The sequence below is a fragment of the Streptomyces sp. NPDC003247 genome (assembly GCF_042888135.1).
GTDB lineage: Bacteria > Actinomycetota > Actinomycetes > Streptomycetales > Streptomycetaceae > Streptomyces.
In genome coordinates, this window is sequence record NZ_JBIAPF010000002.1 from 912,666 (window position 1) to 1,027,052 (window position 114,387).

Below are 114,387 nucleotides of genomic sequence, written 5' to 3' on the forward strand. Positions count from 1 at the left end.
GTGCGGTTGGCCGCCAGGTACGCGGCGAAGAACACGGCGAGCAGCACCTTCGCGAACTCGCCCGGCTGGATGGAGAAGCCCGCGACGCGGATCCAGATGCGGGCGCCGTTGACCGCCGGGAAGAGGATCGGCAGCGCCAGCAGGCCGAGCGCGCCGACCACGCTGACGTACGCGTACCGCTGGAGCAGCCGGTGGTCGCGCAGCGCGGCCACCACGAAGGCGAACAGGGACACGCCCAGCGCGGACCAGACCAGCTGGGTGGGCGCCGCCCGGTCGTCGGGGGTCTCCAGGTCCAGCCGGTAGATCAGCACCAGTCCGATCCCGTTGAGCAGCACCGCGATGGGCAGCAGCAGGGGGTCGGCGTACGGGGCGCGCAGCCGTACCGCCAGGTGCGCCAGGAGCGCGAGCACGCCGAGTCCGGCGCCGTAGCCGGCGGCCCCGGGCGGGACGGTGCCGCTCCGGGCGATCCCGACGGCGCAGTACCCGTACACCGACAGCAGGACGGCCAGGAGGATGAGGGAGAGTTCGATGCCGCGGCGCCGGGGGAGGCGCGCGGCGGGCGCCGGCGTCTCGACCGCCCTGGCGATGGCTTCGGCTCCGGCTCGCGTCATGTCCGGAACCTACCCAAATGAGGCTCCTTGTGAGCCTTGGTGTGGGTCTCGGTGTGAGTGTGCCGCGCGGCTCCCGGGTTCCGGGGGGTGGGCGGGCATGGCCGGGCGGGTGCGGGCGGCGGGCCCGGGCGCATGGTCACCTCCACGCGGGCGCACACGGAACCGATCTGACTGTTCGCCACGTTAGGTGCGACGCGTGCGGGGCGCCTGCCGCACTGGGCCATCGGGGGGCGTGCGGGGAGAAACGATTACTCGGTCAGCTCCTCCAGCAGCCGGGCCGTCGGCAGGCCCGCCCTCAGGTAGTCGACGAACAGCTCGTTGTGCAGGGCCCAGGGCGAGCGCCGCGACCGGATCAGCCGGATCGCCTCCTCCGCCGAGAGGCCCCGGCGGACCAGCGTGTGGGCGACGACCAGCCCCGAGCGGTTGTAGCCGTGCCAGCAGCGGACCAGGACCGTGCGCCCCTCGTCGAGCGCCTCGCCCGCCGCCTGGGCCAGCCGTATCACGCCCGCGAGCTGGGTGCCGTCCAGCGGCCCGTCGGGGATCGGCCACACCTGGTGCCGGACACCCCGGTCGGGCCCGTGCCCCGGCACCCGCAACAGGGTCTGGACCAGATCGAACTCGTCCCGGACGACGGCGAACTCCCGCTGCCCGGTGCGACCGCGGAACTCATGGCCGCCCATCCACAGACCGGGCGTGATCTCGTTCCACGGAGCGTCCGGAGCCGGTACGTCGGGTTGCTTCCTGCGGGTCCGCAACGGCGCCTCCCCCACCACGTCCCTGAGGCATTCCCAGCTCTCCCCCCGGGCAACCGCCTTCTTGCCCCTGGAGCGCCCCACCTGTTCCCATGGTCATAGGGGTGATGGTGCATGACCGGACTGCGCGTCGTACCGACCTGGCGCCACGGCCAGGAACGGCTCTACGTCTGCCTGACCGACGGCCGGAACATCGCCTGGTACGACCGGGAGGCCGGCCGGGTCAACGTCCTCGCCGACGACCGCAGGGCCGACGTCCTGGAAGCCCTCGGCCCCTTCCTGACCGGCCCCGTCACCGTCGGCCCGCCCCCGGTGCCCACCCCCGCGGAGCTGGCCCGCCTCGCCCTCCACCCGGACGACGACCTGGCCCCCAACCGCCCCGGCGAGGCCCTCCTGGTCGCCCTGGAGCGCGACCCCGGCCCCGCGCACCGGCTGCGCCCCGACCCGCGCCGCCGCGCGCTCGCGGCCGAGCAGGCCGTCGGCGAGGTCCTGGACCGGCTCGACGGCGCCGGCTGGCACACCCTGCACTCCCTCCCGCTGCCCGGCGGCGACCGCATCCACCACCTGGCCATCGGCCCCGGCGGCCTGTTCGCCGTCCACGCGCTGTACGCCCGCCGGCAGCGGGTCCTGGTGGCCGACCCGGAGGTCGCCCTGGGCCGCCACGACCCGTCCCCCCTGCTGCGCCGCGTCCGCGCCGACGCGGACCGCGCCTCCTACGTCCTGACCGCCGAGGTCCGTCCGGTCCTCGCCCTGGTGGCCCCGGCGGACGTCCGGATCACCGCGCCGCCGCGCGAGGTCCGCGTCCTGCGGGACACGGAGCTGGCCGCGCTGGCGCGCGCGGGCGGCGTACTGAAGCCGGCCGACGTGGAGGGTCTGCACGCCATGGCCCGCGACCGCGGGACGTGGAGCGCCGCCGGCTGACGGAGGTGCCGGGAACCGTGGCCGGTGTGATGGGCGGCTTGGCCGTGGGGATGGGACGGCTTCGCCGGTCTGCCGGTGTGATGGGCGGCTTGGCCGCTGGGATGGGAGGGCTTCTCCGGAGGGGTGGGCGGCTTCGCCGGTCTCCCGGTCCCTCGGTCGCCCGGTCTGCCGGTCTGCCGGTCTGGTGGGCGGCTTGGCCGCGGGGGTGGGGCGGCTTTTCCCGGGAGGGGTGGGCGGCGGCTTCGCCGGTGTGATGGCCGGCCTGGTCGCCGCCATGAGGGCGTGCCTCGCCGGTACCGGCCGGGGCCGCTGACCGGAACGCTCAGGGCACCTCGCCGGCTGCACTGTCGTCGAACAACTGGTCGAGCAGGTCTCCGTGGGCGTGGACGCGCGCGATCACGTCCTCCGCGCGGAACGCCAACCGCTCCGGCGCCCCGCACTCCTCGACCTCCTCCCAGGTCACGGGCGCCGACACCGTGGGCTCCGGCCGGGCCCGCAGGGTGTAGGGCGTGGCGGTGGTCTTGCGCGCCGCGTTCTGGCTCCAGTCGACGAAGACCTTGCCCGGGCGGAGGCTGCGTGTCATCCGGTGGACGACCAGGCGGGGCATGGTCCGCTCCGCCTCGACCGCGAGCCGTTTGGCGTAGTCCGTGACCCGTTCGGAGGACGCCCCGCGCACCGCCGCCAGCAGGTGCAGCCCCTTCGCCCCGGAGGTCTTGGCGTACGTGGTGATCCCGTCCGCCGCCAGCCGCTCCCGCAGCCACAGCGCGACCTCGCAGCACTCGACGACGGTCGCGGGCGCGCCGGGGTCGAGGTCGAGGACGAGCCGGTCGGCCTCCTCGGCGTTCCGGATCACCCACTGGGGCGTATGGAACTCGGTGACCAGGTTCGCCGCCCACATCAGGCTGGCCAGGTCCTGCACGAGCACCATCCGGGAGGGCCCGTCCGCCCGCGGCACCTCGGCGGTGGTCACCCACCCGGGCGTGCCGGGCGGCACGTTCTTGGCGAAGAAGAGCTGTCCGTCCGGCCCGTCCGGGTAGCGCAGGAAGGACAGCGGCCGGTCCCGCAGATGGGGCAGCAGGGCGTCCGCGACCGTCGCGTAGTAGTGCAGCGTCTCGCCCTTGGTGAAGCCGGTCGCCGGATACAGCACCTTCTCCAGATTGCTCAGCGCGAGCCGCCGCCCCTCCACCTCGGTAATCGGCGTCATACGATGAGAATCACACGAATCGCCGGAAATTTTCTCTCGTATCGCATTCGTCATCGAATGCCGAACGCCGAATGCCGAACGCCGAACGCCGAACGCCGAACGCCGAATGCCGGGAAAGGTGCCGCACGTGCGATCCATATGGAACGGTGCGATCTCCTTCGGCCTCGTCAGCATCCCGATCAAGCTGGTGAACGCCACCGAGAGCCACTCCATCTCCTTCCGCCAGATCCACACCGAGGACGGCGGCCGCATCCGCTACCGCAAGGTGTGCGAGCTGGAGGACCGCGAGGTGAGCCAGGCGGAGATCGGCAAGGGGTACGAGGACGCCGACGGCACGATCGTCCCGATCACCGACGAGGACCTGTCCCACCTGCCGTTGCCCACCGCGAAGACGATCGAGATCGTCGCCTTCGTGCCGGCCGACCGCATCGACCCGCTCCAGATGGACGCCGCGTACTACCTCCAGGCGGGGGGCGCCCCGGCGGCGAAGCCGTACACCCTGTTGCGGGAGGCGCTGAAGCGCAGCAACAAGGTCGCCATCGCCAAGTACGCGCTGCGTGGGCGGGAGCGGCTGGGCATGCTCCGCGTGGTCGGCGACGCGATCGCGATGCACGGCCTGCTCTGGCCGGACGAGGTGCGCGCCCCCGAGGGCGTCGCCCCGGACACCTCCGTCAGCGTCCGCGACAAGGAACTCGACCTCGCCGACGCCCTGATGGACACCCTCGGCGAGGTCGACCTCGACGACCTGCACGACGAGTACCGCGAGGCCGTGGAGGAGGTCGTCGCCGCGAAGGCGGCCGGCGAGACGCCCCCGGAGACCGCCGCGCCCGAGGCCGGCGGCAAGGTGCTGGACCTGATGGCGGCCCTGGAGAAGAGCGTGCGGGCGGCGAAGGAGTCGCGCGGCGAGGAGCCCGCGGCGCAACCGGAGCCGACGGCGGAACCGGAGCAGGCGGAGGTCAGACGCCTACCGCAGCGGCAGCCGGCCCGTACGGCACCGAAGGAGACGGGCGGCAAGAAGTCGACGTCGACCGCGAGGAAGACCGCCTCCTCCTCGACGAGGAAGTCGACGGCCGCCAAGAGCACCGCGAGCACGGCCAAGGGCGCGACGAAGAGCACCGCGAAGAGCACGGCGTCCGGCCGGGGCGCGGCCGCGAAGAAGACGACGGCGAAGACCACCGGGAAGAAGACGGCGGACAAGGCGGCGGACAAGACGGCGGCGGACAAGACGGCGGCGGCGAAGGCAGCGCCGGAGAAGGCTGCGGCGGGGAAGACGGCGGAGAAGAAGACGGCCGGCCGCAGGCGCTCGGCCTGACCTCGGCGCGTGGATGGTGTCAACTTGACCCGGTCCTCTTGACCCGGTCCTCCCGGACGAGACACCGGCCGGACCTTGCCCGACCGCGTGAGCGGGGGCAGGCCATGGCGTCGGCTGCCGGCCGAGTTCAGGCGGCTTCCTCCACCTGACGTCCGTCTCCAGGCCCCTCGGCCGCGGTTGCCCCACCCGCGTCCCCCGGAGAGGCCGGCGGGCCCCCGCCCGCCCGTCCCCCGAACAGCAGCAGCCCCGCCCCCACCGCCAGCCCCACCGCGGCCGCGACGGGAAACCGGCCGCCGTCGGTGAACCCGTGCCCGGCGAAGAACGCCAGCGCTCCCGCGCTCACCCCCACACCGGCCCACATCCGCCACGCCCGCGCTCCCCGCAGCCCGGCCTCGACCCTCACCCGCCCCGCCCATGCCGACAACGCCCGCTCCAGCGGCCGCAACGCCCGTACGACACCCACCAGGACGACCGCGAGCACCAGCAGCCACGGCACCCGCATCCCCCACCAGGCCGCCGACCCGTAGCCGGGCTCGGGGGCGAGGCCGGTCAGGTAGAAGGCCGCGGCGACCACGAGCACCGGCAGCATGTGCCACAGGTAGAGGGTCATGCTGACGGCCCCCAGACCCCGCACCGCGCGCCACACCCGCTCCCGCTCCAGCAGCCGCCGCACCGCGGGCGCCACGAGCAGACACGCCCCGACCTGCGCCACCGCCCACGCCAGCATGGCCGCCGACGGAGGGTCCGTGTTGCTGGGCTCCTGGCCGGTCACCAGGATCAGGCTGACCGGGTAGGGCCCGAATCCCACCAGCGCGGCGAACCCGGCCCCACCGCCCACCGCGAGGGCGAGCGGCAGCGACCGTCGCCCGCCCAGCCGGCCGTCCCGCCAGCAGAAGCCCAGCTGGTAGACCACGCCCCACACGAGCACGTAGTCGAGCGCCCCGATGTACGGCGCGTCCGCCGCCACGTCCAGGACGCCGACGAGGAGGGCGGCGGCGGCCATCCCCGCCGGGGCGCGCAGCCGCCACCGCCGGTGCAGGGCGTGCAGTGCCGGGGTCAGCGCGCTGAGCAGCAGGTAGACCGGCAGGAACCAGAACTGCATGGCCATCGCCCACCCCACCAGCGCCAGCGTGACCGGGTCCACGCCGAGCGCCGAGCACACCCCGACGGCCACCAGGACGAGCCCGCTGTAGACACCGGCCGGCAGCAGCAGCCGTACCGCCCGCCGCCCGACCCATCCGGCGGCGGTCCCCCCGCCGGCCCGCGCCCGCGCCCAGGACCCCGCCGCCGCGTGCCCTCCGGCGAGGAAGAACAGCGGCATGATCTGGAAGCCCAGCGTCAGCCACCGCGTCCACGGGACCGCCGCCAGCAGCTCCGGCGCGCCGATCGTCCCGTCCGGATGCCGCTCCAGCCCGGTGATCAGCCAGTGCCCGAGCACCACCAGCAGGATCGCCCACGCCCGCAGGAAGTCGACGTACCTCTCCCGTCCCATGCCCGGCATGCTTCCGCACCCCCGACTCTCCTACGCCACCGGTCACTTGTCGCAACCGATCCGTGGCCGTCACGACACCTGCCGATACCGCTCCCGGGTGGAGATTCCCCGCTTCACCGTCACGGAATGTGTCCGGTCGGTCCTGCCCCTGCGACAGGCGTGGGGATCCTCCGTACGGGCCGCCGCGCGACGTGGCGACCGGTCGGCCATGAATACGTGACGATCCGTCAGGCGCGCCGCCGCCCTTCGTTCGTTCCTTGCGCGGGAGATCTTGACGGCCCGAATGTTACCGGTAACATCGCCAAGCGTCGGAGTTCGTCATTGGCCGCCCACGCCGCCGTGGGCCTTCTCCTGGAGCCCGCGTGACCGACCGGACGACACAGCGTCGCGCCCCCGCCACCACCACCCCGGCCTTCACCCCCACCGCCGTCGTCGCGTCCTGTGCCGGCTTCGTCCTCATCGGCGCCCTCCAGGCCTTCTACGGTCCCGCGATCCCGACCCTGCGCGAGGAGTTCGGCCTCACGCCCTCGGCCGCCGGTCTCGCCCTGAGCGCCCACTTCATCGGCGGGGTCGTCGGCGTCCTGCTCTTCGACCGCCTGTACGGCCGGACCGGCAACCGCCGCATCCTCGGCGCCTCCTACCTGCTGATGGCGCTCGGCGCGGCGGGCTTCGCGCTCGCGCCCGCCTGGCCTCTCGCCCTCACCGCCGCCCTCCTCGCGGGCCTCGGCTTCGGCGGCATCGACTACGGCCTGAACCAGCTGTTCGCCGTCGGCTTCGGCCACCGGTCCGCCGCGCTGCTCAACATCCTCAACGCCCACTTCGGCGTCGGCGCGATCCTCGGCCCGGCCCTGATCGGCGCGGTCGGCGCCGACCGACACGAGGCGGTCTTCCTGGGCTTCGCCCTGGCCAACCTGCCCCTGCTGCTGTGCCTGAAGGGCGTACGCGACCGAGCCCCCCGACCGGGCGAGGCCGACGCCGACGCCGAGCCCGCGGCCACCCCCGGTTCCCCGGCACTGGCCCGCAGCCTGGCCTCCGTCCTGGCCGTCTTCGTCGCCCTCTACGTCCTGCACGTCGGCATCGAGGCCGGTGTCGGCGGCTGGGAACCCACCCACCTGGAAGCCGTCGGCTACGGCGCCGGCATCGCCGCCACCGCCACCTCCGTCTACTGGCTGATGATGACCGCCGGCCGCTTCCTGGTCGCCCCGCTGGCCCTGCGCTTCTCGGCGCCGGCCATCATCACCGTCTCCTGCGCCGGCATGACCGTCTGCCTCCTCCTGGCCGCCGTACCCGCCCTGGCGCCCTACGCCTACGCGGGTGTCGGCCTCTTCATCGCGCCGATCTTCCCCACCGGCCTCCCCTGGCTGCACCGGGCGGCCCCCCGGGCCCGCCGGGCCGGCGCCGTCGTCATCGCGGCGTCCATGGTGGGCGGCGTGGCGGCCGGCCCGGCCCTCGGCAAGGTCATCGAGTGGTCCGGCACCCAGGCCGTACCCCTCCTGCTCGCCACCCTCTCGGCCACCTGCCTGGCCGCCACACTGTGGCTGACCCGGGTGACCCGCTCGGCAGGCCCGTAGCGAGCCGCGGGTGCCCGACGCTCCCGCACCCCCGGCACCGGGTCGGGCAGTGAGCCCTGGCGCGTCCAGGTATCTCCGCACCTCCCTCCCCAGCCCCCAAGCCCCCGGACCCCACCCAGCAGGCAGCCCCCGAACCCACCCGCGAAGGAAAGGCCCGCCATGCCCGCCCTCACCACCACCCAGGACGGCTTCCTCCTCCACGGCCGGCCCCTGAGGATCATCTCCGGCGCCCTGCACTACTTCCGCGTCCACCCCGACCAGTGGCCCGACCGCCTGCGCAAGGCCCGCCTCATGGGCCTGAACACGGTGGAGACGTACATCCCCTGGAACCTCCACCAGCCCGAACCCGGCACCCTCGCCCTCGACGGCCTCCTCGACCTCCCCCGATTCCTCCGCCTGGCCGCCTCCGAGGGCCTGCACGTCCTGCTCCGCCCCGGCCCGTTCATCTGCGCCGAGTGGGACGGCGGCGGCCTGCCCCACTGGCTCACCGCGGACCCGGACATCCGCCTGCGCAGCAGCGACCCCCGCTTCACGGACGCGGTGGACCGCTACCTCGACCTCCTCCTCCCCCCGCTCCTGCCGCACATGGCCGCGTCCGGCGGCCCCGTGATCGCCGTACAGGTGGAGAACGAGTACGGCGCCTACGGCGACGACACCGCCTACCTCAAGCACCTGGAGGACGCCTTCCGCGCCCGCGGCGTGGAGGAACTCCTCTTCACCTGCGACCAGGCCGACCCGACGCACTTCGCCAAGGGCGGCCTCCCCGGCGTGCTCACCACGGCCACCTTCGGCAGCCGCGTCGACCGCTCCCTGGCGCGCCTGCGCGAGCACCAGCCCGAAGGCCCGCTGATGTGCGCCGAGTTCTGGATCGGCTGGTTCGACCACTGGGGCGGCCCGCACCACGGCCGGGACGCCGCCGACGCGGCCGCCGACCTGGACCGCCTGCTCGCCGCCGGCGCCTCCGTCAACGTCTACATGTTCCACGGCGGCACCAACTTCGGCTTCACCAACGGCGCCGACCACCACCACGCCTACGTGCCCACCGTCACGTCGTACGACTACGACGCCCCGCTCACCGAGAGCGGCGACCCGGGTCCGAAGTACCACGCCTTCCGGGAGGTGATCGCCCGCCACGCCCCGGTCCCGGACGAACCGGTGCCCGCCCCCTCCCCGAAGCTCCCGCCGACCACGGTGGAGCTGACCCGCCGCGCACCGCTCCTCCCGCCCCCCGACGGCCCGGCCGACGCCCCGTACCCCTTCCTCACCGAACACCCCACCCACGCCCCGGACCCCGTCTCCGCCGACGTCCTGGGACTTCGTGCCGGATACGTCCTCTACCGCACGACCGTTCCGGTGGAAGGGGCCGGTCTGCTGCACTTCACCGGCGGCGTGGGCGACCGCGCCCAGGTCTTCCTGGACGGCGCTCCCGCGGGCGTCGTCGAACGCGAGCGCCACGAGGAGACCCTCCCCGTCCGCAGCCCCCGCCCGGGTGCTGTCCTGGACGTCCTCGTCGAGAACATGGGCCGGGTCAACTACGGCCCCCGCATCGGCACCCACAAGGGCCTGTCGGGCCCGGTCACCTTCGACGGCACACCCCTGCACGGCTGGTCCTGCCACCCGCTCCCCCTGGACGACGCACCCGCCCCGGACACCCTCCCGCCCACCCCCACCCCGGCGTCCGCCCTCGCCGAACCCGCCTTCCACCACGGCACGTTCGACGTCACGACCCCCGCCGACACCTTCCTGTCCCTCCCCGGCTGGACCAAGGGCCAGGCGTGGATCAACGGCTTCCCCCTCGGCCGCTACTGGAACCGCGGCCCCCAGCGCACGCTCTACGTCCCCGCCCCCGTCCTGCGCCCCGGCACCAACGACCTGCTCCTCCTCGAACTCCACGCCACCACCGCCCCCCGAGCCCACCTCACGGACACCCCCGACCTCGGCCACCGGAAAGAGTGACCCCCCGGAGACGGCCGCCGCCCCCTCCGACCCCCGCCCCGCCCGCCCCACCCGGCCTATCCTGTGGTCTGCCGTAACCGGGGCGGCGCAGGGCCGGTCCCCTGCCGAAGAAGAACCGGCCCCCGCTGAAGAAGAAAGAGCCCTCGATGACCACCCCCGACGCCGACCCCGGCGCAATCGTCGCTGCGGTTGCGGCAGCGGCTGCGGCTGCGGCAGCTGCCGACGACGACGGTGGCGGCGGCCAAGCCGACAAGGGACAGGAACCCGGCAAGGGCAACGGCAAGGAACAGGGACAGGAACAGGGACAGGGACAGGAACAGGGACAGGAACAGGAACCCGGCAAGGGCGCGGGCAAGGGACAAGGCCCGGGACGCAGCCGGCGCAACTTCGCGGGCGCGCGTCCCGTGATGGGAGACGTGGCGAAGCTGGCCGGCGTCTCCAAGCAGACGGTCTCGCGGGTGCTGAACGACCACCCGGCCGTCCGGCCGGAGACCCGCGAGGCGGTCCTCACGGCGATGCGCACGCTCGGCTACCGCCCGAGCCGCAGCGCCCGCTCGCTGGCCAGCGGCCGCACCCGGATGCTCGGAGTGATCTCCTTCGACGCGGCCCGGTACGGCCCCGCCTCGACCCTGACGGCCGTCAACACGGCGGCGCAGGAGGCCGGTTACCTGGTCAGTTCGATCGCCCTGGACACGGCCGACCGCGACACGGTCGTCCGGGCGGCGGACCGGCTGTCGGCGGAGGGCGCGGACGGCGTGATCGCGATCGCGCCGCAGCTGTGGGTGGCGAGGGGGCTGGCCGAGGCCCGCCTGGACACCCCGCTCGTCGTCCTGGACAACGACCTCGGCGACGGCACTCCCGTGGTCACCTCGGACGCCGTCTCCGGCGCCCGCAAGGCGACCGGACACCTCCTCGCCCTCGGCCACGCCACGGTCTGGCACGTGGCGGGCCCGTCCGGCTGGACGTCGGCGGACCGCCGCGCGGACGGCTGGCGGGCCGTCCTGGAGGCGCACGGCGCCGAGGTCCCCGCCCCCCTCACCGGCGACTGGAGCGCCGACTCCGGCTACGAACGGGGACGCGAACTGGCGAAGAACCCCCAGGTCACCGCCGTATTCGTGTCGAACGACCAGATGGCCCTGGGGGTTCTGCGGGCCCTGCACGAGGCGGGCCGCAGCGTCCCCGGCGACGTCAGCGTGGTCGGCTACGACGACATCCCGGAGGCCGCCCACTTCCTGCCGCCCCTGACCACCGTCCGCACGGACTTCTCGGAGATCGGCACCCGCTCCCTGCGCGTCCTGCTGAACCGCATCGAGGCGCCGGAGACACCGCCGCCCCCGCTGACGGTCGTCCCGGTGGAGCTCCGCGTCCGCGCCAGCACGAGCGGGCGGGCACGCGGACCCCGCTGACGGCCGGGGCCACGTGGTCACGTGGCCGCCCGCTCGCCGTTCACTTCCGGTAGCCGAGGATGGTCATCATGCCGGACTCGGCGTGGTACTGGTTGTGGCAGTGGAGCATCCACAGTCCCGGGTTGTCGGCGTTGAAGTCGATGACGAGTTTGCGGTGCGGCAGCACCAGCGCGGTGTCCTTGCGGGCTCCGGCCGAGTCGATGCCGGCGAGGGCGAAGGTGTGGCCGTGCAGGTGCATCGGGTGCCACATGTCGGTGGCGTTGGCGAGGGTCACGCGGACCCGTTCCCCTTCCTCGATCGGGAAGCGCTGTTCGATGTCGTAGGGCCGGTGGTCGAAGGACCAGTCGAACTTCTCCATGCTGCCGGTCATCCGGAAGCGCAGTTCGCGGTCCGGGGCGCGGTCCTGGAAGGCCACGGACTCGTCGGGCACCATCCGTCTCGCCGGCACGAGCCGGCCGTCGAGTTCCCGGGGGCGCACGGAGGGCCCGGGCAGCTTCCCGCCGCTCGTCCGCAGGACCGCCAGGGCCCGGCCCTTCTTCCCCTCGGCGAGGGCGACCAGCGGGAACACACCGTCCTTGACGGTGACCAGGACGTCGTAACGTTCGCCCATGCCCAGGATCAGCGCGTCCGTCCAGGTGTGCTCGACGGGGTAGCCGTCGGTGTGGGTCACGGTCATCCGGTGACCGCCGAGCGCGACCCGGAAGGGCGTGTCGCCCCCGGCGTTGATCAGCCGGATCCGGATCCGGTCGCCGGGCCGCGCCCGGAACACCGAGGGCGCCCGCGGCAGCCGGCCGTTGGCCAGGTAGTACGGGTAGTCGACATGCCCGCCGTCGCTTCTCAGGATGCTGCTCCGCACCCCGTGCAGGATGCGGGAGGGGCCGGTGGCCTTTCCGCCTCCCGGCCGGCCGGTGCCGGAGGGCCCGCCGTGTCCGGACCCCGTGTGCAGGTCGTCCTCGCCCATGTCCATCGGCACGCGCCGGCCCTTGCTCAGCTGCGTGAGCACGCCGTCCGGAGTGGAGCCGTCGACACCGTCCACCCAGTCGTCCAGGACGACGACCCACTCCTTGTCGTACGACAGCGGCTCCTTGGGGTCCTCGACGATCAGCGGGGCGTAGAGGCCGCGGTCGAGCTGCATGCCCGAGTGGGAGTGCAGCCAGTACGTGCCCGGGTGCGCCACGGCGAAGCGGTAGGTGAAGTCCGCGCCGGGCCTGATCGAGTGCTGGGTGAGGCCGGGGACGCCGTCCATGTCGCAGCGCAGACGGATGCCGTGCGAGTGGAGCGTCGTCGCTTCCGGCAGGTGGTTGGCGAGCGTCATCTCGAGGATGTCGCCCGTCGACACCCGCACCTCCTTGCCGGGCAGCGAGTCGCCGTACGCCCATGATCTGACGGTCCGCCCGCCGAGGTCGAGGGAGGTCTCGGTGGCCGTCAGCCTGAACTTGCGCACGGGCCCCTTCCCGCGCGCCTCCTCGGCGGCGACGACCTCGGGGTCGGACGGGTTCACGTATCCCTCGGGTCCCTTGGGTACGAAGCCGCCACCGTCGTGACCGTCGGTCCTGCCCGCCGAGTGGGGGTGGAGCCCCGAAGGCGATCCGGACGCCGAGCGGGGGCCGGGCCCCGCACCCGGGCTCGTCCCGGACTCCGGCCGACGCTCGGCCCCCGGGCGCGAGCCGGAACCGGAACACGAGGTCAGGGCTCCCGATCCGACGGCCGCGATCGAGGCACCGAGCAGGCTACGCCGCGTATGAGTGTGCATAACCACATAACACCTGTCTTATGGGCGTATCCGGGCGAACCGGAACGGCGCGTCTCATGAATCCCGTGCCCCGCCCACCCGATCGATGGCCATGACCTCACGGAGCGAGGTGGTTCGGGGCGGGTGCCTCACCTGTTCCGGAGCCGTTCTGGAGCCTGTCCCGTATCCGTTCCGGAGCCTGTCCCGGACCCGCTCCGGAGCCCGTCCCGGAGCCCGTTTTTTTCCGGAGCCCGTTCCGGAGCGTGGAACTTTCCCGCCCCGACAGCGGCCGCCCTGTCGGAAATCGGGCGTCGACGGCTGCCGGCTCGCCTCGCGGGCCGGGGGCGCCGCATAGTTCCCAGGTCGTTCGACGGGCGTTCGTCGGTCGCTCGTCGGTCGCTCGACGGTCGTGCGCCGGTCGTGTGCCGGTCGTGCGTCGGTCGTTCGACCGAAGGTGTCCGCACGTGGTCGCGAAGGAGCCCGGAGTGAGTGCAGCAGTGATGGAGGAACGCCGCGACCGGCGTACGGCGACGCTGGTCATGGCCTGTCTGGGGGTGTTCGTCGGCTACTTCCCCGTGACGACGGTCGCGGTGAGCCTGCCGGTCATCCAGCAGGCGCTGGACGCGTCGACGGCCGACCTGTCCTGGGTGTCCGACGCGTTCGTCCTGCCGGTCGCCGCGCTGATCCTCACCGCCGGCGTGTTCGGCGACGTCCACGGACGCAAGAAGGTCTTCCAGACCGGCCTGGCCTTCTGCGCGCTGGGCGCCGCGGTCGGCCTGTCCGCGCAGTCGGTCGAGACGGTCTGGATCGGCCAGGCGCTGGCGGGCGTGGGCGCCGCCGCGCTGCTGCCGATGACGCTCGCACTGATCAGCCACGCCGTCCCGAACCCGCGGGAACGCGGCAAGTACATCGGCCTGTGGACGACGTCGATGATGGGTTCCCTGGCCGTCGGCCCGCTCGTCGCCGGCGTCATCGTCGAGCACGCCGCCTGGCGCTGGATCTACCTGCTGCCCCTTCCCCTGTCGTTGATCACCATGGTCGTCGCGGCCTTCGTCCTGACCGAGTCCCGCTCCCCGGTCGAGCGGAAGCTGGACTGGCCGGGCCAGATCACCGCCGCCCTGGCCATCGTCGCCCTGGTGTACGGCGTCATCGAGGGCGGCGCCACCTCGTTCACCGCGGCCCGGGTCGTCGCGGCCCTGGTGGTGGCGGTCTGCTCCGCCGTGGCGTTCGTCCTCGCCGAACGGCGCAGCCCGAGCCCGATGCTGGACCTGTCGCTGTTCCGCAGCCCCGCCTTCACCGGGTCGGCGCTGGTCGTGATGATCAGCTTCCTGGGACTGCTCGGCTTCTTCTTCGTCCTCAGCCTCTACCTGGGCATGGTCCAGCGGCTCAGCACCCTGGAGGCCGGCCTGCGGCTGCTGATGGCCACCGCGCCGCCCATGATCCTGGGCACCGCGGTCGGCCGGCTGATGCGCCACCTGTCACCGCGCACGCTGATCACGAGCGGACTCGCCCTCACCGCCGTGGCGCTGTTCTCCCTGATGAACGCCGGCACCGACACCTCCTTCGCCTCCCTGGCCTGGCGCCTGGCACTCCTCGGCCTGGGCCTGGGCCTGGCCTTCCCCTGCATCACCGCGACCGCCGTCTCCTCGGTGCCGCACCACCAGGCGGCCATGGCCGCGGCCGGCAACAACGCCTTCCGCCAGGTCGGCGGCGCCCTCGGCCCCGCGATCCTCGGCGCACTGCTGACCGGCAAGGCGGTCGCCGCCCTGCCCGGTCACCTCGCCGCGGCCGGCCTGACGGACGCGACCAGCCGCCGGATACGGGACGCCGTGGAAGCCGACGGCCTCGGAGCCGTCGCCGCCCTCCCCCTGGGCCGCGACACCGCCCCCGCCCTGCACGCCCTCTCCCGGTCCTTCCTGGACGGACTCCAGCTGTGCCTGCTCGTCTCCGGCGTCACCATGCTGTTCGGCGCCGCACTGGCAGCCTGGCTGCTCCGCCCCCGCCCCCGCACCGACACTCCTCCCACGGGCCGCATCACCGCCCAGCGCGACGAACACACCACCACGACCGCCAGGACCATGACCGCTACGACCACAACCGCCAGGACCATGACCGCCACGACCACGACCGCCACGACCACGACCGCCACGAACGCCACGACCACCAACGCGGCCACGGCGGCCGACTCCCGCTAGCGGCGGAACGGCCGCTAGTGGCGGAACGGCCGCAGCCCTGAAGCCGCGCACGCCACCGGACCGGAGACATGTCGCGGCGCCTGCGGCCCTCAGGCCGGGGCGGCCCCTGCGGCCAATAGGCCGGGGCGGCCCCCGGGGCTCTCAGGCCCGGGCGGCCGACGGCAGCTCCACCCGCCGCCCCACCCCCACTTCCTCGGCCCCCTCGTGGCTGACGACCGCGAACGCCCCGGCGGGAACCCCGGGCAGCAGCGCCACACGGGACGCCACCGCCAGCAGCTCCTCCTCGCCGGCCCCGGTGACGAAGAAGACGTAGGCGTCCTCGACCTGCTCCCCCTCGTCGTAGACCTCCGCATCACCTTGGTCCTCGACATCGACCAGGAAGTCCTCGACCTGGTCGATCCAGGAGGACTGGGACGGGGAGGCACCGTCCGGCGGGTTCGGGACCGACGACAACGGCACGTGGATCTCAACGATCATGGTGGACACCCGGCCATCCTTCCTCACGCGAGGCCCGAACGGCACAGGCGTCCGTCACCCGTGCGAGGGCCGCGAGAGCTAGGATCCGGGCCATGTCCCTGACCATGGACGACGTGGACCGCTTCGAGGCGTCGAGGCCCCGCCTGGAGGCCATCGCCTACCGCCTCCTCGGCTCCGCGAGCGAGGCCGAGGACGCCGTGCAGGACACGTTCCTGCGCTGGCAGGCCGCCGACGTCGACCACGTCGAGGTCCCCGAGGCCTGGCTGACGAAAGTCCTCACCAACCTGTGCCTCAACCAGCTCACCTCGGCCCGCGCGCGGCGCGAGACCTACGTGGGCCAATGGCTCCCCGAGCCGCTGCTCGCCGGAGACCCGATGCTGGGCCCGGCCGACACCGCCGAACAGCGCGAGTCGGTCTCGTACGCGGTCCTCGCCCTCCTGGAGCGCCTCTCGCCCAACGAGCGGGCGGTGTACGTGCTGCGGGAGGCCTTCGACTACCCGCACCGGGAGGTCGCCGAGATCCTGGGCATCACCGAGGCCGCCAGCCAGCAGATCTTCCACCGCGCCAAGAAGCACGTCGCCGACGGCAAGGCCCGCACCGAGACCGACGAGGCCACCACGCGCCGGATCGTCGAGGAGTTCCTCGCGGCCGCCACCAGCGGCCGGACCGAGCCCCTCGTGCAGCTGCTCACCCAGGACGCCATCTCGATGGGGGACGGCGGGGGGAAGGTCCCGGCCCGGGCCAAGGCGTTCGAGGGCGCTCTCGCGGTCGCGAAGTTCATGCGGGGCCTGTTCGCCCCCGGCAAGGCCAAGCGCGCCCTGGTCGGCGGCTCACCCGAGATGTACCCCACGACCGCCAACGGCGGCCCCGCCGTGGTGGCGGTCGTCGACGGCCGCGTCATCGGCGTCATGTGCCTGGAGATCACCGCCGAGGGCATCGCCGCGTTCCGCAACCAGGTCAACCCCGACAAGCTCGAACGCGCGACCCGGCGGTGGTCGGCCACCGACCACGGCGAACCCCTGCTGGTCACCTTCTGACCACGCGGTGAGGCACGTTGAGGCGCTGTGAGGCGCCGTGAAGTGCTGTGACGTGCTTCACACTCCACTCCTGTCAGGAAACGGGAGGCCACCCGGTTCAAGTGGCGAACCCGCCCCAGACAGCAGTCAGGAGTACGGACATGCAGCACCGCATCGTCGTCCTCGGAGCCGGATACACGGGAGCCATCACCGCCGGCCGCCTCGCCAAGCGGCTGCACCGCGACGACGTCGCCATCACCCTCGTCAACGCCGAGCCCGACTTCGTCGAACGCGTACGGATGCACCAGCTCGCGACCGGCCAGGACCTCAGGCCCCGGCCGTTCAGCGAGATGTTCGCGGGCACCGGCGTCGAACTGAGGCTCGCGAAGGTCACCGCCGTGGACGTCGACCGCAAGACCGTCGCCGTCCACACCGCGAACGGCGCCGAAGAGCTGACGTACGACACCCTCGTGTACGCCCTCGGCAGCGGCTGGACCGACCAGGGCGTCCCCGGCGCCGCCGAACACGCCCACGAGATCGCCGGTCGCCCCGGAGCGCTGCGGCTGCGCGAGCGCCTGGCCCGGCTGGACGCCGGACAGCCCGTGGTCGTGGTCGGCGGCGGACTCACCGGCCTGGAGGTCGCGACCGAGATCGCCGACGCCCGCCCGGACCTCGCCGTCGCCCTCGCCGCCCGGGGCGCCCTCGGCGACTGGCTCTCCGCCAAGGGCCGCCGGCACCTGCGGAAGGTCTTCGACCGGCTCGGCATCACCGTGCACGAGCACACCGCCGTCACCGCCGTCGGGGCCGACCACGTCACCACCGCCGACGGCACCCCCGTCCCGGCCGCCGTCACCGTCTGGACGACGGGCTTCGCGGCCCACCCGATCGCCCAGGCCACCACCCTGGAGACCACCGAAACAGGCCGGATCGTGGTCGACGACACCATGCGCTCGCTCTCACACCCCGACGTGTACGCCATCGGCGACGCGGCCCTGGCGACGGGCGCCGGCGACAAGCCCCTGCGTATGTCGTGTGCCTCGGGCGTCCCCACCGCCTGGCAGGCCGCCGACGCCATCGCGGCCCGCCTGACCGGCGGCAAGCTCCCGCACGTGCCGCTCCGCTACTTCAACCAGTGCATCTCCCTGGGCCGCAGGGAAGGCCTGATCCAGTACGTCACCGCCGACGACCGCGCCGTCGACGCGACCCTCACCGGCAGGCTCGCCGCCCTCTACAAGGAACTGATCTGCAAGGGCGCGGCCTGGGCCGTCGCCAACCCGACCCTCGCCCTCCCGACCCCACGCCGCCACGCCGTCCCGCAGCCGCCCCGCACGGACCCCGCCCCCAAGCCCCCGGCGGCAAGCGACCGGCGCGCCGCACAGGCCACCGATGGTGTGCTTTCCCGGCGGATCGCCGGACCGGGCCCGCGGGCGGACGTACGCTGACGGCCGTACAAGCAGAGCCGCAGTCCGGGTGGGGGAGTGTCGTGGACGGCCTTACGGAGGCGAACCTCAGGGCGCTGGCCGGTGCCCGTTCCTTCGAGCGCGGGCTCGGGTACCTCGATGCGGTGGCCGGGGTCGACGTCGGTGACGCCCGGGTCACCGCGACCGTCCACGGCACGGAACGGTACGAGGCGGAGCTGGCCCTGGACGAGCCCGGGGGCCTGGCCGGCGCGTGCGACTGCCCGTACGGCCTGGAGGGCAACTTCTGCAAGCACCTGGTCGCGCTCGGCCTGACCGTGCTCGCCCGGGGGGACAGCCTGCCGAGGCAACGGAAGGCGGCTCAGGATCGAGCACACGGCCTCGACGCCTGGCTGTCCGGCCTGTCGAAGGATGAACTGCTCGCCCTCCTACGGGACCAGATCGCCGAGGACCGGCAGCTGCGCCGCCGCCTGGAACTGCGGGCCGCGAACGCCCGGGGCGACCTGCCCGCGGTCCGGGCCCGCGTCCGTGAGCTGCTGGACATCGGCCCGTTCGCACGGTACGGGTACGTCGAGTACGCCGACGCCCGCGCCTACGCCGACCAGGCCGGGCAGGTCCTGTCCGCGCTCAGGGCGCTGACCGGCTCGGGCCGGGCCGCCGACGCGATGGTCCTGGCGCAGGAGGCGATGCTGCTGCTGGCCAAGGCGTTGGAGAGCGTCGACGACTCCGACGGACGGCTCATGCAGATCGGAGCCGACCTCGCCGACGCCCACCACGACGCATGCCGCGCCGCCCGCCCCGACCCGGAGGAACTCGCGCACTGGCTGGCCGGCCACGTCCTCGGCGAAGCCGACGACCTGACCGACATCGATCCGCTCGACTACGAGGACGTCCTCGGCGAACCGGGGATGACCGCCCTGCGGAGACTGGCGGTCGAGGCATGGCGGGGCAACCGCACCGGCTGGGCCGAGAAGTACCTGATGGAGCGCATGGCCAAGGCGGGAGGCGATGTCGACGCTGTGATCGCCGTGCACGCGGCCGACCTCGCCCCGAACGGCCACACCCACCTGCTCATCGCCCGTGAACTGGACGGCGCGGGGCGCCCCGACGAGGCCCTGCGCTGGGCGGAACGCGGCATCAGGCACACCGAGGACCTCGCCACCGCCGACACCGCCCTCATCGACTACCTCTCCGACCGCTACACGCGGGCGAACCGGCTCCCCGAAGCCGTAACCCTGCGCCGCGACCACTTCGCCGCCCGCCGCACCCTGCTCACCTACAGACAACTCCGCGCCGCCGCCCAGGCCGCCGACTGCTGGCAGACCGAGCGAGAGGAGGCACGTACCCTCCTCCGCACAGAAGCGAACCGGCGGCAGAACAGCCGATACGACGGCCCTGTCCTCATCGACGCGCTGCTCGACGACGGAGACGTCGACGTGGCCTGGCAAGCCGCCACCGAAACCGGCGCCCACGAGCGCCAATGGCGCACCCTCGCCGACCAGTCCCGCGCCGACCGCCCCGCCGACGCACTCGACGTCTACCTACGCCTGGCCGAGCCGCTCACCGGACAGACCGGCAACGCGGTCTACGAACAACTCGTCAGCCTGCTCCTGAACATCCGCGACTGCCACCACCACCTGAACACACCGCACGAGTTCACCACGTACATCACGGCCCTGCGCACAGCCCAGAGGCGCAAACGGAACCTGCTGCGACTGATGGACGAACGGGGCCTGTGACCCGGGCGGAGAGGGTGCTGCCCGGCAGCACCCTCACTCATCCCCCGGTGGAACTCCCCGCGCACTCGTGCAAGTCGGTGGTGGTGCTCACGATGTCAGGATGCCGATCAAGCTGCCAAGGGCGACGGGCAGACTGTGATCACAGTGACGCGTCCGCCGCACAGCGTGGCGAGCTCCTCGGGGCTTGTCTCCTCTTCGGTCCGGGCCGTCCGGGAAGCCACCTCTGGTGGCCTGGCCTCTGCCGGAAGAACCACGGCCCGGCCTTTATGAGCTGATACACCCTCACGCTCGTGTACCTGGGGACGCGGTGGTCGGGGATCGTGGCCCGGCCGGCGCGGGTCCGGGGGATACCGGGCTCAGGCGCTACCAGCCACCGATCGAAGCAGGACGTAGGGCGTCCAGGTACGGGACAATAGCGGCCGTGAATGACACCGTTGCGGTTGCCTTGGTCACTTCTTTGTCAACGCTGACCGCTGCAGCGCTGGCGGGCTCGATCTCGGCTTGGACGACCAGTAGGCAACTTCGGCATCAGGCTCTCCTGGCGGGGGAGGAACGCGCCGAGCAGCGCGCGAACGCCTACAGGGACATGCGGCGCGAGTCGTACGAGCGATTTCTATCTCAGGCTGATGCTGCCTACCGAGTGCTGGACAGCGGTTGGATGGCAAGGCCGTTCACCGAGCCACCGCATTGGGAAGCGGGATTCACCGCGCGGAGGGAACTTGACGAGGCTTACATCAGGGTTCGCCTGGTGGGACCGGAGCAGGTCGCAGAACTGGGAGCAGTGCTAGTACGGAGCATAGGCAAGGAATTTCGATTGCATGCACGTATCGTGGGCTCTCGTCCCGATGCGCCGGACTGCGCCGCTGAGCTCGATCCGTCCGCCCGAGCGCAAGCACTCAACGCTCGGTTTGCAACGAGCGGTGAATTCGTCGCCGCGGCGCGCGAGGCACTCGGCGCTGAACTCCTGCACATGCCTGGTGCGGTCAACACCGGGCGTAGCGATTCCGGGCGGTGAAAAGAGCCCGGGGAAGAGGAGCGCGCCGTCACGCGTCCAGTCACCTACTGGCTCGTGCGCACGAACATAATCGGCCACCCTCAACCGAGATGCGTACACGCCGATTTGCCCAGCAATCAGGGCCCGCGGTAGCTCGATGTCGAGCATGATGTGGAGAGTGGACGCCAGACTCTCAGCTCTGGAAGCTGCGATCGTCTGCGGCGCTTTTAACCGCTGAGCTGGGCGAACGCCTGCGCGCAGATCTGAACGTCTTCGGCCATGGGCTGGTCGAACTGGGCCGCGTGTCCCCCGACACGGCCGAGCGCCTCGGCGGAACTCCTGCGCCTCGCCTCGGCAAGCGGACTCGGCCGGGATCACTCCGTCGACGAACGCTTGCCGACCACGGTCGAAGAACACGAGGAAAGGACCTGACGCCATAACCGACCGGCGAGGAGTGGTGTCCAACGGCGCGGCGGCTGGAACGTCTCCGGCTAATGAGCGAGGCGTCGGCAGCCGACAGCCTGAACCGTTCCTCAGACGCTGGCTGGTCGCGGTGTGAGGTTGCTCCCTCGATCAGCTGGCCTGGCCGTACGGCATCGCCCCCTGCGCTGTCGTACGGGGCTCTTTGCTGCTGTCCCAGCGCACGTGGTGCGCAGCTTGGGTACACCAGTGCCGATAGTTGCACTTACCTGGGCGGAGCAGGCTGGGAACACGTCGGCCGCCGACGTGACGACCGATGTTCCCCGTGACTCCCCGTCGTGTCTGGCACGCCCGGTGGCCCCCCATGTGTTCTATCGGTCGGCTCCTGGTAGTACTCCGCTGCGGCACAGCAGAGGCGGACAGGACTTGCAATCATGTCGCCGTGGTCACCATTGATGTCGGCGGGGTAGCCGATGAGCGCATGTTGCATCTTCTGCTGAAGAGAGAGCTGCGCTTCCCAGACTTCTACGGCATGAACTGGGATGCCTTCTGGGACGCGATCACCGGTCTGGTAGAGATCCCGGACCACCTCCGATTTCTAGGCTGGGACCAGCTCATCAACGTCGTTCCCCGAGGAGCCACCAAGCTCGAAAACGCACTCGACCGTTACCGAGAGATGTACCGCCCCCAGTTCGTCGCCGAGTACGGGTAGTGCTAAGCAAAACCGTCGTGGCAGCGATGTCACCGTGGGTTCAAATCCCTCCGCCTCCCGTGCGATGAAGAGTAACAGCGGCCCCTGGCCAGGTCAGAAAGGATTGGGGGACATCGCGCTGGGTGACGCCCGTGCGCCGCAGTGGCTCCCTCGAGCGATTGGGCACGGATGGGCACGGACCTCTTCGTCCCGAAGCAGCTACGACGGGCGCTCTGCCTTGGGCCGATGTGGTCCTCACCTGCTGCGATGGTGCGCCGGTGTGCATAGTTGTCCGCTGCTGTGCGCGGGTGTTGTCACGCAGTAGGAGCTCCGCAGGAGTGTCGCGCGGGACTTGCGCCATTTGTTGCGGGTCGGCGTCGATGAGTGCAGCTCCAGATCAATCCCCATGTCCCATGATGCACACGCCGTGCCGTTGCACAGCCACAGCTGATCACGGACGGCCCCGTGACCTGCGGCTGCCTACACGATCAACGTTTTTTTCGCCCTCCTTGGCGGGTGTCTCTTTTGCCTCGGTTCTTGTCGGGGATCTTGGCGACCTGCGTTTTGCCACCTCAGGGGTGGTGGGTTCGTACTCGTGGTGGTCCTCGTTGGTCATCATTTGGCCACCGCTGAGCAGCCTCGGACGGCCCAGAGACTGCCTGGCCATGGCTCACATGAACGGCGTCAACCAGCGGAAGCAGCCCGCCATTGTGCGGTGATGCACCCCTCTTCGGTGTCCCACCACCCCTTGGCGACGCCCTGATTGAGCAGCCTTTGGACTTTGGCAAGGTCGGCGGTGGGCGGGACGTCCAGAGTGACCATGCTGAACCGCTCTATGCCCTCACCGCAGACTCCGAGTTCATGAAAAGCGTCGATCACGCTCTGCCGTGCGGCTCCCGAGCCGCCGTCACGGAGCACGATGAGGCGGATGGTGCAGTTCTCCGACCGCCGTACCACCTCGCCGGCCCACCACACGCCCTCCTCGTCGGGCTCGGTGGTCACGATGTCTCCGCAGGCAATGCCTCGGACGAACCAGGGGATGTTGTCGAGCCGCGCGGTGCCGTCGCCCTGGTCGACAGCCCACAGGCTCTCCACCGACGTCGGAGGCCAGTCGTCCTCGATCTCAAGCCGGAAATGCACCTTCACGTAAGGGCCTTCGGGGTTCGTCATGGTGTCCAGGATGTACAGTCCTGCCGCGCCGGCCGCGGGTGAGCTACCGGAGACGTCTGCTTCGAGTTGGACACGGGTTGGTCTATGCCTCAGCCGACGACAGCCAGCCACGATGGCGGGTGCGCCGACTGACCAGGCGCGCGTATGCCTCGCTGCACCCCACCGGCTTCCACCACGCTGCCGGTGCCGTCGACCAGAGCCCGGCCGCCTCGTAACGACGGTGTCTGTGCCCTCAGCTTGGGAAGCCGCGATCATTCGGGGCTGGTTCGGGCGCTGACCTGGTCGAATGGTCAAGGTGCGGCCTCGTCGGGCACGGCTGCCTTCACCGTGGTTCCCCGCTGTTCCCCGCCCGCTCTGGTGTGCTTGTGGTGCAACCGCGCTGTCAGTGGTTCCCCGTACGCTACTGAGCGTTGGGTCGGTCAGCTGTCTCGGTATGGCGAGAGCGCGGCCAAGGGGGGTGGCTCAGACTGGCGCTCGTCCCCGATCAGGTGTCCTCGCTCCTCGCCTTCCGGCCGTACGACCTCCGGCACGCGGGCGTCTCCCAGTGGCTCAACTCTGGAGTGCCCGCCCCGGAGGTTGACGCCCGCGCCGGCCACTCGGTGGACGTGCTCTTGAAGATCTACGCCAAGTGCATCGACGGCCATGAGCAGGAGATGAACGACCGGATCATGCGAGGACTCGCGGAGGAGTAGGTAGGAGCGTCAAACGTTTTGCGCAGCCCCGAGCGACTACTGCTCGGGGCTGTCGCGTGAGGCGGGGGATGCTGGGGACAAGCGTCGAACGTTTCGCGCTTCTACTCCATGGCGGCTGGCGAACACCGGGAAGCGGTCGCTGACCTGCGAAGAGCCGCCCAAGATCATCACGCTATTGCAATGTGATCACTGTCATCCGGCTGCGGAGCGCTGCACTTGATGGCACATACGCGAAGACCCCGTACCAGTCGTTTCCGCTGGTGACGGGGTCTGTAAAGCACTCACGCTTCTGCAATGCGAGTGCCCCCGGCAGGATTCGAACCTGCGCACACGGCTCCGGAGGCCGTTGCTCTATCCCCTGAGCTACGGGGGCGTGCCCCTGAACTTCAGGGGCTGTGTGGCGTTGAGCTGCTCGCTCGCGGCGACGGGTAGAACACTACCAGCTCTGTCGGGGTGGTCAGGAACGGGTTTCCGTGAGTCGGGGGAGCGCAGGTCCCGAGGTCGGCGCGCCGGAGTCGCAGGGTCCGTGGGCCCTGGGTCCCCCGCACGGGGTGGAAGTGGGGAAAACCCGGACGCGGTGGCCGGTCTCGACCTACTCTCGAGGTGTGTCAGGCGCGTCCGGCCGGGTGCTTGTTGTGGACGACAACAAGGTCATTCGGCAGCTGATCAGGGTCAATCTCGAGCTGGAGGGCCTCGAGGTCGTGACCGCGTCCGATGGTGCCGAGTGTCTGGATGTCGTTCATCAGGTTCGGCCCGATCTTGTGACCCTCGATGTCGTCATGCCCCGGTTGGACGGGCTCCGGACGGCGGCGCGGCTGCGTGCCGATCCGCTCACCCGTGATCTTCCTCTCGCGATCATCAGCGCCTGCACCCGGTACGAGGTCGAGGCCGGCCTCGACGCGGGCGTCGACGCCTTCCTTCCCAAGCCCTTCGAGCCCGCCGAACTCGTGGCCCTCGTACGCGGCCTGCTGGAAGGCAAGCGTGGGGAAGGCGGCGGGGGAGTGGAAGGCGTGGGGGCGAGGACGGGAACAGGGACGGGTACGGGGAGCGTGACGGGTAACCTGTCCGGCGCCGAGTAGAGCGGGCCCTCGGGCCACCGTCCACATCCCGGACCCTCCCCAAACCGGCTCGCCTACCCACCCCCCTCCTCCCCTACGCTTGTCCCGTGACCCCCGTCGAGCTGTCCCGTACCGTGCTGCACGCGGTGCGTCGTGCTGTCGATGCCGGGGAGCTGGGGGTGGCCGTGCCGTCGCGGGCCGTGGTCGGACCCCCCGGGCCCGGGGGGAGCGGGGACTACGCCACCAACATCGCCCTCCAGCTCGCGCGTCCCGCCGGGCAGCCGCCGTTGCGGGTCGCGGAGGTGCTGCGGGCCCATCTGGCGGGCGAGGCCGGCGTCACCGGGGTGGAGATCACCGGGCCGGGGTTCCTCAACATCAGGGTCGATCACACTGCCGCCGCCGTCGCGCTCGTCGAGCGGATACGGGAAGAGGGAGAGCGATACGGGCACGGCGACACCCTCGCCGGGCGCGTCTTCGAGCTGCGGGTGCCCTTCGACGTGCGCGCCGAGGTCCTCGCCGACGCGCTCGCGCGGATCGTCGGCTCGCAGGGCGGGCGCGTCGAGGTCAGGCACCGCGAGCCGGTCAACCTGAGGCCCGTCCCCGCCCCGGAGGACCCCGCTCCGCTCGGGCCCGACGCCGTTCAGTGGGCCCTGCTCCATCCCGCCCCGCACGACCGGCCCCGCGTCAGCGCCGACCATCTGGTCCAGCGGGAGGGAAATCCGCTCTTCCGCGTCCGGTACGCCCACGCCCGCACCCGCGCCCTCGGCCGCAACGCGGCAGATCTGGGGTTCACCGCCGAGCCCGGCGACCCCGACGGTCGCGATGGTCACGACGACATCGGTGCGGCGTCCGTCCGGGAACTCGTCGCCCTGCTCGCCGACCACCCCCGGATCCTCGCCACCGTCGCCGCCGTTCCGCACCCGGACGGCATCGCCACGCCCTCCCGCCTCACCCGGCACCTCGTCGCCCTCGCGGACGCCACCCTCGTCCTGCTGCCCACCGTCCTGCCCCGCGGTGAGGAGAAACCCTCGGCCGCCCACCGCGCCCGGCTCGCGCTCGCCGAAGCCGCCGGGACGGTGCTGGCCGGCGGCCTGACCCTGCTCGGCATCGACGCACCCGATCACCTCTGAAAGAGCACGTTCACGATGAGCCGTTCCGCACACCCCGCCGGGCCCCGTCACGCCGACGTCCTCCCCGAAGGGCACCACGCGGCCCCGCCCGCCGACCTCAACACCCTCGACCCCAAGGTGTGGGCGCAGACCGTCACCCGCACCGCCGACGGCGTCGTCACCGTCGGCGGGGTCGACGTCAAGACGCTCGCCGAGCAGCACGGCACGCCGGCGTACATCCTCGACGAGGCCGATTTCCGGGCGCGGGCACGGGCGTGGCGCGTCGCCTTCGGGGGCGACGCCGACGTCTTCTACGCCGGGAAGGCGTTCCTGTCCCGCGCCGTCGTGCGGTGGCTGCACGAGGAGGGGCTCAACCTCGACGTCTGCTCCGGCGGCGAGCTGGCCACCGCCCTCTCCGCCGGCATGCCCGCCGAGCGCATCGCCTTCCACGGCAACAACAAGTCGGTGGAGGAGATCCGCCGCGCCGTGGAGGCCGGTGTCGGGCGGATCGTGCTCGACTCCTTCCAGGAGATCGTGCGGGTGGCGCACATCGCGCAGTCGCTGGGCAGGCGGCAGCGCGTGCAGATCCGGATCACCGTCGGGGTGGAAGCCCACACCCACGAGTTCATCGCCACCGCCCACGAGGACCAGAAGTTCGGCATCCCGCTGGCCGGCGGGCAGGCCGCCGAGGCCGTACGGCGTGCTCTCCAGCTCGACGGTCTCGAGCTGATCGGCATCCACAGCCACATCGGGTCGCAGATCTTCGACATGTCCGGCTTCGAGGTCGCCGCCCACCGGGTCGTCGGCCTGCTGAAGGACGTCCGCGACGAGCACGGCGTGGAGCTGCCGGAGATCGACCTCGGCGGCGGCCTCGGGATCGCGTACACCAGCGACGACGACCCCCGCGAGCCGCACGAGATCGCCAAGGCGCTCACCGAGATCGTGACGCGCGAGTGCGAGGCCGCCCGCCTGCGCACACCGCGGATCTCCGTCGAACCGGGGCGCGCCATCGTCGGCCCGACCGCCTTCACGCTGTACGAGGTCGGCACCATCAAGCCCCTCGACGGGCTGCGCACCTACGTCTCCGTCGACGGCGGCATGTCGGACAACATCCGTACCGCGCTCTACGACGCCGAATACAGCGTCGCCCTGGTCTCCCGGACCTCCGACGCCGAGCCGATGCTGGTGCGCGTGGTCGGCAAGCACTGCGAGAGCGGGGACATCGTCGTGAAGGACGCGTTCCTGCCCGGGGACCTGGCACCGGGTGACCTGATCGCGGTGCCCGCCACGGGGGCGTACTGCCGGTCCATGGCGAGCAACTACAACCACGTCCTGCGTCCGCCCGTCGTCGCCGTGCACGACGGTGAGGCGCGGGTCGTCGTCCGGCGCGAGACCGAGGAGGACCTGCTGCGGCTCGACGTCGGATGAGGCGGGGGACGCCGGGGGAGCGGGAGAATTCCCGTGGACGCCGGGGCGGAAGATCTCCTGTCTGCCGCCCCTGTGGAAATGAAATCAATGTCTCACGATCCGGACCGAGGACAGAAACTGCGGTCCGGTGAGTGAGACTGGAGCAACCGTAGACGGTATGAGGAAACGAGGTCGGATGATGCGTACGCGTCCGCTGAAGGTGGCGCTGCTGGGCTGTGGAGTGGTCGGCTCAGAGGTGGCGCGCATCATGACGACGCACGCCGACGACCTCGCCGCGAGGATCGGCGCCCCCGTCGAGCTGGCGGGCGTCGCGGTGCGGCGGCCCTCCCGGGTCCGCGAGGGCATCGACCCGTCCCTGGTCACCACCGACGCCACCGCGCTCGTCAAGCGCGGCGACATCGACGTCGTCGTCGAGGTCATCGGAGGCATCGAGCCCGCCCGTACCCTCATCACCACCGCGTTCGAGTACGGCGCCTCCGTCGTCTCCGCGAACAAGGCGCTGCTCGCCCAGGACGGCGCCGCCCTGCACGCGGCCGCGGACGAGCACGGTGAGGACCTCTACTACGAGGCCGCCGTCGCCGGCGCCATCCCGCTGATCCGGCCGCTGCGCGAGTCCCTCGCCGGCGACAAGATCAACCGGGTGATGGGCATCGTCAACGGCACGACCAACTTCATCCTCGACAAGATGGACAGCACGGGGGCCGGGTACCAGGAGGCGCTGGACGAGGCCACCGCCCTCGGGTACGCGGAGGCCGATCCGACCGCCGACGTCGAGGGCTTCGACGCCGCCGCCAAGGCGGCCATCCTCGCCGGGATCGCCTTCCACACGCGCGTGCGCCTCGACGACGTCTACCGCGAGGGCATGACCGAGGTCACCGCGGCCGACTTCGTCTCCGCCCGGGAGATGGGCTGCACCATCAAGCTGCTCGCCCTCTGCGAGCGGGCGGCCGACGGGGGGTCCGTCACCGCGCGGGTGCACCCCGCCATGATTCCGCTGACCCACCCGCTCGCCTCCGTGCGCGGCGCGTACAACGCCGTGTTCGTGGAGTCGGACGCGGCGGGACAGCTGATGTTCTACGGCCCCGGCGCGGGCGGTGCGCCCACCGCCTCCGCCGTGCTCGGCGACCTCGTCGCCGTGTGCCGCAACCGGCTCAGCGGGGCGACGGGGCCCGGCGAGTCGGCGTACGCCGCCCTGCCCGTCTCGCCGATGGGGGATGTGGTCACCCGCTACCACATCAGCCTCGACGTGGCGGACAAACCGGGCGTTCTCGCCCAGGTGGCCACCGTGTTCGCCGAGCACGGCGTATCCATCGATACGGTGCGCCAGCAAGGACGACAGGACGGGGGCGACGACGCCTCCCTCGTCGTCGTCACCCACCGCGCGTCCGACGCCTCCCTGACCGGGACCGTCGAGGCGCTGCGCAAGCTCGACACCGTGCGGGGTGTCGCCAGCATCATGCGGGTTGAAGGAGAGTAACCAGCAATGACCCACCAGTGGCGCGGAATCATCGAGGAGTACCGGGACCGGCTGCCGGTATCCGACAGCACGCCCGTCGTGACGCTCCGCGAGGGCGGCACGCCCCTCGTGCCCGCGCAGGTGCTCTCCGAGCGCACCGGCTGCGAGGTCCACCTCAAGGTCGAGGGCGCGAACCCGACGGGGTCCTTCAAGGACCGCGGCATGACCATGGCCATCACCCGGGCCAAGGAGGAGGGCGCGAAGGCGGTCATCTGCGCCTCCACCGGCAACACCTCCGCCTCCGCCGCCGCGTACGCGGTGCGCGCCGGGATGGTCTCGGCCGTCCTGGTCCCGCAGGGCAAGATCGCCCTGGGCAAGATGGGGCAGGCCCTCGTGCACGGCGCGAAGATCCTCCAGGTCGACGGCAACTTCGACGACTGCCTCACGCTGGCCCGCGAACTGAGCGACAACTACCCCGTGGCGCTGGTCAATTCGGTCAACCCGGTGCGGATCGAGGGCCAGAAGACGGCCGCGTTCGAGATCGTGGACATGCTCGGCGACGCGCCCGACATCCATGTCCTGCCGGTCGGCAACGCCGGCAACATCACCGCGTACTGGAAGGGGTACCGGGAGTACGCCGCCGACGGCGTGGCCGCGAAGACCCCGCGGATGTGGGGCTTCCAGGCGTCCGGCAGCGCCCCGATCGTGCGCGGCGAGGTGGTCAAGGACCCGTCGACCATCGCCACCGCGATCCGGATCGGCAACCCCGCCTCCTGGCAGTACGCGCTGGCGGCGCGGGACGACTCCGGCGGCCTCATCGACGAGGTGACGGACCGTGAGATCCTGCGCGCCTACCGGCTGTTGGCCGCGCAGGAGGGCGTCTTCGTGGAGCCCGCGTCCGCCGCGTCCGTGGCCGGTCTGCTCAAGGCCGCCGAGCAGGGCAAGGTGGACCCGGGGCAGACGATCGTGTGCACTGTCACCGGCAACGGCCTGAAGGACCCCGACTGGGCCGTCGCCGGCGCCCCGCAGCCGGTCACCGTCCCCGTCGACGCGGTGACCGCGGCCGCGCGCCTCGGCCTCGCCTGACGAGTCCTGCCTGACGAGCCCCGCCCGGCCCGCCTCGCCTGGCGAGTCGGGCCTGGGGAGCCGGGTCGGGCGAGTCGGGCCGGGGGGAGCCGGGCACCCTTCGGGGGCACCCCCGCCGGGGTGTCCTCGTCAGGGGTGCACGGGGGGCTTGCGACACGCATCGTGCGCCGCCTGTGCGCCCTATGTCGCCACAGAACCTTCCTTCGATAGGCTGTACCGAACCCGCCCCGCATATGCCCGTGCATAGCGCGCGGCCGGTGACGGGGCCGCGCCGCCGCGAACGGCCCGTGGGTCCTCGTACGTCATCGAATGTCATTCGACCATCACGCAGCTCAAGGAGAGTCAACGAGCGATGGCCGGTCCAGCGTTCCGCGCCGCCGCCGTCCGGGTGCGCGTCCCCGCCACCAGCGCCAATCTCGGTCCGGGCTTCGACGCCCTGGGCCTCGCGCTGGGGCTCTACGACGACGTCGTCGTCCGGGTGGCCGACTCCGGGCTGCACATCGACATCGCGGGTGAGGGCAGCGAGACGCTGCCGCGCGACGAGAAGCACCTCCTCGTCCGCTCCCTGCGCACCGCCTTCGACGCCCTGGGCGGCCAGCCGCGCGGCCTGGAGATCGTCTGCGCCAACCGCATCCCGCACGGCCGCGGCCTCGGCTCCTCCTCCGCCGCCATCTGCGCCGGCATCGTCGCCGCCCGCGCCGTGACCATAGGCGGCGAGCCCAAGCTCGACGACACCGCCCTGCTGGAGCTCGCCACCGAGATCGAGGGCCACCCCGACAACGTCGCGGCCTGTCTGCTCGGCGGCTTCACCCTCTCCTGGATGGAGGCGGGCGCCGCGCGGGCCATCAGGATGGAGCCCTCCGATTCCATCGTTCCGGTGGTTTTCGTGCCCGGTAAGCCGGTTCTGACCGAGACCGCCCGCGGTCTGCTCCCGCGCACCGTGCCGCACGTCGACGCCGCCACCAACGCGGGCCGCGCCGCCCTGCTCGTCGAGGCCCTGACCCGGCGCCCCGAGCTGCTGCTGCCCGCCACCGAGGACCGCCTCCACCAGGAGTACCGCGCGCCCGCCATGCCGGAGAGCGCGGCGCTGGTGGAGCGGCTGCGCGCCGACGGGATCCCCGCGGTGATCTCCGGCGCCGGCCCCACCGTGATGGCGCTGGCCGACGCGGGCACGGCCGACAAGGTCGAAGCCCTGGCCGGCGAGGACTGGGCCGCCAACCGGCTGAGCCTGGACCTGCGGGGCGCGAGCGTGCTCCCGCTGGCGCCCTGACACACGGTTGCCGGATTTCGAGAGGGGGAATGTTTGTTGGATCCGGTAGTGTTAACCTCAAGTCTGCACCCGACCCCACCATGGCGAGGTGCTTCGTGTCCCCGTCCGGGACAGACATTCTTCCGGGAGCTCCCCAAGCCGCACTGTGTTCCGTACGTCGTACCTGGGCAGTACGCCGTACAGCGACGCTGAGCGGTCTGCCGGGCACGCTCCGGAATCGGTGCGACCGCGCCACGTGACACAAGGTGTCACGGCTCGTCGAGGAAGCGCCATCACCAGAAATCTCTTCCGCCGCTTTGGCGGACCACCGCCCCGGCTTCGCCACAGCAAGGACCGAAGTCGGACAGCACAACCGGTCGCCGAGCCAGACAGGCCGACGTCCGCTCCAGGGAAGGACCCTTCGTGAGCGACACCACCGATCTGATGGGCGCACGTGTCGAGGAGACCGCTGCCGCGCCCGCCACGGACGCCTCCGCGCCTGCCACCGGTGCCGGCTCCCGGCGGCGCCGCGGTACCGGCCTCGAGGGCATGGTGCTGGCCGAGCTGCAGCAGGTCGCATCCGGCCTCGGCATCAGGGGCACCGCGCGCATGCGCAAGAGCCAGCTGATCGAGGTCATCAAGGAGGCGCAGGCTTCCGGTGGCGCCCCGGCCGCGAAGGCCGAAGCCCCCGCCGAGACCAAGCCGAAGCGCCGCGCCACCTCCAAGGCGCGCACGGGCGAGGACGCCGCCGAGAAGAAGGCGGACGCCGCCCCGGCAGAGGCCCCCGCCGAGAAGGCCGTGGCCCAGCAGCAGATCGAGATCCCCGGCCAGCCGGCCGGGGGGAACGACGCCCCCACCGAGCGCCGCCGTCGCCGCGCCACCGCCGAGGCGGGCAGCCCCGAGACCGTCACGGCCGAGGCGAAGAGCGCCCCCAAGGCCGAGACCCCCGTCCAGACCGAGCAGGCCGACGGCAAGACCGACGCCGACGGCGCCGAGGGCCGCCGCCGCGACCGCCGTGAGCGCGGCCGCGACCGCGACCGCCGCGGCAAGGGCGACGACCAGCAGGGCCAGGGCGGTCAGCGCCAGCAGCAGAGCCAGCAGCAGGGCGGCGGCCGCCAGGACCGCAACGCCGGTCCGCAGGACGACGACGACTTCGAGGGCGGCCGTCGGGGCCGTCGCGGCCGTTACCGCGACCGCCGTGGCCGCCGTGGCCGCGACGAGATCGGCGCCGCCGAGCCGCAGATCGCCGACGACGACGTCCTGATCCCCGTCGCGGGCATCCTGGACATCCTCGACAACTACGCCTTCATCCGTACGTCGGGCTACCTGCCGGGCCCCAACGACGTCTACGTCTCCCTCGCCCAGGTCCGCAAGAACGGCCTGCGCAAGGGCGACCACCTCACCGGCGCGGTCCGTCAGCCGAAGGAAGGCGAGCGGCGCGAGAAGTTCAACGCGCTGGTGCGCCTGGACTCCGTCAACGGCATGGCGCCCGAACACGGCCGCGGCCGACCGGAGTTCAACAAGCTCACCCCGCTCTACCCGCAGGACCGCCTCCGCCTGGAGACGGACCCGGGTGTGCTGACGACCCGGATCATCGACCTCGTGTCGCCGATCGGCAAGGGCCAGCGCGGTCTGATCGTGGCCCCGCCGAAGACCGGCAAGACCATGATCATGCAGGCGATCGCCAACGCGATCACCCACAACAACCCCGAGTGCCACCTGATGGTCGTCCTGGTCGACGAGCGTCCGGAAGAGGTCACCGACATGCAGCGGTCGGTCAAGGGCGAGGTCATCTCCTCGACCTTCGACCGCCCCGCCGAGGACCACACCACGGTCGCCGAGCTCGCCATCGAGCGTGCCAAGCGCCTGGTGGAGCTGGGCCACGACGTGGTCGTGCTGCTCGACTCGATCACCCGCCTGGGCCGCGCCTACAACCTGGCCGCGCCCGCCTCCGGCCGCATCCTGTCCGGTGGTGTCGACTCGACGGCCCTGTACCCGCCGAAGCGCTTCTTCGGTGCCGCGCGCAACATCGAGGACGGCGGCTCGCTGACCATCCTCGCCACCGCGCTCGTCGACACCGGGTCCCGCATGGACGAGGTGATTTTCGAGGAGTTCAAGGGCACCGGCAACATGGAGCTCAAGCTCGACCGGAAGCTCGCCGACAAGCGCATCTTCCCGGCGGTGGACGTCGACGCGTCCGGCACCCGCAAGGAGGAGATCCTGCTCGGCGCCGAGGAGCTCGGCATCGTCTGGAAGCTGCGCCGGGTGCTGCACGCGCTCGACCAGCAGCAGGCGATCGAGCTGCTGCTCGACAAGATGAAGCAGACGAAGTCGAACGTCGAGTTCCTGATGCAGATCCAGAAGACGACGCCCACGCCGGGCAACGGCGACTAGTCGCTCCGCTCGGAGAGCCGGAGAACCTCGGTCGTCGGGCAGCCGCGGGCCCGCCTGTGGCCGGTCGCGCCCACGCGGCGGAGCCGCACAGGCGATGCAGTCCCGCGCCCCTTAGGGGCGCGTCAGGGCCGTCCCCCTCGGGGGGCGGCCCTTTCGCTGTTCAGCGGCACGGTACGATCACGCCCTTCGGTCATGTATTCGACCGTGTACTCCGTGAACATCTGATCCCGAGGGGGGACTTGTGGGTACACCCACGCCCGGGGGCGGCCGGCACAGACGCCGGATACGGATCGCCCTGCCCGTCGCCGCGGCCACGGTCGCCGCCGCCGTCGCCGGCGCGCTGTTCCTGTCGTCCGCCCAGGCGGCCGAGGCACCGCCGGCGCCCGAGTACGGCACGCCGCTGTCGTCCGAGGCGCTCCAGGAGCTCGCGGCCGTCGCCGTCGCCGGTGACGACACCCCCGGAGAGACCTCCAAGACGTCCTTGAGCGCCGACAGCAGCGCGAGCAGCACCGAAAGCAGCACCGAGAGCAGCAGCAGCGAGAGCAGCACCGAGAGCAGCAGCGCCGGCAGCGTCGACGCGAAGATCATCGGCGGCAGCACGACGACCCTCACCACCGCGCCGTGGATGGCCCAGCTCTGGTACGGCGACGACCGGGGCACCACCAGCACCAGCGACGACATCGGCTTCTTCTGCGGCGGCGCGGTCGTCGCCCCGACGAAGATCCTCACCGCCGCGCACTGCGTCAAGGGCTACGACTGGCACGCCAACGGCTTCGTCGTCACCGGCACCACGCAGCTGATCTCCGCGGACGGCGACCTGCACGGCGGCACCGCCATGGGCGTCTGGCGCCAGTGGAACCACCCGTCGTACAGCGCGACGACCATCGACAACGACGTCGCCGTCCTGACGCTGCCCGCCCCGGTCAAGGCCACGCCGATCCGGATGACGACCAACCTGGACTCCGCGTCCTACACGGCGGGCACCACGGCCACGGTCTACGGCTGGGGCCGCACCAGCTCCGCCACCCAGGACATCTCCGAGACCCTGAAGGCCGCCGAGCTGCCGATCCAGTCCAACGCCGCCTGCACGGCCTACTACGGCGCCGACTACATCAAGGGCCACATGGTGTGCGCGGGCACGCCCGCCACCGGCAGCGACACCGGCACCACCTCCGCCTGCAACGGCGACTCCGGCGGCCCGCTCGTCGTCGACGACCGGATCGTCGGCGTCGTCTCCTGGGGCGTGAAGGACTGCGTCGAGAGCGGCGCCTACAGCGTCTTCGCCAAGATGTCCACGTACGTCATCCCGGTCTATCCGCGCGTCGACGACACCAACCTCAGCGGCGACCACCTGGCCGACCTGTGGGTGCGCAACTCCTCCGACAAGACCGGGTACGAGATCGACTCCAAGGGCACCTCGCTGGCCGCCCGCGAGTCCTGGGGCACCTGGAGCGGCTACAACCTCGTCCTCCAGACCGACCTCGACCGGGACGGCTACCAGGACCTGCTGCTGCGCCGCGCCTCCGACGGCGACGTCTTCTGGAAGCACTACGTGCCCTCCAGCGGCACCTGGGCCACCAAGCTGATCGGCGACAACTGGAAGACCCGCCGGACGATCGTCACCCCCGGTGACGTCACCGGCGACTACCTGCCGGACATGCTCGCCGTCGACGCCTCGGGCATCCTGTGGATCTACCCCGGCAAGGGCAACGGCGCCTTCTCCGCGCCCGTTAAGGTCGGCAGCGGCTGGAGCCAGTACGACGTCGTGCGCGGCCACGGCGACTTCACCAACGACGGCAAGACCGACCTGATCGCCCGCAACTCCAGCACCGGCGCGGTGTACCTGTACCCGGGCACCGGCACCGCCGGCACCACCGCGTTCGGCGCGCGGATCAAGGTGACGACCTGGAGCAAGACGACGTACAACGCCTTCGACGCCGTCGGCGACGTCAGCGGCGACGGCATCGCCGACTTCCTGGCCCGGACCCCCGCCGGCACGCTCTACCTGTACAAGGGCACCGGCAAGGCGAGCACCGCGGCCTTCGCCGCGCGGATCTCGCTCGGTACGTCGTTCAAGCAGTACGACCTCTTCGCCTGAGGTCGCCCGAGATCGCCTGAGGTCGCCCGACGTCGCGCCTGACGTCGCTCGGCGTCTCCCGATGGCGTCGCCCGGTGAGCGGGGTGCGCCCCGTCCCGCCGTCCGACCACGCTCCGCGCCCGGCCCCTCCAGGCCGGGCGCGGTCCGTTGTGCGCCCCCTCCCGACTTTCGCCCCCCGGCGGGGTGGGGTGACGATGGTGAGCATGCCCGCCGAGAGCACGCCGGAGCCCGGCACACCGGGCGGGACCGGCGCAACCGACCGGTCCGGCGGCGGTGGTCCGCGCCGGGGCGCGCGAGGCCGCCGCAGGGCGCTGACGGCCGCGGCATGGACGGCGGCGGGCATCGTCGCCCTCGGCGGCACCGGGACGGGCTACCTCTACGTCCGGCTCAACGGCAACATCGCCAGCGTCGACATCGACCGCCTGCTGGGCGCCGACCGCCCCGCCAAGGCCGACAACGGCTCCGAGAACATCCTCGTCCTCGGCTCGGACACCCGTTCCGGTCCCAACGGCGAGCTCGGCGGCGGCGCCGACGACGGCAGCGCCCGCTCCGACACGGCGATGATCGTCCACGTGTACGAGGGCCGCACGGAGGCCGGCGTGGTCTCCCTCCCGCGCGACACCCTCGTCGACCGCCCGGAGTGCACCGACGCCGAGGGCGTCACCCACCCCGCGGCGACGGACGTAATGCTCAACTCGGCGTACACCACCGGCGGCGCGGCCTGCGCGGTGAAGACCGTCGAGTCGCTCAGCGGTCTGCGCATGGACCACTACCTGGAGGTCGACTTCGCCGGCTTCCGCACGCTCGTCGACGAGCTCGGCGGGGTCGAGGTCACCACCACCCAGGACATCCGGGACCCCGGCAGCCACCTGGACCTGAAGGCCGGCACGCACCGGCTGGACGGCGAACGGGCCCTCGCCCTGGTCCGCACCCGGCACGGCGTCGGCGACGGCTCCGACCTCGGCCGCATCCAGCTCCAGCAGGCCTTCCTCAAGGCCCTGGCCGAGCAGGTCGGGAAGATCGGCCTGTTCACCGGCGGCACCCGGCTCTACGACCTCGCCGACACCGCCACCAAGACCCTCACCACCGACTCCGGCCTGGGCTCCCTCAGCGCCCTGATGTCCTTCGCGAACGGCCTCCGTGACATCGACGCCTCCCGTATGACGACGGTCACCCTGCCCGTCCGGTACGACCCGGCCGACCCCAACCGGGTCGTCGTCCAGGAGCGGCAGGCCCGGCAGGTCTGGGCGGCCCTCCGGGACGACCGGCCCGTCCCCGGGACGGCCACGCGGGGCACGGCCACCGGCGAGGCGCAGGAGGTGATGGGCTCCCCGTGAGGGGAGCCGGGACGCCCCGGGAATACACGACGGCCGCCCCCGGTTTTGGGGGATGGCGCCAGTCCTGGCAGACTGGTACGTCGGCTCCGGTTCACGCTGTCGCACCCCGCGACCGCGACCCGGCGCCCTCCCGAAACCTAGGAGACACCTTGAAGCGCGACATCCACCCCGCGTACGTCGAGACGCAGGTCAGCTGCACCTGCGGCGCGTCGTTCACCACCCGTAGCACCATCGAGTCCGGCGCGATCCGGGCCGACGTCTGCTCCGAGTGCCACCCGTTCTACACGGGCAAGCAGAAGATCCTCGACACCGGTGGCCGTGTGGCCCGCTTCGAGGCCCGCTTCGGCAAGGCCGCCGGCTCCAAGAAGTAGCGAGCCCCTGGGGCCGAAAGGCCCTGTCGCCGGTCCACGGCCGCGCCCCGCCCGGGGAGCGCCGGGACCGGCGTTTTTGGTCGCCCGCCTTCCCTTCCGTACGCAGCACAGGAGCCAGAGATGTTCGAGGCCGTCGAGGAACTCGTCGGTGAGCACGCCGACCTGGAGAAGAAGCTCGCCGACCCGTCGGTCTTCGCCGACCAGGCCAACGCGCGCAGGCTGAACAAGCGCTACGCCGAGCTCACCCCGATCGTCGCCACGTACCGCTCCTGGAAGCAGACCGGCGACGACATCGACACCGCGCGCGAGTTCGCCGCCGACGACCCGGACTTCGCCGCCGAGGTCAAGGTGCTGGAGAAGCAGCGCGAGGAGCTGACGGAGAAGCTGCGCCTGCTGCTGGTGCCGAGGGACCCGAGCGACGACAAGGACGTCATCCTGGAGATCAAGGCGGGCGCCGGCGGCGACGAGTCCGCGCTCTTCGCGGGCGACCTGCTGCGCATGTACCTGCGCTACGCCGAGCGCGTCGGCTGGAAGACCGAGATCATCGACGCCACCGAGTCCGAGCTGGGCGGCTACAAGGACGTCCAGGTCGCCGTGAAGACCAAGGGCGGCCAGGGCGCCACCGAGCCCGGCCAGGGCGTCTGGGCCCGGCTGAAGTACGAGGGCGGGGTGCACCGGGTGCAGCGCGTCCCGGCGACCGAGTCCCAGGGCCGGATCCACACCTCCGCCGCCGGTGTGCTCGTCACGCCCGAGGCCGAGGAGGTCGACGTCGAGATCAACGCCAACGACCTGCGCATCGACGTCTACCGCTCCTCCGGGCCCGGCGGCCAGTCCGTCAACACCACCGACTCCGCCGTGCGCATCACGCACATTCCCACCGGAGTCGTCGCCTCCTGCCAGAACGAGAAGAGCCAGTTGCAGAACAAGGAGCAGGCGATGCGTATCCTGCGCTCCAGGCTCCTCGCGGCGGCACAGGAGGAAGCGGAGCGGGAGGCCGCCGACGCCCGGCGCAGCCAGGTCCGCACCGTCGACCGCTCCGAGAAGATCCGCACCTACAACTTCCCGGAGAACCGCATCTCCGACCACCGGGTCGGCTTCAAGGCCTACAACCTGGACCAGGTCCTGGACGGCGACCTCGACGCGGTGATCCAGGCCTGCGTCGACGCGGACTCGGCGGCGAAGCTCGCCGCCGCGTAAGGCGCACGTACGCACGACGAGTACGACACGGAGGACTTGCGTGAACCTGCTGCTCGCGGAGGTGGCCCAGGCCACCCAGCGGCTGGCCGACGCCGGCGTGCCCTCGCCGCGCAACGACGCGGAGGAGCTCGCCGCGTTCGTGCACGGTGTGAAGCGCGGTGAACTCCACTCCGTGAAGGACTCCGACTTCGACGCCCGGTACTGGGAGGTCATCGCCCGGCGCGAGCAGCGCGAGCCGCTCCAGCACATCACCGGGCGGGCCTACTTCCGCTATCTGGAGCTCCAGGTCGGGCCGGGTGTCTTCGTGCCGCGGCCGGAGACCGAGTCCGTGGTCGGCTGGGCCATAGACGCCGTCCGGGCCATGGACGTCGTCGAGCCCTGCATCGTCGACCTGTGCAGCGGCTCCGGCGCCATCGCGCTGGCCCTCGCCCAGGAGGTGCCGCGCTCGCGCGTGCACGCCGTGGAGCTGTCCGAGGACGCCCTGGTGTGGACCCGCAAGAACGTGGAGGGGTCCAGGGTCGACCTGCGCCAGGGCGACGCCCTGACGGCCTTCCCGGACCTCGACGGCCAGGTCGACCTGGTCATCTCCAACCCGCCGTACATCCCGCTCACCGAATGGGAGTACGTCGCCCCCGAGGCGCGGGACTACGACCCCGACATGGCCCTGTTCTCCGGCGAGGACGGCCTCGACCTCATCCGCGGTCTGGAACGGACCGCACACCGGCTCCTGCGCCCCGGTGGCGTCGTCGTGATCGAGCACGCCGACACCCAGGGCGGCCAGGTGCCGTGGATCTTCACCGAGGAGCGGGGCTGGGCCGACGCGGCCGACCACCCCGACCTCAACAACCGCCCGCGCTTCGCGACGGCCCGCAAGGCACTGCCGTGAGCGCCACCCCGCATTCCCACCCCCAGCAGTACGTGCACGAGGAGGCCCGCTAGACATGGCTCGGCGATACGACACCAATGACGCGACCGACCGCGTGACGGGTCTGCGCGAGGCCGCGTCCGCCGTCCGCCGCGGCGAGCTGGTGGTCCTCCCCACCGACACGGTCTACGGCATCGGCGCCGACGCGTTCTCCAAGGAGGCCGTGGGCGACCTGCTCGAGGCCAAGGGCCGGGGCCGCAACATGCCCACGCCCGTCCTGATCGGCTCCCCGAACACGCTCCACGGTCTCGTGACCGACTTCTCGGAGCTGGCCTGGGAGCTGGTCGACGCCTTCTGGCCGGGCGCGCTCACCCTCGTCGCCCGGCACCAGCCGTCCCTCCAGTGGGACCTGGGCGACACCCGGGGCACGGTGGCGGTGCGCATGCCGCTGCACCCGGTCGCCATCGAGCTGCTGACCGAGGTCGGCCCCATGGCCGTCTCCTCGGCGAACCTCACGGGCCACCCCGCGCCGGAGAACTGCGACTCGGCCCAGGGGATGCTCGGCGACTCCGTCTCCGTCTACCTCGACGGCGGTCCCACCCCCGGCAACGTCCCGTCCTCCATCGTCGACGTCAGCGGCGACGTGCCCCTGCTGCTGCGCGCGGGCGCCATCGGCGAGGACGAGCTGCGGAAGGTCGTACCCGACCTCGAGGTGGCGAATTGACAGCCCCTGACGCGGGGCGTGGCATAGGCAGCGGAGTACGCGCTGCGGAAGAGACGACGACGTTCGGGTTCCCGCGCGACACCTTCCGCATCCTCCACGTCAGCACCGGCAACGTCTGCCGCTCGCCGATCACCGAGCGGCTGACCCGGCATTTCGTGTCGCAGCGGCTCGGGATCCTGGGCGGCGGGCTGATCGTGGAGAGCGCGGGCACCTGGGGCCACGAGGGCGCGCCCATGGAGGCCAACGCGGAGACCGTGCTGGCCGACTTCGGCGCCGACGCCTCCGGCTTCACCGGTCGCGAGCTCCTCGACGACCACGTCATCCGGGCCGACCTCGTCCTGACCGCCACCCGCGACCACCGCGCCCAGGTCATCTCCATGGGGCACTCGGCGGGGCTGCGCACCTTCACCCTGAAGGAGTTCACCCGTCTGGTGGACGCGATCGACCCGGCCACGCTGCCCCCGCTGGAGGACGGCGTGGTGATGCGCGCCCGCGCCCTGGTGCGCGCGGCGGCGGCACTGCGCGGCTGGCTGCTGGCGCCGACGGCGGAGGCGGACGAGGTGTACGACCCGTACGGGGCGCCGCTGCCGTTCTTCCGGTCGATCGGCGACGAGATACACCAGGCGCTGGACCCCGTCGTCACGGCGCTCACCGGGGTGCCGGCGCGGATGTAACCCCACCCGCCCGGCACCACCTCCGAGCGGCGCCCGCCTCGCCCGGCGCCTGCCTCGCCCGGCCCTGCTTCCGGGCGGCGCCCGCCTCGCCCGGCACTGTTTCCGGGCGGTGTCTGCCTCGCCCGGCACCGAGTCACAGGGGTGCCTGCCTCGTCCGGCACCGACTTCGAGCGGTGCCTGCCTCGCCCGGCACCGATTCCGAGCGGTGCCGAGTCCCAGCGGTGCCTGCCTCGTACGGCGCCCGGTCCTCCGGGGCCCGTCCTGCCTGTTTCCGCCCTGCGCGGGGCCCCGGCTCCTCCGGTGTCTGTCCTCCGTGTGCCAGCCTCGCGCGGTGCTCGGTCCCTCCGGTACCTGTCCCGTGTGTGCTCGCTCGCACGGCGCCCGGTTCCTACGGCACCCGTCCTGTCGGCGTCCGTCCCGCCCGGGTCCCGGTCCTCCGGTGCTCGCCCGGCCGGCGCGGCGCCGGCCCCGCGCGGCGCCGCACCCGGGCCCGGTCCTGCGGTGTCCGCTCGCGCGGCGCGAGGGCCGTCGGTGTCCGTCCGCGCGGCGCGAGGGCCGTCGGTGTCCGTCCCGGCCGGGCCCGGTGCCCGGTCCTCCGGCGCCCGGCCCCGGTGGCGCCCCTTCCAGGTCGGCCCGTGCGCCACGAGTTTCTTCCGGTCGCCGACACCGGGCGTGCCCGGCCTCCCCGGCCTACATTGGACCTACGCCACCGTCGCCGCCCCGGAGTCCAGCGGAGTCCACCATGCCGGTCACCCATGCCCCAGAGGCCGACGTCCTGCAACGGCAGGACCCCGAGCTCGCCGGGATCCTGCTCGGGGAGCGGGAGCGGCAGGCGTCGTCGCTGCAACTGATCGCCGCCGAGAACTTCACCTCGCCGGCCGTGCTGGCGGCCCTCGGCTCCCCCCTGGCCAACAAGTACGCCGAGGGCTACCCGGGGGCCCGGCACCACGGGGGCTGCGAGATCGTCGACGTGGCCGAGCGCCTCGCCGTGGAGCGGGCCAGAACGCTGTTCCACGCCGACCACGCCAACGTACAGGCCCACTCCGGGTCGTCGGCGGTGCTGGCCGCCTACGCCGCGCTGCTGCGCCCCGGGGACACCGTCCTCGCCCTCGGGCTGCCCGACGGCGGCCACCTCACGCACGGGGCCCGCACCAACTTCTCCGGCCGCTGGTTCGACTTCGTGCCCTACGGGGTGGACGCCGAGACCGGGCTGATCGACCACGAGCAGGTGCGGACGCTGGCCCGCAGCCACCGGCCCAAGGCGATCGTGTGCGGGTCCATCTCCTACCCCCGCCACATCGACCACGCCTTCTTCCGGGAGGTCGCCGACGAGGTCGGCGCCTACCTCATCGCCGACGCCGCCCACCCGATCGGGCTCGTCGCCGGGGGAGCGGCCCCCTCCCCGGTGCCGTACGCGGACGTCGTCTGCGCCACCACGCACAAGGTGCTGCGCGGGCCGCGCGGCGGGATGATCCTGTGCGGCGCGGAACTGGCGGAGCGGGTGGACCGGGCGGTGTTCCCCTTCACCCAGGGCGGGGCGCAGATGCACACGATCGCCGCGAAGGCGGTCGCGTTCGGCGAGGCGGCAACACCGGCGTTCGCCGCGTACGCCCATCAGGTGGTCGCCAACGCGAGGGTTCTCGCGGCCGGGATGGCGGCCGAGGGGTTCGCCGTCACCACCGGGGGGACCGACACCCACCTCGTCACCGCCGACCCGGCGCCCCTCGGCGCCGACGGACGCACCGCGCGGGGCCGGCTGGCGGCGGCCGGGATGGTGCTGGACTGCTGCGCCCTGCCGCACGGCGCGGCCGTCGGGGGCGCGGCCGCCGCCCGCGGCCTGCGGCTGGGCACGGCCGCGGTGACCACGCAGGGCATGGGCGAGGAGGAGATGACCCGGATCGCCAAGCTGATGGCGGGGGTGCTGCGGGACGACGTCGAGGTGAGGGCGGTGCGCGAGGAGGTGCGGGAACTGGCCCGGGCCTTCCCGCCGTATCCCGGCTGAACCGGGGTAGGCGCGCATCCGTACAGCCACCCGTGCAACCATCGTGGCTACCCGGAAGTCCCCAACCATATGCGGCCGTCGCTAGGGTGTGGGGCTGAGATGGCCGGCGAGACCTGTGGGGAAGCCCGTGCGTGAATACCTGCTGACGCTCTGCATCACGGCCGCGGTGACGTATCTGCTGACAGGGCCGGTACGGAAATTCGCGATCGTGGCCGGGGCGATGCCGGAGATCAGGGCCCGTGACGTGCACCGGGAACCCACTCCGCGGCTCGGCGGGATCGCCATGTTCTTCGGGCTGTGCACGGGCCTGCTGGTCGCCGACCACCTCACCAACCTCAACCAGGTCTTCGAGACGTCGAACGAGCCGCGCGCCCTGCTCTCCGGGGCGGCGCTGATCTGGCTGATCGGCGTCCTGGACGACAAGTTCGACATCGACGCCCTGATCAAGCTGGGCGCGCAGATGATCGCCGCCGGCGTCATGGTCATGCAGGGTCTGACGATCCTGTGGCTGCCGATCCCCGGCGTCGGCACGGTCGCGCTGACCCAGTGGCAGGGCACCCTGCTGACGGTGGCGCTGGTCGTCATCACCATCAACGCGGTCAACTTCGTCGACGGCCTGGACGGCCTGGCCGCCGGCATGGTGTGCATCGCCTCGGCGGCGTTCTTCATGTACGCCTACCGCATCTGGTACTCGTACGGCATCGAGGCCGCCGCCCCCGCGACCCTGTTCGCGGCGATCCTGATGGGCATGTGCCTGGGCTTCCTGCCGCACAACATGCACCCGGCGCGGATCTTCATGGGCGACTCCGGCTCGATGCTGATCGGGCTGGTCCTGGCCGCGGGCGCGATCTCCGTCACCGGACAGGTCGACCCGGACGTGATGAACCTGTTCTCCGGCTCGGAGCGCAACACCGTGCACCAGACGGTGCCCGTCTACATCCCGCTGCTGCTGCCGCTGACGATCATCGCGATCCCCGCCGCCGACCTGATCCTGGCCATCGTGCGCCGCACCTGGCGCGGCCAGTCGCCGTTCGCGGCGGACCGCGGGCACCTGCACCACCGGCTGCTGGAGATCGGCCACTCGCACAGCCGCTCGGTGCTGATCATGTACTTCTGGTCGGCGCTGATCGCGTTCGGAGCGCTGACCTACTCGGTCAACTCGGCGTCCATGTGGATCGTCCTGGGCGTCGTGATCCTCAGCGCGATCGGACTGGTGCTGCTCCTGCTGCCGCGCTTCACACCGCGCGCCCCGCGCTGGGCCGAGGCCTTCGTGCCGCCGCGCTACCGGCGCCGCAAGGTCCTGCCCGAGACGGCGGCGCCCGAGACGGCGGCGGCGGTCGTGGCCGAGGGGAACGGCCCGGCGGAGGAGGAGCCGGCCGAGGAGTCGGCGGAGCCGCGTACACCGGTCGCCGTCGGCGTCTCCGGGGTCAACGGGGCGACCGCCGTGGGACCTCGTTCGCGTCCCGCCCCACGCACTACAAGGTAAGAATCTGACGAGAGCATTGCCAAGTCGTGGGGAAGCCGCGGGGCGGCAAAGCGCCCTAATACCAGACAAGAGGGCGCTGTATCTGCACAGACGCGCACTGTCACTCTCATGTGTGACAGCAAGCACACCATCCAGGTAAAGACCTCATCAAATAGTTTGTGATACGGTTCACGAGAACCCGGGATAGAGCCGAAGGACCGTAGTGCGACGGTCCAAAGGTGTGAGGTCTTCACCCCCTCGGACCGGGACTACGCTCGTCCATGACGACACCCCTGCCCCCTTTGAAAGCGGAGTTGCCGCCATGCCGTCCAACGACGTCCGGATCCTGGCCCAGGCCGCCGTGCCCACGGCTGCCGTCGGCGCGATTGCCGCCGTCGTCAGCGGTGTGGTCGCGGGCGGCAAGGGAGCCGTGGGCGCCGTCGTCGCGACGGTGGTGGTCATCCTGTTCATGGGGCTCGGCCTCTACGTCCTGCAGCGCACTGCCACATCGCTTCCGCACCTCTTCCAGGCCATGGGACTGATGCTGTACGCGGCGCAGATCCTGCTGCTCTTCATCTTCCTGGCCGCGTTCAAGAACACGACGCTGTTCCACCCCCGGGCCTTCGCCGTCTCGCTCGTCGCCGGCACCCTCGTGTGGATCGCCGCGCAGACGCGGGCCCACATGAAGGCCAAGATCCTCTACGTCGAGCCCGACTCGACCGCCTCCATGAAGGGCGACCGGCCCGAGAAGTCGGGGCGCTCGTCGTGAGGGGTAGGGCCGGGATAAAGACGTCTGAGAGATCCTGCTATCGTCCGGTGCCAACTGCGGCATCGCGGGCGCGGGCATCCGAGCTGACGCCTGCTCATACGCGAGGCGAGATGCCCCCACGCCGCCCCCACATCCGTAACACCAGTCCCGTGCCGAATCGCGGCCGCACGCCGCGCCGACACAACGAGGTTGCCGTACCTATGCGCCACGATGAAGGAGCCCGCGGTGAGTGCTGACCCGACGCAGGTGCTCGCCTTCGAGACCGACTGCCACCTGTTCGACGGTTGTGGCTTCCCGGCTCCGGGCCTGCACTCGTTCCTGTTCGAGCCGCTCTGGGGCGACGCGGACGGCAACGGCCTGTACTTCAACAAGCCGATGCTGCTGGCCCTGCTCGGCTCCATCATCGTCGTGGGCTTCTTCTGGGCTGCGTTCGCCAAGCCCAAGGTCGTGCCGGGCAAGCTCCAGATGATCGCCGAGACGGGCTACGACTTCGTCCGCCGCGGCATCGTCTACGAGACGATCGGCAAGAAGGAGGGCGAGAAGTACGTCCCGCTCGCCGTCTCCCTGTTCTTCTTCATCTGGATGATGAACCTCTGGTCGATCATCCCGGTCGCCGCCTTCCCGGTGACGTCGATCATCGCGTACCCGGCGATCCTGGCCCTGATCGTCTACGTCACCTGGGTCTCCCTGACGTTCAAGCGGCACGGCTTCGTCGGCGCCTTCAAGAACTTCACCGGCTACGACAAGTCGCTGGGCCCGGTGCTCCCGCTCGCCATGACCATCGAGTTCTTCTCGAACCTGCTGGTCCGCCCGTTCACGCACGCGGTGCGACTCTTCGCGAACATGTTCGCCGGCCACACCCTGCTGCTGCTGTTCACGATCGCCAGCTGGTACATGCTGAACGGCATCGGCATCGCCTACTCCGCCGTCTCGTTCGTGATGGTCATCGTGATGACGGCCTTCGAGCTCTTCATCCAGGCTGTTCAGGCGTACGTCTTCGTCCTCCTGACCTGCACCTTCATTCAGGGCGCGCTCGCCGAGCACCACTGAGCACCCCTGCTTCGAACCCCCCTAGTCGTCCGGTGGCCAACCCCCACCGGTCCGTAAAGAGAAGGAAGAATCGGCATGTCCAACCTTGCTGCTGTCACCGGTGACCTCGGTTCCGTCGGTTACGGTCTTGCGGCCATCGGCCCCGGCGTCGGCGTTGGCATCATCTTCGGCAACGGCACCCAGGCCCTCGCCCGCCAGCCCGAGGCGGCCGGTCTAATCCGCGCCAACCAGATCCTCGGCTTCGCCTTCTGTGAGGCGCTGGCCCTCATCGGTCTCGTCATGCCGTTCGTCTACTAAGACGAGCCCTGACGACCGACCCTTTCGACGAAAGGCACTGATGTGACATCCGCCCTGGTTTTCCTGGCGGCTGAGGGTGAGAAGGAGAACCCCCTCATCCCGCCGTGGCCGGAAGTTGTCATCGGCCTCATCGCTTTCGTCATCGTCTTCGGCTTCCTCGCCAAGAAGCTCCTTCCGACCATCAACAAGGTCCTGGAAGAGCGTCGCGAGGCCATCGAGGGCGGTATCGAGAAGGCCGAGGCCGCGCAGACCGAGGCCCAGAGCGTCCTCGAGCAGTACAAGGCCCAGCTCGCCGAGGCCCGGCACGAGGCCGCGCGTCTGCGCCAGGAGGCGCAGGAGCAGGGCGCCACGCTCATCGCCGAGATGCGCGCGGAAGGCCAGCGGCAGCGCGAGGAGATCGTCGCCGCCGGTCACGCCCAGATCGAGGCCGACCGCAAGGCCGCCGCCTCCGCGCTGCGCCAGGACGTCGGCAAGCTGGCCACCGAGCTGGCCGGCAAGCTGGTCGGCGAGTCCCTCGAGGACCACGCCCGCCAGAGCCGCGTCATCGACCGCTTCCTCGACGAGCTCGAGGAGAAGGCCGAGGCGTCGCGATGAACGGAGCGAGCCGCGAGGCCCTGGCAGCCGCACGCGAGCGTCTCGACGCGCTGACGGACTCCACGTCCGTGGACGCGGCGCAGCTCGCCGCCGAGCTGGCGGCCGTCACCGCGCTGCTCGACCGCGAGGTGTCGCTGCGTCGGGTCCTGACCGACCCGGCGCAGGACGGCGAGGCCAAGGCCGGGCTGGCCCAGCGCCTGCTCGGTGGCCAGGTGAGCGGGACCACCGCCGACCTGGTGGCCGGCCTGGTGCGCTCCCGCTGGTCGCAGTCGCGCGACCTGGTGGACGCGCTGGAGCAGCTGGCGGACATCGCCGACCTCACCGCCGCGCAGAAGGCCGGCACGCTCGACGACGTCGAGGACGAGCTGTTCCGCTTCGGGCGGATCGTCTCCTCGAACACCGAGCTGCGCGCCGCGCTGACGAACCGGAAGGCCACCGCCTCGGCCAAGGGCGAGCTGCTGCGCAGCCTGCTCGGAGGCCGGGCCGACGCGGCCACCGAGCGTCTGGTGACGCGCCTCGTGACCGCGCCGCGAGGCCGTAGCCTGGAAGCGGGACTCGAGTCCCTGTCCAAGCTCGCCGCCGAGCGCCGGGACCGCGTCGTGGCCGTCGTCACCTCCGCGGTGCCGCTGAGCGACGGGCAGAAGCAGCGCCTCGGCGCCGCCCTGGCCAAGCTCTACGGCCGCCAGATGCACCTCAACCTCGACGTGGACCCCGAGGTCCTCGGCGGGATCCGGGTGCAGGTCGGCGACGAGGTGATCAACGGCTCCCTCGCGGACCGCATCGAGGACGCCGCCCGCCGCATGGCGAGCTAGCAGCAACTCAACACGCAGTAGTGCTTACGGCCCTGGTTGGGCCGTGCAGAGGATTCCTGGGGGTCGCCCCCAGACCCCCAAAGAAACTTCGGGCCCAACAAGGAGAGCAGGGAACCCAGATGGCGGAGCTCACGATCCGGCCGGAGGAGATCCGGGACGCGCTGGAGAACTTCGTCCAGTCGTACAAGCCGGACGCGGCCTCGCGCGAGGAGGTCGGTACGGTCACCCTTGCCGGCGACGGCATCGCGAAGGTCGAGGGTCTTCCCTCGGCCATGGCCAACGAACTGCTGAAGTTCGAGGACGGCACCCTCGGCCTCGCCCTCAACCTCGAGGAGCGCGAGATCGGTGCCATCGTCCTCGGTGAGTTCAGCGGCATCGAGGAGGGGCAGCCGGTCACCCGCACCGGCGAGGTGCTCTCCGTGGCCGTCGGCGAGGGCTACCTCGGCCGCGTCGTCGACCCGCTCGGCAACCCGATCGACGGCCTCGGCGAGATCGAGACGTCCGGTCGCCGCGCCCTCGAGCTGCAGGCCCCCACAGTCATGCAGCGCAAGTCGGTGCACGAGCCGATGGAGACCGGCTACAAGGCCGTCGACGCGATGACCCCGATCGGCCGTGGTCAGCGTCAGCTGATCATCGGTGACCGCCAGACCGGCAAGACCGCCCTGGCCGTCGACACGATCATCAACCAGCGCGACAACTGGCGCTCGGGCGACGTGAACAAGCAGGTTCGCTGCATCTACGTCGCCATCGGCCAGAAGGGCTCGACCATCGCGTCGGTCCGCCGCGCGCTGGAGGAGAACGGCGCGCTGGAGTACACGACCATCGTCGCCGCCCCGGCCTCCGACCCGGCCGGCTTCAAGTACCTCGCCCCGTACACCGGCTCGGCCATCGGCCAGCAGTGGATGTACGAGGGCAAGCACGTCCTGATCATCTTCGACGACCTGTCGAAGCAGGCCGACGCCTACCGCGCCGTGTCGCTGCTGCTGCGCCGCCCGCCGGGCCGCGAGGCCTACCCGGGTGACGTCTTCTACCTGCACTCCCGTCTGCTGGAGCGCTGCGCCAAGCTCTCCGACGACATGGGTGCCGGCTCGATGACCGGTCTGCCGATCGTCGAGACCAAGGCCAACGACGTCTCGGCGTTCATCCCGACCAACGTCATCTCCATCACCGACGGCCAGTGCTTCCTGGAGTCGGACCTGTTCAACGCCGGTCAGCGCCCCGCGCTGAACGTGGGTATCTCCGTCTCCCGAGTCGGTGGTTCCGCGCAGCACAAGGCGATGAAGCAGGTCTCCGGCCGTCTGCGCGTCGACCTCGCCCAGTTCCGTGAGCTGGAGGCGTTCGCCGCCTTCGGTTCCGACCTGGACGCCGCGTCGAAGGCGCAGCTGGAGCGCGGTCAGCGCATGGTCGAGCTGCTGAAGCAGGCCCAGTACCAGCCGATGTCGACCGAGGACCAGGTCGTCTCCGTGTGGGCCGGCACCACCGGCAAGATGGACGACGTCCCGGTCGCCGACATCCGCCGCTTCGAGAAGGAGCTGCTGGAGTACCTGCACCGCAGCGAGCAGGGCCTCATGACCTCCATCCGTGAGGGCGGCAAGCTGTCCGACGACACGCTGACGGCCGTGGCCGACGCGATCGCCGACTTCAAGAAGCAGTTCGAGACCTCGGACGGCAGGCTGCTCGGCGAGGACGCCGCGTCCGTCGCCAAGTGACGTAAGGAAGGGACCTGACTCATGGGAGCCCAGCTCCGGGTCTACAAGCGTCGCATCCGATCCGTCACCGCGACCAAGAAGATCACGAAGGCGATGGAGATGATCGCCGCCTCGCGCGTCGTCAAGGCGCAGCGCAAGGTGGCGGCCTCCACGCCCTACGCGACCGAGCTCACCCGCGCGGTCACGGCGGTCGGAACCGGCTCGAACACGAAGCACCCGCTGACCACGCAGGCCGAGAAGGTCACGCGGTCCGCGGTGCTGCTCCTGACGAGCGACCGTGGTCTCGCCGGCGCCTTCAACTCCAACGCCATCAAGGCCGCGGAGCAGCTGACGGCGGGCCTCGAGGCCGAGGGCAAGCAGGTCGACACCTACATCGTCGGCCGGCGCGGTCTCGCCCACTACAACTTCCGTGAGCGCAAGGTCGCGGAGTCGTGGACGGGCTTCACCGACGAGCCGACCTACGCGGACGCCAAGAAGGTCGCGGCCCCCCTGATCGAGGCCATCGAGAAGGAGACGGCCGAGGGCGGCGTGGACGAGATCCACATCGTCTTCACCGAGTTCGTGTCGATGATGACGCAGACGGCGCTCGGCGACCGTCTGCTGCCGCTCAGCCTCGAAGCGGTGGCCGAGGAGTCGACGGCGAAGGGCGAGATCCTTCCGCTGTACGACTTCGAGCCCTCGGCGGAGGACGTCCTCGACGCCCTGCTGCCGCGCTACGTGGAGAGCCGCGTCTACAACGCACTGCTCCAGTCGGCCGCCTCCAAGCACGCCGCCACGCGGCGCGCGATGAAGTCGGCCACCGACAACGCCGGAGAGCTCATCGAGACGCTCTCCCGGCTTGCCAACGCGGCCCGCCAGGCCGAAATCACCCAGGAAATCAGCGAGATCGTCGGTGGCGCGAGCGCCCTGGCCGACGCGACCGCGGGGAGTGACCGCTAATGACCACCACTGTTGAGACCGCGACGGCCACGGGCCGCGTCGCCCGGGTCATCGGCCCGGTCGTCGACGTGGAGTTCCCCGTCGACGCGATGCCGGACATCTACAACGCCCTCCACGTCGAGGTCGCCGACCCGGCGAACGCGGGCGAGAAGAAGACGCTGACCCTGGAGGTCGCCCAGCACCTGGGTGACGGCCTGGTCCGCACCATCTCCATGCAGCCCACCGACGGCCTGGTCCGCCAGGCCGCCGTCACCGACACCGGCACGGGCATCACCGTCCCGGTCGGCGACTTCACCAAGGGCAAGGTGTTCAACACCCTCGGCGAGGTGCTGAACGTCGACGAGTCCTACGAGGGCGAGCGCTGGTCCATCCACCGCAAGGCCCCGAACTTCGACGAGCTCGAGTCGAAGACCGAGATGTTCGAGACCGGCGTCAAGGTCATCGACCTTCTCACCCCGTACGTCAAGGGTGGAAAGATCGGTCTGTTCGGTGGTGCCGGCGTCGGCAAGACGGTGCTCATCCAGGAGATGATCTACCGCGTCGCCAACAACCACGACGGTGTCTCCGTGTTCGCCGGTGTCGGTGAGCGCACCCGTGAGGGCAACGACCTCATCGAGGAGATGTCGGACTCGGGCGTCATCGACAAGACCGCGCTGGTCTTCGGTCAGATGGACGAGCCCCCGGGCACCCGTCTGCGCGTCGCGCTGGCCGGCCTGACCATGGCCGAGTACTTCCGTGACGTCCAGAAGCAGGACGTGCTGTTCTTCATCGACAACATCTTCCGCTTCACGCAGGCCGGTTCCGAGGTGTCGACCCTGCTCGGCCGTATGCCCTCCGCGGTGGGCTACCAGCCCAACCTGGCCGACGAGATGGGTCTCCTCCAGGAGCGCATCACCTCGACCCGTGGTCACTCGATCACCTCGATGCAGGCGATCTACGTCCCCGCGGACGACCTGACCGACCCGGCCCCGGCCACCACGTTCGCCCACCTCGACGCGACGACGGTTCTCTCCCGTCCGATCTCCGAGAAGGGCATCTACCCGGCCGTGGACCCGCTGGACTCCACGTCCCGCATCCTGGACCCGCGCTACATCGCGCAGGAGCACTACGACGCCGCCATGCGCGTCAAGACGATCCTGCAGAAGTACAAGGACCTCCAGGACATCATCGCGATCCTCGGTATCGACGAGCTCGGCGAGGAGGACAAGCTCGTCGTCCACCGTGCCCGTCGCGTGGAGCGCTTCCTGTCCCAGAACACCCACGTCGCCAAGCAGTTCACCGGCGTGGACGGTTCGGACGTGCCGCTGGACGAGTCGATCGCCGCGTTCAACGCGATCTGCGACGGCGAGTACGACCACTTCCCGGAGCAGGCGTTCTTCATGTGCGGTGGTCTTGAGGACCTCAAGAACAACGCCAAGGAGCTGGGCGTCTCCTGAGCCCCGTGCTCGGTAGAGGGGGCGGGCGCGTCCCGCCCCCTCTCTCACGCCCACTAGACTTGTAACCAACACCCGGCAGACCCGCCGGGTGGTGACCCGAGGAGCCACCTTGGCTGCTGAGCTGCACGTCGCGCTGGTCGCGGCCGACCGAGAGGTCTGGTCCGGCGAGGCCACCCTGGTCGTCGCGCGCACCACGTCCGGCGACATCGGCGTCATGCCCGGTCACCAGCCGCTGCTCGGTGTGCTGGAGTCGGGCCCGGTGACCATCCGTACGAGTGAGGGTGGAACGGTCGTCGCCGCGGTGCACGGCGGTTTCATCTCGTTCGCGGACAACAAGCTGTCGCTGCTGGCCGAGATCGCCGAGCTGTCGGACGAGATCGACGTCCAGCGCGCGGAGCGGGAGCTCGAGCGTGCGAAGGCGGAGGGCGATGCCACCGCCGAGCGGCGCGCGGACGTACGACTGCGCGCGGCGGCGGCGAGCTGACCCAGCCCGCCGTGTGATGTCCCTCAGCCGCGGCCGGCACCGGAGCGATCCGGAGCCGGCCGCGGCTGAGGCAGATCTGGATGTTTTTTCCGTTCCGTTACCTATTTCGGTACCTAGGAGACGAGGAGGTCGGTGTCGATGGTCCTCGCTCTGACTGTGTGCGGAATCGTCGTGGCCCTGGTGGTGCTGGGCCTGTTCGTCTTCGGTCTGCGGCGCAGGCTCATCCAGCGGTCCGGCGGCACCTTCGACTGCTCCCTGCGCTGGGACGTCCCCGAGAAACCGGACACCAGCGGCAAGGGCTGGAGCTACGGCGTCGCCCGCTACAACGGCGACCGCATCGAGTGGTACCGCGTCTTCTCCTACGCCTACCGTCCCCGCCGGGTCCTGGAGCGCGCCTCGATCGAGGTGGCCGGCCGCCGTCTCCCCGAGGGTGAGGAGGAGCTGGCGCTGCTGTCCGACGCGGTGATCCTCGCCTGTACGCACCAGGGGACGCGGCTCGAACTGGCGATGAGCGAAGACGCGCTGACCGGTTTTCTCGCGTGGCTGGAGGCAGCCCCGCCCGGACAGCGCGTCAACGTCGCTTAGGTGGCCTGATCGTCTACGACAGGCCGCTGTTGATGGCGCTCACCAGTTCGCCGCTGCTGGTGTCACCGCTGAACTCCCAGAAGAACGCGCCGCCCAGGCCCTGGTTCTTGGCCCAGGTCATCTTCCCGGCGATCGTCGACGGGGTGTCGTAGGACCACCACTGGGTGCCGCAGTAGGCGTAGGCGGTGCCCGCGACGGTGCCGGTGGCCGGGCAGGAGTTCTTGAGGACCTTGTAGTCCTCGATGCCCGCCTCGTAGGTGCCGGGTGCCGCGCCGGTCGCCGTGCCGCCGGGGGCGGACTGGGTGACGCCGGTCCAGCCGCGGCCGTAGAAGCCGATGCCGAGCAGCAGCTTGGCGGAGGGGACGCCCTTCGCCTTCAGCTTGGCGATCGCGTCGGCGGAGTCGAAGCCCGCGGTCGGGATGCCGGAGTACGACGTCAGCGGCGAGTGCGGGGCGGTCGGACCGGTGGTCGCCCAGGCGCCGAAGTAGTCGTACGTCATCACGTTGTACCAGTCGAGGTACTGGGCGGCGCCGCCGTAGTCGGCCGCGTCGATCTTGCCCCCGGACGAGCCGTCGCCCGTGATGGCGGCGGTGATCAGGTAGTTCGAGCCGAACTCGGTGCGCAGGGCGGACACCAGGTTCTTGAAGGCGGCCGTCCCGCTGGTGTCGCAGGTGAGGCCGCAGGCGTTCGGGTACTCCCAGTCGATGTCGATGCCGTCGAAGACGTCGGCCCAGCGCGGGTCCTCCACGACGGCCTTGCAGGAGGCGGCGAAGGCGGCCGGGTTGGCCGCGGCCTGCCCGAAGCCGCCCGAGTAGGTCCAGCCGCCGAACGAGTACAGCACCTTGATGTTCGGGTACTTGGCCTTCAGCTGGCGGAGCTGGTTGAAGTTGCCGCGCAGCGCCTGGTCCCAGGTGTCGGCGGTGCCGCTGACGGACTGGTCGGCGGTGTAGGTCTTCTCGTAGGCGGCGTAGGTGTCGTCGACGACGCACTGGCCGTTCTTGACGTTGCCGAACGCGTAGTTGATGTGGGTGATCTTCGAGGCGGAGCCGGAGGTCACCAGGTTCTTGACGTGGTAGTTGCGGCCGTAGACGCCCCACTCGGTGAAGTAGCCGAGCTTGACCTTGTCGCCGGTGGCCGGGGGCTGCGTGGTTCCGCCGGTGGTGCGCACGGCGACGGCGCCGCTGGCCGGGCCGGTCTGGTCGGCGGTGTCCCGGGCCTGGACGGTGTAGGAGTAGTCGGTCCCGGCGGTCAGACCGCTGTCCGTGTACGACGTGGTGGTCACCGTGGCGACCTTGGCGCCGTCGCGCAGGACGTCGTAGTTCTTGACGCCGTTGTCGTCGGTGGCGGCGGTCCACGCCAGGGTCGCCGAGGTGTCGGTGACGCCGGAGGCGGTGGGGGTGCCCGGCGCGGAGGGGGCCGCGTCGCCCGGGACGGAGGTGCCGTCGCAGCTGCCGCCGTTGAGCTTGCAGTTGGCGGGCGAGCCGGAGCCGGAGCCGTTGAAGCCGAAGGAGACGGACGCACCGGGGGCGAGGGTGCCGTTATAGGTCTTGTTCTTGGCGGTCCAGTGGGTGCCGGAGGAGGTGACGTCGGCGTCCCAGGCGGAGGTGACGGCGGTGCCGGAGGGGAAGTCCCACTCGACGGTCCAGGAGGTGAGGGTGGTGGTGCCGGTGTTCTTCACCGTCCACTTGCCCTCGAAGCCGGTGCCCCAGTCCTGGGGCTTGGAGTAGGTGGCGGTGGCGGAGGTCGCGGCCTCGGCGGGGCTCGCGAGGCCGACCAGGCCGGCGAAGGGGAGGAGCAGGGTCGCGAGTCCTGCGGCGACTCGGTGTCTGAAGCGCATGGTGCGCCTCCTCGGGGGGAGTCGGGGGGCATGACTGAGCCTTCACACCCACGGTGCCGCGAGAATAGAAAGGTCTGGACCACAGGTCAATAGGTCTGGACCACCAGGCGGGGCTCTGCTCTAGATCCCCAACTCCTGCGCAAGAACGGCCGCTTGGACCCGGCTGCGCAGCTCCAGCTTCGCCAGCAGACGGCTGACGTGCGTCTTCACCGTCGCCTCGGCCATGTCGAGACGCTCGGCGATCCCCGCGTTGGACAGGCCCTCGCCGAGACACGCCAGGACCTCGCGCTCACGCCGGGTCAGCGATTCCACGACCGCCGGGTCGGCCCTCGGCTCCCGGGCCGGCCGGGCCGCGAACTCGGCGATGAGACGCCGCGTGACGGCCGGCGCGACGACGCCCTCGCCCCGCGCGACGGTCCGCACCGCCGCGATGAGGTCCCGGGCCTCGGTGTTCTTCAGCAGGAACCCGGCGGCCCCGGCGCGCAGCGCCCCGAACACATAGGCGTCGAGGTCGAAGGTGGTCAGCACGAGCACGTCCGCGAGCCCCTCCCCGACCACCGCCCGGGTCGCCGCCACCCCGTCCAGACGCGGCATCTGCACGTCCATCAGCACCAGGTCCGGCCGCAGCTCCCGGGCCAGCGCCACCGCCCGCTCCCCGTCCGCCGCCTCGCCGACCACCTCGATGTCCGGCGCGCTGCGCAGGATGAGGACCAGCCCGGCCCGGACGGCGGACTGGTCCTCGGCGACCAGGACGCGGATCATGCGAGGTCTCCTTCGGTGAGGGGGAGTGCGGCGCGCACCGTCCACCGGGCGCCGTCGGGCCCGGCGGCGAAGCTGCCGCCGAGCAGCGCAGCCCGCTCCCGCATGCCGACCAGTCCGGCGCCGGAGCCGGGCGCGCGCGGGTCGTCCCGACGGCCGTAGGGGCTGGTCACGCGTACGTCGAGCACCCCGTCCCGCTGCGCGAGCGCGACGGCGACCGGGCCGGGGGCGGCGTGCTTGAGCGCGTTGGTCAGCGACTCCTGGACGATGCGGTAGGCGGCGAGGCCGACGGGGGCGGGGACGCGGACGGCGGGGGCGTCGAGGGTGACGTCGAGACCGTTGGCCCGGGCGCCCGCCACGAGCGCGCCGAGACCGTCCAGGGTGGGAGCGGGCGCCGGTTCCGGGTCGCCGCCGGTGTCGCGCAGGATGCCGATCAGCCGCCGCATCTCCGCCAGCCCGTCCACGCTGTTCTCCCGGATGACGCCGAGGGCCTGACGGGAGGTCTCCGGGTCGTCGAGGGAGAGCGCCGCCGTGGAGTGGATCGCGATCGCCGACAGGTGGTTGGCGACCATGTCGTGCAACTCCCTCGCCATCCGCGCCCGTTCGGCCACCACCGCCTGGGTGCGGTCCATCTCGGCGAGCAGCGCGGTCTGTTCGGCGCGCAGCCGGGCGGCCTCGGCCGTCTCCCGGTGGTTGCGGACGATCCAGCCGGTGGCGGCCGGCATCAGCGCCACCAGACCGGTGACCACCCCGGCCAGCAGGGCCTCCGGCACCCGCCAGACCGCGACGGGCACCACGGTGGCGGCCACCGTGAGCAGCCCCGTGATCCACGGGATGCGGCGGGCGGTGGCGGGCGGGCCGTACACCACGGCCGCGTACACCAGGTCGGTGAACATCACGACCGTGACCAGGTTGCCCCGGGTGAGGGTGTCCGCGGTCAGCGCGCCCACGCCCACCAGCAGCGCCGTACGCGGCCGGACGCGGCGCAGCGCCTCGCAGCCGGCCGTCACCGCGAGCGGCAGCAGGACCGGCCAGCGCCCGTCGAGGAGCACGATCGGATCGTCCGCCGGACGGGTGCCCAGACCGACGCCCCACAGCAGCAGCCCGCCGAGCAGCCCGGCCAGCGCGGCGCCCACGTCGAAGCGGTGCGGTCGGGGCAGTCGTACGGCCATGTCCCCATCCAACACGGCGGCCGCGTCGCCCGCCTGATGCCCGGGGAGGGTTCCGCACTGCATCCTTCGATGTACCGCGCATTCGTCACCGGCGACGACGACCACGGACGTTCCGCCCGGGAGCCTGGAGGGGTGACCGAGAGGAGCGAACCGTGATCGTCGCCCTGATCGCCGTGTGCGAGATCGGATTCTGGGTGCTGCTGGCCGCCGGCCTGGCCGCCTGCTACCTGCTGAGCATGCCCCGCACGGGCATCGCGCTGCTGCTGTGCGAGCCGCTCCTGGAAGTGGTCCTGCTGGTCGTCACCGCGCTGGACCTCAAGCACGGCGCCGAACCGAACTGGACGCACGGCCTGGCCGCGCTCTACATCGGCTACACGGTCGGCCACGGCCACCGCACCGTGAGGTGGCTCGACGGCCACGCCGCCCACCGGCTGGCCGGCGCGCCCCGGCCCGCCGGACCCCCGCGGTACGGCATGGCCCGGGCCCGGCACGAGGGCGGGATCTGGCTGGGCACGCTGACGGCCGCCGTCGTCGCGACCGTGCTGCTCCAGACCGCCGTCTGGTACGTGGGCGACCCCGGCCGCACCGGCCCGCTGGAGAGCTGGCGCTGGGTGGCCTGGCGGGCGGCGGGCATCCACGGCCTGATCGCACTGACGTACCTGATCCGGCCGAAGAGGGCGCCGGAGGGACCGCCGTCGGACCGGGCCCTCGGCGGCCGGGAGAAGGAGGAAGCCCGGCGATGAGACGGGCGCTCCGGGATCGCCCGGGGATCCGCCCCGGGGCCGCCCGGGGATCCGTCCCGGGCCCGCGCGGGGATCCGTCCGGGGATCGCGCGGGGATTCGTCCGGGGATCGCGCGGGGATTCGTCCGGGGATCGCGCGGGGATTCGTCCGGGGATCGCGCGGGGATTCGTCCGGGGATCGCGCGGGGATCCGTCCGGGGATCGCGCGGGGATCCGTCCAGGGATCGCCCGGGGATCCGTCAGCGGATCGCCCGGGGACCCGTCCCAGGGCCGCCTGGGGGTCCGTCCGGTGATCCGCCCCGGGACGGCCCGGGAATCCGCCCGGTGATCCGCCCCGGGATCGCCCGGGGATCCGCGCGGGGCCCCGCCCCGGAACCCGACCAGGGCCCCCGGGGCGGCGTCCGCCTAGGCGCGTTCCCCGCCGGGTACCCACAGGACGTCGCCCACGGTCCGGTTGGCCGTCCGGGCGAGGATGAACAGCAGGTCCGACAGCCGGTTGAGGTAGGTCGCCGTCAGCGGGTTCATCACCTCGCCGTGCACCTCCAGCGCCGCCCACGTCGAGCGCTCGGCCCGCCGGACCACCGTGCACGCCTGGTGCAGCAGCGCCGCGCCGGGCGTGCCGCCCGGGAGGATGAAGGACCGCAGCTTCTCCAGCTCGGCGTTGAAGCGGTCGCAGTCGGCCTCCAGCCGGTCGACGTAGGACTGCTCGACCCGCAGCGGCGGGAACTCCGGGTTCTCCACCACCGGGGTCGACAGGTCCGCGCCCACGTCGAACAGGTCGTTCTGGACGCGGGTGAGGACCGTGACGACCGGCTCGTCCAGACCGCCCAGCGCGAGCGCCGTGCCGATCACCGCGTTCGCCTCGTTCGCGTCCGCGTACGCGGCGATCCGCAGGTCGGTCTTCGCCACCCGGCTCATGTCGCCGAGGGCGGTGGTGCCCCGGTCGCCGGTCCTGGTGTAGATGCGCGTCAGATTGACCATGCGGCCAATCTAGACGGTCCTCGGGGATCCGTTCCGTTCCCTTCGTCACGGCTCCTCCGTACGGTGCCAATCGGTGCGAATCCGACAGGAATTGACGACGTGACCGGCGTCTCACGGCCTGAGACGTGAAACGCGTTACTAACCGGTCACACAGCCCCTCACGCCCGCTAGTGTCCGGCCGAGAGCCATGGGGAGGGCGACCGATACGCCGGATGGCTGATGCCGGTGAGATCGGCCGCACGAGTGGGCAGGGCTTCTCCAGGCACTGCTTCCGCACCGGCCCCAGGGGCCTCACCCTTGCGGGTGAATTCGGTATCGGTTCGCTCACAGACGGCAACCTCCGACCGCTTCGTGCAGTCAGAGGAGGCAACACCGGACACCACACCGCGGAGCACGAGACGCACGCTTAGGGGAGTGCTATGTACATCAGGGGCGACCACACCGAGCTGGTCGTCGGGGGCCGCCTCGACGTCCGCAGCGCGGCGGACGCCCGTACGGTCCTGCACACGGCGGTGGACGACGGCGCCGGAGACCTGGTGCTCGACCTGTCCGAGCTGGACTCCTGGGACGCCACCGGACTCGGCGTCATCATGGGCGTCCACCGCCGGGCCGGCCGCTGCGGCCGCCGTCTGGTCCTGCGCGACGTACCGCCCCAGATGCAGCGCCTGCTGGTGGCCACCCGCCTGCACCGCATCCTCGCCATCGAGGGCGGCATCGGCGTGGAGTCGCTCCCGCAGGTGTAGGACCCGGCAGCGGGGCACCCGGCACACCACGGCACCCGCGGGCGACGCCACGCGGCACGCGCCGGTGACACCCGTGGGCGACACCTCGTGGCGCCCACGGGCCGACCCGTGGCGAACCGTGCGACGCGCGCAATCCTCACGAGACCGTGACGTCTCGGGCGGCGCGGCACCCCGGGCTGTCGTGGATACTGTGCGAAGGTTTACGGTTCGTCTGCCCGCCGCCCGCAGCCCTCGAGCGGGCACCGGACCAGAAGCGACAGCGCAGTGTGCAGCAAGGCCGGGAGGGGCTACCGCCACACGACGCTTTTGGGGGGCTTTGACCTATGGACCCGACGCACCGGGGAACCGAGGAGTACGGCCACGACGGAGGCACCTCCCCGTCGAACGCGTTCGACGCGTTCGAGGCCGGGGGAGTCCCCGCTTCCCGCCCGCGGCCCGCCAGGGACCCGCTGGCGCCCGACCTCGGCCAGCACGCCCCGGCCCTCGCCCGCACCGTCCGCATCGTCTCGGGGGACCACCTCCTCACGGTCAACCCCGTCGACGGCAGCGAGATCGAGCTGTGCCCGCCCACCGAGCGGCCCCAGCGGCCCGCCCGGCGCACCCCCGAGGCGCGCGCCGAGGCCGACCGCGCGGCCAGGCCGCCCCTGCCGGCCGGCCCCGCCCAGACCCCGCAGCCGCTCCTGGGCCGCCAGGACGAGCGCGAGGAATTGGTCCGGCTGCTCGCCCGCGGCCGCTCCGTCCGCCTCACCGGCCCCGCCGGCTCCGGCCGCACCAGCCTGCTCGACCTCGTCGCCGAGGACTGCGCCGACCTCGCCCCCGACGGCGTCGTCCGCCTCACCGGCCACCGCCGCACCGCCCACGACCTGCTGCACGACCTCTTCCACGGCGTGTACGACGCCCCCCACCACCGCCCCGAGGACGACGAACTGCGCGCCCTCGTCGGCGAGATCGGCGCCGTCGTCCTGATCGACGACCTGGAGTTCGGCGGCGCCGCCCTCGACGAACTGCTGGACGCCACCCCCGAGTGCGCCTTCCTGCTCGCCACGGCCCCCGACACCCCCGCACCCTCCGCCGACTCCGCCGTCGAGGAGGTCGCCCTCAGCGGCCTGGGCCGTGCGGGGGGCGTCGAGGTGATCGAGCGTGCCGTCGGCCGCGTCCTCACCGAGGAGGAGGCCAACTGGGCCGGCGACCTCTGGTTCGAGTCCGAGGGACTGCCGCTGAGGTTCGTCCAGGCCGGGGCCCTGCTGCTCCAGCGGGACACGCTGCGCGCCACCGCCGGCGCCGTCGACGAGTTCGGCGTCTTCGAGGACGCCCGTCCGCTGGCCGACTCTGTGGACACCGACGCCGGCCGGGCCGAGCAGATACCCCTGCCCTCGCTGGGCGAGGCCGCCGCGCCCGCCCCGCTGCTCGCCGCGCGCCTGAGTTCCTCCGCCCGCGCCACCCTGCGCTTCGCCGTCGCCCTCGGCGGGGAGGTGCCGCACCAGGCCCACCTGCCCGCACTGGTCGGTGACACCCATGCCGACGCGGCCCTCGGCGAACTCGTCGCCTGCGGCCTCGTCTCCCCGGTCGGCACCCGCTACCGGCTCGCCGCCGGCGTCCAGGCCCAGTTGGAGGCCGCCGGATACGACGACGACGTCGCCGACCGCGCCCACACCGCCGCCCGGCACTACGCCTGGTGGGCCGGACACCCCTCGGTCACGCCCGAGCGGGTCTGCGCCGAGGCCGACGCCATCCTGGCCGCCCTCCTCGTCACCGTCCCCGCCACCGAGCCGCCCGGCGAGGACGAGGAGGCCACCGCCGTCCAGCTGGCCCGCGCCGCGGCACCCGCGTTCGCCGCCGGACTGCACTGGGGCGCCTGGGAACAGGCCCTGCACGAGGGCGCCGAGGCCGCGCGCCTGGCCGGACAGCCCGCCGACCGCGCCTACTTCCACCACGAACTGGGCGTCCTCGCGCTGTGCGCCGGACAGCTCGACCGGGCCCGCTCCGAGCTGGAGGCCTCCCTCGGCCTGCGCGGCGCCCTCACCGACAAGCGGGGCACCGTCGCCGGCCGCCGCGCCCTCGCCCTGGTCTCCGACCGCTCCGGCGACATCCCCGGCCTGATGGCGCCGGCGGTCGCCGAGGAGGAGCCCGGCGTGCGCCGCGAGGAGCCGGTGTCCCCGCCCCTCGGCTTCCCCGCCGTGCTCCCGTCGTCCCCGCCCACCGGCCCCACCCTGGTCTCCGCCCAGCCGTCCGCCCAGCCGTCCGCCCAGCCGTCCGCGCAGCCGTCCGCCCGGACGCCGGCCCCCGACCACCGCGGCCGGGGCGGCCTGCGCGGCCTCGCCCGGCGCAACCTCGTGGCGGCCGGCGCGGGCGCCCTGCTCGTCGCCGTGCTCGGCACGGTCGTCACGCTCGGCGCGACCTCCAGCAGCGACGCCACCGACCCCTCCGACCGCGTCGGCGTCAACCCCTCCGCCGACACCGGCACGGGCGACGGCGGCCTCGGCGAGGGCACCCCGGGCGAGGACACCGGCACCGGGTCCGGGGACACCGGGGAGGCGGCCGACGGGCCCGTGGACCCGGGGCCGGACGGAACGCCGGGAACCGCGGACGACCCCACGCCGACGGGATCGGCGGAGCCGGCGCCGGGGGCGAGCGGCTCGCAGGACGAGCAGGACCCGGACGACGACGGATCGTCGCCGGCGCCGAGCAGGTCCACGTCGTCGAGCCCCGAGTCCACGCCGTCGTCGTCCGCGTCGTCGTCGGCGGGGTCCTCCGAATCGCCGAGCACGTCGACGGACCCCGACCCGGAGGAGTCGCCGTCGGACCCGTCCGACACGCCGAGCACCCCGGCCACGGAGAGCAACACGGTCTCCTCCGCCCCCGTCAGCCCGTCCGGCGTGCTCCAGAGCAGCGCCGCGGGCACCCCGGCCGGGGATTCCTCGGCTTCGGTCATCTGACCCCGGCGGACACACCGAGGGCCGGGTCCGTCACACCGGACCCGGCCCTCGTCGTCGTACGGCCGTATCGCCGTCGCTCGTCGCTCAGAACAGCCGCAGCTTGTCGTCCTCGATGCCGCGCAGGGCGTCGTAGTCCAGCACCTGGCAGCCGATGCCGCGGTCGGTGGCCAGGACGCGGGCCTGGGGCTTGATCTCCTGGGCGGCGAAGACGCCGCGCACCGGTGCCAGCAGGGGGTCGCGGTTGAGCAGGTCCAGGTAGCGGGTGAGCTGTTCCACACCGTCGATCTCGCCGCGCCGCTTGATCTCGACCGCGACGGTCCGGCCCTCGGCGTCCCGGCAGAGGATGTCGACCGGGCCGATGGCGGTCATGTACTCGCGGCGGATGAGGGTGTAGCCGTCGCCGAGCGTCTCGATGCGGTCGGCGAGCAGTTCCTGGAGGTGCGCTTCCACGCCGTCCTTGATCAGGCCGGGATCGACACCGAGTTCGTGCGAGGAGTCGTGGAGGATCTCCTCCATCGTGATGATCAGCTTCTCGCCCGCCTTGTTGACGACGGTCCAGACGCCTTCCTCGTCGCCGGTGCCCTCCTTCAGCGTGCAGGGCGGCGACATCCAGTTCAGGGGCTTGTAGGCCCGGTCGTCCGCGTGGATGGAGACGCTGCCGTCCGCCTTCACCAGGATGAGACGGGGGGCGGAGGGGAGGTGGGCGGTGAGCCGGCCCGCGTAGTCCACGGAGCACCGGGCGATGACGAGACGCATGGTCGGCAACGCTACTCGAAGCCCCCCGGGCCACGCGATTCGCCCATCCCGCCGCCCGCCGCCACCACCTGCCACCGTGGTCCCGGGGGACGCACCTTTTCACCTGGAAAACGTGAGTTCCAGGGTGGCCGATACTGCGCCCAACCATCGCTTCCTATGTGCTCATTCTCCTGGTGCGGTCACGGTCGGTTGCCTACGGTAGAGAACGGGAGGTCGCGGTGCGTGTACTCAGCGTGCTCGATGTTGGCTGCATGGCGGACTCCCTTTCCCTGTCCGGCAACCCCTGCGCGCTTCGGGGGTGCGAGAGGAGAACCCATGTCGCTCGACGTCTCACCGGCCCTACTCGAACAGGCCGAGCGAGGCGAGGTCGACGAAGCAGAATTCGTCGACTGCGTCCGGACCTCCCTGCCCTACGCATGGGAGATGATCAGCTCCCTGGTGGCCCAGCTGAAGGTGGACGGCGGTCAGTTCGCCGACAACCAGACGCCCCCGCCGGACGAGCAGGCACGTGGGCAGTTGCTGCGCGCGCTGGCGAGTGACGCGATTCGCGGCGCGCTGCAACGGCACTTCGGCGTGCGGCTGGCCTTCCAGAACTGCCACCGGGTGGCGGTGTTCCCGGTGGACTCCTCGGTGGACGGGTCGCTGGCCCGTTTCACCTCGGTCCGCAGCCAGGTGCTTAACCAGTCCCCGGAGTTCCGGGACTGCTGAGGCCGTGTGTGCCCCGCTTGCCGCTCCCCGTGGGGGAGGTGCGTCACCGGAGCGGCAAGCTTCCCGGCCGGAAGGGCCGTTCACCGCAGGTGGGGGAGGACCTCCGCGCCCAGCCGCCGTACGTTCTCCTCGGTGGCCGCCAGGTCGCCGGAGCCCTCCACCAGCAGTACGAAGCGCGAGATGCCGGTGCGCTCACCGGTCGCCGTGAGGCGGTCGACGCAGAGCCGCGGGGTGCCCACCGGGTGGAGCCCGCAGAGCAGTTCGGTGTACGCCACCGGGTCCCGCATGCCGCGGGCGCGGCCGTCGACCGTCACATGGGCGTCGAGGCCCTGCTTCATCCAGCCCGGCATCGCCTTCACCAGCGTCTCGACGGCGTCGGTGCGCCGGTCCGCGATCTGGCAGACGCCCGCCGAGACATGGCCCGCGGCCCGGATCTCGTCCGCCGGCCGTCCGGCCGCGCGCGCGTGCTGCCGCCACAGGGCGACCATCTCGGCCTTCTCCTCGTCCCCGACGTGCATCCCGAGCAGCATCGGCAGTCCGCGCTCGGCGGCCAGCCGCACACTGGCGGGTGAGGTGCAGGCGACGACCACCTCCGGGCCCGCCGCGTCCGTCAGCGCCTCCGACGGCCTTGGGACGACGGGCACTTCGCGGAAGCGGTACCGTTCGCCGTCGGCCCCGACGGACGGTTCGCGCAGCCAGCGCACCAGCAGATCGAGTGATTCCGGGAACCCCTTCTCGTACGCCGTCAGGCCCGAGCCGAACACCTCCAGGTCGACCCAGGGGCCGCCGCGTCCCACGCCCAGCGTGAAGCGGCCGCCGCTGGTCAGGTGCAGCAGCGCGGTCTGTTCGCCGAGGGCGACGGGGTGGACGGTGGGCAGCACGCTGACCGCCGTGCCGACCCGGATGCGCCGGGTGCGGCCCAGCAGCAGGGCGGCCAGGGTGACGGCGGACGGACACGTGCCGTACGGCACGAAGTGGTGTTCGGCCAGCCAGACCGAGTCCAGGCCCGCCTCCTCGGCGACCTCGGCGGAGCGGACCGCGCGGTGCAGTGCCTCCCCGTGCCCCTGTCCCGGGAACTGGGCCGCCAACACGAAACTTCCAACACGCATGGGACTTTCCTGCTTCCTTGGCTCCGACACGGAGCTCCCCCGCCCGGCATAACCGTCTGACACGTGCCGAGGACACGGTGTGGCGGGGAGATTTGCGGATTGTCTGCAGAATCGGGCATTCCGGAGGGAGACTTGTGGGGGTTGGTGCCCTACGGGTACCCCCACGGCCTCCGCGTAGGCTGGACGCGAACCCTGCTTCCTGTAGAGCCCCGTGAGGTGTCCCGTGTCCCCGCGTCGCAACCGACCGAAGGGTGACGGCTCGTCCGGCCGGAGCGCCGAGGACGACCGGTCGAGCCGCTACGGCGGCTGGCAGTCCAGCGTGGACTGGCAGGGTGAGGAGTGGAGCGTACGGCATGTGGCCGGGGCGAGCGCGCAGGGCAAGTCGTACCGCTGCCCCGGCTGTGACCAGATGATCCCCGACGGGGTGCCGCACGTCGTCGCCTGGCCGGAGCACGCGGGTGTGGACGACCGCCGCCACTGGCACAAGGCCTGCTGGAACGCGCGGGACCGCCGCACCCCCGGGGTGCAGCGGTCCCGTAACGGCCCGAGGTTCTGACGACCTCCTCGGCGGTGCCTACACGTCCCGCTTCTGCAACAGCGCGACGGCGCCGGCGAACACGACGGCGGTGACGCCGAGCGCGATCCACAGCGGGTCCCAGCCGGACGGGCCGGTCTCGGTCAGCGAGGAGGAGTAGAAGACGCTGAGCTGGTTGGGGATCGAGTACTCGAACAGCGCCTCGCGCAGGTCCACCAGGGACTCCGAGAACATGAACAGCGCGATCACCAGCGGGGCCAGCACGAGGCCGATCATGAGGGTGATGGCGCCCGCCGAGTGCCGGATGACCGAGCCGGCGGCCAGCGACAGCAGTCCGAGCAGGGCGATGTAGAGGGACACCCCGAACGTGGCCTTCAGCCATTCGCCGCCCGACGGCTCACGGGCCTCGGGGAGCAGGGCCACGTCCACCATCGCGACGAGGACCGTCGACACCAGCGTCACCACGAACGCGACCAGGAAGAAGACGACCGCCTTCGCCACGAGCACCCGGCCGCGGGACGGGCAGGCCACCATCGTGGTCCGGATCATGCCGGTGCCGTAGTCCGAGGCGGTGGTCAGCACGCCGAGCGTGATGATGCACATGCTGCCCAGGAGCAGTCCGAAGAAGCCGAGCGACAGCGCGTTCTCGCCGGACAGGTCGCTGGAGCTGGCGGAGACGATGAACGCCGTCAGCAGACCGATGCCGACGACGAGCAGCACGAACACACCCAGCGTCCACATCGTGGAACGCACCGACCGGATCTTGGTCCACTCGGAGGCGACGGCGTGCCCGAGGTGGGCGCGCACGACCGGGATCGGCGAGGTGTAGGAGGGGTACGCGGACCCGGGCGCCGCCTGCCAGGCGGGCGCGGCCTGCGGGGTCGGGGGCTGCGGCGTGCTCATCGGGCGTCCTCGGTCGTGGTCGGGGCGGGGGCGGCGGGCCGCGCCTGCTCCGGCGGCGCGACGGCGGCCGGAGCGGCCGCGGGGGCTACAGGAGCCGCAGGGGCGCCCGGTGCCGCCGGGGGACGGTCCTGCGGTGCGGCGGCCGGTGCGGGGGCCGGAGCGGCGGACTGCGTCGGTGCGGGTGCGGGTGCGGGTGCCTGTGCCGGGGCGGGCGCCTGCGGCGGTACGGGTGCCTGCGGCGGCTGCGCGTACGGGTTGGCTCCCGCCGGTCCCACGGCTCCCGCGTGCCCTGCCGGGCCACCCGGAGCCCCCGGACCGCCGGGCACGCCCGGCATGCCGTACGGCGCCGGAGCGGGCCCCTGGGCGGGCTGCGGCGGCGCCCAGCCCTGCTGCGGGGGCGGCGGGGCGTACCAGCCCGGCTGGCCCTGGCCCGGCACCGGCACGGGCGGCAGCGCCCCCGGCGGCAGGGGCTGCTGGAGGCCGGCCTTCTGGTCGATGGTCGAGCGGTAGTCGACGGCCCCCTGCGTCATCCGCATGTACGCCTCCTCCAGCGAGGCCTGGTGCGGCGACAGCTCCCACAGCCGTACGCCGGCGTCGTGGGCGAGGTCGCTGATGCGGGGCAGCGGCAGACCGGTGACGCGCAGGGCGCCGTCCTGCTCCGGCAGCACGTGGCCGCCCGCCTCGGTGAGCGCGGCGGCCAGCTTCTCGCGCAGCTGCGGCTCGGTGAGCGGGGTGCGGACGCGCGCGAAGTCGGCGGAGTTGGCCGAGATGAAGTCCCTCACGCTCATGTCGGCGAGGAGCTGGCCGCGGCCGATGACGATCAGGTGTTCGGCGGTCAGCGCCATCTCGCTCATCAGGTGCGAGGAGACGAACACGGTCCGCCCCTCCGCCGCGAGGGACTTCATCAGGTTGCGCACCCACAGAATGCCCTCGGGGTCGAGGCCGTTGACCGGCTCGTCGAAGAGCAGCACCTGGGGGTCGCCGAGGAGCGCGGCGGCGATGCCCAGCCGCTGCCCCATGCCGAGCGAGAAGCCCTTGGAGCGCTTCCTCGACACGTCCTGGAGGCCGACCACGCCCAGCACCTCGTCCACCCGCCGGGCCGGGATGCCCGAGAGCTGGGCCAGGCAGAGCAGGTGGTTGCGGGCGCTGCGCCCGCCGTGCACGGCCTTGGCGTCCAGCAGCGCGCCGACCTGGCGGGGGGCGTTCGGCAGCTTGCGGTAGGGGTAGCCGCCGATCGTCACCGTCCCCGAGGTCGGGTTGTCGAGACCGAGGATCATCCGCATCGTCGTCGACTTGCCCGAGCCGTTCGGCCCGAGGAAGCCCGTGACGGTACCCGGTCGCACCTGGAAGGAAAGGTTGTACACAGCGGTCTTGTCGCCGTAGCGCTTGGTCAGGCCGACTGCTTCGATCATGCTCCGCACCCATCGACAGGTTCAGGACAGCGGGGCGCACGCCCCCCGTAAGGGTTAGGAGGATATCGAGGCGCTGACGGTTCCGCTCAAGAGCAAGCAAAGACCAAAGCTTCACGCATCGCGTCGGCGCAGCAGCAGGTACCCGCCCGCCAGAGCCGCCACCGTCCACACCGCCATGATCGCCAGCCCGCCCCAGGGGCCGTACGGCGTGTCGTCGCCGACCGGGGTGACCACCTGCATGACCTTGCTGCCGGCCTGGTCGGGCAGGTACCGGCCCACCTTCTGCGTCGCCTCGACGTTGCCGAGGATGGTGGAGATCAGGAAGAAGAACGGCATCAGGATGCCCAGCGAGAGCATCGGCGAGCGCAGCATCGCGGCCACGCCCATCGAGAACACCGCGATGAGCGTCATGTAGAGACCGCCGCCGATCACCGCCCGCAGCACGCCCTGGTCGCCGATCGACGCCCGGTGCTCGCCGAGCATGGCCTGCCCGAGGAAGAACGCGGCGAAGCTCGTGGCCGTCCCGACGACGAGGGCGAGCCCCGCGGCCACCGCGATCTTGCTGAACAGGAAGGTCCCGCGCTGCGGCACGGCCGCCAGCGAGGTGCGGATCATGCCGGTGCTGTACTCGTTCGACACGACCAGCACCCCGAACACGATCATCGCGAGCTGGCCGAGGCTCATGCCCGCGAAGCTGATGAACGTCGGGTCGAAGGAGCCCCGGGTGCCGCGGTCCATGCCGTCGAACTCGTTCCTCGACAGCGCGGAGATCAGCATGCCGAGGGCGATCGTGACCACCACGGCGAGGGAGAGCGTCCAGACGGTGGACGCGACCGAGCGGATCTTCGTCCACTCCGAACGGATGACCTGGGTCGCCGCCATGCTCAGCCCTTCCTCCAACCGTCGCCCCACGTCTGCGCGGGAGCCCGGCCGGTGTGCGCGTGGTACTCGACCGATCCCGCGGTCAGCCGCATGAACGCCTCCTCCAGGGAGGCCTGCTGGGGGCTCAGCTCGTGCAGCACGAGCTGGTGCCGGGCCGCCAGCTCCCCGATGACCTCGGCCTTGCCGCCGTCGACCTCCAGGGAGCCGTCGCCGGTCTCCACGACGGTGATCCCGGCACTGTGCAGCACGTCGAGCAGCCGCTCCCGCTGCGGGGTGCGGATCCGGACGTAGGCCCGTGAGTTGCGGGCGATGAAGTCGGCCATGGAGGTGTCGGCGAGCAGCCGCCCCTGGCCGATGACGACGAGGTGGTCGGCGGTCAGCGCCATCTCGCTCATCAGGTGCGAGGAGACGAACACGGTCCGCCCCTGCGCCGCCAGTGATTTCATCAGATTGCGGATCCAGTGGATGCCCTCGGGGTCGAGACCGTTGACCGGTTCGTCGAACATCAGGATCCGCGGATCACCGAGGAGCGCGGCGGCGATCCCCAGCCGCTGCCCCATGCCCAGCGAGAACCCCTTGGCCTTCTTCCTCGCCACGGCCGTCAGCCCCACCGTGTCCAGCACCTCGTGCACCCGCCGCCGGGGGATGCCGTTGCTCTGCGCCAGGCACAGCAGGTGGTGGTAGGCGCTGCGGCCCGGGTGTACGCCCTTGGCCTCCAGCAGGGCCCCGATGTACGTGAGCGGGTCCTTCAGCCGGTCGTAGTGCGTGCCGTCGATCCGGACGTCCCCGGCGGTGGGCCGGTCCAGCCCGAGGATCATCCGCATGGTGGTGGACTTGCCGGCGCCGTTGGGACCGAGGAAGCCCGTGACGATGCCCGGTCCGACGGTGAAGGTCAGGTGGTCGACCGCCACCTTCTCGCCGTACCGCTTGGTCAGCCCGTCGAGCTCGATCATGCGGTCACGCTATGACCCGGAAAGGGCGGATGCCACCCCGGCGTGACGAACGGAGGGCGACGCCGTGGCGACGGTCCGGGCACGGGGGACGGGACGGATGCCGACTCCCCGCGTCCGCTGACGCCCTCCACCCCGCCGCGTTATGCTCCAGCCGCCTTGATCACGGGGAGCGGCGCCGGGGGGCGCCGGAGAACTCGACACCCACGGGGGGAAGCATGGTTGCGGACAGCGGACCGCTCACGGGCGGGCGACTGGCGCGGGCCGGGCTGGCGGTCGTCGCGGCGGGCGCGGCGGCCGGGCTCGCGGCGGAGTTCCACCTGCTGGGCTGGACGTCCGTCCCGGGCAACGGATGCGGCGGCCGGTACAGCCCCTGCCCCGACGGCACCACGCCCACCCTCGTGCTGGCGTTCCTCCTCACCTTCGCCGGCTACATAGCGCTCCTGATCACCATCGGGAAGCTCACCGACCGCCGCCCCGGCAAGGTCCTGCCCGCCGTGCTGGCCACGACGGGCGTGGTGCTCGTGCTCTGGCCCGGCTGGCAGGCGTACCTGTGGATGCGCGGCCCGGTCCTCGACACCGTCTGGAAGGCCGGACACGACCGGCCCTCCACCGTCCTGGGGGAGGGGGTGTGGGTCGTCGGCACGGACGACCCGGCCGTGGTCCGGGTGCGCACCGACGCCCTGGTCGCCTACGACGCGCACGACGGCGGCCGCCGCTGGGCGCTGAAGGCCCCGACCCGCACCACCGTGTGCGGGATGAGCGACACCGTCGTCGACGGCATCGGCCTGGTCGCCTTCGGCCGCGACGGCAAGCCCTGCGACACGCTGTGGGGCGTCGACCCGTCCACCGGCCGCACGGTGTGGAAGCGCACCGTCGCCGAGGCGGTCCCGTACGCCGGCGGCGACGGCGGTCTGCTCGCGGCCGACGCAGGTGTGGCCGTCGCGCTGACCCAGGAGACCGTCCAGGGGTACGGGCTCACCGACGGCGTACCGCGCTGGACCGCCGAACTGACCGGGAAGGGCGGCGACGAGAGCTGTGCGCCCGACGTCGTCTCCGCGGCCGGCGGCACCACCCGGGTCGTGGTCACGTGCACGGAGGACGGGGCGACCGACGCGAAGCTGGTCGTCCTGGACACCGCCACCGGCAAGCAGCGCGACAGCCTGCCGCTGCCCGTGGAGAGCCCGCTCGACACCGCGACGGTCGTCTCCGCCGAGCCGTTCACCCTCCTGCTGGAGGAGAGCGACGAACGCGGGGTCGCGGCCGTGCTGTCCTACCCCGAGGACGGCGCCGACCCGGTGGAGATCCCGCTCACCGCCGACGAGGAGGACCTCGTCGTCGCCCCGGGGACCGGCGGAGAATTCGATGCGCGGCCGACACTGTGGGCCGCGGTCGAAGGGAACGTCCTCGTCGTCGCGGCCAGGAAGCCGGGCGCGAACTACCCGGCGCGGGTCTCCGGCTACTCGCTGCGCGACGGACGGCGCGTGTGGCACACGGACCTCGGGAGCGGCAACGACATCGCGGCGCTGGCCCCGGAGGGCTCCGACCGGGGCAGGGTGGCCGTGCTCGGGGACAGCGGCCGTCTGTTCACGCTCGACGCGGCCGACGGGAGCCGGGTCGGCGAGGACGACGGCATCGGCGTACGCGGACTCGACTTCAGCACCGTCTACGGCAGACAACTGGTGCGCGCGGGCGACACCTGGGTGCTGGTCAACGCCAACGGCGGCGGCTACCCGCCCGCCCTCGGCATCCGGTAGCCCATGCGAAAGGGGCGGCGGGCCCGAGCCCACCGCCCCTCACACGCACCGGTGACTACCGGGTCTGCTGGGCCGGAACCCCGCGGGAGATCGGCTCGTCGTCGGTCGACGTGCCGGCGGCGGCCACCGCGGCGCCGGTCAGCGTGGCGAGCATCTCGCGGACGTTCGTCAGCTGGGCGTTGATCGAGTCGCGGCGGTTGGTGAGGGCCGCGAGCTCGCGCTCGGATTCCGAACGGATCCGGTCGGCCTTGGCGTTGGCGTCGGCCACGATGTCCTCGGCCTGGCGCTGCGCCGTCTCGACGGTCTGGCGGGCGCGGCGCTCGGCGTCGGTGCGCAGCTTCTCCGCCTCCAGACGCAGCTGCTCCGCGCGGTGCTCGATCTCCGCGAGGCGCTTCTCCGCCTTCTGCTGACGGGACGCCAGGTCGCGCTCGGACTGCTCGCGGCGCTTGGCGAGGTTCGTCTCGAAGTCGGCGGCGGCCTGCGCGGCCTTGGCGCGGGTCTCCTCGAAGAGGGCGTCGGCCTCCTCACGCTTGGACTGCGCGTCCTTCTGGGCCTCGGAACGCAGCTGCGAGGCGTCGCTCTTGGCCTTCTCGACGATCCGGACGCCCTCGTCCTCCGCCTTGGCCTTGCGCTCCGCGGCGAACGACTCCGCGTCGCTGCGGACCTGCGCGGCCGCCGACTCGGCGAGTTCGCGGTGCTGCTCGGCCGCGCGTCGGGCCTCCTCACGCAGATCCGCGGCCTCCTCCTCCGCCAGACGGAGGATCTTCTCGACACGCGCGCCGAGACCGGCGTACGACGGCTCGGCGTCGCTGACGGCCGCCTGGGCGTTCTGCGTCTCGAGGTGGAGTTCCTCGATGCGCTTTTCCAGAGCGGTGATGCGGGCAAGAGCGCTGTCACGGTCGGAGACGAGCTTGGAGATCCGTTCGTCCACCTGAGCGCGGTCGTACCCACGCCGCACAAGCTCGAAGCCGTAGGGGGAAGTGTCGCTCATGGGGTTCCTGTCGAATGAGACCGGTGAGGTGATAGGTGGAATCCTAGGGGCCGAAGCGCTGTGTCATCGAGCGGATACGTGTTTGATCTGAGGAATGACACCCCTTTTGGGTGGCCGACCCCAGGACGGCTTGCCACAAACCTGCTCAAACACCTCAGATTTCAACGGAATTCTCACATTCCGCTAGCTATCTGACGACTTGCCACCCGAACGGGGGGCTCCGACCGTCGCGCCCGCCTTGACGCCACCGTCCTTGCCCGACGACGGCGCCTCGAACGACTCGAGCGCCTCCAGCACGTCCTGGACCCGCGAGATCTCCGCGTTGATGTCCTCGCGCCGGCGGACCAGCACCTCCAGCTCGCGCTTGCCCTCCTCGACCGAGCGCCGGGCCTCACGGATCGCCTCGGCCTTGAGCTCCTCGGCCTCCTTGACCAGCGTGGACTTCTTCTGCTCGGCCTCCTTGAGCAGCCCCTCGGCCTTCCTCACCGCGGCGATACGGACCTTGCCCGCCTCCGAGTTCGCCTCCGACACCAGCTCCTTGGCCTTGGCCTGAGCCTTGGCCAGCTGCTCCTCGGCGGCCTTGATGAGCGCGTCGCAGCGGTCGCCGGTCGACTTCATCGTCTCGGCGGCCTCACGGCGGGCCCGCTCGTGCAGCTCCTCGATCTCGGAGGTGATGCGGTCGCGCAGCTCCTCGGCCCGCTCCCTTATGGCGGTCGCGTCCCGGCGGGCGCCGACGAGCAGCTCGTCCGCGTCCGTACGGGCCTTCTCCACCCGCCCGTTGCCCTCGACCGTCGCCTCCGAGACGAGCCGCGCGGCCTCCTGGCGGGCCGCGCCGACCATCGTGTCGGCCTGCGCCTCCGCCTCCGCGGTGGTCTTCAGCGCCTGCTGCTGCGCCTCGGTGAGCAGCTTGTCCGCCTCGGCGGCGGTCTCCGTGATCAGCGTGTCGACCTGCTCGGCCGCCTCCGAACGCCGCTTGTTGGCCTCCTGGCGGGCCTCGTCCAGCGTCCGGTCGGCCTCGTCGCGCGCCACGCTCATCATCCGGTCGGCCTCCGCGGCCGCCTCCGCCTTGACGCGCTCGGACTCGACCCGGACCCGCTCGGCGTGCTGCCGCGCGGACCCGACCGTCGCGGCGGCCTCGGCGCGCAGCCGCTCCGCCTCGTCGGTGGCGTCCCCGACCAGCTTCTCCGCCCGGGCGACCGACTCGGTGCGCAGCCGCTCGGCCTCGTCGACCGCCTCGGTGCGTACCCGGTCGGCCTCGGCGGCCGTCTCGGTCGTCAGGCGCTCGGCCTCGGCGATGGTCTCCGTCTGGAGGCGCTCCGCCTCGGAACGGGCCTCCGTGATGAGGGTGTCCGCCTGCGTCGCCGCGTCCGAACGGATGCGGTTGGCGTCCTCGCGGGCGTCGGCCCGGGTGCGGGCCGCGGCCTGGTCGGCCTCCGCGAGGGCGTCCGACGCCTCCGTGCGCACCCGCTGGGCGTGCGCGGAGGCCTCCGAGCGCAGACGCTCCGCCTCCGCGATCGCCTCGCCGACGGTCCGCTCGGCCAGCGCCCGCGCCGCCTCCGACTCCTCGCTCGCCTCGCGCCGGACCCGGCCCGCGTCCTCGGCGGCCCGCTCCCGCTCGGCGTAGGCGTCGCCGCGGACCCGGTCCGCCTCCTCCTCGGCCTCCCGCCGCGTACGGTCCGCCGCGTGCTCGGCGGCACTGCGCAGCCCGGCGATCTCCTCCTGGGCCTGCTCGTGCAGCCCGGCCACGGAGTCCCGCACCTGCTGGGCGTGCTGCTCCGCCGCCGCGACCATCTCGCCGGCGCGCCGGTCGGCCTCCTCCACCAGGCGTACGGCCTCGGCCTGCGCGTCCTCCACGCGCTTGCGCGCCGACGCCAGCAGCTCCTCGCTCTGCTCGCGGGCCCGCGAACGCTCCTGGTCGGCCTCCTGGCGGGCCGCGCCGAGGAGTTCCTCGGCCTCGCGGCGGCGCCGGGCGGCCTCCTCCTGGGCGGCGGCCAGCGTCTCGGACGCCTCGGCCGCCAGCCGCTCGGCGGCGGCCTGCGCCTCCGCGCGCACCCGGTCCGCGGTGTCCTGCGCCTCCGACTTCAGCCGCTCCGCCTCGGCCGCGGCCTCCGACCGCAGCCGTACGGCGACGGCCTCGCCCTCGGCCCGCGAGGCGGACGCGTCGGCGGCGGCCTCGGTGCGCAGCCGGTCGGCCTCCTCGGCCGCCTGCCGCTGGAGCGCCCGGATCCGCTCCGCGGCCTCCGAGCGCAGCCGCTCGCTCTCCTCGGAGGCCTCGCGACGGATCCGCGCGGCCTCCTCCCGGGCGTCGTCCAGCGCCTGCTCGGCGGCGGCGAGCCGCTGCTCGGCCTCCGACTGGAGCCGGGTCAGCTCCTCGGCGGCCTCGGCCTGCCGGGCCTGAACGGCCCGTTCGGTCTCCTCGCGCAGTTCGCGCGCGGCCCGCTCGGCGTCCGCCGTGAGGGCCTCGGCCCGCTCGGTGGCCTCCTCGCGGAGCCGGTCGGCCTCCTGGCGGGTGCGCTGGAGGGTCTCCTCGGCCTGCCGGCGCAGCGTCGTCGCCCGCTCGATGGCCTCGGTGCGGACCTTCTCGCTGTCCGTGGTGGCCTTCTGGCGCAGCTCGTCCGCGTCTGCCTTCGCCTTGGACAGCAGTTCCTCGGCGGTCTTGGCCGCCTCCTCGATCTGCTGGACGGCCTCCTTGCGGGCCTCCGCGCGGATCTTCTCGCCCTCGGCGACCGCGTCGGCGCGCAGCTGCTCGGCCTCGCCGCGCAGCCGGCGGGCCTCCTCCTGGAGCTCGACCGTCTTGGCCCGGTACTCCTTGGTGTCGTCCTTCGCCGCGCCCTTGAGCTGCTCGGCGATGTCGTGCGCCTCGGCACGCAGCCGGTCCGCCTCGGCCTCGGCCTCCCGGCGGATGCGCTCGGCCTCCTCGGCGGCGGCCTTGGTGGTGCGCTGCGCGTCCTCCTGCGCCTTGTTGAGGACGTCCTCGGCGGTCTTGGCCGCCTTGGACAGCTGGGTCGCGCTCTCCTCGGCGGTGATCGTGCGGGCCTTCTCGGCCGCCTCGGCGAGGAGCTTCTCCGCCTCGGCGCGGGCGTCGGCGACGATCTGCTCGGCGTCCGTCCGGGTGGCCTCGGCCTCCTTGGTGGCCTCGCTGACCAGCCGGGCGACCTGCTCCTTCGCCGTACGGGTGCGCTGCTCGTTGGTCGACTCCGCGGTCTGGAGCGCCTTCTCGGCGGCCGCCTTGGCCTCGGCGACGAGCTTCTCCGCCTCCGTGCGGGCCTCGCGCAGCGCCGTGTCGGCCTCCGCGATGCGCTGCTCGGCGGTCCGGCTCAGCTCCTGGGCCTGCCGGCGGGCCGCGTCCGACTCGGACGCGGTGGACGAACGCAGCTGCTCGGCGTGGTCGGTGGCCTCCTGGGCCTGCGCCGACGCGGCGTTCAGCAGGCGCTCGGCGTCCGCGCGGGCGCGGCGCAGGAGCTGCTCGGCCTCCGCGCGGGCGCCCTCGGCCTCGCTCTGGAGCCGCTGGCGGGCCTCGGCGGTCAGCCGTTCGGCCTCGGCGCGCGCGGCCGCCATCGCCTGCTCGGCCTCGGCGCGCGACTCGTCGAGGAGGCGGCGGGCCTGGGACTCGGTGCGGGCGCGCAGCTGTTCGGCCCACGCCACGTTCTCGTTGACGTGCGACTCGACGGTCTGCCGGCGCTCCGCCAGCTCCTGGTCGAGCTGCTGCCGGCGGGCCACCGCCTCCGCGTGCAGCTCCGCCTGGAGCCGGGCCGCCTGCTCGGCGTGCTCCTGGAGGATGCGCTGGGTCTGCGCCCGCGCCTGGCTCAGCTCGCGCTCGGCGTCGGCGCGCAGCTGGTCGGCCTGCACCTGCGCGTTGCGCAGCAACTGTTCGGCCTGATAGCCGAGGTCACCGCCGTCGAAGGCGGGCCGGGACATGATGGTGCGCCGCGCCTCGTGCAACTTGGCGCGCAGCACCTCGACCTGGTAGCCGAGGTCCTCGGCATGCTGGATCGCCTTTTCCCGCTCAGTCTTCAGCCGTTTCATCTCGGCTTCGAACCGAGTGAGGTGGTCGACGTCAGCCGCCGGCTCCCGCTCCTGGCTCTCGTAGCCCCGCACTGCGCGGTCCCATCCGTCCCCTGGTCGCAAGCTTGTGAACCGAGCTCCGTCCATCCGCCGAACGGGGCCCCCGGGGAATGGTGTCAGATCGACGGCGGAGCACGGGCTGCTGCCCCGACCCTCGCCCCCCGAAACCCGGACCCCGGCTGGTCCTGCCGCCGGGACGGCAGGACAACGGTCGCCCGTGATGAGCGGCGACCGCCCCCAACCCTACCGGCCCCTATGTACGAGGGTCAGTGCTCAGGTGACTCAACAGGCGCCGAAGTGACCAGTTCTGTCAGTACGCCATGGCAATCCTTTGGGTGCAGGAAGGTGATTCGTGACCCCATGGAGCCGCGTCGGGGCTCTTCGTACAGAACGCGTACGCCCTTGGAGCGGATGTCCGTGGCGTCGCCGTCCACATCCGCCGTACCGAAGGCGATGTGGTGGACGCCCTCGCCGTTCTTCGCCAGCCATTTGGCGACCGTGGAGTCCTCCCGGACGGGCTCCAGCAGCTGGAGGTACGAGGCGCCGCCGTCGGACGTATCGTTGATCTTGAGCATGGCCTCGCGCACCCCCTGCTCCTCGTTGACCTCGGAGTGGAACACCTCGAAGCCGTACGTGGAGCGGTAGAACTCGACGGTCGCGTCGAGGTCGTGGCAGGCGATCCCGATGTGGTCGATTCGCGTCAGCATGGACTCAGTGCAACGCTCCGGAGGTGGTTACGCAACGTGCGCGCGATCACACCGACGGCCCGGTGACGGTGCGGGCTGCCCGTCAGTACATTCGAAGTAAACCCTCGTTCACTCCTCGGCCCGTGCAGGCCGGTAAGGGGATCGCAGCTCATGACCGCAACCAACAGCACGACCTCGGTGATCGTCGCGGGCGCGCGGACGCCCATGGGCCGCTTGCTCGGCTCGCTGAAGTCCTTCTCCGGAGCCGACCTCGGCGGCTTCGCCATCAAGGCCGCCCTCGACCGTGCGGGGATCGGGGGCGACCAGGTGCAGTACGTGATCATGGGCCAGGTCCTCCAGGCCGGCGCGGGGCAGATCCCGGCCCGCCAGGCGGCGGTCAAGGCCGGCATCCCGATGAACGTGCCGGCGCTCACGATCAACAAGGTCTGCCTGTCCGGCCTGGACGCGATCGCGCTGGCCGACCAGCTGATCCGCGCGGGTGAGTTCGACGTGGTCGTCGCGGGCGGCCAGGAGTCCATGACGAACGCCCCCCACCTGCTGCCGAAGTCCCGCGAGGGCTTCAAGTACGGCGCGATCGAGATGCTCGACGCGATGGCCCACGACGGACTGACCGACTCCTTCGAGGGCGTCGCCATGGGCGAGTCCACGGAGAAGCACAACACGCGTCTGGGCATCGCCCGGCCCGAGCAGGACGAGATCGCGGCCCTCTCCCACCAGCGGGCCGCCGCCGCGCAGAAGAACGGCCTGTTCGAGGCCGAGATCACCCCGGTCGAGATCCCGCAGCGCAAGGGCGAGCCGGTCGTCTTCAGCAAGGACGAGGGCATCCGCCCGGAGACCACCGCCGAGTCGCTCGGCAAGCTCCGTCCGGCCTTCGCCAAGGACGGCACGATCACCGCGGGGTCGGCCTCGCAGATCTCCGACGGCGCGGCGGCCGTGGTCGTGATGAGCAAGGCCAAGGCGCAGGAGCTCGGTCTGGAGTGGATCGCCGAGATCGGAGCCCACGGCAATGTGGCCGGACCGGACAACTCTTTGCAGTCGCAGCCGTCCAACGCCATCCTGCACGCCCTGAAGAAGGAGGGCCTGGAGGTCGCCGACCTCGACCTCGTCGAGATCAACGAGGCCTTCGCCGCCGTCGCGGTCCAGTCAATGAAGGACCTCGGTGTTTCCACGGAAAAGGTGAACGTCAACGGCGGTGCCATCGCCCTCGGTCACCCGATCGGCATGTCCGGCGCCCGGCTCGTGCTGCACCTGGCCCTGGAGCTGAAGCGGCGGGGCGGCGGGGTCGGCGCGGCCGCGCTGTGCGGCGGCGGCGGCCAGGGTGACGCGCTGATCGTGCGGGTACCCAAGGCCTGAGCCCTGTCGTAGTGCCGTGACGGGAGAGGTCTGCCGGGCGTCACGAGCCGGCGGACCTTCCCGGTCAGGGCACTGGCCACCGGTACGCCCCTACGTCCCGAACGGAGCTGTGATGCAGGACGTCTCCTCGCTGGTCGCCCGGGCCAGGGAAGGCCGGCCCCGGGCCGTGGCCCGGCTGATCTCCCTGGTGGAGGGGGCGTCCCCGCAGCTCAGGGAGGTCATGGCGGCCCTGGCGCCGCTGACCGGCAACGCCTACGTGGTGGGCCTGACCGGCTCGCCGGGCGTGGGCAAGTCGACGTCCGCCTCGGCGCTGGTGACGGCGTACCGCAAGCGGGGCCGGCGGGTCGGCGTCCTGGCCGTCGACCCGTCGTCGCCGTTCTCCGGCGGGGCCCTGCTCGGCGACCGGGTCCGGATGGCGGAGCACGCCTCCGACCCGGGCGTCTACATCCGCTCCATGGCGACCCGCGGCCACCTGGGCGGCCTGGCCTGGGCGGCCCCGCAGGCGATCCGCGTCCTGGACGCGGCGGGCTGCGACGTGATCCTGGTCGAGACGGTCGGCGTCGGCCAGTCGGAGGTCGAGATCGCCTCCCAGGCGGACACGTCCGTGGTCCTGCTGGCCCCCGGCATGGGGGACGGCATCCAGGCCGCCAAGGCCGGGATCCTGGAGATCGGCGACGTCTACGTCGTCAACAAGGCCGACCGGGACGGCGCCGACGCCACCGCCCGCGAACTCCACCACATGCTCGGTCTCGGCGAGGCACGCGGCCCCGGCGACTGGCGTCCGCCGATCGTCAAGACGGTGGCGGCCCGCGCCGAGGGCCTCGACGAGGTCGTCGAGGCCCTGGAGAAGCACCGCGCGTGGATGGAGGAGCGCGGCGTCCTCGCCGAGCGCCGCCGCGCCCGCGCCGCCCGCGAGGTCGAGACGATCGCCGTCACCGCCCTGCGCGAACGGATCGGCGACCTGCACGGCGACCGGCGGCTCGGCACCCTGGCGGAGCGGATCGTCGCCGGGGAGCTGGACCCGTACCGGGCGGCCGACGAACTGGTGGCGGGGCTCACCGAGGGGTGAACCCCGCCCGCTCACCTCAGCGCTTGCAGATGCGTACGACGCTCTCGCTCACACCCGACTTGGTCCAGAGCTTCATCGAGGTGATGCCGCCGGTCCTGTTCGTGGTGAACGAGAACGAGCCGTGCGCCTGCCCCTCGTCGGCGGTGAGGTCCCTGCCGCCGACGTAGGCGCTGCCCGCGTACGCCTGGACGAACGCCTTGGTCGGGCGCAGCCAGGTCTCGTCGTCCCACACTGTGAGGTTCACCGTGGCGGACCGGTTCGTCCACGAGACGGTCGCGCGGGCCCCGCTCTTGGGGCCGCCGACCGAGCAGGTCGTCGTGTGCGCGGACCGCACCGGCTCCCGCGTCGCCGACAGCGCCGGGCCGGCGGCCGTGGTGGCGAGGACCGCCGCCACCGCCGCCGCGCCCACCGCGCACCTGATCCGCATGCTCTTTTCGGGCATGGACATGCCTCCGTTCTCTGCTCGGATGGAAGGGACGGCGGGCCCCCGGATCCGTCACCCAAAGTGCTGATCCGGCCCGCCGACACCACCGTGCCCGCCGCCGGACCGGCAGGCTAGATCCGGCGCGTACCCCATCCCGGGACCGCCGGAATACAGGCCCTGAGCTGGGGGAACGCGGTGCATGAGGAGACGGTCGCGGAGGACTTCGCGGAGGCGATGCGGCGGATCCGCCGCGAGCGGGGGCTGTCACTCTCCGAGCTCGCCAAGCGGGTGAACTACAGCAAGAGCCACCTGTCGAACGTCGAGCACGGCCGCAAGCGCCCGCACCGCGAGCTCGCCGCGAAACTGGACGCGGCGCTCGGCTCCGGCAGCACCCTGCGACGCCTGTGCGAGACACCGGGCGCCCTGCCCGGGCAGCGCGCGACCCCGTGCCCGTACCGCGGCCTCGACCACTACGGCAGGGACGACGCCCGCTGGTTCTTCGGCCGGGAGAGGGCGACGACCGCGCTGGTGGACCGGGTCGCCGAAGCCGTCCGCACCGGCGGCGGGCCCGTCGTCGTGTTCGGTGCCTCGGGGTCCGGCAAGTCCTCGCTGCTGCGGGCCGGACTGCTGCCCGCCGTGACGGAGGGAGCGCTCCCTGGACCGGACGGCCGGCCGTGGCACGGCGTCGTCATGACGCCCACCGCCCGCCCGGTCGACGCCCTGGCCCGGACCCTCGCCGGGCCTCTCGACGCCGGTGAGGCCGCGCTCGCCGGGCGGATCCGCGCCGGGGCGGCGCCGGCGGAGGCAAGCGGACTGCTGCTCGTCGTGGACCAGTTCGAGGAGGCGTTCACGCTCTGTCCGGACCCCGCCGAGCGGGCCGCCTTCGTCGACGCCCTGTGCGCGCTGCCGCTCGTCGTGATCGCCGTACGCGCCGACTTCTTCGACCGGTGCCTCACCCACCCGGCGCTCGTCGGCGCCGTCCAGCGCCGGCCGATGGCGCTGGGCGCGATGAGCCGCGACGAACTCGCCGCGTGCGTGACCCGGCCCGCCGGACTGGCGGGACTGGAGATCGAACCCGGCCTCCTCGACGTCCTGCTGCACGACCTCGACCCGGCCGGCCGCGGTCACGAGCCCGGAACGCTGCCCCTGCTGTCGTACGCCCTGCTCGCCACCTGGCAGCAGCGCACCGGCCGGCGGATCACGGTGGCCGGGTACCGCCGGACCGGCGGGATCCAGGGGGCGATCGCCGCCACCGCGGAGCGGACGTACCTCGATCTGTCGCCCGTGCAGCGGGACGTGGCACGGCAGCTGACGCTGCAACTGGTCCGGGTCGGGGAGGAGGGCGCGGACAGCAGACGGCACGTGGAGCGGGACCGGCTGGTGGCCGGGGCCCAGGAGGTGCTGGAGGCGTTCACGCGGGCACGGCTGTTCACCGTCGACGGCGACCGGGTCGAGATCACCCACGAGGCGCTGCTGCGGGCCTGGCCGCGGCTGGCCGGCTGGATCGACGCCGACCGGGAGGGGCTGCGCACGCACCAGCGGCTCACCGAGGCCGCCCGCGCCTGGGCCGACGCCGGCCGGGTGCCCGGACTGCTCCTCCAGGGCGCCGCGTTGGCGGTGGCCGAGCAGTGGGCGGCCGATCATCCCCGGCGGCTCACCGCGGCCGAGCGCGCGTTCCTGGCGGCCGGCCGCCGGGAGGCCGACCGCGGGCTGCGCCGGCTGCGGCGGGCGCTGGCCGCCCTCGCCGGGCTGCTGGGGCTGCTGCTGGTCGTCGCCTCGGTGGCGTTCGAGAACGGGCAGGAGGCGCGCCGGCAGAGCGACCTGGCGACGCGTCAGGCACGGGAGGCCGAGGCGGTCGCCCTGACCGAGCGGATCAGCGCCCTGCGCACCGCCGACCCGGCCCTCGCCGCCACCCTCTCCGTCGCCGCCCACCACCGGGCCCCGGGCCTGCCGGCCGCCCGCGGCGCGCTGCTCAGCAGCACGGGCCTGCCCCACCCCACGCCACTGCCGGGCAACGACGCCACCGTCTCGGCGTTCGCCTTCGGCCGGGACGGGACCACGGCCGTCGGCACCCGCCAGGGAGTGGTACGGCTGTGGCGCGGCGCACGGATGACGGGCGAGGTGCGGCTCGGGGCGCGGCACGCCGTGTGGGGGCTCGCGTTCGCGGCGGACGGACGGAGTCTCGTCGTGGCGGACACGGTGGAGACCCGGGTGTGGCGGGTCGACGGGCGGTCCGCCCGGCCCGGCGGGGTGGTGTGGGCGGACGGCGGAGCGCGTGACGCCCGGTTCGCGCCCGACGGGCGGACCCTCGCCGTGGCCGGCGCGGACGGGGCGCTGCGGCTGTGGGACCTGACGGACCCGGACCGGCCGCGCGGACCGGTCGTCCACCGGGTCTCCGACCGCGCCCTGTACTCCGTGTCGTTCAGCCGGGACGGCTCCCGGCTCGCCACCGGGGGCGAGGACGGGCGGGCCACGGTGTGGGCGCGCGGCACGCGCCGCCTCGGGTACGAGGTGGCCGGCAGCGTGTCCTTCACGGGCGCCTCGGTCGGCGAGGCCGCGCTCAGCCCCGACGGCCGGCACCTCGCCGCCGGACTGTCCGACCGCGACGTGTGGATGTGCGCCCTGGACCGCGGCGGCCGCTGCACCGCGAGGACCCGGACGGGACAGCGCGCGGAGGGCTACACGACCGGGATGGCCTACAGCCCCGACGGCTCCCTGCTCGCGGTCGCCGGGGAGGCCGGGGGCCTGCAACTGCGCCACCCGCACACCGGGTTGACGCTGACCACCCTCGCCCACCCGAACGGGTTGCAGTCCGTGGCCTGGGGCCCCGGCGGCCGCGAACTGTACGCGGGGGCCGCCGCCGGCGGCACCGCCTCCGTCTGGCGGCTGCCGCTGCCGCTGCTCCTCGGCCACGCCGGCCAGGTCTACGCCGTCGCCCTCGACGACGCGCACGCCCGTGCCGCCACCGCCGCCCTCGACGGCACCGCCGCGCTGTGGGACGTACGCGATCCGGCCCGCCCCCGGCGCCTGGCCGGCCTGCCGCACCTCGCGTGGGTGTCCGCCGTCGCCTTCGACCCGACCGGCACCCGGCTCGTCACCGGCGCCTGGGACGGACGGATCACCCTGTGGGACGTACGGCGCCCGGGCGCCGCCCGCGTCCTCGACCACGTCACCGTCCACCGGCAGGCCGTCAACGACGTGGCCTTCGGACCGGACGGCGGGCAACTGGCCAGCGGCAGCCGCGAGACGGGGACGCGGCTCTGGGACGTCTCCACCGGCGGCCGCCTCACCGAACGCGCCCGCCTGGACGGTGCCAAGGGCGTCCAGGCGGTCGCCTTCGGGCTCGGCGGGACGGTGCTCGCGACGGCGGAGGCCGACCACGCCGTACGGCTGTGGGACACCCGGGGACGGGGGCGGCCCCGGCCGCTGTGGGCGCGGGCCCGCCACACCGCGATGGTCACCGATGTGGCCTTCGCCGAGCGGGGCGCGCTGCTCGCCTCCGGCGGCCGGGACGGGGCGGTCCTGCTGTGGCGGCTCGACCCCGACGGGGCCCGGCACCGGCCGTCCGGCGACCCGCGGCCGCTGCTCGGCCACACCCGCCACATCGCCGCGCTGGCCTTCGCCCGGCGCACGGGCACGCTGCTCACGGCCGGCGAGGACGGAGCGGCGCTGCTGTGGGACGTCGGCCGTCCCGGGCCGGTCCTGCGGGAACGGCTGGACAGTCCCGGTGAGCCGTTCGGCGACGCGGCCGTGAGCGCGGACGGACGGACCGTCGTCACGGCGGCGGGCTACACGGCACGGGTGTGGACCACGGGCACCGAGGAGGCCGAGCGGCGGGTGTGCGCGGCGGCGGGGGCGCCGCTGACGGAGGACGAGTGGCGGGTGCGGGTGCCCGGGATCGGTTATCGGCGCACGTGCGCGGAGGGGGACTGAGGGGGGCGGGGCCGAGGGGGCGGGACCGAGGGGGCGCGCGGGTGCCGGCGGTCCGCGCGTTCCCTCTTCTGGCGTCGGGTCAGTCGTCGTCGTGGTCGTCGTGGTCGGCGGTGAGGTCGCTGCCGTCCGTGTCGTGGGCGTCGTGGGCGTCGTCGGCGTCCGTGTCGTGGCGGTCGGCGGTGACCTCGGCGTTCTTCAGGCCGACGGTCCAGTCGTGCTCCCGGCCCGCGGAGTCGGTGGTCTCCACCTCCCAGCTTCCGGTGCCGTCGTCGTCCAGGTCGACCGAGGTGACGACGCCCCGCGCGGCGGCGGCCTCGGCGGCCTGCGCGGCCGTGACGCCGGCGCCCTTCAGCAGGCGGCGCTCGCCGGTGTCGTCGGCGTCGGCGTCGTCGTCGCGGTCGGTCTCCGTGCCCAGGATCCGGCCGTCCGACGGGTCCACGCGGACGGTGTAGGAGGTGGTGCCCTCGCCGAGGACGTCGACCTCCCAGCCGGGGCCGCTGCCGCTGCCGGTGCCGTCGTCGTCGAGCTCGACGGAGAGGGCCGTGCCGGGCCGCGCCTCCAGGGCCGCGGCGACGGCCTGGGCGGCGGTGAGGCGGGCGGTGCCGTCGTCGGCCTTCGCGGTGCCTTCCCGGGACCGCGAGTCGCTCGTCCGGACCTGCGCGTCGCCCGCCTCGGCCCCCGTGCCGCGCACCTCGGTCCCTGTGCCGCTCACTTCTGCCCCCGTGCCGCGCACCTCGGCCCGCGCTCCGGTTCCGGCGTCGTCGTCCGCGAAGGCGACGGCCGTGCCCGCGCCGATCACGGCGGTCGCGGTGACGGCGGCGATGACGAGCTTGCGCTTCATGGTGGTTCCTCCCGTTACAGGTCGATCGCACCGTTTCGGCGCGACGGGAACCACCTTCGCCGACCGACGCTGAGAGGAACCTGAAGCCACCTGAAGATCCCTTCAGCTTCGGTTTGCGACGCTGAGGGGCATGCGACTGTTGATCGTCGAGGACGAGAAGCGCCTCGCCCTGTCCCTCGCCAAGGGCCTGACCGCCGAGGGGTACGCCGTGGACGTCGTCCACGACGGCCCGGAAGGCCTGCACCGGGCGGGCGGGACGCCGTACGACCTGCTCGTCCTCGACATCATGCTGCCCGGCATGAACGGCTACCGCGTCTGCGCCGCCCTGCGCGCCGCCGGGAACGACGTCCCGATCCTCATGCTCACCGCCAAGGACGGCGAGTACGACGAGGCGGAGGGCCTCGACACGGGCGCGGACGACTACCTGACCAAGCCGTTCTCCTACGTCGTCCTCGTCGCCCGGGTGAAGGCCCTGCTGCGGCGGCGCGGGCAGGGCGCCGGGGCCTCGCCGGTGCACGTCCACGGCGCGCTGAGGGTGGACACGGCCGCGCGGCGGGTCTTCCTGCGGGACGAGGAGGCCGCGCTGACCGCCAAGGAGTTCGCCGTCCTGGAGCAGCTCGTGCTGCGGGCGGGTGAGGTGGTGTCCAAGGCGGAGATCCTCGACCACGTCTGGGACTTCGCCTACGACGGCGACCCCAACATCGTCGAGGTGTACGTCAGCGCGCTGCGCCGCAAGCTGGGCGCCGGGCTCATCCGGACGGTCCGCGGCGCCGGGTACCGGCTGGAGACCGGGCGGTGAGGCGGCGGCTGGACTCCGTGCGGGCCCGGGCCACGCTCGGCGCGACCCTCGTCGTCGCCGTCGCGCTGGTGGCCGCCGGGACCGCCGTCCTGCTGTCGCTGATGTCCAGTCTGAGCGGCCAGGCGAGCACCCTGGCGGAGCGGACCGCGCGGGAGGTCGCCGCCGAGCTGGCCGCCGGGCTGCCCTACGGACAGTTGTCCCTGGACGACGACGACCGGCCCGTCCAGGTCGTCGCCGAGGACGGCACCCTGGTCGCGGCCGGGGAGGACCTGCAACGGATCAGCGGCACGGGCACGGACGCGGTACGCCCGACGGCAGCCGCGCCGCCCGCCCGGGACGGCGAGGACGGCGAGGACGGCGAGGACGGCGACGACGTCGGCGACGACGCCGGGGAGGGCGGCGCGGACGGCAAGGACGGTGGGGAGGGCGGGGACGGCGGGGAGGCTCTCGAAGCCGGGGAGATCGGCGACGAGACCTCCTACTCCGACGGCTCCGCCACCGTCGACGGCGACACCGCCGACTACCGCTTCGCCACCGTGTCCGTGGAGACCGGCGACCGGGGCACGCTCACCGTCCACGCCGGTGCCCCCCTGTCCGCCGAACGGAGCGCCGTCGGCGCGGCCCTGACCGTCATGCTGATCGGCTTCCCGCTGCTGCTCGCCGTGGTCGCGGGCGTCACCTGGCGGGTCACCCGGCGGGCGCTGCGCCCGGTGGAGGGCATCCGGCGCGAGATGGCCGCGATCACCGCCTCCGCGGATCTGGCCCGGCGCGTTCCCGAGCCGGACACCCACGACGAGATCGCCCGGCTCGCCCGGGCGACGAACGAGACCCTGGCCGCGCTGGAGACCGCCGTGGAGCGCCAGCGCCGCTTCGTCGCCGACGCCTCGCACGAACTGCGCAGCCCCATCGCGTCCTTGCGCACCCAGCTGGAGGTGGGTGCCGCGCACCCGGAGCTGCTGGACGTCCCCGGCGCCGTCGAGGACACCGTGCGGTTGCAGAACCTCGCCGCCGACCTGCTGCTGCTCGCCCGGCTGGACGCGGGGGAGCGGCCCGCGGACACGCGGGTCGACCTGGCGGTGCCGGCGCGGGAGCAGGCGGCCGGCCGGGCGCGGGTCACCGTGGACGCGGAGTCCGTGGACGTGACCGGGTCGCGGGGGCAGCTGGGGCGGGTGCTCGCCAATCTGCTCGACAACGCCGAGCGGCACGCCCGTTCGGCGGTCACCGTGGCCGTACGGCGGGAGGGGCGGTGGGCCGTCGTCGAGGTCGCCGACGACGGGGACGGCGTCCCTGAGGCGGACCGGGAGCGCGTCTTCGAGCGGTTCGTCCGGCTCGACGCCGCGCGCAGCCGCGACGACGGTGGGACGGGGCTGGGGCTGGCCATCGCCCGCGACGTGGTCGTACGGCACGGCGGCACGCTCACGGTCCGGCAGGCGTCGGCGGGCGGAGCCCTGTTCGAGCTCCGCCTGCCGGTAGCCGGGTAGCCGGGTAGCCGGGTAGCCGGACCCGAGCGGACGCGGGACGCGAGGGACGCTAGGGGCGTCCTCGCTGGGTGCGCAGGTGGTCCGCGATGGGCTTCAGGGACGTCTCCAGTTCCACGAGCGCCTCGGGGGAGAGCAGGTCGATGAAGTGCCGCCGCACGGACGCCACGTGATGGGGCGCCACCTTCCTCATCGTCTCCAGGCCGTGGTCGGTGAGGACCGCGTACAGACCGCGGCGGTCCGACTCGCAGTTCTCCCGGCGCACCAGGTCGGAGTTCTCCATCCGGGTGATCTGGTGCGAGAGGCGGCTCTTGGACTGGAGGGTGGCGGACGCCAGGTCGCTCATCCGCATCCGCACGCCCTCCGACTCGGAGAGGTTCACCAGGATCTCGTAGTCGTTCATCGTCAGGCCGAACGGCTGGAGGTCCTTTTCGAGCTGATACGTCAACAGCCTGTTGACCTCCAGGTGGGTGCGCCAGGCGCACTGCTCCGCATCGGTCAGCCAGCGCGTGGCCGTGTCGGTCTCCATGATTGAAGTCTACCTAAGAAGTTGAAAAGCTAACTAGTGAGGGCGGTGTGACGGTGCGCACGCGTTCGATGTCACACTCTGCAGACTACCGCTCACAGACCGAAGCGACGCTGGAGGTCCCCCAGCTGTCCGGGAAGGCGCGGTGCGCCGCTCTGCCCGCCGTGCCCGCCCGGCCGTCCGCCGCCGCCGGGCACCCCGGGCTCCGCCGGCACCGCCCCGGTGGCCTGCTCGGCCATCAGGGTCTCGCTCGACTGGAGCAGCACCGTACCGGCCCCCACGAACTCGAACTGGTGCTCCTCGCCGGAGACCCCGCCCAGGCCCGTCAGCGCACGTAGACCGCCCATCACGCCCGTCATGTACCCGTGGTCGTAGTGGTGGCAGGGGGACGGGCAGTCGGCCCATCCGACGAGCGCCTGCGGGTCCACCCGGATGGGCGGTTCCATGAACACCACGGGACCGTTGGACGCGGCCACGAACTTCCCGGTTCCGATCAGCGTCAGGAAGCCCGGAACGATCGACTGCTTCAGCGACAGACTTGGCTGAAAAGCGAGGAGATTGCCCGAGCGAATGGTCAGATTGCCGTCGTCCAGGTCGTACGAGTTCACGTCGAAGGCCCGGTCGGCGAGGAGCATCTTGCCGGAGCCCTCCGCCACGACCCACTCGCTCGCGTGCAGTGGCGAATGGAACGACGTGCGCACCAGGCGGTCCAGCCGGCCGTGCCCGACGCCGTTGAAGTCGATCGAGCCGTAGTAGGCGATCATCTTCCCCTTCTGCAGGAACCACTGGCTCCCCTTGAGCTCCACGCAGAAGGTGTACGCGTTGACGTTGTCGTCGACGGGCAGGGTCGCCGGGTCGAGGACGGTGGGGCCGGTCCCCGGGTGGGGGTAGGTGGTCACAGCTTCTCCTCCGACGCCTGGACGTACACCGCACCACTGCCGCTGAGCTCCAGCTGGAACGCCTCGCCGGAGCCGCGGCCCACCATGTCCCGCCAGCCGAGCGCCGTCGACAGCTTGTTGCGGACGTCGCCGTGGTGGGCGACGTAGGCCTGCGGGTCGACGTGGACCGGGCGCTGCGGGGTGATCGGGATCTCGAAGACGCCGCCGTGGGCCATCACGGCGACCGCGCCGTGCCCCTTGAGCGTCGTGGTGAACAGGCCCTGGCCGCTGATCTGGCCGCGGACCATGCCCATGACGCCGCCCTGGGAGCCCATGAACATCGTGCCCTGCCGGAGCGTGCCCTCGAAGGCGAGCAGCCGGTCCGCCTCCACGTACAGCGTGTCGCCGGTGAGCTGGATGACCTGGACGTGGTGGCCGCCGTGCCCGAAGAGGACGGTGCCGCTGCCCTCGACGGTCATCAGGGGGGTGTCCTCGTCGGCGAGCCGCCGGCCGATCATCGACATGACGCCGCCCTGGCCGCCCTGCATGTTGGGCGTGAAGGACACCTCGCCCTTGTACGCGAGCATCGCGCCGCGCTGGCTGAACAGCCGCTGACCGGGCAGGACGGTCGCCTCGACCATCCTGGAGTTGATCTCACGGAAGGGCATCTCAGACGTCCCCCGCGATCGTGTTGCGCTCGCTGGGCTGTACGTACACCAGACCGTCCCCCTCGAAGCGGATCTGGAAGGCCTCGCCGCCGCCCTCCCCCAGGAACGTGCGGAACGTCACACCGGACTGGAAGGACTGCCGGACGTTCCCCTGGTGCGCGATGTACGCACCGGGGTCGACGGTCAGCGGATACTGCGGGCTCACCCTGAGCACCACCGCCGGTCCGTCCGAGGTGATCGCCGCCCGGCCATGGCCCTCGACGGTGGTCGTGAACAGGCCGTTGCCCTGGGAGGCGCCGCGCAGACCGGTGAAACTCGTCCCCGTCCGCAGGCCGGAGTCCGTCGCGAGCAGGTTGCTCGACTCGACGTACAGCTTGTCCCCCCGGAGATCGACGAGGTTGATCTCGGAGGCCCGGTCCGCGAACCAGCACGTCCCCCGCCCTTTCACCTCCATCACGGTCATCTGCTCGCCGGTGAGCCGCCGCGTCACCATCCCGCGCAGCCCCTCACCGCCGCCGCTCAGCTTCTTGAAATCCATCTGCCCGTCGTACGCGACCATCGAGCCGTTCTTCGCCTTCACGGCGTCCCCGGTCATGTCGACGGCGAGCACCTTGCTGCCTTGGAGTCGGAACATCGCCACGCAGCGAAGGTAGCCGCCGGGCGGCTCCGCCGACAGGTCCCACGGGTGGACTTCGCCCCTGATCGTCCCCTGATGGCCCCCGGAGGGGGAGGAGGCACCGCTCCCTGACATCGGCGACTCCCCCGACGGGGAGGGCGACCCCCGCCCCCGCCCCGCGCCGTTCGTTTGCCACAATGGGCGGACCCTTGTGCGTGCGTTCACAAACGGCCCAGCACATCGACACCGAAGGTGACCCGTGGACCTCAAGACAGCCTCCGCCCTCCGCCGACTGCGCCTGGTCTCCGCCCCGGAGGCCATCTCCTTCCTCCTGCTCCTCGTCTGCTCGGTGCTGAAGCGGACCACGGACTTCAACGCGGTGCCGGTCATGGGCGCGGTGCACGGCCTGCTCTTCGTCCTGTACGTGATCTTCTGGGCGGACGCCTGGAACCGCGCGAAGTGGCCCCTGGGGACCGCGGCCCTCTACCTCGTCCTGTCGGTCCTGCCGACCGGCGGCTTCTTCGCCGACCGCAGGCTCCGCCGTGAGGCCGAGGACGCGGTCATCGCCTCCCGCGCCCGCAAGGAAGGCGTGGTGAACGCATGATCGTCGCCTTCTCCGTCACCCCGCTCGGCGTCGGCGAGGACGTGGGGGAGTACGTCGCCGAAGCCGTCCGCGTGGTCCGCGCCTCCGGGCTGCCGAACCGCACCGACGCCATGTTCACGTCCATCGAGGGTGAGTGGGACGAGGTCATGGACGTCGTCCGGCGGGCCGTCGCCGCCGTGGAGGAACGGGCGCCGCGCGTGTCCCTGGTCCTCAAGGCGGACATCCGTCCCGGCGTCACGGACGGACTCACGTCGAAGGTGGACACGGTCGAACGGCACCTGGCGCACGAGGGGGAGTAGCGGCGCGGGCGCCGGCACCCGCCGCGCGCCCACCGCCCCACGCCGGGCCCTGCCGGGGTACGGGGTGCACCGCCTCACGCCGGGCCCGCCGAGGCTGCCGGGCGGGCGCACCGTCCGCGCCAAGCCCGCGGCCCCGAGCCGGCCCTGCCGCAGTTGCCAAGCCCGCAGCCCCGTGCCAAGCCCGCAGCCCCGTGCCAAGCCCGCAGCCCCGTGCCAAGCCCGCAGCCCCGCGGCAGGCTCGCAGCCCCGCGGCAGGCTCGCCGCCCCGTGCCAGGCTCGCCGCCCCGTGCCAGGCCCGCCGCCCCGCGGCAGGCCCGCCGCCCCGTGCCGGGCCCGTCACGGTTGCCGGGCTCACCGTCTCGCCGAAGCCCGTCGCAGGTACTGCCGTACCGCCCGCTGGGCCACCGGACCCAGCTCCTCCAGCGCGCCCACCAGCACCCCGAGCTGCTCCAGCGCGTCCAGGGCCGCCGTGGCACCCGCCTCGTCGACCCCCTCGTACAGCTCGATGCCGACGAACGAGGCCGCGACCGCGCGGGCCAGTCCCGCCGGGTCCGTGAACGCTCCGAAGGGGGTGCCGGCGAGTACCCGGCGCAGGACCTTCTCGATCTCCACGACCCACACGTCGAGCCCGGCGGCCGTGGCCGGGCCCAGGGCCTCGTGCGTGCGGGCGCCGGCCAGGAGCTGGCCGAGCCGTGTGACGTGGCCGTCGGCCCGTTCCCGCTCGTGGATCTCCCGGCCGAGGGCGAGCAGTTCGGACAGTGAGCCGACCGCCGCGAAGCGGGCCCGGTAGCGCGCCACCGTGCGCTCCGCCCCGTACCGGCAGGCCGCGGCGAGCAGTTCGCCGACCGAGCCGAAGTGGTAGAAGACCAGCGCCTGGTTGACCCCGGCGGCCGCCGCCACCGTCCGCGCCGACGTCCCGGCGATGCCCTGCTCGGTGAGGGTGCGCAGCGCTCCGTCCAGCAGCCTGGTCCTCGTCTCCAGCGACTTGGCGGTCTCCGGGCTCACGCGCGGGCCTCCCCGCGCACGGCGGTGCCGGCGGTGACGGGGCCTCGGGAGTCGAACAGCGGTCCGACGTACCGTTTCACCACGCTGAACGGAGCCCGGCCGGACAGATCGAAAGTGCGCACGAACCCCACGGTCTCACGGCCGGAGGCGCCGGCCTGCGGCACGTCTCCGACGGCGAAGGGCACCGCGCGGCCCGCGCGCGGGGTCCTTCAGGGGGCGCAGGAGGGGACGCAGGACGTACGGCGCACGCCCGCGTGCCGGTGGGGTGCGCCGGCAGCGGCGGGCGGCCGGTGTGCCCGCGAGCGGCGCCTTGAACAGCGCCAGGCACACCAGCAGGCTCAGCATCAGCGGGCTCAGGTACACCGCCGGGAGCGCGTACGGGCCCAGCAGGCCCAGGACGGACTCCAGGCCCGTCCCGGTGGAGGCGAGGGCGATGACGAGGGCGCGCACGGCGAGTTCCGCGAGCCGGCGCAGCAGCGCGCGCTCCGGCGTGATGCCCCGCTCCAGCCACAGCCGCAGCCGGTCGATGGACCAGGCCGTCGCCCAGACCAGCGGCGGACGCAGGACCAGCCGGTCGGCGAGCCCCCCGACGACGGCCCGGCGGGGGCGGTGCTCGTAGGCGGTGAGGAAGCGGACCCCGTCGCCGTCGGGGACGTAGCGCCAGGTGCCGGTGCCTTCGGCGAGCGGGGAGAGCGGGTGCGGGGAGGTGAAGCGCAGGGTGGAGGTCCGGGTGCCGTCCGGGTGTTTCCGCTCACCCGCCGGGACGCCCGTTCCGGCGATCGTCAGGAACGGCGGCACGCGTGTGGAGTAGCGGACGCGCCGGGGCTCGCCGTTGCCCCGCGGGAGGTACTCGATCGCGGTGAAACGCAGGTCCCAGCGCCGGTGCAGCGCCGGGTCGCGCGTGTGTGTCCACAGGTCGTCCAGGTCGGCGCGGATCCGCGTCTCGACGTGGAGCCCCATGCGAACCCCCCAGGTCGGGACGGTGTTTGAGCGATCGCTCAACCACCCGGGAGGGGACGGTACACCCGTTTGAGCGATCGCTCAAACGGGTGGTATCCCACATGGTTTTCAGCCCGCGTCCGAGGGCTAACCTCTCCGAGAATCGATCAAGTTCCGCCCGATGGGCGGACCTTCGGGCGGAGGCGAAGTGACAGGTCGTCACGGGCCGGGACTGGCGGGCAGGGTCGTCGCGGCGGTGGTACTGGCGGTGTCGGTGGCAGTGGTGGGCGGCGGCGACGGACCCACGCGCGCGGGCGGTGAGGCGTCCACCCGCGCGGGCGGCGGCTGCGTCCTCGGGCGTGGCGCGCTGACCCCGGAGGACCTGCCCGCCGGGTCCTCGGTGCTCGACTGCGCGGCCGTCGGACGCCTCGTCACCCACGGGGGCGCCGGGGTCACGGTCCCCGAACCCGGCACCAAGGTCACCGTCGACGCCCTGTCGGTGGACGGCACGCGGCACGGCTTCACCCTGGAGGTCGCCGCCGACGGCACGGTCTCCTACGACTACGACCTGGAGGCCGGGGCGGGCGAGGCGGGCGAGGAGGGCGAGGCGGCCCCCGCCGCCCCGGCGTCGGAGGCCGGCGCCGGGGGGCACACCCGTGCCGCGGCCCCGGCCGCCCGCGCCGCCCGCCGCGCCCCCTGTGCCGACAGCGCGTACGCCGTCGCCGACCACAAGGAGTACGGCACCTACGACTGGTGGCTCGGCGACGATGCCCTGCCCGGCAATCTCTCCGCCGCCGAGGCCCGCCGCGCCTTCGAGGACGCCATCGGCGCGATCACCGGCACCCGCAACGACTGCGGGTTCGGCGACGCGGTGGCGGCCAGGGCCCTCTTCCACGGCCGCACCCATCACGAGGCGGACATCGACCAGCAGGCCCGCTGCGCGGCGCGGGACGGCGTGAGCGTCTGGGACGCCGGGAACCTCAGCGGCGGGGTCGTCGCCACGACCTGCTCGTGGAGCCGTCCGATGTCCGGCCGCCCGGACTGGCTCAAGGAGGCCGACGTCCGCTTCAACACCAGCCACTACACCTTCACGAACAACCCCACCGGCGACTGCACCGACGCCTACGACATCCGCAGCGTCGCCACGCACGAGGCGGGCCACGTGTTCGGCCTGGCCCACGTCGGCCCCGGTCACGAGGGGCAGACCATGTTCACGAACTCCTTCGCCTGCACCACGGACGCCCGCACCCTCGGCCGGGGCGACGTCCTCGGACTGCGCAACCTCTACTGAGGAACGCCCGAGGAACGTCGGAGGCGGGCCGTGCGGCCGGGGGGGGCGTCGGGGGCGGGCCGTGCGGCCGGGGGACCGAAAACCGAGACGGGGCTGACCGCGATATGACCGGCGGGTAGGGTCTGATGCCGTGCCCAAGCCGCTCAGCCTTCCCTTCGACCCCATCGCCCGCGCCGACGAGCTCTGGAAGCAGCGCTGGGGGAACGTGCCCTCCATGGCCGCGATCACCTCGATCATGCGTGCCCACCAGATCCTGCTCGCCGAGGTGGACGCGGTGGTCAAGCCGTACGGGCTGACCTTCGCGCGCTACGAGGCGCTGGTGCTGCTCACCTTCTCCAAGGAGGGCGAGCTCACCATGTCGAAGATCGGCGAGCGGCTCATGGTGCACCCCACGTCCGTCACGAACACCGTCGACCGCCTGGTGAAGTCGGGCCTGGTCGCCAAGCGGCCCAACCCCAACGACGGCCGCGGCACCCTCGCCACCATCACCGACAAGGGCCGCGAGGTCGTCGAGGCCGCCACCCGCGACCTGATGGCGATGGACTTCGGGCTCGGCGTGTACGACGCCGAGGAGTGTGCGGAGCTCTTCGCGATGCTGCGGCCCCTACGGGTCGCGGCGCACGACTTCGACGAGGAGTGACGGCCGTCCCGGCGGGTAGTGACAGGCGTCCGGCGAGGAGCGACCGGCACACCCCGGCGGCGGGCGACCCGGTACAAGATCTCCCGGAACGGGTGGTTACGCTCATCCGCATGAAGAAGAGCGTGCTGACCCGCTACCGCGTCATGGCCTACGTCACCGGTGTGCTGCTGGTCCTGCTGTGCCTGTGCATGATCGGCAAGTACGTGCTGGACGTCGACGGCGCCGCGGACGCCACCCGGGTCGTCTCCATCGCGCACGGCTGGCTCTACGTCGTCTACCTGGTCTTCGCCTTCGACCTGGGCTCCAAGGCGAAGTGGCCGGTCGCCCGACAGCTGTGGGTGCTGCTGGCCGGGACCATTCCGACCGCCGCGTTCTTCGTCGAGCGCAGGATCAGCCGCGAGCTGGAGGCCAAGGTCGCCGAGGACGCCCCGGCGGTCGCCAAGGCCTGACCGCCACCGCCGTACGGACCCGTGCGGCGGTCTCCCGTCGACATTTACTAGGACGTCCTAGTAAATTCGGAGCATGGACGCTGACGCCATCGAGGAGGGCCGCCGACGCTGGCAGGCCCGGTACGACGCCTCCCACAAGCGGGAGGCCGACTTCACCACGCTCTCCGGGGACCCCGTGGAGCCGGTGTACGGGCCCCGGCCGGGCGACACCTACGAGGGCTTCGAACGGATCGGGTGGCCCGGCGAGTACCCCTTCACCCGCGGGCTGTACCCGACCGGCTACCGCGGGCGCGCCTGGACCATCCGCCAGTTCGCCGGGTTCGGCAACGCCGAGCAGACCAACGAGCGGTACAAGACGATCCTCGCCAACGGCGGCGGGGGCCTGTCCGTCGCCTTCGACATGCCGACGCTGATGGGCCGCGACTCCGACGACCGGCGCTCGCTGGGCGAGGTCGGGCACTGCGGGGTCGCGATCGACTCCGCCGCCGACATGGAGGTGCTGTTCCGGGACATCCCCCTCGGGGACGTCACCACCTCGATGACGATCAGCGGGCCCGCCGTACCCGTCTTCTGCATGTACCTGGTCGCCGCCGAACGGCAGGGTGTCGACCCGGCCGTCCTCAACGGCACGCTCCAGACCGACATCTTCAAGGAGTACATCGCGCAGAAGGAGTGGCTCTTCCCGCCCGAGCCGCACCTGCGCCTCATCGGCGACCTGATGGAGTACTGCGCGTCCGGCATCCCCGCCTACAAGCCGCTGTCCGTCTCCGGCTACCACATCCGCGAGGCCGGCGCGACGGCCGCGCAGGAGCTGGCGTACACGCTGGCGGACGGCTTCGGGTACGTGGAGCTGGGGATCGGCCGCGGGCTGGACGTCGACGTCTTCGCGCCCGGGCTCTCCTTCTTCTTCGACGCGCACGTCGACTTCTTCGAGGAGATCGCCAAGTTCCGCGCGGCCCGCCGTATCTGGGCCCGGTGGATGCGGGACGTCTACGGGGCGCGGAGCGAGAAGGCGCAGTGGCTGCGCTTCCACACCCAGACGGCCGGCGTCTCGCTGACCGCCCAGCAGCCGTACAACAACGTCGTGCGCACGGCGGTGGAGGCGCTCGCGGCGGTCCTCGGCGGCACCAACTCGCTGCACACCAACGCGCTGGACGAGACGCTGGCGCTGCCGAGCGAGCAGGCCGCGGAGATCGCCCTGCGCACCCAGCAGGTGCTGATGGAGGAGACCGGCGTCGCGGGCGTCGCCGACCCGCTGGGCGGTTCCTGGTACGTCGAACAGCTCACCGACCGCATCGAGGCCGACGCCGAGAAGATCTTCGAGCGGATCAAGGAGCGCGGGCTGCGGGCGCACCCCGACGGACGGCACCCGATCGGTCCGGTCACCTCAGGGATCCTGCGGGGCATCGAGGACGGCTGGTTCACCGGGGAGATCGCCGAGTCGGCCTTCCGCTACCAGCGGGCCCTGGAGAAGGGCGAGAAGAGGGTCGTCGGGGTGAACGCCCACACCGGGTCGGTGACCGGGGACCTGGAGATCCTGCGGGTCGGCCACGAGGTGGAACGGGAGCAGGTGCGGGCGCTGGCCGCGCGCCGGGCGGCCCGGGACGACACCGCCGTGCGCGCCGCGCTCGACGGCATGCTCGCCGCCGCCCGGAGCGGCGCCGGCATGATCGAGCCGATGCTGGACGCCGTACGCGCCGAGGCGACCCTCGGCGAGATCTGCGACGTACTGCGGGAGGAGTGGGGGGTGTACACGGAACCCGCCGGCTTCTGAGGGCCCGAGGCGGCAGCCGATCCACTCCCTGCCGGGCCGCTAGTGCCGTGACCGGAGAGGTTTACCGGCTCGCGACGCCGCGGAGACCCATCAGAAGCGCCCTAGGCGGCGGCTCCCGCCAGTCCGAGCAGCAGCACGCGGGTGAAACCGCGCACCCACTCCTCGTCCGCCGGCTGTCCGCTCACCAGCGTGCGGTGCACCACCGCGCCCGCGACGACGTCGAAGATGAGGTCGACCGTGCGGGCGGCCTCTCCGGGATCGGGCTCCGGGGGGAGCTCGCCGCGGTCCTGGGCGCGGGCCCGGCCCTCCAGGACCAGGTCCTTCTGCGGCTCGACGATGGAGCAGCGGATGCGTGCGCGCAGGGCGTCGTCGCGGGTGGACTCGGCGACGACCGCCATCAGACCGCTCCGGGCCTCGGGGCGGGCGAGGATCGCCGCGAACTGCGAGACCACGCCCTCGACGTCGGCGGCCAGGCTGCCGCGGTCGGGGAGCTCCAGTTCGTCGAAGAGTTCCGCGACCGCGTCGACGACCAGTTCGTTCTTGCCGGCCCAGCGCCGGTAGAGCGTGGTCTTCGCGACCCCGGCCCGGGTCGCCACGTCCCCCAGCGTCAGCTTCGACCAGCCCAGCTCCACCAGCGCCGCCCGCGTGGCGGCCAGGATCGCGGCGTCCGCCGCGGCGCTGCGCGGACGTCCGGTGCGGCTGGCGGGGCTGCGGCTCTGCATGGCCCGACCCTATCCGGCGGGTTCCCCGCTCCCCAGGGTCGTGCCGCCAGTGAGGGAGATCACCGGGGACCGGTCCCGGGGAGGCCCCCGACACCATTACGCTACGACTCGTAGCGAAAGCCCGTGCCGGACGTGCGCGGGCCGCGGCCGCCCGGCGTGGGGGGCCGCGACCGCCTGGCGCGGGTGGGGACCCGGCGCACATTCGGGTTCGCTTTTCACGCACACGCGGGTACGGGGGAGGATAGACCCATGCAGCCACGGAACATGTCCATGAGCGGGGTCGTCGACCTCGCCGCGGTGAAGGCGGCCCAGGAGGCCAAGGCGAAGGCGGAGCAGGCGCGGGCCGAAGCCGCCCGGCAGGGCGGTACGGGTGCGGTGTCCCCCGCCGACCTCGTCATCGACGTCGACGAGGCCGGGTTCGAGCGGGACGTCCTCCAGCGGTCCGCCGAGGTGCCCGTCGTCATCGACTTCTGGGCGGAGTGGTGCCAGCCCTGCAAGCAGCTGAGCCCGGTCCTGGAGCGTCTCGCCGTCGAGTACGACGGCCGCTTCCTCCTCGCCAAGATCGACGTCGACGCCAACCAGATGCTGATGCAGCAGTTCGGGGTGCAGGGCATCCCGGCCGTCTTCGCCGTCGTCGCGGGACAGGCCCTGCCGCTCTTCCAGGGGGCCGCGGGCGAGGCGCAGATCCGCCAGACCCTCGACCAGCTGGTGGCCGTCGCCGAGCAGCGCTTCGGTCTGACCGGCCTGACCGTCGACCCCGACGCCGAGACCGGCGGCCGTACGGAGCCGGCCGAGGCGCCGGCCGGTCCGTACGACGCGCTGCTCGAAGCCGCCGTGCGGGCGCTGGACGCCGGTGACCTGGCCGGCGCGGTCCGCGCCTACCGGAACGTGCTCGCCGACGACCCCGGCAACACCGAGGCCACGCTGGGTCTGGCGCAGGCCGAACTGCTCCAGCGGGTGCAGGAGATGGACCCGCAGCAGGTGCGCAAGGACGCCGCCGACAAGCCGCAGGACGCGCAGGCCCAGATCGCCGCCGCCGACCTGGACCTGGTGGGCGGTCACGTCGAGGACGCCTTCGGGCGGCTCATCGACACCGTGCGGCGCACGGCGGGCGACGACCGGGACGCCGTACGGCGGCGGCTGCTGGAGCTGTTCGAGGTGGTCGGGCCGGACGACCCGCGGGTGGCCACGGCGCGGCGGGCGCTGGCCCGGGCGCTGTTCTGAGCCGGGCGGGCGGCCTGGTTCTGACCAGTCACTAAACGCCGGGGCCCGTGATGCCCGCGTGAAAGTTCTGTCGAAGATGGTCCCGTGCGGCCGCGCTTTGCTAAATCTTGGTAATCGCGGCCGCTGTTACTGGCAGTAAGTCGGGGCAGTGGGTCTGTCGGATTCTGTCCGCCGATCAACAGCTTTGTCCTGGGTGTGATGGCCACCGACTGTCGCCGCTCGAGACCTCCGGGTCGTTGTTCGGTTATCCGGCCGTTACTAGCCAGTAACGAACCCCCTTGTGCGGGCGGCGAGAATGCACCACGATCGGCCACGCTCGGTCCGTTCCCGTGCCCCGGCAGCCGGTTGGGTCAACGGGTTTTCCTGGGTCCCCACCGAGCAGAGCGGGCGGTAGTGACGCCGGCTCTTGGGCAGGGGGGTCTTCGCCACGGCGAAGCCTGTCCAGCAAGGTTGTGCGTGATGTGTGTTCAGGCGCGACCAGTGGTTGTCGCTCGGGGGTGATCGCCGGTGATCGGTGCGCGGTTCGCGCCTCCGAGGCGGGCGCTCTCCTTCCCGAGGACGTAGCACTTCTCCCATCCCTGCCCGGCCGAGCCGCCGCCTAGGGGGCGAGCCGGAGCCAGGAGATGTACGTCCGAGAAGGAGGAAATATGGAGTCCCAGGTGCGTGGCGGGACCAGATGGAAGCGGTTCGCCGTGGTCATGGTGCCCAGCGTCGCCGCGGCGGCGTGTGTGGGCATCGGTCTGGCGCAGGGTGCCCTCGCGGCGTCGTTCAGCGTCTCCGGCCAGCAGTTCAAGGTGACGGCCGGTCACCTGCACGGTGAGGGTTTCGCCCAGTACGGCGGCATCGACACCGTCTACACCTCGACCAAGGGCGATGCCAAGACGCAGGTTCCGGTCGCGGTCTCGTCGTTCGAGGACGCGACGATCACCAAGATGTGCCAGTCGGTCAAGACGGAGATCCCCCTCATAGGCAAGACGATCTACCTTCGTCTCGAGGCGGGCAACGACGAGAAGAACCCGGTCGTCGCCGAGAACCTCTACATCGACGTCGCCCAGCTCGACGCCGACGCGGAGTTCAAGAACATCGACATCGGCGTCGCGATCCAGGACAAGACCGAGGGTCCCGCCGTGAAGGCGGGCGAGACCGTGCTGCCGGGCGGCTTCGCCCAGCAGGCGGAGACGGCCGACCTGTACGGCGTGGAGCAGACGGCGTGGGCGACCACCGCCGGCACGTTCAAGCTCAGCGGCCTGTCCATGCGCCTCGGCACGGACGCCAAGATGGAGTGCTACTGACGGCTTCCGTCACCGGGGTGTCCCGGGGCGGCTGAGCCGCCCCGGGGGGTTCCGCCGGGGGCGGGGAAGCCGGTGCTTCTCCGCCCCGCGGGCCCGGCCCGGCCGGACGCCGGGCACACCCGCACCGTCTCAGACCTTCCGGCTTCTGCACGCGTACGGCCGAGCCGGTACGTACTTCCACCGGACCCAGGGAGCTGTTTTCCATGAGTGCCGAGACTCCGGACCAGAGCGCCGGGAGGTTCACCCGGCTGCGTCTGCGCTTCCGCGACTGGCGGGGCACCCGGCCCTTCTGGGCAGGCCTGTTCACCCTGCTCGGCGGACTGCCGATCGCCTACTTCCCGTACGCCACGCTCAAGCTGGGCACCATGTCGCTCGCCATGTCGACCACCGCGGGTGCCGGCTCGCTGATCATCGGCGTCCTGCTGGTCACGCTGGGCCTGACCATGTGGTTCCAGCAGGCCACCCGGGTCTTCGCCGGTATCGCCTCGATCCTCCTCGCGCTGGTCTCGCTGGTGGTCTCCAACATCGGCGGCTTCATCATCGGCTTCCTGCTGGCGCTGATCGGCGGGGCGCTCGCCCTCTCCTGGGTGCCCGGCAAGCCCACGGCTGAGGGCGCCGCGCCGCAGGGTGCCGGGACCGCTCCCACGACGGACGGCGCGCCGGAACCCGCGCCGGGAGCCGCCGCCGGTGAGCCGGGCCTGCCCCGCTCCTGGAACGAGCCGGCCGAGGGCGGCGCGCCGTACGGCGACGGGGCGAAGGAACCGAACGGGGTGCACCGTGTCGGCTGACGAGGCCCGCACCACCGGCCCGGCCTCCCCGGACCGGCCGAAGGGCACAGGGCGCCACGCGGCGCCGAAGAAGCCCCTGCTCACCCGGTTCCACATGCCGGCCGGCAAGGCGATAGCGATGGCGGCGATGCCCACCGCCGTCCTCATGGGCATGGGGTTCACGCCGACGCTCGCCGTCGCCGACGACCAGCCCACGGCGAACAGCAAGCTGGCCGACGAGTACCAGGCGTGCGTGACGGCCCTGGAGGGCGCGGACGCCACCGCCTCCGCGTCACCGTCCCCGTCGGCCTCCGGGAGCGACTCCGCGGACGACGCGTCGGACGCGGAGGACTCCCAGGACTCCCAGGGTTCCGGGGACTCCGAGGACGCCACGGACTCCACCAGCAAGGGGAGTTCGGCGGACGGCGGCTCCTCGTCGTCGGATTCAGGTTCCGACGACGAGGCCGAGCCCGCGCCGTCGGCGTCCTCCGAGGCCGCCTCCTCGGCGGACGGGACGGCGTCGTCCTCCGGTGCCACCGCGACGGCGAGCCCGTCGGCCTCCGCGACGGACAAGAACCTCCTGGAGACCATCGGCGACGCCATCACCGACCTCTTCGACGGCGACACCTCCGACGAGGCGACGACCGGTGCGAGCCCGTCGCCGTCCGCGTCCCCGTCCGCCTCGGCCTCCGCCGACAGCGGCACCTCCTCGTCGGAGCCGGACGCGAAGGACTCCTCCGGCGAGGGCGACTCCTCCGGCGGCACGGTCGAGGACACCACCGACGCGGTCACCGACGAGGTGAAGGACACCGCCGAGGAGGCGGCGGAGGACACCGAGGAGGCCGCGGACGAGGCCACCGACGGGGCCACGTCCTCGCCCAGCCCCTCCGCGAGCTCCACCACCGACGCGGAGGACTGCGTCGCCGCCACGGACGACGAGGGCGGCGTGGACAACAAGGTGCCGGTCGCGGACGACCCGTGGTACCTGGAGGCGAGTTCGCTGCTGCTCAAGGGCGCGGACTACCAGGGTGTCGTCGAGGTGAAGACGTCGAGCGGCACCACGAAGAAGGTGCTGAAGTACGTCATCTCCGGCGGCACCGACATCGGCGATCTGCACCAGCTGGTGAACGACGACAACTCCGGCAAGACGTACCACGTGCAGGCCGGTGAGGGCACGACCTCCACCATCCGCGACGGCGACACGATCATGTACACCGAGAGCATCTCGGGCAACCTGTTCGGCCTGGTCCCGATCACGTTCAGCCCGGACAGCCCGCCGCCGCTGAACATCCCGCTGATCTACTTCACCGACGTGAAGGTCACTCAGGCCGCCCAGTTCGGCGGGACGCTGCACATCCCCGGCATGCAGCTGTACACGACCGACTGACGCACCGCCCCCGGCGCGGATCCGTGCCGGGGGCACTCCCGTGGGTGGTCAGGCCACGACGTCGATGTAGTACGACGGTCCGCTGCTGCTTCCCTGTACCGGCGTGACGTACATGCGGACGGTCCGGCCCTCCTTGAGGTCACCGCCCAGCCAGCCGCTGCAATAGCCCGCGGCGTGACCTCGGGTGTCGACGATCCGGTCGGGCACCGTGTCGAAGTCGTAGTCGAGAGCGGTCTCGACGCCCCAGCCGTCGGCCTTGGTGTCGCAGGCCCGGATGGCGTCACCGGGGATCGAGCCGTCCGGGTCGGCGTTCCAGGTGCCGTACCCGGCGCCGCCGGCGGCGTTGATGGTCACCGTTCCCGCCCAGGCCTGGCCCTGCATGCCGGCGACCAGACCGATCGCGCACACCCCCGTCGCCAACGCCCGCGTCACCGTTCTCCGGGACCTCATGGCCTTTCCCTCCCCCTTGCCGGCAGGCTCGCGCCCGCCGTACGCATCGCTCGGCACCACCGGGACCGCACGCAACGGATCACCGCCAGGGGAGGAGACTCTCATGAAACGATCATCTTTGACAGGGTGTTGATAGTTTGCGGCCCCTTCTGTGTAGGGCCCCTTCGGTGCCGGGCCTCTACGGTGCCGGGCCCCTTCGCTGTCGGGCCGCTTCGCTGTCGGGCCCGTCCCGTGCCGGACAGCCGAAAGGGCGCGCCCCTGTCGACAGGGGCGCGCCCTCAGCGCGGTACCGCCGTACGAGACCCCCGCGCGGGGGGACCGCTCAGTTGCGGGAAGAGCCCTCGCCCAGGTGGTGGACGCGGACCATGTTGGTGGTGCCGGGGACGCCGGGCGGCGAACCGGCGGTGATGACGACGACGTCGCCCGGCTCGAAGCGGTGCAGCCGGGTGATCTCCTGGTCCACCAGGTCGACCATCTCGTCGGTGCTGTTCACGAACGGCACGACGTGCGACTCCACGCCCCAGCTGAGCGCCAGCTGGTTGCGGGTGCCCTCGTCCGTGGTGAACGCGATGATCGGCTGGGCGGCGCGGTAGCGGGACAGACGGCGGGCGGTGTCGCCGGACTGGGTGAAGGCGACCAGGCCGCGGCCGCCGAGGAAGTCGGCGATCTCGGCGGCGGCGCGGGCCACCGAACCGCCCTGCGTGCGCGGCTTCTTGCCGGGGACGAGCGGCTGGAGGCCCTTGGAGAGCAGCTCCTGCTCGGCCGCGGTGACGATCTTCGACATCGTCTTCACGGTCTCGATCGGATACGCGCCCACGCTCGACTCGGCGGACAGCATGACCGCGTCGGCGCCGTCCAGGATCGCGTTGGCCACGTCGGAGGCCTCGGCGCGGGTCGGACGGGAGTTGGTGATCATCGACTCCATCATCTGGGTCGCGACGATCACCGGCTTGGCGTTGCGCCGGCACAGCTCGATCAGGCGCTTCTGCACCATGGGGACCTTCTCGAGCGGGTACTCGACGGCCAGGTCGCCACGAGCGACCATCACGCCGTCGAACGCCATCACGACGTCCTCCATGTTCTCCACCGCCTGCGGCTTCTCCACCTTGGCGATGACGGGGACGCGGCGGCCCTCCTCGTCCATGACCCGGTGGACGTCGGCGACGTCCTTGGCGTCCCGGACGAAGGAGAGCGCGACCAGGTCGCAGCCCATGCGCAGCGCGAACCGCAGGTCGTCGATGTCCTTCTCGCTGAGCGCGGGCACGTTGACGGCCGCGCCGGGCAGGTTGATGCCCTTGTGGTCGGAGACGACGCCGCCCTCGATGACGATCGTCCTCACCCGCGGGCCCTCGACGTCCAGGACCTTCAGCTCGACGTTGCCGTCGTTGATCAGGATCTGGTCGCCGCGCGAGACGTCCCCGGGCAGGCCCTTGTAGGTGGTGCCGCAGATCTGCTTGTCGCCCGGCACGTCCTCGGTGGTGATGACGAACTCGTCACCCCGCTCCAGCTCGACCGGGCCCTCGGCGAAGGTCTCCAGGCGGATCTTCGGGCCCTGGAGGTCGGCGAGGACGCCGATGGCGCGCCCGGTCTCCTTGGACGCGGCACGGACCCGGTCGTACCGGCCCTGGTGCTCGGCGTGCGTGCCGTGGCTGAAGTTGAAGCGGGCCACGTTCATGCCGGCCTCGATCAGCGACACGAGCTGGTCGTGGGAGTCGACCGCGGGGCCGAGAGTACAGACGATTTTCGAACGGCGCATGGGACGATCCTATCGGTTTGTTTCGCCGCGGAATATTCCGTCTGGCGGAAGATACAAATGAGGTGGCCGGCGCTCAGTTGCTTTCCTGCTCAGTTCGTGTTTTCGACCAGTGCGTACGTCTGCGTCGCGATCTCCAGCTCCTCGTCGGTCGGCACCACGGCGACCTTCACCCGCGCGTCCCCGGGCGAGATCAGCCGCGGCTCGTCACTGCGTACGGCGTTCAGTTCGCCGTCCACCGCCAGGCCCAGGGTCTCCAGGCCCGCGACGGCCGCCTCCCGCACCGGCGCCGCGTTCTCGCCCACCCCCGCGGTGAACGCGATCGCGTCCACCCGCCCGAGGACGGCGTAATAGGCGCCGATGTACTTCTTCAGACGGTGAATGTAGATGTCGAAGGCGAGCTTCGCCCGTTCGTCGCCCTCGTCGATGCGGCGCCGGATCTCCCGCATGTCGTTGTCGCCGCACAGGCCGATCAGTCCGCTCTTCTTGTTGAGAAGAGTGTCGATTTCGTCGATGGACATTCCGCCAACACGCGCCAAATGGAAGATGACGGCCGGATCGGCGTCCCCGGAGCGGGTCCCCATCACCAGGCCTTCGAGCGGCGTCAGTCCCATGGAGGTGTCGACGCACCGCCCGCCCCGCACGGCCGACGCCGACGCCCCGTTGCCCAGGTGCAGCACGATGACGTTCACCTCCTCGGGCGCCCGGCCCAGCAGCTTCGCCGTCGCCCGGGAGACGTAGGCGTGCGAGGTGCCGTGGAAGCCGTAGCGCCGGACGCGGTGCGCGTCGGCGGTCTCGACGTCGATCGCGTAGCGGGCGGCCGCCTCCGGCATCGTCGTGTGGAAGGCGGTGTCGAAGACGGCGACCTGGGGCAGGTCGGGGCGCAGGGACAGCGCGGTACGGATGCCGGTCAGGTTGGCCGGGTTGTGCAGCGGCGCCACGGGGATCAGCCGCTCGATCTCCGCGAGCACGGCGTCGTCGACGACGGTCGGCTCGGTGAAGCGCTTGCCGCCGTGGACCACCCGGTGCCCGATCGCGGCCAGCTCGGGCGAGTCCAGCCCGAGCCCGTCCTGGGCCAGCTCCTCGGCCACGGCCTTCAGCGCGGCGTCGTGGTCGGCGATCGGCCCGGTCCACTCACGGGAGTCCCCGCCCAGGGCGAGGGGCGTGTGCTTGAGCCGGGAGGTCTGCTCACCGATGCGCTCCACGAGCCCGGCGGCCAGCCGGCTGCTGTCCCGCATGTCGAGCAGCTGGTACTTCAGCGACGAGGAGCCGGAGTTGAGGACGAGGACACGGGTGGGACTCACTGGGCGGTCGCCTTCTCGCTCGGGGACTGTGCCTGGATCGCCGTGATGGCGACCGTGTTGACGATGTCCTGCACGAGGGCGCCCCTCGACAGGTCGTTGACCGGCTTGCGCAGACCCTGGAGCACCGGCCCGACGGCGATCGCGCCGGCCGAACGCTGCACGGCCTTGTACGTGTTGTTGCCGGTGTTCAGGTCGGGGAAGATCAGCACGCTGGCCTGGCCGGCCACCTCCGACCCGGGCAGCTTGGTCGCCGCGACCGACGGTTCCACGGCCGCGTCGTACTGGATCGGCCCCTCGATCATGAGGTCGGGACGGCGGGCCCGGACCAGCTCCGTGGCCTCCCGCACCTTGTCGACGTCGGCCCCGGAACCGGACGTGCCGGTGGAGTACGACAGCATCGCGATCCGCGGCTCCACACCGAACCGGGCGGCGGTCGCCGCCGCCTGGATGGCGATGTCGGCGAGCTGCTCGGCGTTCGGGTCGGGGTTCACGGCGCAGTCGCCGTAGACGAGGACCTTGTCGGCCAGGCACATGAAGAACACGGACGAGACGATGTCGGCGTCCGGCTTGGTCTTGATGATCTCGAACGCGGGCCGGATGGTGGCGGCCGTGGAGTGCACCGAGCCCGACACCATGCCGTCGGCGAGGCCCTCCTGCACCATCAGCGTGCCGAAGTAGTTCACGTCGGAGACCACGTCGTACGCCAGCTCCACCGTCACGCCCTTGTGGGCGCGCAGCCCCGCGTACCGCTCGGCGAAGTGGTCGCGCAGCTCGCTGGTGGCCGGGTCGATCAACTGGCAGTCGCCCAGGTCGATGCCGAGGTCGGCGGCCTTCTTGCGGATCTGCTCGACGGGCCCGAGCAGGGTGAGGTCGCAGACGCCGCGGCGCAGCAGCACCTCGGCCGCGTGCAGCACCCGCTCCTCCGTCCCCTCCGGCAGCACGACCCGGCGCCGGTCGCAGCGGGCCTGCTCCAGCAGCTGGTGCTCGAACATCATCGGCGTCACGCGGTCGCTGCTCGGCGCGGAGACCCGCTTCAGCAGGTCGGCCGTGTCCACGTGCCGCTCGAAGAGACCGAGGGCGGTCTCCGCCTTGCGCGGGGTGGCCGCGTTGAGCTTGCCCTCCAGGGAGAACAGCTGCTCGGCCGTCGGGAAGCTGTTGCCGGTCACCGACAGCACGGGGGTACCGGGGGCGAGCCGGGCGGCCAGGGTCAGGACGTCCCCGCTCGGCACCTCGCCGAGGGTGAGCAGCACACCGGCGATCGGCGGGGTGCCGGCGCTGTGCGCGGCCAGCGAGCCGACGACCAGGTCGGCCCGGTCGCCGGGGGTCACCACCAGGCAGCCCGGGGTCAGCGCGTTCAGGAAGTTCGGCAGCATCGCGCCGCCGAAGACGAAGCCGAGCGCGTCACGGGCGAGCCCGGAGTCGTCACCGAGCAGCACCTTCGCGCCGAGCGTGTGCGAGACCTGCGCGACGGTCGGCGCGGACAGGGCGGGCTCGTCGGGGATCACGTGGCAGGGCACCGGCAGCCGGCCCGCGAGCCGCTCCGCGATCGGGTCCCGGTCCTGGCGGGCGACCCGGTTGGCGACCATCGCGATGACGTCGCAGCCCAGCCCCTCGTACGCCCGGTGGGCGTTGCGGGTCTCGGCGAGCACGGACTCCGCGGTCTGCCCGCGGCCGCCGACGACACCGATCACGGAGGCGCCGAACTCGTTGGCCAGCCGGGCGTTGAGGGACAGCTCGTCCGGGAACTGGGTGTCGGCGTAGTCGGTGCCCAGGACGAGGACGACGTCGTAGGCGCGCGCGACGCGGTGGAACCGGTCGACGAGCGTGGAGACCAGCTCGTCCGCGCCCCGCTCCGCCTGGAGGACGGACGCCTCGTGGTAGTCCATGCCGTAGACAGTCGCCGGGTCCTGGGACAGCCGGTACCGGGCGCGCAGCAGCTCGAACAGACGGTCCGGTCCGTCGTGGACGAGGGGACGGAAGACGCCCACCCGGTCGACCTGCCGGGTCAGGAGCTCCATGACCCCCAGCTCGACGACCTGACGGCCGTCGCCGCGGTCGATCCCGGTCACGTACACGCTGCGCGTCACGCGTGCTCTCCGTTCCTGTCGGTTCCTGTCGGTGGCGGTCGCCGTCGGCGGGTACCCGCGGCACGGCACCTGCCGGTACACAAAAATCGCCCACCGGGGTGAGCGGGATTCTCTTGACAATACCCCCGTCCGCGGATAAGGCGCCCGTCAAGAGACAGTCTCCTCGGCGGCATGAAACAATCGGTGTGGCTCACCGGCATCAACAGCGAGCAGGAGACACAGCACGATGCGTATCGGAGTTCTCACCGCAGGTGGCGACTGCCCCGGGCTGAACGCAGTGATCCGGTCGGTCGTGCACCGAGCGGTCGACAACTACGGCGACGAGGTCATCGGCTTCGAGGACGGCTACGCGGGACTGCTGGACGGCCGCTACCGCGGCCTGGACCTCAACGCCGTCAGCGGCATCCTCGCCCGCGGCGGCACGATCCTCGGCTCCTCCCGCCTGGAGCGCGACCGGCTGCGCGAGGCCTGCGAGAGCGCCGGCGACATGATCCACGACTTCGGCATCGACGCGCTGATCCCGATCGGCGGCGAGGGCACGCTGACGGCGGCGCGCATGCTGAGCGACGCCGGGCTGCCGGTGGTCGGCGTCCCGAAGACGATCGACAACGACATCTCCTCCACGGACCGGACGTTCGGCTTCGACACGGCGGTCGGCGTCGCCACCGAGGCGATGGACCGCCTGAAGACCACGGCCGAGTCCCACCAGCGCGTGATGGTCGTCGAGGTGATGGGCCGGCACGCGGGCTGGATCGCCCTGGAGTCGGGCATGGCGGCCGGCGCCCACGGCATCTGCCTGCCGGAACGCCCCTTCGACCCGGCGGACCTGGTCAAGATGGTCGAGGAGCGCTTCGCCCGCGGCAAGAAGTTCGCCGTCGTCTGCGTCGCGGAGGGCGCCCACCCCGCCGACGGCACCATGGACTACGGCAAGGGCGAGATCGACCAGTTCGGCCACGAGCGCTTCCAGGGCATCGGTACGGCGCTGGCGTACGAGCTGGAGAAGCGGCTCGGCAAGGAGGCCCGCCCGGTCATCCTCGGCCACGTCCAGCGCGGCGGCACCCCCACCGCGTACGACCGCGTCCTCGCCACCCGCTTCGGCTGGCACGCCGTCGAGGCCGCGCACCGCGGCGAGTTCGGCAAGATGACCGCGCTGCGCGGCACCGACATCGTGATGGTGCCGCTGGCGGAGGCGGTCACCGAGCTGAAGACCGTACCGAAGGACCGGATGGACGAGGCGGAGTCGGTCTTCTAGGAGGGCCGGTCGGAGGGGCGGTCGGACGCCGTCCCGGGACTGCGGGCCGTACGGTCACGACGGGCCGGCCGGCCGGGTGGCCAGGGACCGGACGTGAGCGGCTTCGGCGGGGGCGTCGGTGCGGGTGAAGGCGTCGGCTGCCCGCAGATAGGCCTGACGGGCCTCGGCGAGGTCGCGGGCGTCCTCATGGGCGCCGGCGAGGGTCCTGAGTGTCTGCCCGGCTCCGTACAGGTCGTCGAAGGCGTAGCAGATCTCCAGGCTCTTGCCGTACGCCTCGATGGCGTCCGCCGTGCGGCCCGCCTTGCGCAGCGCGTTGCCGAGGTTGTGCCACGAGGTGCCCTCGCCCAGCCGGTCTCCCAGCTCCTGGCAGATCTCCAGGTCCTTGCGGCAGGCCTCGACGGCCTCCTCCGCACGGCCGACCGCCTCCAGCGCGATGCCGAGGTTGTTCCACGCCGTGCCCTCGTGGTGGCGGTCGTCGACCGCCCGGAACAGGTCCCGGGCCCGGATGTGGGCCTCGATCGCCTCCTCCGTCCGTCCCGCCTCCCTCAGGCAGCCGCCGAGGTTGTTCCACGCCATGCCCTCGTGGCGCAGGTCCCCTTCCAGCCGGAACAGGTCCCGGGCCCGGATGTGGGCCTCGGCGGCCTCCTCCACCCGCTTCAACCCCCACAGGGCGTTGCCGAGGTTGTTCCACGCACCGGCCTCCTGGAGCCGGTACCCGACGCGGTGGGCGGCTTTCTGCGCCGTCCCGGCAACGGTGATCCAGTCGTCGAAGTACCTCCGCCAGTTCAGATAGGTCGCCAAGCAGTCGGCCAGCCATACCGCAGAAGGGGCGAACCGTGTCTCGGTCGCCCACCCCACCGCCGCCACGAGGCCCGCCCGCTCCGTGTCCAGCCACGCCAGCGCCTCCTGACGACTCGCGAACGGCAGTCCCGACTGCCCTTCCGGCAACCACCGCAGCCGGGCGTCGGCCGCGTCGGCCCACCGCCGGTAGAACTCGAGCACCCGCGCGCGGGCGGCCACCCCCTCCCGGCTCGACTCCGGGTCCGCCGCCACCACCCCCGCACCGAACGCCCGCACCAGGTCGTGCACCCGCCACCGCACCGGAGCGTCCCCGCCGACGGCGGCCCGTGACGGGGTGATCAGATGGGTGGCCGCCAGATGCTCCAGCAGCGCCACCGCGTCACTCACGGCCAGGTCGGCCAGGGCGGCCACCGCCTCCGTGCCCGTCTCCGCACCGGGGGCGAGGCACAACAGCCGCAGCAGCCGCGCCTGTTCGTCCGGCAGCCGGGCGTACGAGGTCTCCAGGACGGGGCGCAGGACGAGCGAGCGGCCGTACAGGTCCGTCCCGGGGCGGCCCTTGTCGAGGACGGCCGTCGCGTCACCGGCCGCCCGGATCTCGGCCACCAGCGTCGCGACGTCCCGGTGCCTGCGCCTGCGCAGCATCGCGGCCGCGATCTGGAGGGCCAGGGGCAGATGACCGCACAGGTCGGCCAGTTCGCCCAACGCGTCCGGCTCCCGCTCCGGACGGTCGTCGCGTTCGTCGGCGTCGTGGAGTGCCCGGGTCAGGAGAGCGACGGATTCCTCGGCCTCCAGGGTCTCCAGGTCGACCAGCCGCACGGGAAGGGCGTCCGGCCGGTCCCGGGAGGTGATGAGGACCCGGTGGTGATCGGTGCCGGGCAGCAGCTCGCGGAACTGCTCCGGGTCCGACGCGTTGTCCAGGACCAGCAGCATCCGGCCCGGCCGCCCGGCGAGGAGGACGCGGTAGGTGTCGTACTGTCCCGTCGGGGTCGTCGGCAGGTCGGGCCCCCGCACACCCAGTGCGTCCAGCAGCGCCAGCACCGCCTGGTCGGCGGTCACCGGATCGTCGTCGTACCCCCGCAGATCCACGAACAGCGTCCCACCGGGGAACCACCCCTTCCCGCACGCCCGGTGCGCCGCCTCCACCGCCAGCGCGGTCTTGCCGATGCCGCCCATGCCGGTGACGGCGGAGATGAGGACGGGGCGGGTGTCGTCGTCGGCCGTGGTGGGCGCCAGACAGGAGAGCAGGCGGTCCAGTTCCGCCGCCCGGCCGGTGAAGCCCGGCGGCCGGGGCGGCAGGACGGCCGTCGCCCGGGGCACCGGGCCGTGGACGGTCTCCCTACGGCTTTCCGGCCTGCTTGCCGACGACCGGCCCGTGGAAGGTGCCGCCCCGGAAGTCGATGTGGTCCCCGCCGTACGTGTCCCCGCCGCCCGAGCCGCGTTGGGGACCCTCCTGGGCGTCGGAGGAGCCGGCCCGCGGACGGTGCTTGCGCAGGACCGCCACCGCGACCTTCGCCGCCTGCGCGGCGGCGAGTTCCTGGGAGCCTCCGGCGTCCGCGTCGGCCTTGTCCCCGTCGGCGAGGTCGCTGATGCCCCGGATGACCAGGGCCGGCGACTGGCCGCTCAGATGTGCCGCGTGCGCCGCGCCGGAGCCCTCCATCTCGATCGCGGCGGCGTCGTTGTAGTGCTCGCGCAGGTGCTGGGCGATCTGCGACTCGGCGTCGGCCAGGACGACGTCCCCGGAGGCGATCGGCTTGAAGTGCGGCCGGACGTCCGTCATGTCCCGCACGGCGGAACGAGCCGCCTGGACCAGGGCGTTGGAGGCGCGCCAGGCCTCGGGCCGGGAGAGGAAGCCCTGGGGGGTCCACTTGCCGCCGTGGACGGCGTACGCCTTGGTGCCCACGACGACGTCCCCGACCACGATGTCGTCCTTCAGGCTGCCCGCGATCCCGACGAACAGGACGGCCTGCGGGCGGAGCCAGTTGATGATCTGCGTCGTCATCGCGGCCGCGTTGTCCACCCCCTCGCCCAGCTCGGCGAGCGCCACCCTCCAGGGCGTGCCGTCCAGTCGGCCGATCTCGACGCGGGTCCCGTCCTCGGGGTGGACGTCCTCCTCGCGGTCGGTGATGTGGGCGCGTACGGCCGCGTACTCGAGCGCGAGCGCGGTGAGGACCACGACAGTGGGTTTCGTCTCCGGCACCCCTTTAAGGTACTGCCAGATCCATCGGGGGAAGGGGCGCTTGCCGTGGCAGAACAGGACGTCACCGTCGGGCAGTTGCTGCTCGCCGAGTACCAGAGCGTCAAGGACGAGCAGAAGGCGCGGATCGGGTTCCGGGACAACCTGCTGTACGTGACGCTGGCCGTGGTGGCGGCGGTGATCGCCGCCGCGGCGCAGGCGAAGCAGACGCGGATGCTGCTCGCCCTGCCGCCGGTGTGCGTCGTGCTGGGGTGGACCTACCTGGTCAACGACGAGAAGATCTCCGCGATCGGGCGGTACGTGCGGGGCGATCTGGGGCCCCGGCTCGCCGGACTGGCCGGGCTCACCGGTGCGGCGGAGGCCTTCGGATGGGAGAGCTTCCACCGCAACGACGCCCGCCGGTTCTCGCGCAAGCTGGTGCAGTGCGTGGTGGACCTGCTCGCGTTCTGCGTCGTGCCGTTGGGCGCGCTGGCCGTGTACTGGGCCGGAGGCGATGTCACGCCGGGACTGCTGGTGCTGTCCGCCGTGGAGGCGGGGGCCGTGGTGGCACTGGGGGTGTACGTCGTGCGGTACGCGGTGCCGTTCGGGGGCGGGAGCGGGAACGGGCTCGGCGGCGGGGGGTGAGCCGGCCACGGGGGACGAGCGGGCGACGCCGTACCGGTCGGTGCCGGCGCACCGCGTGCCGGTCACCTCACGCGATCGGTTGCCCCGGCCTCGGGGCCCGGCTGGTGCCGCCGGCCGGCTGACGCCCGTCCGTGGAGGCCTACGAGCTCCTCGGCCTCGCCCTGAGGATCGCGGACCCGGGGAGCGGCCGAGGCGTTCACCGCCCCCGAACCCACCGGTACACCAGCTCCGGCCTCCCCACCTGCCCGTACAGCGGCTTCCGCACCGCCTGTCCCGCCTCCACCAGGTGCTCCAGGTACCGGCGCGCGGTGATCCGCGAGATGCCCACGGCCTCGGCGGCCGCCGCCGCGGTCAGGCCCTCCTCCGCCTCCCGTACGGCGCCCACCACCCGCTCCAGCGTCGGCCCGCTCAGCCCCTTGGGCAGTGCCGCCGGTCCCGGGGCGCGCAGGGCGGCCAGCGCGCGGTCCACCTCGTCCTGGCCGCTCGCCTCGCCCGCGGCCGCCCGGAACTCCGCGTACCGCACCAGGCGGTCCCTCAGCGTGGCGAAGGTGAACGGCTTCAGGACGTACTGCACGACGCCCAGCGACACGCCCTCGCGCACCACCGTCAGGTCCCGCGCCGACGTCACCGCGATCACGTCCGCGCGGTAGCCGGCGGCCCGCAGGGACCGGGCCAGTTGCAGTCCGTGGCCGTCCGGCAGGTGCAGGTCGAGCAGGAGCAGGTCGACCGGTGTGCGGTCCAGCAGGCGCCGGGCCTCCGCACCGGTGTGGGCCTTCCCCACCGCGACGAACCCCGGCACCCGTCCGACGTACAGGACGTGCGCGTCGGCGGCCACGGGGTCGTCCTCGACGACCAGGACACGGATCGGTTCCTCGCCGGTCCTGCCCGTCCCACCGGTCCCACCGGTCCCACCGGTCCCACCGGTCCCACCGGTCCCACCGGTCCCACTGGTCCCGCCCGTCACGTCCGACCCCCCGGCACCCGTGCCGCGCCGGACGCCGTCCGCAGGGGCAGCCGTACCGTGAACTCCGCCCCGCCCCCGTCGGCCCCCGCCACCGACAGCGTGCCCTCGTGGCGGTGCACGGCCTGGCGGGCCAGGGCGAGGCCGAGGCCGCGCCCGCCGGGGCCGGCCGGCTTGGTCGAGAAGCCGCGTTCGAAGACCTGGGAGGCGTGCGCGGGGTCCACTCCCGCCCCCGTGTCCGCCACCCGGAGGACCAGCTCCCCGTCGCCGGGTCCGGTACGGCCCTCCGTCGACGCGGTCACCGTCACCCGCGCCGGCACGCGGCCCTGGGCGGCGTCCACGGCGTTGTCGATGAGGTTGCCGAGGATGGTGACGAGGTCGCGGGCGGGCAGCGACCGCGGCAGCAGCCCGTCGTCCAGGCCGCTCTCCCGGGAGACCACCAGCTCCACGCCCCGCTCGTTGGCCTGGGCCGTCTTGCCCAGGAGCAGGGCCGCCAGCACCGGCTCGCTGACCGCCGCGACCACCTGGTCGGTGAGGGCCTGGGCCAGTTCCAGTTCGGCGGTCGCGAAGCCGGCGGCCTCGTCCGCGCGGCCCAGCTCGATCAGCGAGACGACCGTGTGGAGCCGGTTCGCCGCCTCGTGGGCCTGGGAGCGCAGCGCCTGGGTGAAGCCGCGCTCCGAGTCCAGCTCGCCCATCAGGGACTGGAGCTCGGTGACGTCGCGCAGGGTGACCACCGTGCCCCGCCGTTCCCCGCCGGACACCGGGGAGGTGTTCACGACCAGCACCCGGTCGGCGGTCAGGTGCACCTCGTCCACCCGTGGTTCGGAGGCCAGCAGCGCGCCGGTCAGCGGCGCGGGCAGCCCGAGGTCGGCGACGGAGCGGCCGACGACCTCCTCGGAGACCCCCAGCAGCTCGCGGCCGCCGTCGTTGATCAGCGCCACCCGGTACTGGCCGTCCAGCATGAGCAGGCCCTCGCGGACCGCGTGCAGCGCCGCCTGGTGGTAGTCGTGCATACGGCTCAGCTCGGCCGCGTTCATGCCGTGGGTGTGGCGGCGCAGGCGGGCGTTGATGACGTAGGTGC

General features: G+C 72.3%; 98 protein-coding genes, 1 tRNA gene and 1 pseudogene (2 of these 100 running past the window's edge). 61 read left to right on the plus strand and 39 right to left on the minus strand.

Annotated elements, in window-relative coordinates; translation table 11 throughout:
• Together ACFYWQ_RS09030 and ACFYWQ_RS09035 are read right to left on the minus strand one after the other, a co-directional pair.
• Positions 1-611 carry the beginning of an FtsW/RodA/SpoVE family cell cycle protein gene (locus ACFYWQ_RS09030; RefSeq protein WP_389514172.1) on the minus strand. It extends 757 nt beyond the left edge of the window, so 611 of the gene's 1,368 nt are visible here — the first part of the coding sequence; its start codon is at positions 609-611; its stop codon lies off the left edge, out of view.
• A 248-nt stretch (positions 612-859) separates the two neighbouring features.
• Entirely contained in the window at positions 860-1,366 is a 507-nt protein-coding gene (locus ACFYWQ_RS09035; protein ID WP_389514432.1) for a dual specificity protein phosphatase family protein, read from the minus strand.
• Between the two features lie 111 nt (positions 1,367-1,477).
• Here ACFYWQ_RS09035 and ACFYWQ_RS09040 point away from each other — a divergent pair, with 111 nt between their 5' ends.
• Positions 1,478-2,284, plus strand: a complete 807-nt coding sequence (locus ACFYWQ_RS09040; protein WP_389514173.1) for a nuclease-related domain-containing protein — start codon at positions 1,478-1,480, stop codon at positions 2,282-2,284.
• A gap of 322 nt (positions 2,285-2,606) precedes the next feature.
• On the opposite strand, the gene ligD is transcribed toward ACFYWQ_RS09040, so the two are convergent.
• Positions 2,607-3,488 (minus strand): non-homologous end-joining DNA ligase, encoded by an 882-nt coding sequence (gene ligD / locus ACFYWQ_RS09045; RefSeq protein WP_389514175.1) that lies wholly within the window; start codon positions 3,486-3,488, stop codon positions 2,607-2,609.
• A 106-nt stretch (positions 3,489-3,594) separates the two neighbouring features.
• Here ligD and ACFYWQ_RS09050 point away from each other — a divergent pair, with 106 nt between their 5' ends.
• Entirely contained in the window at positions 3,595-4,800 is a 1,206-nt protein-coding gene (locus ACFYWQ_RS09050; RefSeq protein WP_389514176.1) for a Ku protein, read from the plus strand.
• A 127-nt stretch (positions 4,801-4,927) separates the two neighbouring features.
• Here ACFYWQ_RS09050 and ACFYWQ_RS09055 read toward each other — a convergent pair whose 3' ends face one another.
• Entirely contained in the window at positions 4,928-6,292 is a 1,365-nt protein-coding gene (locus ACFYWQ_RS09055; protein ID WP_389514178.1) for an acyltransferase, read from the minus strand.
• Between the two features lie 362 nt (positions 6,293-6,654).
• Here ACFYWQ_RS09055 and ACFYWQ_RS09060 point away from each other — a divergent pair, with 362 nt between their 5' ends.
• The 3 genes from ACFYWQ_RS09060 to ACFYWQ_RS09070 all read left to right on the plus strand — a co-directional run bounded on the left by ACFYWQ_RS09060 (position 6,655) and on the right by ACFYWQ_RS09070 (position 11,225).
• A complete protein-coding gene (locus tag ACFYWQ_RS09060) occupies positions 6,655-7,863 on the plus strand; it encodes an MFS transporter (protein ID WP_389514180.1) in 1,209 nt (402 codons plus the stop codon).
• Between the two features lie 159 nt (positions 7,864-8,022).
• Positions 8,023-9,819: a beta-galactosidase family protein gene (locus ACFYWQ_RS09065; protein WP_389514182.1), complete on the plus strand. Its 1,797-nt coding sequence runs from the start codon at positions 8,023-8,025 to the stop codon at positions 9,817-9,819.
• Between the two features lie 407 nt (positions 9,820-10,226).
• Positions 10,227-11,225 (plus strand): LacI family DNA-binding transcriptional regulator, encoded by a 999-nt coding sequence (locus ACFYWQ_RS09070; protein ID WP_389514434.1) that lies wholly within the window; start codon positions 10,227-10,229, stop codon positions 11,223-11,225.
• Positions 11,226-11,265: 40 nt separating this feature from the next.
• Here the strand turns inward: ACFYWQ_RS09070 and ACFYWQ_RS09075 are convergent, their stop codons facing one another.
• Entirely contained in the window at positions 11,266-12,978 is a 1,713-nt protein-coding gene (locus tag ACFYWQ_RS09075) for a multicopper oxidase family protein (protein ID WP_389514184.1), read from the minus strand.
• A gap of 479 nt (positions 12,979-13,457) precedes the next feature.
• Here ACFYWQ_RS09075 and ACFYWQ_RS09080 point away from each other — a divergent pair, with 479 nt between their 5' ends.
• On the plus strand, positions 13,458-15,152 hold the full coding sequence (locus tag ACFYWQ_RS09080; protein WP_389514437.1) for an MFS transporter: 1,695 nt from the start codon (positions 13,458-13,460) through the stop codon (positions 15,150-15,152).
• A gap of 141 nt (positions 15,153-15,293) precedes the next feature.
• On the opposite strand, the gene ACFYWQ_RS09085 is transcribed toward ACFYWQ_RS09080, so the two are convergent.
• Positions 15,294-15,629: a hypothetical protein gene (locus ACFYWQ_RS09085; RefSeq protein WP_389514440.1), complete on the minus strand. Its 336-nt coding sequence runs from the start codon at positions 15,627-15,629 to the stop codon at positions 15,294-15,296.
• 92 nt (positions 15,630-15,721) lie between these two features.
• Here ACFYWQ_RS09085 and ACFYWQ_RS09090 point away from each other — a divergent pair, with 92 nt between their 5' ends.
• The 5 genes from ACFYWQ_RS09090 (at position 15,722) to ACFYWQ_RS09110 (ending at position 21,928) form a co-directional block, all read left to right on the plus strand.
• Entirely contained in the window at positions 15,722-16,666 is a 945-nt protein-coding gene (locus ACFYWQ_RS09090) for an RNA polymerase sigma-70 factor (RefSeq protein ID WP_389514186.1), read from the plus strand.
• A gap of 140 nt (positions 16,667-16,806) precedes the next feature.
• Positions 16,807-18,087: an NAD(P)/FAD-dependent oxidoreductase gene (locus tag ACFYWQ_RS09095; RefSeq protein WP_389514188.1), complete on the plus strand. Its 1,281-nt coding sequence runs from the start codon at positions 16,807-16,809 to the stop codon at positions 18,085-18,087.
• Positions 18,088-18,128: 41 nt separating this feature from the next.
• Positions 18,129-19,802, plus strand: a complete 1,674-nt coding sequence (locus ACFYWQ_RS09100; protein WP_389514190.1) for an SWIM zinc finger domain-containing protein — start codon at positions 18,129-18,131, stop codon at positions 19,800-19,802.
• Between the two features lie 421 nt (positions 19,803-20,223).
• On the plus strand, positions 20,224-20,817 hold the full coding sequence (locus tag ACFYWQ_RS09105) for a hypothetical protein (protein WP_389514192.1): 594 nt from the start codon (positions 20,224-20,226) through the stop codon (positions 20,815-20,817).
• Positions 20,818-21,658: 841 nt separating this feature from the next.
• The gene (locus ACFYWQ_RS09110) at positions 21,659-21,928 is read left to right on the plus strand and encodes a barstar family protein (protein WP_389514194.1); all 270 of its coding nucleotides are present in this window, start codon (positions 21,659-21,661) and stop codon (positions 21,926-21,928) included.
• A 663-nt stretch (positions 21,929-22,591) separates the two neighbouring features.
• Here the strand turns inward: ACFYWQ_RS09110 and ACFYWQ_RS09115 are convergent.
• Entirely contained in the window at positions 22,592-23,077 is a 486-nt protein-coding gene (locus ACFYWQ_RS09115; protein ID WP_389514196.1) for a DUF4265 domain-containing protein, read from the minus strand.
• A 467-nt stretch (positions 23,078-23,544) separates the two neighbouring features.
• On the opposite strand from ACFYWQ_RS09115, the pseudogene ACFYWQ_RS09120 reads away from it, so the two are divergent.
• Positions 23,545-23,769, plus strand: a pseudogene (locus tag ACFYWQ_RS09120) (site-specific integrase); the annotation flags it as partial.
• A gap of 301 nt (positions 23,770-24,070) precedes the next feature.
• Here ACFYWQ_RS09120 and ACFYWQ_RS09125 read toward each other — a convergent pair.
• Positions 24,071-24,142: transfer RNA gene (locus ACFYWQ_RS09125), tRNA-Arg, on the minus strand.
• A 178-nt stretch (positions 24,143-24,320) separates the two neighbouring features.
• On the opposite strand from ACFYWQ_RS09125, the gene ACFYWQ_RS09130 reads away from it, so the two are divergent.
• The 26 genes from ACFYWQ_RS09130 (at position 24,321) to ACFYWQ_RS09255 (ending at position 52,957) form a co-directional block, all read left to right on the plus strand.
• Positions 24,321-24,848, plus strand: a complete 528-nt coding sequence (locus ACFYWQ_RS09130) for a response regulator (protein WP_389514198.1) — start codon at positions 24,321-24,323, stop codon at positions 24,846-24,848.
• Between the two features lie 86 nt (positions 24,849-24,934).
• The gene (gene nrtL / locus ACFYWQ_RS09135) at positions 24,935-25,957 is read left to right on the plus strand and encodes an ArgS-related anticodon-binding protein NrtL (RefSeq protein WP_389514200.1); all 1,023 of its coding nucleotides are present in this window, start codon (positions 24,935-24,937) and stop codon (positions 25,955-25,957) included.
• Between the two features lie 15 nt (positions 25,958-25,972).
• Positions 25,973-27,364 (plus strand): diaminopimelate decarboxylase, encoded by a 1,392-nt coding sequence (lysA, locus tag ACFYWQ_RS09140; protein WP_389514201.1) that lies wholly within the window; start codon positions 25,973-25,975, stop codon positions 27,362-27,364.
• A 178-nt stretch (positions 27,365-27,542) separates the two neighbouring features.
• Positions 27,543-28,841, plus strand: a complete 1,299-nt coding sequence (locus ACFYWQ_RS09145) for a homoserine dehydrogenase (protein ID WP_389514442.1) — start codon at positions 27,543-27,545, stop codon at positions 28,839-28,841.
• Between the two features lie 6 nt (positions 28,842-28,847).
• On the plus strand, positions 28,848-29,906 hold the full coding sequence (gene thrC / locus ACFYWQ_RS09150) for a threonine synthase (RefSeq protein ID WP_389514203.1): 1,059 nt from the start codon (positions 28,848-28,850) through the stop codon (positions 29,904-29,906).
• A gap of 352 nt (positions 29,907-30,258) precedes the next feature.
• Positions 30,259-31,176, plus strand: coding sequence for a homoserine kinase (gene thrB / locus ACFYWQ_RS09155; protein ID WP_389514204.1), 918 nt, complete (start codon positions 30,259-30,261; stop codon positions 31,174-31,176).
• Positions 31,177-31,578: 402 nt separating this feature from the next.
• Positions 31,579-33,549: a transcription termination factor Rho gene (rho, locus tag ACFYWQ_RS09160; protein WP_389514206.1), complete on the plus strand. Its 1,971-nt coding sequence runs from the start codon at positions 31,579-31,581 to the stop codon at positions 33,547-33,549.
• A 241-nt stretch (positions 33,550-33,790) separates the two neighbouring features.
• Positions 33,791-35,647: a trypsin-like serine protease gene (locus tag ACFYWQ_RS09165; RefSeq protein ID WP_389514209.1), complete on the plus strand. Its 1,857-nt coding sequence runs from the start codon at positions 33,791-33,793 to the stop codon at positions 35,645-35,647.
• Positions 35,648-35,850: 203 nt separating this feature from the next.
• Positions 35,851-36,984, plus strand: a complete 1,134-nt coding sequence (locus ACFYWQ_RS09170; RefSeq protein WP_389514210.1) for an LCP family protein — start codon at positions 35,851-35,853, stop codon at positions 36,982-36,984.
• Between the two features lie 149 nt (positions 36,985-37,133).
• Positions 37,134-37,355, plus strand: a complete 222-nt coding sequence (gene rpmE, locus ACFYWQ_RS09175; RefSeq protein WP_010040182.1) for a 50S ribosomal protein L31 — start codon at positions 37,134-37,136, stop codon at positions 37,353-37,355.
• A gap of 120 nt (positions 37,356-37,475) precedes the next feature.
• Positions 37,476-38,552, plus strand: a complete 1,077-nt coding sequence (prfA, locus tag ACFYWQ_RS09180) for a peptide chain release factor 1 (RefSeq protein ID WP_389514212.1) — start codon at positions 37,476-37,478, stop codon at positions 38,550-38,552.
• A 40-nt stretch (positions 38,553-38,592) separates the two neighbouring features.
• Positions 38,593-39,438 carry a peptide chain release factor N(5)-glutamine methyltransferase gene (gene prmC, locus ACFYWQ_RS09185; protein WP_385061671.1) on the plus strand — a complete coding sequence of 282 codons (846 nt, stop codon included), beginning with the start codon at positions 38,593-38,595 and terminating at the stop codon, positions 39,436-39,438.
• 55 nt (positions 39,439-39,493) lie between these two features.
• Positions 39,494-40,141, plus strand: coding sequence for an L-threonylcarbamoyladenylate synthase (locus tag ACFYWQ_RS09190; protein WP_385061669.1), 648 nt, complete (start codon positions 39,494-39,496; stop codon positions 40,139-40,141).
• Entirely contained in the window at positions 40,138-40,815 is a 678-nt protein-coding gene (locus ACFYWQ_RS09195; RefSeq protein ID WP_385061667.1) for a protein-tyrosine-phosphatase, read from the plus strand. The genes ACFYWQ_RS09190 and ACFYWQ_RS09195 overlap by 4 nt, the downstream gene beginning before the upstream one ends.
• 742 nt (positions 40,816-41,557) lie before the next feature.
• A complete protein-coding gene (gene glyA, locus ACFYWQ_RS09200) occupies positions 41,558-42,817 on the plus strand; it encodes a serine hydroxymethyltransferase (protein WP_389514215.1) in 1,260 nt (419 codons plus the stop codon).
• Positions 42,818-42,944: 127 nt separating this feature from the next.
• Positions 42,945-44,303: an MraY family glycosyltransferase gene (locus ACFYWQ_RS09205; protein WP_389514217.1), complete on the plus strand. Its 1,359-nt coding sequence runs from the start codon at positions 42,945-42,947 to the stop codon at positions 44,301-44,303.
• 301 nt (positions 44,304-44,604) lie between these two features.
• A complete protein-coding gene (locus tag ACFYWQ_RS09210) occupies positions 44,605-45,051 on the plus strand; it encodes a hypothetical protein (protein WP_389514218.1) in 447 nt (148 codons plus the stop codon).
• A 210-nt stretch (positions 45,052-45,261) separates the two neighbouring features.
• A complete protein-coding gene (gene atpB, locus ACFYWQ_RS09215; RefSeq protein WP_385061931.1) occupies positions 45,262-46,101 on the plus strand; it encodes a F0F1 ATP synthase subunit A in 840 nt (279 codons plus the stop codon).
• Positions 46,102-46,176: 75 nt separating this feature from the next.
• A complete protein-coding gene (gene atpE / locus ACFYWQ_RS09220; protein ID WP_004925497.1) occupies positions 46,177-46,398 on the plus strand; it encodes an ATP synthase F0 subunit C in 222 nt (73 codons plus the stop codon).
• 42 nt (positions 46,399-46,440) lie between these two features.
• Complete coding sequence (locus tag ACFYWQ_RS09225) at positions 46,441-46,992, plus strand: F0F1 ATP synthase subunit B (RefSeq protein ID WP_389514221.1); 552 nt, start codon at positions 46,441-46,443, stop codon at positions 46,990-46,992.
• Positions 46,989-47,804: a F0F1 ATP synthase subunit delta gene (locus tag ACFYWQ_RS09230; RefSeq protein WP_389514223.1), complete on the plus strand. Its 816-nt coding sequence runs from the start codon at positions 46,989-46,991 to the stop codon at positions 47,802-47,804. The genes ACFYWQ_RS09225 and ACFYWQ_RS09230 overlap by 4 nt, the downstream gene beginning before the upstream one ends.
• Positions 47,805-47,923: 119 nt before the next feature.
• Positions 47,924-49,513 carry a F0F1 ATP synthase subunit alpha gene (gene atpA / locus ACFYWQ_RS09235; RefSeq protein ID WP_389514225.1) on the plus strand — a complete coding sequence of 530 codons (1,590 nt, stop codon included), beginning with the start codon at positions 47,924-47,926 and terminating at the stop codon, positions 49,511-49,513.
• 21 nt (positions 49,514-49,534) lie between these two features.
• On the plus strand, positions 49,535-50,452 hold the full coding sequence (locus ACFYWQ_RS09240) for a F0F1 ATP synthase subunit gamma (protein WP_389514226.1): 918 nt from the start codon (positions 49,535-49,537) through the stop codon (positions 50,450-50,452).
• Positions 50,452-51,888 (plus strand): F0F1 ATP synthase subunit beta, encoded by a 1,437-nt coding sequence (gene atpD, locus ACFYWQ_RS09245; protein WP_389514227.1) that lies wholly within the window; start codon positions 50,452-50,454, stop codon positions 51,886-51,888. Before ACFYWQ_RS09240 ends, atpD begins: the two co-directional genes overlap by 1 nt.
• A gap of 109 nt (positions 51,889-51,997) precedes the next feature.
• Positions 51,998-52,372: a F0F1 ATP synthase subunit epsilon gene (locus tag ACFYWQ_RS09250; RefSeq protein ID WP_383778521.1), complete on the plus strand. Its 375-nt coding sequence runs from the start codon at positions 51,998-52,000 to the stop codon at positions 52,370-52,372.
• Between the two features lie 138 nt (positions 52,373-52,510).
• Positions 52,511-52,957 (plus strand): DUF2550 domain-containing protein, encoded by a 447-nt coding sequence (locus tag ACFYWQ_RS09255; protein WP_389514229.1) that lies wholly within the window; start codon positions 52,511-52,513, stop codon positions 52,955-52,957.
• A gap of 13 nt (positions 52,958-52,970) precedes the next feature.
• Here ACFYWQ_RS09255 and ACFYWQ_RS09260 read toward each other — a convergent pair whose 3' ends face one another.
• The 3 genes from ACFYWQ_RS09260 to ACFYWQ_RS09270 all read right to left on the minus strand — a co-directional run bounded on the left by ACFYWQ_RS09260 (position 52,971) and on the right by ACFYWQ_RS09270 (position 56,725).
• Entirely contained in the window at positions 52,971-54,794 is a 1,824-nt protein-coding gene (locus ACFYWQ_RS09260; RefSeq protein WP_389514230.1) for a glycosyl hydrolase family 18 protein, read from the minus strand.
• Between the two features lie 120 nt (positions 54,795-54,914).
• Complete coding sequence (locus ACFYWQ_RS09265; protein WP_389514232.1) at positions 54,915-55,556, minus strand: response regulator; 642 nt, start codon at positions 55,554-55,556, stop codon at positions 54,915-54,917.
• Positions 55,553-56,725, minus strand: coding sequence for a sensor histidine kinase (locus tag ACFYWQ_RS09270; protein ID WP_389514234.1), 1,173 nt, complete (start codon positions 56,723-56,725; stop codon positions 55,553-55,555). The genes ACFYWQ_RS09265 and ACFYWQ_RS09270 overlap by 4 nt, the downstream gene beginning before the upstream one ends.
• Positions 56,726-56,877: 152 nt before the next feature.
• Here ACFYWQ_RS09270 and ACFYWQ_RS09275 point away from each other — a divergent pair, with 152 nt between their 5' ends.
• On the plus strand, positions 56,878-57,468 hold the full coding sequence (locus tag ACFYWQ_RS09275; RefSeq protein WP_389514236.1) for a hypothetical protein: 591 nt from the start codon (positions 56,878-56,880) through the stop codon (positions 57,466-57,468).
• A gap of 404 nt (positions 57,469-57,872) precedes the next feature.
• Here ACFYWQ_RS09275 and ACFYWQ_RS09280 read toward each other — a convergent pair whose 3' ends face one another.
• Entirely contained in the window at positions 57,873-58,448 is a 576-nt protein-coding gene (locus tag ACFYWQ_RS09280; RefSeq protein WP_389514238.1) for a cob(I)yrinic acid a,c-diamide adenosyltransferase, read from the minus strand.
• Positions 58,449-58,867: 419 nt separating this feature from the next.
• On the opposite strand from ACFYWQ_RS09280, the gene ACFYWQ_RS09285 reads away from it, so the two are divergent.
• Positions 58,868-59,191, plus strand: coding sequence for an STAS domain-containing protein (locus ACFYWQ_RS09285; RefSeq protein ID WP_385061639.1), 324 nt, complete (start codon positions 58,868-58,870; stop codon positions 59,189-59,191).
• 323 nt (positions 59,192-59,514) lie between these two features.
• Positions 59,515-62,127, plus strand: a complete 2,613-nt coding sequence (locus ACFYWQ_RS09290; protein ID WP_389514240.1) for an ATP-binding protein — start codon at positions 59,515-59,517, stop codon at positions 62,125-62,127.
• Positions 62,128-62,211: 84 nt separating this feature from the next.
• Here the strand turns inward: ACFYWQ_RS09290 and nucS are convergent, their stop codons facing one another.
• On the minus strand, positions 62,212-62,883 hold the full coding sequence (gene nucS / locus ACFYWQ_RS09295) for an endonuclease NucS (protein ID WP_389514242.1): 672 nt from the start codon (positions 62,881-62,883) through the stop codon (positions 62,212-62,214).
• Positions 62,884-63,198: 315 nt separating this feature from the next.
• On the opposite strand from nucS, the gene ACFYWQ_RS09300 reads away from it, so the two are divergent.
• Positions 63,199-63,591, plus strand: a complete 393-nt coding sequence (locus ACFYWQ_RS09300) for an SCO5389 family protein (protein WP_389514244.1) — start codon at positions 63,199-63,201, stop codon at positions 63,589-63,591.
• A gap of 80 nt (positions 63,592-63,671) precedes the next feature.
• Here ACFYWQ_RS09300 and ACFYWQ_RS09305 read toward each other — a convergent pair whose 3' ends face one another.
• Positions 63,672-64,700 (minus strand): LLM class flavin-dependent oxidoreductase, encoded by a 1,029-nt coding sequence (locus tag ACFYWQ_RS09305; protein ID WP_389514245.1) that lies wholly within the window; start codon positions 64,698-64,700, stop codon positions 63,672-63,674.
• Positions 64,701-64,923: 223 nt separating this feature from the next.
• Here ACFYWQ_RS09305 and ACFYWQ_RS09310 point away from each other — a divergent pair, with 223 nt between their 5' ends.
• Positions 64,924-65,256 (plus strand): ATP/GTP-binding protein, encoded by a 333-nt coding sequence (locus ACFYWQ_RS09310; protein WP_389514247.1) that lies wholly within the window; start codon positions 64,924-64,926, stop codon positions 65,254-65,256.
• Between the two features lie 18 nt (positions 65,257-65,274).
• Here the strand turns inward: ACFYWQ_RS09310 and ACFYWQ_RS09315 are convergent, their stop codons facing one another.
• The 4 genes from ACFYWQ_RS09315 to ACFYWQ_RS09330 all read right to left on the minus strand — a co-directional run bounded on the left by ACFYWQ_RS09315 (position 65,275) and on the right by ACFYWQ_RS09330 (position 69,385).
• Positions 65,275-66,138 carry an ABC transporter permease gene (locus ACFYWQ_RS09315; RefSeq protein WP_389514249.1) on the minus strand — a complete coding sequence of 288 codons (864 nt, stop codon included), beginning with the start codon at positions 66,136-66,138 and terminating at the stop codon, positions 65,275-65,277.
• A complete protein-coding gene (locus ACFYWQ_RS09320) occupies positions 66,135-67,550 on the minus strand; it encodes an ABC transporter ATP-binding protein (RefSeq protein WP_389514251.1) in 1,416 nt (471 codons plus the stop codon). Before ACFYWQ_RS09320 ends, ACFYWQ_RS09315 begins: the two co-directional genes overlap by 4 nt.
• 111 nt (positions 67,551-67,661) lie before the next feature.
• Positions 67,662-68,432, minus strand: a complete 771-nt coding sequence (locus ACFYWQ_RS09325) for an ABC transporter permease (protein ID WP_389514252.1) — start codon at positions 68,430-68,432, stop codon at positions 67,662-67,664.
• A 2-nt stretch (positions 68,433-68,434) separates the two neighbouring features.
• Positions 68,435-69,385: an ABC transporter ATP-binding protein gene (locus ACFYWQ_RS09330; RefSeq protein WP_389514253.1), complete on the minus strand. Its 951-nt coding sequence runs from the start codon at positions 69,383-69,385 to the stop codon at positions 68,435-68,437.
• Between the two features lie 215 nt (positions 69,386-69,600).
• Between ACFYWQ_RS09330 and ACFYWQ_RS09335 the strand changes: the two genes are divergently transcribed.
• The gene (locus ACFYWQ_RS09335; RefSeq protein WP_389514255.1) at positions 69,601-71,139 is read left to right on the plus strand and encodes a PQQ-binding-like beta-propeller repeat protein; all 1,539 of its coding nucleotides are present in this window, start codon (positions 69,601-69,603) and stop codon (positions 71,137-71,139) included.
• Positions 71,140-71,194: 55 nt separating this feature from the next.
• Here ACFYWQ_RS09335 and ACFYWQ_RS09340 read toward each other — a convergent pair whose 3' ends face one another.
• From ACFYWQ_RS09340 to mce, 3 genes are all read right to left on the minus strand, one after another.
• A complete protein-coding gene (locus ACFYWQ_RS09340; RefSeq protein WP_389514256.1) occupies positions 71,195-72,130 on the minus strand; it encodes a cellulose-binding protein in 936 nt (311 codons plus the stop codon).
• A gap of 183 nt (positions 72,131-72,313) precedes the next feature.
• Positions 72,314-76,228, minus strand: a complete 3,915-nt coding sequence (gene scy, locus ACFYWQ_RS09345) for a polarized growth protein Scy (RefSeq protein WP_389514258.1) — start codon at positions 76,226-76,228, stop codon at positions 72,314-72,316.
• A 233-nt stretch (positions 76,229-76,461) separates the two neighbouring features.
• Positions 76,462-76,902 (minus strand): methylmalonyl-CoA epimerase, encoded by a 441-nt coding sequence (gene mce, locus ACFYWQ_RS09350; RefSeq protein WP_389514260.1) that lies wholly within the window; start codon positions 76,900-76,902, stop codon positions 76,462-76,464.
• A 150-nt stretch (positions 76,903-77,052) separates the two neighbouring features.
• On the opposite strand from mce, the gene ACFYWQ_RS09355 reads away from it, so the two are divergent.
• Together ACFYWQ_RS09355 and meaB are read left to right on the plus strand one after the other, a co-directional pair.
• Entirely contained in the window at positions 77,053-78,255 is a 1,203-nt protein-coding gene (locus ACFYWQ_RS09355; protein ID WP_389514261.1) for an acetyl-CoA C-acetyltransferase, read from the plus strand.
• Between the two features lie 112 nt (positions 78,256-78,367).
• Positions 78,368-79,324, plus strand: a complete 957-nt coding sequence (meaB, locus tag ACFYWQ_RS09360) for a methylmalonyl Co-A mutase-associated GTPase MeaB (protein WP_389514263.1) — start codon at positions 78,368-78,370, stop codon at positions 79,322-79,324.
• Between the two features lie 16 nt (positions 79,325-79,340).
• Here the strand turns inward: meaB and ACFYWQ_RS09365 are convergent, their stop codons facing one another.
• A complete protein-coding gene (locus ACFYWQ_RS09365; protein WP_389514265.1) occupies positions 79,341-79,766 on the minus strand; it encodes a hypothetical protein in 426 nt (141 codons plus the stop codon).
• A gap of 177 nt (positions 79,767-79,943) precedes the next feature.
• On the opposite strand from ACFYWQ_RS09365, the gene ACFYWQ_RS09370 reads away from it, so the two are divergent.
• Positions 79,944-83,681: a helix-turn-helix domain-containing protein gene (locus tag ACFYWQ_RS09370; protein WP_389514267.1), complete on the plus strand. Its 3,738-nt coding sequence runs from the start codon at positions 79,944-79,946 to the stop codon at positions 83,679-83,681.
• 79 nt (positions 83,682-83,760) lie between these two features.
• Here the strand turns inward: ACFYWQ_RS09370 and ACFYWQ_RS09375 are convergent, their stop codons facing one another.
• Positions 83,761-84,522 carry a PepSY domain-containing protein gene (locus tag ACFYWQ_RS09375; protein ID WP_389514269.1) on the minus strand — a complete coding sequence of 254 codons (762 nt, stop codon included), beginning with the start codon at positions 84,520-84,522 and terminating at the stop codon, positions 83,761-83,763.
• Positions 84,523-84,652: 130 nt separating this feature from the next.
• Between ACFYWQ_RS09375 and ACFYWQ_RS09380 the strand changes: the two genes are divergently transcribed.
• Both ACFYWQ_RS09380 and ACFYWQ_RS09385 read left to right on the plus strand, forming a co-directional pair.
• The gene (locus ACFYWQ_RS09380) at positions 84,653-85,321 is read left to right on the plus strand and encodes a response regulator transcription factor (RefSeq protein ID WP_389514271.1); all 669 of its coding nucleotides are present in this window, start codon (positions 84,653-84,655) and stop codon (positions 85,319-85,321) included.
• The gene (locus tag ACFYWQ_RS09385; RefSeq protein ID WP_389514275.1) at positions 85,318-86,802 is read left to right on the plus strand and encodes an ATP-binding protein; all 1,485 of its coding nucleotides are present in this window, start codon (positions 85,318-85,320) and stop codon (positions 86,800-86,802) included. Before ACFYWQ_RS09380 ends, ACFYWQ_RS09385 begins: the two co-directional genes overlap by 4 nt.
• A gap of 49 nt (positions 86,803-86,851) precedes the next feature.
• Here the strand turns inward: ACFYWQ_RS09385 and ACFYWQ_RS09390 are convergent, their stop codons facing one another.
• The 4 genes from ACFYWQ_RS09390 to ACFYWQ_RS09405 form a co-directional block, all read right to left on the minus strand.
• Complete coding sequence (locus tag ACFYWQ_RS09390) at positions 86,852-87,328, minus strand: MarR family winged helix-turn-helix transcriptional regulator (RefSeq protein ID WP_389514277.1); 477 nt, start codon at positions 87,326-87,328, stop codon at positions 86,852-86,854.
• A 92-nt stretch (positions 87,329-87,420) separates the two neighbouring features.
• Entirely contained in the window at positions 87,421-88,224 is an 804-nt protein-coding gene (locus ACFYWQ_RS09395; RefSeq protein WP_389514279.1) for an AIM24 family protein, read from the minus strand.
• Entirely contained in the window at positions 88,221-88,871 is a 651-nt protein-coding gene (locus ACFYWQ_RS09400) for an AIM24 family protein (RefSeq protein ID WP_389514281.1), read from the minus strand. Before ACFYWQ_RS09400 ends, ACFYWQ_RS09395 begins: the two co-directional genes overlap by 4 nt.
• Before the next feature lies 1 nt (position 88,872).
• Positions 88,873-89,505, minus strand: coding sequence for an AIM24 family protein (locus tag ACFYWQ_RS09405; RefSeq protein ID WP_389514444.1), 633 nt, complete (start codon positions 89,503-89,505; stop codon positions 88,873-88,875).
• A gap of 241 nt (positions 89,506-89,746) precedes the next feature.
• Between ACFYWQ_RS09405 and ACFYWQ_RS09410 the strand changes: the two genes are divergently transcribed.
• Positions 89,747-90,091 carry a DUF3817 domain-containing protein gene (locus ACFYWQ_RS09410; RefSeq protein WP_389514283.1) on the plus strand — a complete coding sequence of 115 codons (345 nt, stop codon included), beginning with the start codon at positions 89,747-89,749 and terminating at the stop codon, positions 90,089-90,091.
• Complete coding sequence (locus tag ACFYWQ_RS09415) at positions 90,088-90,390, plus strand: MTH1187 family thiamine-binding protein (protein WP_385061596.1); 303 nt, start codon at positions 90,088-90,090, stop codon at positions 90,388-90,390. Before ACFYWQ_RS09410 ends, ACFYWQ_RS09415 begins: the two co-directional genes overlap by 4 nt.
• 351 nt (positions 90,391-90,741) lie before the next feature.
• Here the strand turns inward: ACFYWQ_RS09415 and ACFYWQ_RS09420 are convergent, their stop codons facing one another.
• From ACFYWQ_RS09420 to ACFYWQ_RS09430, 3 genes are read right to left on the minus strand one after another with little or no spacing between them, the layout of a single operon-like run.
• Entirely contained in the window at positions 90,742-91,395 is a 654-nt protein-coding gene (locus tag ACFYWQ_RS09420) for a TetR/AcrR family transcriptional regulator (protein ID WP_389514285.1), read from the minus strand.
• On the minus strand, positions 91,392-91,580 hold the full coding sequence (locus ACFYWQ_RS09425) for a hypothetical protein (protein ID WP_389514288.1): 189 nt from the start codon (positions 91,578-91,580) through the stop codon (positions 91,392-91,394). Before ACFYWQ_RS09425 ends, ACFYWQ_RS09420 begins: the two co-directional genes overlap by 4 nt.
• Positions 91,531-92,355, minus strand: coding sequence for a hypothetical protein (locus tag ACFYWQ_RS09430; RefSeq protein ID WP_389514291.1), 825 nt, complete (start codon positions 92,353-92,355; stop codon positions 91,531-91,533). The genes ACFYWQ_RS09425 and ACFYWQ_RS09430 overlap by 50 nt, the downstream gene beginning before the upstream one ends.
• Before the next feature lie 187 nt (positions 92,356-92,542).
• Here ACFYWQ_RS09430 and ACFYWQ_RS09435 point away from each other — a divergent pair, with 187 nt between their 5' ends.
• The 4 genes from ACFYWQ_RS09435 (at position 92,543) to ACFYWQ_RS09450 (ending at position 96,488) form a co-directional block, all read left to right on the plus strand.
• Positions 92,543-93,625, plus strand: coding sequence for a matrixin family metalloprotease (locus ACFYWQ_RS09435; protein WP_389514293.1), 1,083 nt, complete (start codon positions 92,543-92,545; stop codon positions 93,623-93,625).
• Positions 93,626-93,755: 130 nt separating this feature from the next.
• Complete coding sequence (locus ACFYWQ_RS09440) at positions 93,756-94,265, plus strand: MarR family winged helix-turn-helix transcriptional regulator (protein ID WP_385061590.1); 510 nt, start codon at positions 93,756-93,758, stop codon at positions 94,263-94,265.
• 110 nt (positions 94,266-94,375) lie between these two features.
• The gene (locus tag ACFYWQ_RS09445; RefSeq protein ID WP_389514295.1) at positions 94,376-94,714 is read left to right on the plus strand and encodes a DUF3817 domain-containing protein; all 339 of its coding nucleotides are present in this window, start codon (positions 94,376-94,378) and stop codon (positions 94,712-94,714) included.
• A gap of 73 nt (positions 94,715-94,787) precedes the next feature.
• Positions 94,788-96,488, plus strand: coding sequence for a methylmalonyl-CoA mutase (locus ACFYWQ_RS09450; protein WP_389514297.1), 1,701 nt, complete (start codon positions 94,788-94,790; stop codon positions 96,486-96,488).
• A gap of 101 nt (positions 96,489-96,589) precedes the next feature.
• On the opposite strand, the gene ACFYWQ_RS09455 is transcribed toward ACFYWQ_RS09450, so the two are convergent.
• The gene (locus ACFYWQ_RS09455; protein WP_389514299.1) at positions 96,590-97,210 is read right to left on the minus strand and encodes a TetR/AcrR family transcriptional regulator; all 621 of its coding nucleotides are present in this window, start codon (positions 97,208-97,210) and stop codon (positions 96,590-96,592) included.
• A gap of 249 nt (positions 97,211-97,459) precedes the next feature.
• Between ACFYWQ_RS09455 and ACFYWQ_RS09460 the strand changes: the two genes are divergently transcribed.
• The 4 genes from ACFYWQ_RS09460 (at position 97,460) to ACFYWQ_RS09475 (ending at position 101,880) form a co-directional block, all read left to right on the plus strand.
• The gene (locus ACFYWQ_RS09460) at positions 97,460-98,434 is read left to right on the plus strand and encodes a tetratricopeptide repeat protein (protein WP_389514301.1); all 975 of its coding nucleotides are present in this window, start codon (positions 97,460-97,462) and stop codon (positions 98,432-98,434) included.
• A 647-nt stretch (positions 98,435-99,081) separates the two neighbouring features.
• Positions 99,082-99,726 (plus strand): DUF6230 family protein, encoded by a 645-nt coding sequence (locus ACFYWQ_RS09465; RefSeq protein WP_389514303.1) that lies wholly within the window; start codon positions 99,082-99,084, stop codon positions 99,724-99,726.
• A 203-nt stretch (positions 99,727-99,929) separates the two neighbouring features.
• Positions 99,930-100,514, plus strand: coding sequence for a DUF6114 domain-containing protein (locus tag ACFYWQ_RS09470; RefSeq protein ID WP_389514305.1), 585 nt, complete (start codon positions 99,930-99,932; stop codon positions 100,512-100,514).
• Positions 100,504-101,880 (plus strand): hypothetical protein, encoded by a 1,377-nt coding sequence (locus ACFYWQ_RS09475; RefSeq protein ID WP_389514307.1) that lies wholly within the window; start codon positions 100,504-100,506, stop codon positions 101,878-101,880. The genes ACFYWQ_RS09470 and ACFYWQ_RS09475 overlap by 11 nt, the downstream gene beginning before the upstream one ends.
• Positions 101,881-101,928: 48 nt before the next feature.
• Here ACFYWQ_RS09475 and ACFYWQ_RS09480 read toward each other — a convergent pair whose 3' ends face one another.
• The 4 genes from ACFYWQ_RS09480 to pta all read right to left on the minus strand — a co-directional run bounded on the left by ACFYWQ_RS09480 (position 101,929) and on the right by pta (position 107,474).
• The gene (locus ACFYWQ_RS09480; protein WP_389514309.1) at positions 101,929-102,330 is read right to left on the minus strand and encodes a hypothetical protein; all 402 of its coding nucleotides are present in this window, start codon (positions 102,328-102,330) and stop codon (positions 101,929-101,931) included.
• A 322-nt stretch (positions 102,331-102,652) separates the two neighbouring features.
• The gene (gene pyk, locus ACFYWQ_RS09485; RefSeq protein WP_389514311.1) at positions 102,653-104,086 is read right to left on the minus strand and encodes a pyruvate kinase; all 1,434 of its coding nucleotides are present in this window, start codon (positions 104,084-104,086) and stop codon (positions 102,653-102,655) included.
• Positions 104,087-104,175: 89 nt separating this feature from the next.
• Positions 104,176-105,387: an acetate kinase gene (locus ACFYWQ_RS09490; RefSeq protein ID WP_389514313.1), complete on the minus strand. Its 1,212-nt coding sequence runs from the start codon at positions 105,385-105,387 to the stop codon at positions 104,176-104,178.
• The gene (gene pta / locus ACFYWQ_RS09495) at positions 105,384-107,474 is read right to left on the minus strand and encodes a phosphate acetyltransferase (protein WP_389514315.1); all 2,091 of its coding nucleotides are present in this window, start codon (positions 107,472-107,474) and stop codon (positions 105,384-105,386) included. Before pta ends, ACFYWQ_RS09490 begins: the two co-directional genes overlap by 4 nt.
• Positions 107,475-107,700: 226 nt before the next feature.
• Here pta and ACFYWQ_RS09500 point away from each other — a divergent pair, with 226 nt between their 5' ends.
• Entirely contained in the window at positions 107,701-108,726 is a 1,026-nt protein-coding gene (locus tag ACFYWQ_RS09500; RefSeq protein ID WP_389514317.1) for an ATP-dependent 6-phosphofructokinase, read from the plus strand.
• Between the two features lie 54 nt (positions 108,727-108,780).
• Here the strand turns inward: ACFYWQ_RS09500 and ACFYWQ_RS09505 are convergent, their stop codons facing one another.
• Together ACFYWQ_RS09505 and ACFYWQ_RS09510 are read right to left on the minus strand one after the other, a co-directional pair.
• Positions 108,781-110,700 (minus strand): tetratricopeptide repeat protein, encoded by a 1,920-nt coding sequence (locus tag ACFYWQ_RS09505; protein WP_389514445.1) that lies wholly within the window; start codon positions 110,698-110,700, stop codon positions 108,781-108,783.
• A gap of 163 nt (positions 110,701-110,863) precedes the next feature.
• A complete protein-coding gene (locus ACFYWQ_RS09510; RefSeq protein WP_389514319.1) occupies positions 110,864-111,724 on the minus strand; it encodes a nucleosidase in 861 nt (286 codons plus the stop codon).
• A gap of 45 nt (positions 111,725-111,769) precedes the next feature.
• Between ACFYWQ_RS09510 and ACFYWQ_RS09515 the strand changes: the two genes are divergently transcribed.
• Positions 111,770-112,345, plus strand: a complete 576-nt coding sequence (locus ACFYWQ_RS09515) for a hypothetical protein (protein ID WP_389514321.1) — start codon at positions 111,770-111,772, stop codon at positions 112,343-112,345.
• A 196-nt stretch (positions 112,346-112,541) separates the two neighbouring features.
• On the opposite strand, the gene ACFYWQ_RS09520 is transcribed toward ACFYWQ_RS09515, so the two are convergent.
• Positions 112,542-113,210, minus strand: a complete 669-nt coding sequence (locus tag ACFYWQ_RS09520; protein WP_389514447.1) for a DUF977 family protein — start codon at positions 113,208-113,210, stop codon at positions 112,542-112,544.
• Between the two features lie 95 nt (positions 113,211-113,305).
• Positions 113,306-114,387: the 3' portion of an ATP-binding protein gene (locus ACFYWQ_RS09525; RefSeq protein ID WP_389514323.1), read on the minus strand. 568 nt of this gene lie beyond the right edge of the window; only the last 1,082 of its 1,650 coding nucleotides appear in the window; the start codon falls outside the window, past its right edge — the gene reads right to left on this strand; its stop codon occupies positions 113,306-113,308.

What these genes read in the sequence shown, in the direction of transcription:
- ACFYWQ_RS09210 (WP_389514218.1), top strand. Translation starts at nt 44,605, where the DNA reads ATGCCGTCCAACGACGTCCGGATCCTGGCCCAGGCCGCCGTGCCCACG.
- meaB (WP_389514263.1), top strand. Translation starts at nt 78,368, where the DNA reads ATGCAGGACGTCTCCTCGCTGGTCGCCCGGGCCAGGGAAGGCCGGCCC.
- ACFYWQ_RS09240 (WP_389514226.1), top strand. Translation starts at nt 49,535, where the DNA reads ATGGGAGCCCAGCTCCGGGTCTACAAGCGTCGCATCCGATCCGTCACC.
- ACFYWQ_RS09230 (WP_389514223.1), top strand. Translation starts at nt 46,989, where the DNA reads ATGAACGGAGCGAGCCGCGAGGCCCTGGCAGCCGCACGCGAGCGTCTC.
- ACFYWQ_RS09335 (WP_389514255.1), top strand. Translation starts at nt 69,601, where the DNA reads ATGGTTGCGGACAGCGGACCGCTCACGGGCGGGCGACTGGCGCGGGCC.
- atpD (WP_389514227.1), top strand. Translation starts at nt 50,452, where the DNA reads ATGACCACCACTGTTGAGACCGCGACGGCCACGGGCCGCGTCGCCCGG.
- nucS (WP_389514242.1), bottom strand. Translation starts at nt 62,883, where the DNA reads ATGCGTCTCGTCATCGCCCGGTGCTCCGTGGACTACGCGGGCCGGCTC.
- ligD (WP_389514175.1), bottom strand. Translation starts at nt 3,488, where the DNA reads ATGACGCCGATTACCGAGGTGGAGGGGCGGCGGCTCGCGCTGAGCAAT.
- ACFYWQ_RS09170 (WP_389514210.1), top strand. Translation starts at nt 35,851, where the DNA reads ATGCCCGCCGAGAGCACGCCGGAGCCCGGCACACCGGGCGGGACCGGC.
- ACFYWQ_RS09500 (WP_389514317.1), top strand. Translation starts at nt 107,701, where the DNA reads ATGCGTATCGGAGTTCTCACCGCAGGTGGCGACTGCCCCGGGCTGAAC.
- ACFYWQ_RS09055 (WP_389514178.1), bottom strand. Translation starts at nt 6,292, where the DNA reads ATGGGACGGGAGAGGTACGTCGACTTCCTGCGGGCGTGGGCGATCCTG.
- ACFYWQ_RS09315 (WP_389514249.1), bottom strand. Translation starts at nt 66,138, where the DNA reads ATGAGCACGCCGCAGCCCCCGACCCCGCAGGCCGCGCCCGCCTGGCAG.
- prfA (WP_389514212.1), top strand. Translation starts at nt 37,476, where the DNA reads ATGTTCGAGGCCGTCGAGGAACTCGTCGGTGAGCACGCCGACCTGGAG.
- ACFYWQ_RS09365 (WP_389514265.1), bottom strand. Translation starts at nt 79,766, where the DNA reads ATGCCCGAAAAGAGCATGCGGATCAGGTGCGCGGTGGGCGCGGCGGCG.
- mce (WP_389514260.1), bottom strand. Translation starts at nt 76,902, where the DNA reads ATGCTGACGCGAATCGACCACATCGGGATCGCCTGCCACGACCTCGAC.
- atpA (WP_389514225.1), top strand. Translation starts at nt 47,924, where the DNA reads ATGGCGGAGCTCACGATCCGGCCGGAGGAGATCCGGGACGCGCTGGAG.
- lysA (WP_389514201.1), top strand. Translation starts at nt 25,973, where the DNA reads ATGAGCCGTTCCGCACACCCCGCCGGGCCCCGTCACGCCGACGTCCTC.
- atpB (WP_385061931.1), top strand. Translation starts at nt 45,262, where the DNA reads ATGAAGGAGCCCGCGGTGAGTGCTGACCCGACGCAGGTGCTCGCCTTC.
- ACFYWQ_RS09400 (WP_389514281.1), bottom strand. Translation starts at nt 88,871, where the DNA reads ATGCCCTTCCGTGAGATCAACTCCAGGATGGTCGAGGCGACCGTCCTG.
- ACFYWQ_RS09325 (WP_389514252.1), bottom strand. Translation starts at nt 68,432, where the DNA reads ATGGCGGCGACCCAGGTCATCCGTTCGGAGTGGACGAAGATCCGCTCG.
- ACFYWQ_RS09375 (WP_389514269.1), bottom strand. Translation starts at nt 84,522, where the DNA reads ATGAAGCGCAAGCTCGTCATCGCCGCCGTCACCGCGACCGCCGTGATC.
- ACFYWQ_RS09065 (WP_389514182.1), top strand. Translation starts at nt 8,023, where the DNA reads ATGCCCGCCCTCACCACCACCCAGGACGGCTTCCTCCTCCACGGCCGG.
- ACFYWQ_RS09260 (WP_389514230.1), bottom strand. Translation starts at nt 54,794, where the DNA reads ATGCGCTTCAGACACCGAGTCGCCGCAGGACTCGCGACCCTGCTCCTC.
- ACFYWQ_RS09305 (WP_389514245.1), bottom strand. Translation starts at nt 64,700, where the DNA reads ATGCGTGTTGGAAGTTTCGTGTTGGCGGCCCAGTTCCCGGGACAGGGG.
- ACFYWQ_RS09040 (WP_389514173.1), top strand. Translation starts at nt 1,478, where the DNA reads ATGACCGGACTGCGCGTCGTACCGACCTGGCGCCACGGCCAGGAACGG.
- ACFYWQ_RS09145 (WP_389514442.1), top strand. Translation starts at nt 27,543, where the DNA reads ATGCGTACGCGTCCGCTGAAGGTGGCGCTGCTGGGCTGTGGAGTGGTC.
- ACFYWQ_RS09480 (WP_389514309.1), bottom strand. Translation starts at nt 102,330, where the DNA reads ATGAGGTCCCGGAGAACGGTGACGCGGGCGTTGGCGACGGGGGTGTGC.
- ACFYWQ_RS09050 (WP_389514176.1), top strand. Translation starts at nt 3,595, where the DNA reads ATGCCGGGAAAGGTGCCGCACGTGCGATCCATATGGAACGGTGCGATC.
- ACFYWQ_RS09290 (WP_389514240.1), top strand. Translation starts at nt 59,515, where the DNA reads ATGGACCCGACGCACCGGGGAACCGAGGAGTACGGCCACGACGGAGGC.
- ACFYWQ_RS09380 (WP_389514271.1), top strand. Translation starts at nt 84,653, where the DNA reads ATGCGACTGTTGATCGTCGAGGACGAGAAGCGCCTCGCCCTGTCCCTC.
- ACFYWQ_RS09270 (WP_389514234.1), bottom strand. Translation starts at nt 56,725, where the DNA reads ATGGCCGTACGACTGCCCCGACCGCACCGCTTCGACGTGGGCGCCGCG.
- ACFYWQ_RS09340 (WP_389514256.1), bottom strand. Translation starts at nt 72,130, where the DNA reads ATGAGCGACACTTCCCCCTACGGCTTCGAGCTTGTGCGGCGTGGGTAC.
- ACFYWQ_RS09075 (WP_389514184.1), bottom strand. Translation starts at nt 12,978, where the DNA reads ATGCACACTCATACGCGGCGTAGCCTGCTCGGTGCCTCGATCGCGGCC.
- thrC (WP_389514203.1), top strand. Translation starts at nt 28,848, where the DNA reads ATGACCCACCAGTGGCGCGGAATCATCGAGGAGTACCGGGACCGGCTG.
- ACFYWQ_RS09505 (WP_389514445.1), bottom strand. Translation starts at nt 110,700, where the DNA reads ATGGGCGGCATCGGCAAGACCGCGCTGGCGGTGGAGGCGGCGCACCGG.
- ACFYWQ_RS09415 (WP_385061596.1), top strand. Translation starts at nt 90,088, where the DNA reads ATGATCGTCGCCTTCTCCGTCACCCCGCTCGGCGTCGGCGAGGACGTG.
- ACFYWQ_RS09285 (WP_385061639.1), top strand. Translation starts at nt 58,868, where the DNA reads ATGTACATCAGGGGCGACCACACCGAGCTGGTCGTCGGGGGCCGCCTC.
- ACFYWQ_RS09300 (WP_389514244.1), top strand. Translation starts at nt 63,199, where the DNA reads ATGTCGCTCGACGTCTCACCGGCCCTACTCGAACAGGCCGAGCGAGGC.
- ACFYWQ_RS09470 (WP_389514305.1), top strand. Translation starts at nt 99,930, where the DNA reads ATGAGTGCCGAGACTCCGGACCAGAGCGCCGGGAGGTTCACCCGGCTG.
- thrB (WP_389514204.1), top strand. Translation starts at nt 30,259, where the DNA reads ATGGCCGGTCCAGCGTTCCGCGCCGCCGCCGTCCGGGTGCGCGTCCCC.
- ACFYWQ_RS09085 (WP_389514440.1), bottom strand. Translation starts at nt 15,629, where the DNA reads ATGATCGTTGAGATCCACGTGCCGTTGTCGTCGGTCCCGAACCCGCCG.
- ACFYWQ_RS09445 (WP_389514295.1), top strand. Translation starts at nt 94,376, where the DNA reads ATGAAGAAGAGCGTGCTGACCCGCTACCGCGTCATGGCCTACGTCACC.
- ACFYWQ_RS09330 (WP_389514253.1), bottom strand. Translation starts at nt 69,385, where the DNA reads ATGATCGAGCTCGACGGGCTGACCAAGCGGTACGGCGAGAAGGTGGCG.
- ACFYWQ_RS09090 (WP_389514186.1), top strand. Translation starts at nt 15,722, where the DNA reads ATGTCCCTGACCATGGACGACGTGGACCGCTTCGAGGCGTCGAGGCCC.
- ACFYWQ_RS09465 (WP_389514303.1), top strand. Translation starts at nt 99,082, where the DNA reads ATGGAGTCCCAGGTGCGTGGCGGGACCAGATGGAAGCGGTTCGCCGTG.
- ACFYWQ_RS09080 (WP_389514437.1), top strand. Translation starts at nt 13,458, where the DNA reads ATGGAGGAACGCCGCGACCGGCGTACGGCGACGCTGGTCATGGCCTGT.
- ACFYWQ_RS09405 (WP_389514444.1), bottom strand. Translation starts at nt 89,505, where the DNA reads ATGTTCCGACTCCAAGGCAGCAAGGTGCTCGCCGTCGACATGACCGGG.
- ACFYWQ_RS09430 (WP_389514291.1), bottom strand. Translation starts at nt 92,355, where the DNA reads ATGGGGCTCCACGTCGAGACGCGGATCCGCGCCGACCTGGACGACCTG.
- ACFYWQ_RS09255 (WP_389514229.1), top strand. Translation starts at nt 52,511, where the DNA reads ATGGTCCTCGCTCTGACTGTGTGCGGAATCGTCGTGGCCCTGGTGGTG.
- ACFYWQ_RS09115 (WP_389514196.1), bottom strand. Translation starts at nt 23,077, where the DNA reads ATGACGAACCCCGAAGGCCCTTACGTGAAGGTGCATTTCCGGCTTGAG.
- ACFYWQ_RS09320 (WP_389514251.1), bottom strand. Translation starts at nt 67,550, where the DNA reads ATGATCGAAGCAGTCGGCCTGACCAAGCGCTACGGCGACAAGACCGCT.
- ACFYWQ_RS09190 (WP_385061669.1), top strand. Translation starts at nt 39,494, where the DNA reads ATGGCTCGGCGATACGACACCAATGACGCGACCGACCGCGTGACGGGT.
- ACFYWQ_RS09390 (WP_389514277.1), bottom strand. Translation starts at nt 87,328, where the DNA reads ATGGAGACCGACACGGCCACGCGCTGGCTGACCGATGCGGAGCAGTGC.
- glyA (WP_389514215.1), top strand. Translation starts at nt 41,558, where the DNA reads ATGCCGGTCACCCATGCCCCAGAGGCCGACGTCCTGCAACGGCAGGAC.
- ACFYWQ_RS09450 (WP_389514297.1), top strand. Translation starts at nt 94,788, where the DNA reads ATGGACGCTGACGCCATCGAGGAGGGCCGCCGACGCTGGCAGGCCCGG.
- ACFYWQ_RS09095 (WP_389514188.1), top strand. Translation starts at nt 16,807, where the DNA reads ATGCAGCACCGCATCGTCGTCCTCGGAGCCGGATACACGGGAGCCATC.
- ACFYWQ_RS09455 (WP_389514299.1), bottom strand. Translation starts at nt 97,210, where the DNA reads ATGCAGAGCCGCAGCCCCGCCAGCCGCACCGGACGTCCGCGCAGCGCC.
- ACFYWQ_RS09280 (WP_389514238.1), bottom strand. Translation starts at nt 58,448, where the DNA reads ATGGTCAATCTGACGCGCATCTACACCAGGACCGGCGACCGGGGCACC.
- ACFYWQ_RS09070 (WP_389514434.1), top strand. Translation starts at nt 10,227, where the DNA reads ATGGGAGACGTGGCGAAGCTGGCCGGCGTCTCCAAGCAGACGGTCTCG.
- ACFYWQ_RS09355 (WP_389514261.1), top strand. Translation starts at nt 77,053, where the DNA reads ATGACCGCAACCAACAGCACGACCTCGGTGATCGTCGCGGGCGCGCGG.
- atpE (WP_004925497.1), top strand. Translation starts at nt 46,177, where the DNA reads ATGTCCAACCTTGCTGCTGTCACCGGTGACCTCGGTTCCGTCGGTTAC.
- pyk (WP_389514311.1), bottom strand. Translation starts at nt 104,086, where the DNA reads ATGCGCCGTTCGAAAATCGTCTGTACTCTCGGCCCCGCGGTCGACTCC.
- ACFYWQ_RS09265 (WP_389514232.1), bottom strand. Translation starts at nt 55,556, where the DNA reads ATGATCCGCGTCCTGGTCGCCGAGGACCAGTCCGCCGTCCGGGCCGGG.
- ACFYWQ_RS09460 (WP_389514301.1), top strand. Translation starts at nt 97,460, where the DNA reads ATGCAGCCACGGAACATGTCCATGAGCGGGGTCGTCGACCTCGCCGCG.